This is a genomic window from Flavobacterium cucumis (assembly GCF_900148835.1).
GTDB classification, from domain to species: domain Bacteria; phylum Bacteroidota; class Bacteroidia; order Flavobacteriales; family Flavobacteriaceae; genus Flavobacterium; species Flavobacterium cucumis.
The window spans coordinates 922,742-1,038,084 of record NZ_FRYK01000001.1 but is presented as its reverse complement, the minus strand read 5'-3'; the positions used below and the strand labels follow the sequence as shown (position 1 = coordinate 1,038,084).

The 115,343-nt window shown below is 33.4% G+C and carries 100 protein-coding genes, 2 tRNA genes and 1 pseudogene (2 of these 103 running past the window's edge); 45 read left to right on the top strand and 58 right to left on the bottom strand.

Annotated elements, in window-relative coordinates; genetic code table 11:
* The 5 genes from accB to pdxA form a co-directional block, all read right to left on the bottom strand.
* Positions 1–258, bottom strand: partial view of an acetyl-CoA carboxylase biotin carboxyl carrier protein gene (gene accB / locus BUE95_RS04860; protein ID WP_073582456.1) — the 5' portion only. It extends 231 nt beyond the left edge of the window; 258 of the gene's 489 nt are visible here — the first part of the coding sequence; it begins with the start codon at positions 256–258; the stop codon falls past the left edge of the window.
* 29 nt (positions 259–287) lie between these two features.
* A complete protein-coding gene (locus BUE95_RS04855) occupies positions 288–1,286 on the bottom strand; it encodes a beta-ketoacyl-ACP synthase III (RefSeq protein ID WP_073581941.1) in 999 nt (332 codons plus the stop codon).
* Between the two features lie 163 nt (positions 1,287–1,449).
* A complete protein-coding gene (gene rpmF / locus BUE95_RS04850) occupies positions 1,450–1,644 on the bottom strand; it encodes a 50S ribosomal protein L32 (RefSeq protein WP_008255033.1) in 195 nt (64 codons plus the stop codon).
* Positions 1,645–1,653: 9 nt separating this feature from the next.
* On the bottom strand, positions 1,654–2,193 hold the full coding sequence (locus BUE95_RS04845) for a YceD family protein (RefSeq protein ID WP_073581939.1): 540 nt from the start codon (positions 2,191–2,193) through the stop codon (positions 1,654–1,656).
* 81 nt (positions 2,194–2,274) lie between these two features.
* On the bottom strand, positions 2,275–3,324 hold the full coding sequence (pdxA, locus tag BUE95_RS04840) for a 4-hydroxythreonine-4-phosphate dehydrogenase PdxA (protein WP_073581937.1): 1,050 nt from the start codon (positions 3,322–3,324) through the stop codon (positions 2,275–2,277).
* A 58-nt stretch (positions 3,325–3,382) separates the two neighbouring features.
* Between pdxA and BUE95_RS04835 the strand changes: the two genes are divergently transcribed.
* Positions 3,383–3,973 (top strand): riboflavin synthase, encoded by a 591-nt coding sequence (locus BUE95_RS04835; protein WP_073582454.1) that lies wholly within the window; start codon positions 3,383–3,385, stop codon positions 3,971–3,973.
* A gap of 396 nt (positions 3,974–4,369) precedes the next feature.
* Here BUE95_RS04835 and BUE95_RS04825 read toward each other — a convergent pair.
* Positions 4,370–4,443 (bottom strand) — tRNA-Ile (locus BUE95_RS04825).
* Between the two features lie 57 nt (positions 4,444–4,500).
* On the bottom strand, positions 4,501–4,902 hold the full coding sequence (mce, locus tag BUE95_RS04820) for a methylmalonyl-CoA epimerase (protein ID WP_073582452.1): 402 nt from the start codon (positions 4,900–4,902) through the stop codon (positions 4,501–4,503).
* Positions 4,903–5,017: 115 nt separating this feature from the next.
* Here mce and rbfA point away from each other — a divergent pair, with 115 nt between their 5' ends.
* Together rbfA and BUE95_RS04810 are read left to right on the top strand one after the other, a co-directional pair.
* Positions 5,018–5,410, top strand: coding sequence for a 30S ribosome-binding factor RbfA (gene rbfA / locus BUE95_RS04815; RefSeq protein ID WP_073581933.1), 393 nt, complete (start codon positions 5,018–5,020; stop codon positions 5,408–5,410).
* 1 nt (position 5,411) lies between these two features.
* Complete coding sequence (locus BUE95_RS04810) at positions 5,412–6,617, top strand: ABC transporter permease (protein ID WP_073581931.1); 1,206 nt, start codon at positions 5,412–5,414, stop codon at positions 6,615–6,617.
* A gap of 19 nt (positions 6,618–6,636) precedes the next feature.
* Here the strand turns inward: BUE95_RS04810 and BUE95_RS04805 are convergent, their stop codons facing one another.
* The 4 genes from BUE95_RS04805 to BUE95_RS13630 form a co-directional block, all read right to left on the bottom strand.
* Entirely contained in the window at positions 6,637–7,143 is a 507-nt protein-coding gene (locus tag BUE95_RS04805; RefSeq protein ID WP_073581929.1) for a hypothetical protein, read from the bottom strand.
* A 114-nt stretch (positions 7,144–7,257) separates the two neighbouring features.
* Positions 7,258–8,559 (bottom strand): HTTM domain-containing protein, encoded by a 1,302-nt coding sequence (locus BUE95_RS04800; protein WP_073581927.1) that lies wholly within the window; start codon positions 8,557–8,559, stop codon positions 7,258–7,260.
* Entirely contained in the window at positions 8,540–9,484 is a 945-nt protein-coding gene (locus tag BUE95_RS04795; protein WP_073582450.1) for a bifunctional riboflavin kinase/FAD synthetase, read from the bottom strand. Before BUE95_RS04795 ends, BUE95_RS04800 begins: the two co-directional genes overlap by 20 nt.
* 69 nt (positions 9,485–9,553) lie before the next feature.
* Positions 9,554–11,623 carry a T9SS type A sorting domain-containing protein gene (locus tag BUE95_RS13630; RefSeq protein ID WP_073581925.1) on the bottom strand — a complete coding sequence of 690 codons (2,070 nt, stop codon included), beginning with the start codon at positions 11,621–11,623 and terminating at the stop codon, positions 9,554–9,556.
* Between the two features lie 518 nt (positions 11,624–12,141).
* On the opposite strand from BUE95_RS13630, the pseudogene BUE95_RS04785 reads away from it, so the two are divergent.
* Both BUE95_RS04785 and BUE95_RS04780 read left to right on the top strand, forming a co-directional pair.
* Positions 12,142–12,985: pseudogene (locus tag BUE95_RS04785) on the top strand (IS982 family transposase).
* A gap of 85 nt (positions 12,986–13,070) precedes the next feature.
* Positions 13,071–15,911, top strand: a complete 2,841-nt coding sequence (locus BUE95_RS04780) for a zinc-dependent metalloprotease (RefSeq protein WP_073581923.1) — start codon at positions 13,071–13,073, stop codon at positions 15,909–15,911.
* 46 nt (positions 15,912–15,957) lie between these two features.
* On the opposite strand, the gene pth is transcribed toward BUE95_RS04780, so the two are convergent.
* The 3 genes from pth to BUE95_RS04765 form a co-directional block, all read right to left on the bottom strand.
* Positions 15,958–16,575 (bottom strand): aminoacyl-tRNA hydrolase, encoded by a 618-nt coding sequence (pth, locus tag BUE95_RS04775; RefSeq protein ID WP_143165226.1) that lies wholly within the window; start codon positions 16,573–16,575, stop codon positions 15,958–15,960.
* A gap of 91 nt (positions 16,576–16,666) precedes the next feature.
* Positions 16,667–17,269, bottom strand: a complete 603-nt coding sequence (locus BUE95_RS04770) for a 50S ribosomal protein L25/general stress protein Ctc (protein WP_073581921.1) — start codon at positions 17,267–17,269, stop codon at positions 16,667–16,669.
* A gap of 46 nt (positions 17,270–17,315) precedes the next feature.
* Positions 17,316–18,257, bottom strand: coding sequence for a ribose-phosphate pyrophosphokinase (locus BUE95_RS04765; protein ID WP_073581919.1), 942 nt, complete (start codon positions 18,255–18,257; stop codon positions 17,316–17,318).
* 166 nt (positions 18,258–18,423) lie between these two features.
* On the opposite strand from BUE95_RS04765, the gene BUE95_RS04760 reads away from it, so the two are divergent.
* Positions 18,424–18,503: transfer RNA gene (locus BUE95_RS04760), tRNA-Leu, on the top strand.
* A gap of 223 nt (positions 18,504–18,726) precedes the next feature.
* Here BUE95_RS04760 and BUE95_RS04755 read toward each other — a convergent pair.
* A complete protein-coding gene (locus BUE95_RS04755; RefSeq protein WP_073581917.1) occupies positions 18,727–20,115 on the bottom strand; it encodes a dipeptidase in 1,389 nt (462 codons plus the stop codon).
* A gap of 94 nt (positions 20,116–20,209) precedes the next feature.
* On the opposite strand from BUE95_RS04755, the gene BUE95_RS04750 reads away from it, so the two are divergent.
* Both BUE95_RS04750 and thiL read left to right on the top strand, forming a co-directional pair.
* Positions 20,210–20,686, top strand: coding sequence for a regulatory protein RecX (locus BUE95_RS04750; RefSeq protein ID WP_234977625.1), 477 nt, complete (start codon positions 20,210–20,212; stop codon positions 20,684–20,686).
* Between the two features lie 98 nt (positions 20,687–20,784).
* The gene (thiL, locus tag BUE95_RS04745; protein WP_073581915.1) at positions 20,785–21,831 is read left to right on the top strand and encodes a thiamine-phosphate kinase; all 1,047 of its coding nucleotides are present in this window, start codon (positions 20,785–20,787) and stop codon (positions 21,829–21,831) included.
* Positions 21,832–22,110: 279 nt separating this feature from the next.
* On the opposite strand, the gene BUE95_RS04740 is transcribed toward thiL, so the two are convergent.
* Together BUE95_RS04740 and BUE95_RS04735 are read right to left on the bottom strand one after the other, a co-directional pair.
* Positions 22,111–23,652, bottom strand: a complete 1,542-nt coding sequence (locus BUE95_RS04740; protein ID WP_073581913.1) for a glycine--tRNA ligase — start codon at positions 23,650–23,652, stop codon at positions 22,111–22,113.
* 61 nt (positions 23,653–23,713) lie between these two features.
* Positions 23,714–24,433 carry a hypothetical protein gene (locus BUE95_RS04735; RefSeq protein WP_143165225.1) on the bottom strand — a complete coding sequence of 240 codons (720 nt, stop codon included), beginning with the start codon at positions 24,431–24,433 and terminating at the stop codon, positions 23,714–23,716.
* A 112-nt stretch (positions 24,434–24,545) separates the two neighbouring features.
* On the opposite strand from BUE95_RS04735, the gene BUE95_RS04730 reads away from it, so the two are divergent.
* Positions 24,546–25,205: a ComF family protein gene (locus BUE95_RS04730; protein WP_234977624.1), complete on the top strand. Its 660-nt coding sequence runs from the start codon at positions 24,546–24,548 to the stop codon at positions 25,203–25,205.
* A gap of 68 nt (positions 25,206–25,273) precedes the next feature.
* Positions 25,274–26,878: an Ig-like domain-containing domain gene (locus BUE95_RS04725; RefSeq protein ID WP_073581907.1), complete on the top strand. Its 1,605-nt coding sequence runs from the start codon at positions 25,274–25,276 to the stop codon at positions 26,876–26,878.
* Here the strand turns inward: BUE95_RS04725 and BUE95_RS04720 are convergent.
* Positions 26,870–27,634, bottom strand: coding sequence for a nitrilase family protein (locus BUE95_RS04720; RefSeq protein WP_073581905.1), 765 nt, complete (start codon positions 27,632–27,634; stop codon positions 26,870–26,872). The genes BUE95_RS04725 and BUE95_RS04720 overlap by 9 nt on opposite strands.
* A 54-nt stretch (positions 27,635–27,688) precedes the next feature.
* Here BUE95_RS04720 and BUE95_RS04715 point away from each other — a divergent pair, with 54 nt between their 5' ends.
* Positions 27,689–28,894 carry a hypothetical protein gene (locus tag BUE95_RS04715; RefSeq protein WP_073581903.1) on the top strand — a complete coding sequence of 402 codons (1,206 nt, stop codon included), beginning with the start codon at positions 27,689–27,691 and terminating at the stop codon, positions 28,892–28,894.
* Positions 28,895–29,093: 199 nt separating this feature from the next.
* On the opposite strand, the gene BUE95_RS04710 is transcribed toward BUE95_RS04715, so the two are convergent.
* From BUE95_RS04710 to BUE95_RS04690, 5 genes are all read right to left on the bottom strand, one after another.
* Complete coding sequence (locus BUE95_RS04710) at positions 29,094–29,855, bottom strand: succinate dehydrogenase/fumarate reductase iron-sulfur subunit (RefSeq protein ID WP_073581901.1); 762 nt, start codon at positions 29,853–29,855, stop codon at positions 29,094–29,096.
* A gap of 6 nt (positions 29,856–29,861) precedes the next feature.
* Positions 29,862–31,871, bottom strand: a complete 2,010-nt coding sequence (locus BUE95_RS04705; RefSeq protein WP_073581899.1) for a fumarate reductase/succinate dehydrogenase flavoprotein subunit — start codon at positions 31,869–31,871, stop codon at positions 29,862–29,864.
* An 18-nt stretch (positions 31,872–31,889) separates the two neighbouring features.
* The gene (locus tag BUE95_RS04700) at positions 31,890–32,759 is read right to left on the bottom strand and encodes a succinate dehydrogenase cytochrome b subunit (RefSeq protein WP_073581897.1); all 870 of its coding nucleotides are present in this window, start codon (positions 32,757–32,759) and stop codon (positions 31,890–31,892) included.
* Positions 32,760–32,936: 177 nt separating this feature from the next.
* A complete protein-coding gene (locus tag BUE95_RS04695; RefSeq protein WP_073581895.1) occupies positions 32,937–33,809 on the bottom strand; it encodes a hypothetical protein in 873 nt (290 codons plus the stop codon).
* Between the two features lie 82 nt (positions 33,810–33,891).
* A complete protein-coding gene (locus tag BUE95_RS04690; protein ID WP_073581893.1) occupies positions 33,892–36,669 on the bottom strand; it encodes a VPS10 domain-containing protein in 2,778 nt (925 codons plus the stop codon).
* A 236-nt stretch (positions 36,670–36,905) separates the two neighbouring features.
* Here BUE95_RS04690 and BUE95_RS04685 point away from each other — a divergent pair, with 236 nt between their 5' ends.
* Together BUE95_RS04685 and BUE95_RS04680 are read left to right on the top strand one after the other, a co-directional pair.
* A complete protein-coding gene (locus BUE95_RS04685; protein ID WP_073581891.1) occupies positions 36,906–38,198 on the top strand; it encodes an aminopeptidase P family protein in 1,293 nt (430 codons plus the stop codon).
* Positions 38,199–38,418: 220 nt separating this feature from the next.
* Entirely contained in the window at positions 38,419–39,201 is a 783-nt protein-coding gene (locus BUE95_RS04680) for an alpha/beta fold hydrolase (RefSeq protein ID WP_073581889.1), read from the top strand.
* Here BUE95_RS04680 and BUE95_RS04675 read toward each other — a convergent pair.
* From BUE95_RS04675 to BUE95_RS04655, 5 genes are all read right to left on the bottom strand, one after another.
* Positions 39,192–39,623, bottom strand: coding sequence for an ArsR/SmtB family transcription factor (locus BUE95_RS04675; RefSeq protein WP_073581887.1), 432 nt, complete (start codon positions 39,621–39,623; stop codon positions 39,192–39,194). The two genes, BUE95_RS04680 and BUE95_RS04675, sit on opposite strands and share 10 nt — an antisense overlap.
* 77 nt (positions 39,624–39,700) lie before the next feature.
* The gene (locus tag BUE95_RS04670; protein WP_073581885.1) at positions 39,701–42,478 is read right to left on the bottom strand and encodes a PD-(D/E)XK nuclease family protein; all 2,778 of its coding nucleotides are present in this window, start codon (positions 42,476–42,478) and stop codon (positions 39,701–39,703) included.
* A gap of 63 nt (positions 42,479–42,541) precedes the next feature.
* Positions 42,542–43,969 (bottom strand): OmpA family protein, encoded by a 1,428-nt coding sequence (locus tag BUE95_RS04665; protein ID WP_073581883.1) that lies wholly within the window; start codon positions 43,967–43,969, stop codon positions 42,542–42,544.
* A gap of 104 nt (positions 43,970–44,073) precedes the next feature.
* Entirely contained in the window at positions 44,074–45,270 is a 1,197-nt protein-coding gene (kbl, locus tag BUE95_RS04660) for a glycine C-acetyltransferase (RefSeq protein ID WP_073581881.1), read from the bottom strand.
* 42 nt (positions 45,271–45,312) lie between these two features.
* The gene (locus BUE95_RS04655; RefSeq protein WP_073581879.1) at positions 45,313–48,486 is read right to left on the bottom strand and encodes a UvrD-helicase domain-containing protein; all 3,174 of its coding nucleotides are present in this window, start codon (positions 48,484–48,486) and stop codon (positions 45,313–45,315) included.
* 107 nt (positions 48,487–48,593) lie between these two features.
* Between BUE95_RS04655 and BUE95_RS04650 the strand changes: the two genes are divergently transcribed.
* Positions 48,594–49,199, top strand: coding sequence for a superoxide dismutase (locus BUE95_RS04650; RefSeq protein WP_073581877.1), 606 nt, complete (start codon positions 48,594–48,596; stop codon positions 49,197–49,199).
* 428 nt (positions 49,200–49,627) lie between these two features.
* Here the strand turns inward: BUE95_RS04650 and BUE95_RS04645 are convergent, their stop codons facing one another.
* The 4 genes from BUE95_RS04645 to purN form a co-directional block, all read right to left on the bottom strand.
* Positions 49,628–51,526, bottom strand: a complete 1,899-nt coding sequence (locus BUE95_RS04645) for an amidophosphoribosyltransferase (RefSeq protein ID WP_073581875.1) — start codon at positions 51,524–51,526, stop codon at positions 49,628–49,630.
* A 132-nt stretch (positions 51,527–51,658) separates the two neighbouring features.
* The gene (locus BUE95_RS04640; RefSeq protein ID WP_073581873.1) at positions 51,659–52,588 is read right to left on the bottom strand and encodes a PfkB family carbohydrate kinase; all 930 of its coding nucleotides are present in this window, start codon (positions 52,586–52,588) and stop codon (positions 51,659–51,661) included.
* Positions 52,589–52,667: 79 nt separating this feature from the next.
* The gene (rnhA, locus tag BUE95_RS04635) at positions 52,668–53,147 is read right to left on the bottom strand and encodes a ribonuclease HI (RefSeq protein WP_073581871.1); all 480 of its coding nucleotides are present in this window, start codon (positions 53,145–53,147) and stop codon (positions 52,668–52,670) included.
* 11 nt (positions 53,148–53,158) lie between these two features.
* Entirely contained in the window at positions 53,159–53,722 is a 564-nt protein-coding gene (gene purN, locus BUE95_RS04630) for a phosphoribosylglycinamide formyltransferase (RefSeq protein ID WP_073581869.1), read from the bottom strand.
* Positions 53,723–53,896: 174 nt separating this feature from the next.
* Between purN and BUE95_RS04625 the strand changes: the two genes are divergently transcribed.
* The 5 genes from BUE95_RS04625 (at position 53,897) to pyk (ending at position 58,320) form a co-directional block, all read left to right on the top strand.
* On the top strand, positions 53,897–54,133 hold the full coding sequence (locus BUE95_RS04625) for an acyl carrier protein (protein WP_007137004.1): 237 nt from the start codon (positions 53,897–53,899) through the stop codon (positions 54,131–54,133).
* A gap of 175 nt (positions 54,134–54,308) precedes the next feature.
* On the top strand, positions 54,309–55,562 hold the full coding sequence (gene fabF, locus BUE95_RS04620) for a beta-ketoacyl-ACP synthase II (RefSeq protein WP_073581867.1): 1,254 nt from the start codon (positions 54,309–54,311) through the stop codon (positions 55,560–55,562).
* Positions 55,563–55,564: 2 nt separating this feature from the next.
* A complete protein-coding gene (gene rnc / locus BUE95_RS04615; protein WP_073581865.1) occupies positions 55,565–56,308 on the top strand; it encodes a ribonuclease III in 744 nt (247 codons plus the stop codon).
* A 102-nt stretch (positions 56,309–56,410) separates the two neighbouring features.
* On the top strand, positions 56,411–56,884 hold the full coding sequence (locus tag BUE95_RS04610; RefSeq protein WP_073581863.1) for an IPExxxVDY family protein: 474 nt from the start codon (positions 56,411–56,413) through the stop codon (positions 56,882–56,884).
* Positions 56,885–56,889: 5 nt separating this feature from the next.
* Positions 56,890–58,320, top strand: a complete 1,431-nt coding sequence (gene pyk / locus BUE95_RS04605; RefSeq protein ID WP_073581861.1) for a pyruvate kinase — start codon at positions 56,890–56,892, stop codon at positions 58,318–58,320.
* 66 nt (positions 58,321–58,386) lie between these two features.
* On the opposite strand, the gene BUE95_RS04600 is transcribed toward pyk, so the two are convergent.
* The 3 genes from BUE95_RS04600 to BUE95_RS04590 form a co-directional block, all read right to left on the bottom strand.
* The gene (locus tag BUE95_RS04600) at positions 58,387–58,902 is read right to left on the bottom strand and encodes a PAS domain-containing protein (protein WP_073582444.1); all 516 of its coding nucleotides are present in this window, start codon (positions 58,900–58,902) and stop codon (positions 58,387–58,389) included.
* 123 nt (positions 58,903–59,025) lie between these two features.
* Positions 59,026–60,120 carry a DNA polymerase IV gene (gene dinB, locus BUE95_RS04595; RefSeq protein WP_073581859.1) on the bottom strand — a complete coding sequence of 365 codons (1,095 nt, stop codon included), beginning with the start codon at positions 60,118–60,120 and terminating at the stop codon, positions 59,026–59,028.
* Between the two features lie 15 nt (positions 60,121–60,135).
* A complete protein-coding gene (locus tag BUE95_RS04590) occupies positions 60,136–62,166 on the bottom strand; it encodes a recombinase (protein ID WP_073581857.1) in 2,031 nt (676 codons plus the stop codon).
* 78 nt (positions 62,167–62,244) lie between these two features.
* On the opposite strand from BUE95_RS04590, the gene BUE95_RS04585 reads away from it, so the two are divergent.
* On the top strand, positions 62,245–62,712 hold the full coding sequence (locus BUE95_RS04585; protein WP_073581855.1) for a CYTH domain-containing protein: 468 nt from the start codon (positions 62,245–62,247) through the stop codon (positions 62,710–62,712).
* A 4-nt stretch (positions 62,713–62,716) separates the two neighbouring features.
* On the opposite strand, the gene BUE95_RS13545 is transcribed toward BUE95_RS04585, so the two are convergent.
* The 12 genes from BUE95_RS13545 to uvrC form a co-directional block, all read right to left on the bottom strand.
* Positions 62,717–63,217, bottom strand: a complete 501-nt coding sequence (locus tag BUE95_RS13545; RefSeq protein ID WP_073581852.1) for a septal ring lytic transglycosylase RlpA family protein — start codon at positions 63,215–63,217, stop codon at positions 62,717–62,719.
* Positions 63,218–63,262: 45 nt separating this feature from the next.
* Positions 63,263–63,697, bottom strand: a complete 435-nt coding sequence (locus tag BUE95_RS04575) for a hypothetical protein (protein ID WP_073581850.1) — start codon at positions 63,695–63,697, stop codon at positions 63,263–63,265.
* Between the two features lie 99 nt (positions 63,698–63,796).
* Complete coding sequence (locus BUE95_RS04570) at positions 63,797–66,532, bottom strand: TonB-dependent receptor (RefSeq protein WP_073582442.1); 2,736 nt, start codon at positions 66,530–66,532, stop codon at positions 63,797–63,799.
* 411 nt (positions 66,533–66,943) lie between these two features.
* Positions 66,944–68,581, bottom strand: coding sequence for a glucose-6-phosphate isomerase (pgi, locus tag BUE95_RS04565; protein ID WP_073581848.1), 1,638 nt, complete (start codon positions 68,579–68,581; stop codon positions 66,944–66,946).
* Complete coding sequence (locus tag BUE95_RS04560) at positions 68,581–69,819, bottom strand: M23 family metallopeptidase (RefSeq protein WP_073581846.1); 1,239 nt, start codon at positions 69,817–69,819, stop codon at positions 68,581–68,583. Before BUE95_RS04560 ends, pgi begins: the two co-directional genes overlap by 1 nt.
* Before the next feature lie 27 nt (positions 69,820–69,846).
* Positions 69,847–70,773, bottom strand: a complete 927-nt coding sequence (locus BUE95_RS04555) for a tryptophan 2,3-dioxygenase family protein (protein ID WP_073581844.1) — start codon at positions 70,771–70,773, stop codon at positions 69,847–69,849.
* Positions 70,773–71,549 carry a DUF3108 domain-containing protein gene (locus BUE95_RS04550; RefSeq protein WP_073581842.1) on the bottom strand — a complete coding sequence of 259 codons (777 nt, stop codon included), beginning with the start codon at positions 71,547–71,549 and terminating at the stop codon, positions 70,773–70,775. The genes BUE95_RS04555 and BUE95_RS04550 overlap by 1 nt, the downstream gene beginning before the upstream one ends.
* Before the next feature lie 291 nt (positions 71,550–71,840).
* Positions 71,841–73,004: a 4-hydroxyphenylpyruvate dioxygenase gene (gene hppD / locus BUE95_RS04545; protein ID WP_073581840.1), complete on the bottom strand. Its 1,164-nt coding sequence runs from the start codon at positions 73,002–73,004 to the stop codon at positions 71,841–71,843.
* Between the two features lie 12 nt (positions 73,005–73,016).
* Positions 73,017–73,469, bottom strand: coding sequence for a CCC motif membrane protein (locus tag BUE95_RS04540; RefSeq protein ID WP_073581838.1), 453 nt, complete (start codon positions 73,467–73,469; stop codon positions 73,017–73,019).
* Positions 73,469–74,626 carry a homogentisate 1,2-dioxygenase gene (locus BUE95_RS04535; protein ID WP_073581836.1) on the bottom strand — a complete coding sequence of 386 codons (1,158 nt, stop codon included), beginning with the start codon at positions 74,624–74,626 and terminating at the stop codon, positions 73,469–73,471. Before BUE95_RS04535 ends, BUE95_RS04540 begins: the two co-directional genes overlap by 1 nt.
* Before the next feature lie 160 nt (positions 74,627–74,786).
* Positions 74,787–76,988, bottom strand: a complete 2,202-nt coding sequence (locus BUE95_RS04530; protein ID WP_073581834.1) for a patatin-like phospholipase family protein — start codon at positions 76,986–76,988, stop codon at positions 74,787–74,789.
* Positions 76,985–78,793 (bottom strand): excinuclease ABC subunit UvrC, encoded by a 1,809-nt coding sequence (gene uvrC, locus BUE95_RS04525; protein ID WP_073581831.1) that lies wholly within the window; start codon positions 78,791–78,793, stop codon positions 76,985–76,987. The genes BUE95_RS04530 and uvrC overlap by 4 nt, the downstream gene beginning before the upstream one ends.
* 668 nt (positions 78,794–79,461) lie before the next feature.
* Here uvrC and BUE95_RS04520 point away from each other — a divergent pair.
* From BUE95_RS04520 to BUE95_RS04505, 4 genes are all read left to right on the top strand, one after another.
* Positions 79,462–80,436, top strand: a complete 975-nt coding sequence (locus BUE95_RS04520) for a succinylglutamate desuccinylase/aspartoacylase family protein (protein ID WP_073581829.1) — start codon at positions 79,462–79,464, stop codon at positions 80,434–80,436.
* Between the two features lie 56 nt (positions 80,437–80,492).
* Positions 80,493–81,731, top strand: coding sequence for a pyridoxal-dependent decarboxylase (locus BUE95_RS04515; protein WP_073581827.1), 1,239 nt, complete (start codon positions 80,493–80,495; stop codon positions 81,729–81,731).
* The gene (locus tag BUE95_RS04510) at positions 81,724–82,299 is read left to right on the top strand and encodes a 5-formyltetrahydrofolate cyclo-ligase (RefSeq protein ID WP_073581825.1); all 576 of its coding nucleotides are present in this window, start codon (positions 81,724–81,726) and stop codon (positions 82,297–82,299) included. The genes BUE95_RS04515 and BUE95_RS04510 overlap by 8 nt, the downstream gene beginning before the upstream one ends.
* Positions 82,300–82,396: 97 nt before the next feature.
* A complete protein-coding gene (locus tag BUE95_RS04505; RefSeq protein ID WP_073581823.1) occupies positions 82,397–82,975 on the top strand; it encodes a chalcone isomerase family protein in 579 nt (192 codons plus the stop codon).
* 93 nt (positions 82,976–83,068) lie between these two features.
* Here the strand turns inward: BUE95_RS04505 and BUE95_RS04500 are convergent, their stop codons facing one another.
* From BUE95_RS04500 to gdhA, 6 genes are all read right to left on the bottom strand, one after another.
* Positions 83,069–83,668: a lipoprotein signal peptidase gene (locus tag BUE95_RS04500; RefSeq protein WP_073581821.1), complete on the bottom strand. Its 600-nt coding sequence runs from the start codon at positions 83,666–83,668 to the stop codon at positions 83,069–83,071.
* An 84-nt stretch (positions 83,669–83,752) separates the two neighbouring features.
* Entirely contained in the window at positions 83,753–84,133 is a 381-nt protein-coding gene (locus BUE95_RS04495; protein ID WP_073581819.1) for a TraR/DksA family transcriptional regulator, read from the bottom strand.
* 48 nt (positions 84,134–84,181) lie between these two features.
* Positions 84,182–87,625 carry an isoleucine--tRNA ligase gene (gene ileS / locus BUE95_RS04490; protein WP_073581816.1) on the bottom strand — a complete coding sequence of 1,148 codons (3,444 nt, stop codon included), beginning with the start codon at positions 87,623–87,625 and terminating at the stop codon, positions 84,182–84,184.
* 79 nt (positions 87,626–87,704) lie between these two features.
* Positions 87,705–88,418 carry a DNA repair protein RecO gene (recO, locus tag BUE95_RS04485; RefSeq protein WP_073581814.1) on the bottom strand — a complete coding sequence of 238 codons (714 nt, stop codon included), beginning with the start codon at positions 88,416–88,418 and terminating at the stop codon, positions 87,705–87,707.
* A 5-nt stretch (positions 88,419–88,423) separates the two neighbouring features.
* A complete protein-coding gene (gene porZ, locus BUE95_RS04480; protein ID WP_073581812.1) occupies positions 88,424–90,706 on the bottom strand; it encodes a type IX secretion system anionic LPS delivery protein PorZ in 2,283 nt (760 codons plus the stop codon).
* Between the two features lie 118 nt (positions 90,707–90,824).
* Positions 90,825–92,168: an NADP-specific glutamate dehydrogenase gene (gene gdhA / locus BUE95_RS04475; RefSeq protein WP_073581810.1), complete on the bottom strand. Its 1,344-nt coding sequence runs from the start codon at positions 92,166–92,168 to the stop codon at positions 90,825–90,827.
* A gap of 255 nt (positions 92,169–92,423) precedes the next feature.
* On the opposite strand from gdhA, the gene BUE95_RS04470 reads away from it, so the two are divergent.
* A complete protein-coding gene (locus tag BUE95_RS04470; protein ID WP_073581808.1) occupies positions 92,424–93,200 on the top strand; it encodes a THC0290_0291 family protein in 777 nt (258 codons plus the stop codon).
* 59 nt (positions 93,201–93,259) lie between these two features.
* Here the strand turns inward: BUE95_RS04470 and BUE95_RS04465 are convergent, their stop codons facing one another.
* Entirely contained in the window at positions 93,260–94,402 is a 1,143-nt protein-coding gene (locus tag BUE95_RS04465; RefSeq protein ID WP_073581806.1) for a cystathionine gamma-synthase, read from the bottom strand.
* Positions 94,403–94,513: 111 nt separating this feature from the next.
* On the opposite strand from BUE95_RS04465, the gene BUE95_RS04460 reads away from it, so the two are divergent.
* From BUE95_RS04460 to BUE95_RS04440, 5 genes are all read left to right on the top strand, one after another.
* Positions 94,514–95,215, top strand: coding sequence for a response regulator transcription factor (locus BUE95_RS04460; RefSeq protein ID WP_073581804.1), 702 nt, complete (start codon positions 94,514–94,516; stop codon positions 95,213–95,215).
* Between the two features lie 60 nt (positions 95,216–95,275).
* On the top strand, positions 95,276–96,592 hold the full coding sequence (locus BUE95_RS04455; protein ID WP_234977623.1) for a sensor histidine kinase: 1,317 nt from the start codon (positions 95,276–95,278) through the stop codon (positions 96,590–96,592).
* Positions 96,593–96,747: 155 nt separating this feature from the next.
* Positions 96,748–97,242 carry a hypothetical protein gene (locus BUE95_RS04450; RefSeq protein WP_073581800.1) on the top strand — a complete coding sequence of 165 codons (495 nt, stop codon included), beginning with the start codon at positions 96,748–96,750 and terminating at the stop codon, positions 97,240–97,242.
* A gap of 11 nt (positions 97,243–97,253) precedes the next feature.
* On the top strand, positions 97,254–97,736 hold the full coding sequence (locus BUE95_RS04445; RefSeq protein WP_073581798.1) for a hypothetical protein: 483 nt from the start codon (positions 97,254–97,256) through the stop codon (positions 97,734–97,736).
* A complete protein-coding gene (locus BUE95_RS04440) occupies positions 97,720–98,520 on the top strand; it encodes a YoaK family protein (protein ID WP_073581796.1) in 801 nt (266 codons plus the stop codon). Before BUE95_RS04445 ends, BUE95_RS04440 begins: the two co-directional genes overlap by 17 nt.
* Positions 98,521–98,578: 58 nt before the next feature.
* On the opposite strand, the gene BUE95_RS04435 is transcribed toward BUE95_RS04440, so the two are convergent.
* Positions 98,579–99,034: a DinB family protein gene (locus tag BUE95_RS04435; RefSeq protein WP_073581794.1), complete on the bottom strand. Its 456-nt coding sequence runs from the start codon at positions 99,032–99,034 to the stop codon at positions 98,579–98,581.
* An 80-nt stretch (positions 99,035–99,114) separates the two neighbouring features.
* Between BUE95_RS04435 and BUE95_RS04430 the strand changes: the two genes are divergently transcribed.
* The 15 genes from BUE95_RS04430 (at position 99,115) to BUE95_RS04360 (ending at position 110,628) form a co-directional block, all read left to right on the top strand.
* Entirely contained in the window at positions 99,115–99,465 is a 351-nt protein-coding gene (locus tag BUE95_RS04430) for an arsenate reductase family protein (protein WP_073581792.1), read from the top strand.
* Positions 99,465–100,379 (top strand): DMT family transporter, encoded by a 915-nt coding sequence (locus tag BUE95_RS04425; protein WP_073581791.1) that lies wholly within the window; start codon positions 99,465–99,467, stop codon positions 100,377–100,379. Before BUE95_RS04430 ends, BUE95_RS04425 begins: the two co-directional genes overlap by 1 nt.
* 103 nt (positions 100,380–100,482) lie before the next feature.
* Positions 100,483–101,343 carry a YicC/YloC family endoribonuclease gene (locus tag BUE95_RS04420; protein ID WP_073581790.1) on the top strand — a complete coding sequence of 287 codons (861 nt, stop codon included), beginning with the start codon at positions 100,483–100,485 and terminating at the stop codon, positions 101,341–101,343.
* Positions 101,344–101,384: 41 nt separating this feature from the next.
* Positions 101,385–101,747 carry a four helix bundle protein gene (locus BUE95_RS04415; RefSeq protein ID WP_073581789.1) on the top strand — a complete coding sequence of 121 codons (363 nt, stop codon included), beginning with the start codon at positions 101,385–101,387 and terminating at the stop codon, positions 101,745–101,747.
* Positions 101,748–101,796: 49 nt separating this feature from the next.
* Complete coding sequence (locus tag BUE95_RS04410; protein ID WP_073581788.1) at positions 101,797–102,474, top strand: hypothetical protein; 678 nt, start codon at positions 101,797–101,799, stop codon at positions 102,472–102,474.
* 70 nt (positions 102,475–102,544) lie between these two features.
* Positions 102,545–103,117, top strand: a complete 573-nt coding sequence (gene gmk / locus BUE95_RS04405; RefSeq protein WP_073581787.1) for a guanylate kinase — start codon at positions 102,545–102,547, stop codon at positions 103,115–103,117.
* A 45-nt stretch (positions 103,118–103,162) separates the two neighbouring features.
* Positions 103,163–103,744 (top strand): nicotinate (nicotinamide) nucleotide adenylyltransferase, encoded by a 582-nt coding sequence (gene nadD / locus BUE95_RS04400; protein WP_073581786.1) that lies wholly within the window; start codon positions 103,163–103,165, stop codon positions 103,742–103,744.
* Between the two features lie 44 nt (positions 103,745–103,788).
* Entirely contained in the window at positions 103,789–103,986 is a 198-nt protein-coding gene (locus BUE95_RS04395; RefSeq protein WP_073581785.1) for a hypothetical protein, read from the top strand.
* Positions 103,976–104,560, top strand: coding sequence for a hypothetical protein (locus BUE95_RS04390; RefSeq protein WP_073581784.1), 585 nt, complete (start codon positions 103,976–103,978; stop codon positions 104,558–104,560). Before BUE95_RS04395 ends, BUE95_RS04390 begins: the two co-directional genes overlap by 11 nt.
* A gap of 73 nt (positions 104,561–104,633) precedes the next feature.
* Positions 104,634–105,311 (top strand): type 1 glutamine amidotransferase domain-containing protein, encoded by a 678-nt coding sequence (locus BUE95_RS04385; protein ID WP_073581783.1) that lies wholly within the window; start codon positions 104,634–104,636, stop codon positions 105,309–105,311.
* Between the two features lie 7 nt (positions 105,312–105,318).
* Positions 105,319–106,485: an iron-containing alcohol dehydrogenase gene (locus BUE95_RS04380; RefSeq protein WP_073581782.1), complete on the top strand. Its 1,167-nt coding sequence runs from the start codon at positions 105,319–105,321 to the stop codon at positions 106,483–106,485.
* A 130-nt stretch (positions 106,486–106,615) separates the two neighbouring features.
* Complete coding sequence (locus BUE95_RS04375) at positions 106,616–107,611, top strand: NAD(P)H-dependent glycerol-3-phosphate dehydrogenase (protein WP_073581781.1); 996 nt, start codon at positions 106,616–106,618, stop codon at positions 107,609–107,611.
* 31 nt (positions 107,612–107,642) lie between these two features.
* Entirely contained in the window at positions 107,643–108,620 is a 978-nt protein-coding gene (locus tag BUE95_RS04370) for a TerC family protein (protein WP_073582438.1), read from the top strand.
* Between the two features lie 12 nt (positions 108,621–108,632).
* Complete coding sequence (locus tag BUE95_RS04365) at positions 108,633–109,196, top strand: hypothetical protein (protein WP_073582440.1); 564 nt, start codon at positions 108,633–108,635, stop codon at positions 109,194–109,196.
* Between the two features lie 64 nt (positions 109,197–109,260).
* Positions 109,261–110,628, top strand: coding sequence for a sigma-54-dependent transcriptional regulator (locus BUE95_RS04360; RefSeq protein WP_317041529.1), 1,368 nt, complete (start codon positions 109,261–109,263; stop codon positions 110,626–110,628).
* On the opposite strand, the gene BUE95_RS04355 is transcribed toward BUE95_RS04360, so the two are convergent.
* The 3 genes in view from BUE95_RS04355 to BUE95_RS04345 are tightly spaced (at most 51 nt apart) and all read right to left on the bottom strand, a layout consistent with a single transcriptional unit that may run on beyond the window.
* Positions 110,603–112,987 carry a hybrid sensor histidine kinase/response regulator gene (locus BUE95_RS04355; RefSeq protein WP_084530222.1) on the bottom strand — a complete coding sequence of 795 codons (2,385 nt, stop codon included), beginning with the start codon at positions 112,985–112,987 and terminating at the stop codon, positions 110,603–110,605. The genes BUE95_RS04360 and BUE95_RS04355 overlap by 26 nt on opposite strands.
* Before the next feature lie 24 nt (positions 112,988–113,011).
* Positions 113,012–113,857 carry a thioredoxin family protein gene (locus BUE95_RS04350; protein ID WP_073581778.1) on the bottom strand — a complete coding sequence of 282 codons (846 nt, stop codon included), beginning with the start codon at positions 113,855–113,857 and terminating at the stop codon, positions 113,012–113,014.
* Between the two features lie 51 nt (positions 113,858–113,908).
* A protein-coding gene (locus BUE95_RS04345; protein ID WP_073581776.1) for a GH92 family glycosyl hydrolase crosses the window boundary here: on the bottom strand, positions 113,909–115,343 show its 3' portion. The gene runs 1,358 nt beyond the window's last position; the window shows 1,435 of its 2,793 coding nt (coding positions 1,359–2,793); its start codon lies off the right edge, out of view — the gene reads right to left on this strand; its stop codon occupies positions 113,909–113,911.

Here is a 115,343-nt window from a genome sequence, read left to right as displayed (position 1 = left end):
AGTAATATATTTCGAATTATCATCAACTGAGGGAGTAGCAACAGGAGCATCTGAAACCAAAGGTGCAGCTACTGATTGAGGAGCCACCATTTGTGGTGCCGCATGCATCGGCATTTGTTGCACATAAGTTGTAGTCCCCTCAGCTCCTTCATTAGTTGTTTTTATGGTGATTTTAAAATCGTCCATTTCTAATTTAACTTCTGTAGCACCTGATTTAGCTACAAATTTGATTAGGTTTTGAATCTCTCTAATATCCATAATATTTGATTTAGTTAAGTTTAGTTTTGTTATTTTTTTGTGTAAGCCCATTTTAAATAAATAGCACCCCATGTGAATCCACCACCAAAAGCGGCAAAAATGATATTATCTCCTTTTTTCAATTGGTTTTCGAAATCAGATAATAATAACGGTAAGGTAGCTGATGTAGTATTTCCGTATTTTTGAATATTGATTAGAACCTTAGATTCGTCTAATTCCATACGGTTTGCAGTTGCATCGATAATTCTTCTGTTTGCCTGATGCGCGACTAACCAATTGATATCATCATGAGCTAAATTGTTTCGCTGCATGATTTTTTCACTTACATCGGCCATCCCAGAAACAGCATATTTAAAAACGGTTTTTCCGTCTTGAAAAACAAAATGCTGTTTGTTTTTAACGGTTTCTTCTGAAGGAGGTAAAATAGAACCACCTGCTTCTATTTTTAAAAATTCTCTTCCGATTCCATCACTTTTCAAGATTTCATCCTGAAGACCTAATCCTTCTGTGTTTGGTTCAAACAATACAGCTCCTGCTCCATCTCCAAAGATAATACAAGTAGCTCTGTCTGTGTAATCAATAATTGATGACATTTTATCAGCACCAATCAATAAAACTTTTTTATATTTCCCAGATGCAATATAAGCTGATGCGGTTGACATTCCGTAAAGAAAACTCGAACAAGCAGCCTGTAAATCAAATGCAAAGGCATTTGTTGCTCCTATTTGTGTAGCGACATAAACTCCTGTTGAAGCTACTGGCATATCTGGTGTTGCCGTTGCCATAATCACTAAATCAATATCTTTAGGATCTAGATTGGCTTTTTCTAGCAAGTTTTGAGCGGCTTTAATCGCCATGAAAGAAGTTCCTTGCCCTTCTTCTTTTAACAATCTTCTTTCTTTAATTCCGGTACGAGTGGTAATCCATTCGTCATTCGTATCTACTAATGTTTCCAATACTTGATTCGACAAAACAAAGTCGGGAACATAAGAACCAACTGCCGTAATTGCTGCTGTTATTTTACTCATTTTCGATTAATTTTTCCTTCTGAATTTTAAGGCTCAAAAAGTGGTGGAAATTACAAAAAAAATTTCAAACGAATCCTATTCGCTTTTATTAATTTAAAACGAATGGGTACTTAACAAAAAAACTCTCACAACGTGAGAGTTTTCTCTATTTTTCTTAATGCAATTAAGCTACTGCTTCGTTTTTATCAATTACAACCTGACCTCTATAGTACATTTTACCTTCATGCCAGTAAGCTCTGTGGTATAAGTGTGCTTCACCAGTAATTGGACATGTTGCGATTTGAGCAACTGTCGCTTTGTAATGTGTTCTTCTCTTATCTCTTCTTGTAGACGACTGTCTTCTCTTAGGATGTGCCATTGTTCTATTTTATTTATCCGTTAATAGTTTTTTTAAATTCTCCCATCTAGGGTCAATATCATTATTTTGTTGTTCTTCTTTTTTATTTTCTTTTGGAGAAAGCGATTCTAATTTTTCAATTATATCAGTCAGCGTACCATCTTTAACACCTGGATGAATCCTTCGTAATGGAACTGACAATATTATGGACTCATAAATATATTGTGCTACATTTACTTGAAATTCGCCATGAGGTAAAACGAGCAACTCCTCATTTTCATCATTATAGGCATCTCCAAACTTAACTAAAAGTTTCAATTTACCCTTTATTGGCAAATCAAATTCCTCACCCGAAACATCACAAGGCACATTTACAGTTCCTTTGTGTTTAAAATCGAGTTCAAGCATGGTGCTCTTTTTCTCTAAAACAATATCTACTTTAACCGAAACGGCATTAAACTCGTCGTAATCAAAGCTCTTAAAGAACGTATTATCTATTTGATAATCAAACTGATGCTTCCCTATTTTTAACCCCACGAATGGAATTAAATATTCTTTTAAATTGTTCATAACAACAGTTTTACCTTTTTAAAAGGTGTGCAAAGATATAAAATATTTATAAATTCAAACTAGTTGTAAACATTTTTTTGTTTATAACTGCTTTTCTTTTGTTTTCAAAGGGTTTTTAATAAGCTCTTGATAGTCATTTCTTTTATTAAAAACATCAATTGCTAAATAAACAGCTTCTTTAAACGACTCGTGATTAGCTAATCCCTTTCCTGCAATTTCATAAGCAGTGCCATGGTCAGGAGATGTTCTAATTTTATTTAATCCTGCGGTATAATTCACACCATTCCCAAAAGACAATGTTTTAAAAGGAATCAACCCCTGATCGTGATACATTGCAATTACCGCATCATATTTCTCATATTGTGCTGAACCAAAAAAACCATCAGCCGAAAAAGGCCCGAAAACCATATTCCCAGCTTCAAATAATTTTTTCAAAGCAGGTTTAATAATTTTTTCTTCCTCTTGACCAATTACACCATTATCACCCGAATGCGGATTCAACCCCAGAACAGCAACTTTTGGCTTCTCGATTTCAAAATCTTGTTTTAGTGTTTGAATAATCGTTTTAATTTTACTGGAAATTAATTTTTCATTCAAATGTTTCGACACTTCATTCACCGGAACATGATCAGTTAATAAACCTACACGTAAATCATCATGAACCATTAACATTAAAGCATCTCCCTCTAACTCTTTATCTAAATAATCGGTATGACCCGGAAATTTAAACTCCTCTGATTGAATATTATACTTATTAATAGGAGCTGTTACTAAAACATCCACAAAACCTTCTTTCAATGCTTTTGTTGCTGCTACAAAAGACTTTATAGCATAATCCCCAACAACATCATCGTTTTTTCCAAATTCTAAGTTCACCCCTTCTCGCCACACATTAAGAACATTGATTTTTCCAATCACCAATTGCTCTAATTTATCAATCCCATGAATAGCAATCTCTAAATTCAATTCCCTTCTTAGAAAAGAAACAATCTTAGCATTCGCAAAAATTACTGGCGTACACAATTCCAACATTCGATTATCTTCAAATGTTTTTAAAATTACCTCGCTTCCAATACCATTTAAATCTCCAATTGAAATTCCTACAATTATATTTTCTGCTTTTTTAACCATGAGAAATGTGATTTATTGCTTACTTTTGATGTGCAAATTTAGTAAAATTAAATCAGTTATGTTTACCGGAATTATAGAAACCCTCGGAATAATAAAAGAAATTGAAAAAGATCAAGAAAACCTTCATGTCACTATTGAGTCTGAAATCACACACGAACTAAAAATTGACCAAAGTGTAGCACATAACGGAATTTGTTTGACAGTAGTGAAAATTGAAAACAAAAATTACACTGTAACCGCCATTAAAGAAACCAGGGACAAAACTTCTATCGAGACTTGGAAAGTTGGAGATATAGTAAATTTAGAGCGCGCCATGAAACTCGGAGACAGACTAGACGGACACATTGTTCAAGGGCATGTAGATCAAATTGGAACCTGCACCAATATTAAAGAAGCCAATGGAAGCTGGGTTTTTACTTTTGAATATGATGCTTCATTGAATAACATAACAATTGAAAAGGGCTCAATAACTGTGGATGGAACAAGTCTTACCGTAGTAAATTCAGGTTTAAATGTTTTTAGTGTAGCCATTATTCCATACACTTTTGAACACAACAACTTTAACACTTTCAAAAAAGGGTCAATCGTTAATTTAGAATTTGATGTTATTGGGAAATACGTGAGTCGACTAAACGAATTAAGAAAATAAAAAAAGCTCTTATAAAGAGCTTTTTTTATTAGATATATATCTTTTAGTTAAATAAAATCCTGACAAAATTGCAAAGAACAACAAAAAGAAAATGCCTCCATCAACAGATAACCCAACGGGACCAGGAGTAGGTGGTGGTGGTGGAACCCTAGCAGGGAAAACACATTGAGTACTAAGTAAAACAACTAAAATAGTTGCGTTTTTTCTAAAAACAATTTCCATGGGGCAAAAGTATCGTTTGTGTTTTATTTTTCAACAACAAAACAAAAACTTAATAATAAGTTAACACTTAAAGACAAGCACTTAAAAAAGAAAACTCAAACTCGTATACTTAATTTAATTTGCTTTTGTATTGTTATATATTGACAAAATGTCGAAATAATTCCTAGAATAAAGTGGTCCCACCTGGGCTCGAACCAGGGACCACCTGATTATGAGTCAGGTGCTCTAACCAACTGAGCTATAGGACCGAATTGGGTGTGCAATATTAACATTAATTTTTATCACAAACAAATCTTTTTTAAATTTTATTTGATTTCCTGACAAAGTTCAATCAAAACACCATTTGTTTCTTTCGGGTGAAGAAACACAACCCATTTATTATCAGCTCCTTTCTTTGGCGTTTCATTCAGCATAGTAAAACCTTCCTTTTTAAGTCTAACCACTTCCTCTTCAATATCATTTACGTCAAAAGCAATATGATGGATTCCTTCGCCTCTTCTTTCTAGAAATTTAGCTATAGGACTATCTAAATTAGTAGCCTCAAGAAGCTCAATTTTATTAGGGCCATTCATAAAAAAAGAAGTCTTTACCCCTTCGCTCTCTACTTCCTCCTGTTTATAAGCTGGCTGTCCAAATATTTTTTCAAAAAGTTTATTTGAATCCTCTAAACTTTTAACCGCTATTCCGATATGCTCAATTTTTCTCATAACTTTAATATTGTTTAACACAAAAACAAATTTAAGCGTTTTAATAAAAATGCTCACCAAAAAAAGGAAAAATAACAAATTAACTTAACTACAAAAAAAAACGTATTTTTGCAATATGGAAACGAATAGACAAAAAAAAATAGGAGCGCTTTTACAGAACGATTTAGTGTCGATTTTACAAGGTGAGATTCGCAAAAACAACATTAACAATCTTGTTATTTCTGTATCAAAAGTAAATGTCACTACTGATTTATCAATTGCAAAAGTACATCTGAGTATATTTCCAACAGATAAAGCGGGAGAAATACTAGCGGCTATCAAAAGTAACGCACCACTTATCAAACATGATTTAGCTCAACGAGTAAAAAATCAATTGCGAAAAGTTCCTAACTTAATTTTCTATATTGACGATAGTTTGGACTATATCGAAAAAATAGACAAAGCTTTAACAGGAGATGAAAATCCAATAGAAAATCCTGATTTACTAGAAAAGAGAAAGAAATCATAATTTGAATATTCCTTTTTACATAGCCAAAAGATACACTATTAGCTTTAGTAAGAACAAAGCTATAAATATCATTACCGGTATAGCTTCCATGGGGATTATAGCTAGTACCATGGCTCTTTTTGTTTTTCTTTCTGTTTTCAGCGGACTAAAAGAGTTTACTTTAAATTTCGCAAACACCACAGATCCAGATCTTAGATTAGAAACTGTAACAGGCAAATTCTTTACCATTTCACCAAAACAAGAAGAACTTCTACGATCCAATAAAAACATTTTACATTACAGTAAAATAGTTGAGGAACGTGTTTATTTTTTATACAACAACAAAGAAATTGTTGCCCACATTAAAGGAGTAGATAAAAAATACACAAAAGTAAATGATTTCAAAAAACACTTGTATGCAGGAAACTGGTTTGAATCCAACTCACCTAATGTAGTTGTAGGTTCCGAAATCAGCAGAAAACTAGCTTTAGGCCTTTTTGATTATACAAACGCATTGGAAGTTTATGCACCAAAACCAGGCAGGGGAGACATTCAAAACCCAAATGAAGCATTTAATAAAGCTGCTTTGTTTCCTGTAGGCATATACACAATCAATGAAGCATATGATGGTAAGTATGTATTTTGCGATATCCTAATGGCTCAAAATTTACTAGGATTAAAAACAAATCAATACACTAATTTAGAAATTAAAACCACCCCTAACTTCAACGAAAAAGAAGTTAGGAATGATTTAAAAACTATATTTGGAAACAATATTAAAATAAAAAATAGAGCCCAACTAAACGATTCGCTCTATAAAATGTTGCAATCCGAAAATCTATTTATTTATCTTTTTAGTACGTTAGTTGTCATATTAACACTATTTTGTTTAGCTGGAGCTATTGTAATGATAATAATCGATAAAAAAGACAATCTAAAAACATTAAACAATATTGGTGTAAATAAAAACGCTATCCGAAATATTTTCTTCTTACAAGGAATCATTATCACGCTCTCCGGATTAACTATAGGACTGGCTTTAGCAATATTTATTGTTGTTATTCAACAGGAGTTCTCAATAATCATGATTACAACCACTATGCCCTATCCTGTTTTATTCGAATGGAACAACATACTAACCGTTGTTGCAACAATTATAATCCTTGGAATTATGTCTTCATGGATTGCCTCTGGTACCGTTACAAAAAACCTACTCAACCAGACTTAAACCTTAAAATTATTTAAATTTAAGATTTTGGCAGTGGCGCTCCTACAGCAATGTCACATCGATGACCTTCCTGCCCATGTGGTGGATTCATACCTGGAGCGGTAACAACAGTTGCATTAGTAACTGATGTTGCTTTTTGTTGCGTAGGTTGCGATGTCAATTGTGCAGGTTGAGAAACTTGAACAGGCTTGGTCACTGGCTGAGGATTACTTTGAACTTTTGGGGTTGGAGTTGAATTTAAAGGTGCTCCTACAGGAATATCGCAACGATGATTAGGCTGGCCATGCGGCGGATTAATACCTGCTGGAGTTTTTTGCGGAACTGCGCTGATAGATTGCCCCGACTGAGTAGATTGCTGAACTGGCTGCATCTGAACTTGATTACCAACTCTTTGCTTCAACCAATCTTCCCCTGAGAAAGAGGTTGCTTTAGTTTCTACATCTTTTAAATCTTTAACTTCTTCTTTCTTACAAGAAATAAAAACAAAACAAGCAAACACACTAACTAATATAATTTTCTTTTTCATATAACATTCACTTTAATAGTTTCAAATATAAAACTTTAAATCATTTGAAAAAAAAGATTAACATTTCCATTCTTAACAAAAGCCATCAACTTTCAAATTTGATGATCCTCAAAATTAGTGAAGAACAATCCATTTGTTGTGCCAAAAATAATCCCACTCTGCAGTAACAAAATCTTGTTTGGGATCGATAAGCGTTTTATACTCACCACGATTAATACTGTTCTTACAATCAATAAAAATACTAATTTGTTGATTCTCGTACTCTTTTTTTATTCGCTGACAATATTGCCAAATAAAATCGGGTTTTGTAGCTAAATTATTGATTTGCTTTTGAGTCAAATTCTTATGATAATTATACACTGCATCTTTCCCTGTAACTGCATCTTTTATTTTAATTATAATATAACCATTACGTTCTCTTAGCATCATTCTCCAGCTTAATCGATGTCCTTCTTCTGTCCAAAGCACATCACCATCAATTAAATAATGTCGCAAAGGAAATAGTAGCTGAACAAACAAAAATGGAATAAATATAGTGTAGACCAAAATTCTAGAATTTAAAACGCTAAACTCAGAAAACATTTCTTCTGTTGGTTTTCTCTTAAAAAAAAGTTGTTTTACGCTACTAGAATCGTAAAAGAAAAGTGCAAAACTTAATGCAAAAAATGGAAAGATGCCTATCTGCAAAAAAACAGCATTAAACAAATGAAAAATCAAAGAAACTAATAAAGCCAAAGTTCTTGTCTTTTTAAACAATAGAAGCGGAACTATAAGCAAATCGAAAAAAATTCCAGCATAAGCTATAAAAAGATAAAACCATTTTTGAGAAAAAATTTCTATAAAAAAAGGATTTGTTGTAGTTCCCAATAGCAGGTTCTTTGTAAAACTACCGTTGAGCCAATCTGGATACAGTTTTGCTAAAGCCGCAAACAAATAAACTATTCCAATCTGGAAAATAAAGAGCAAACTTATCCATTTAGGCATAGAATAACTTTCTTGAACTCTTTTTTGCTTAACATCAAGAGACTGGTATTGATTTGCAGGGAGAAAAATCATATAAAAACTAATAATCAATAACAAATAATAATGATTATTATAGGATGATTTTTGCATAAAATAAACCCCAGCCCAAAGCAAAGTATAAGAAATAATTGCAAATCTATAACGATAACCCAGCATTATTGAAATCCCCAGAAAACCCATTAACACAAAATACAAATACATCCCTAATCCCGGCAATGGTTGTAACCACTCCAAACCTATAAAAGAAAACGTAAACTGAGGATCTATAAAAACACGCTTAACCCAACCCGTGAAAATGGCTCCAAAACTTTCACATGCAACAAGAAATCCAAAAAAAATTCGAAAAATTATTAATGGACTATTATCGATTCTTTTAAATAAAATTTGACTCATTGCTCCTAATAAATTCAAGCGAAAACACCTTGTCTTTTTCCAACTGTTGTTGTAAAAGTTCGAGTGACTCAAATTTTTGTTCTCCTCTTACATATTCTAAAATTGAGATTTCTAAACGCTCTTTGTATATATCACTATTGAAATCAAAAAAATGCACCTCAATTGACTGTTCATTTATCCCAACTGTTGGATTAGTCCCAATATTCATCATACCAAAAAACAAAGTACTTTTGATTTTAGCAGCTACAACATAGACTCCTTTTTTGGGCAGTAGCTTATAATCTTCACTTATTTGAATATTAGCCGTTGGAAACCCAATAGTTCTCCCAATCTTTTTTCCTTCAATTACTTCTCCAGAAATAAAGTAAGCATACCCCAAAAACTGATTCGCTAAAGTGATATTTCCATCGCTTAAAGCACTTCGTATTTTAGTGGAACTAATTGCTATTTCATCTATTTCGTGAGCTCCAATTTGTTCTACTTCAAAGCCATATTTTTTTCCAAATAAAACCAAATCGTTAATATCAGCTGTTCTGTTTTTTCCAAAACGATGATCATATCCAATGATGATCTTGTAAACATTTAACTTATCTACTAAAATTTGTCTCACAAATTCCTCAGCAGACAAATTAGAAAAAGCTTCGTCAAATGGATGAACAATAAGATTATCGACCCCAAATCTATCTAACAATAGCGCTTTTTCATCTATCGTATTCAATAGTTGAATTGAGACGTCTTGTTGTAAAACCATTCGTGGGTGAGGAAAAAAGGTCAACACTACGCTTTCATAATTACAACCAAAAGAGCAAGCCTTTAACTTTTCAATGATAGATTGATGTCCCACATGAACCCCATCAAAAGTTCCTAAGGTAATAACCGTTTTCGTTAAAGAATGAAATGCAGATATGGAATTGTAGACTTTCAAAATTAAATTTTTACAAAAATAAAAAGGATTGAACAAGTTCAATCCTTTTTAAGTAATAAAATTAAAAAATTAATTTTTGATAAATTTCATTGTTTTAGTCGATCCAGCAAAATTAAGCTTTAAAAAATAAACCCCATTTGACAAACTAGACACATTTACATTTAAATCAGCATCTGATTGAATTGATTTAACAGTAATTTGTTGTCCAATACTGTTATAAATCTCAACAGTACCTTTTCTTTCAATATCAACTGGAAGATTAATTGTAAAGTTATCATTAGAAGGATTAGGATACAAATTAACATTATCTAATAACCCAAAATCATCTGTAGAAAGTGCTGCATTATTTGTAAAATAACTTTCTCTTGATATAAATGTAAAATCAGGATTTCCACTAGCAACAAAATCTGTAACATTCACTACAGTGCTTGCGCCAGCAGTAACAGTATAATACCCTTGACCAACCCCATCAAATAAACCATCACCATAAGAGTCATTAACTGACAAATAGTAACATCCATTCGCTGGTAAATTCCACACCTGATTTGTAACATATTGATATGTCCCTCCACCTTGTTGGTCTGTATATGGCCCTCCACTGTATAATGTTGTTCCAGCTTGATTTTTTAATGTCCAGGTGGTTTCAGATCCAAAAGAATCTCCAAATAAATTAAACGTGAAAGATGTAGCATTTGCATAAGCTAAAGATGCAGTTGTGCCAAATGTTTTGGATGCAGTATTGTTTGAACTTCTTTGATCTGCCACGCCATTTGCTATAGTAACAGAAACATTCAAAGTACCATTGCCTGTTGAATTAGTTAAGGTCACTACTGCATATCTATTAGGCGCTAAATTACCCGTCCAGTTCTGATTATAACTTGTACCTCCATTCATATTATAATTTAAGGTGGCTGAAGTTAAATTAGATGTCCCTCTATTATACAACAATACCCTTTTAGCAGGTGATGTTGGATTGGGCGCATCACAAGTTGGTTCAACTGTACTACACGAATTTTCAATTTTTACTTCTGCATCATTTGCAAATAAAGGTATTGCAATATTCTTTGTAGAGGTCTTTAAAGATGCTCTTCTTGGGGAGTTATTCATTACTGCTACGATACGAGCTTTTTGGTCTAATGTGAATATATTCATACAAGTATCATTTGTATAATCCATATAGTTTTGAACCATGTCATTTCCTCCACCAGGACAAGAATCTATAGTAGGACATCCTTCATTTGCAGCTCCAGCATTTGGCGTATCGGCACAGAAATCATCCGCAGTACAATCACCATCACCCCAAATATGTCGTAATCCTAAAAAGTGACCCACTTCATGAGTCATTGTTCTTCCTTTATCATATGGAGCACCATAATTTCCTCCCGGAGCTAATGAAGAGCTACCAAAAAAGCGATATCCCGCAACAACACCATCGGTAGTGGCTGCCCCGCCACTTGTATTCAATCCAGATAATCCAGAGTTACTTGGAAATTGTGCATATCCTAACAAACTTCCATTCGAGAAGTTAACAGACCACATGTTCATATATTGAGTTGCATCCCAAATAGTTGAAGGTTTAACAACTGCATCAATATCTGCGGTTGACCAAGAAGCTTCACATAAATTCACTCTATTAATACCATTTGTTGGGTTCCCATTAGGATCAACTTTTGCTAAAACAAATTCAATTTGTGTATCCGCTCCAACAGGATTCGTATTAAATCCTGGGGTACCACTCATTCTTCTAAAATCCTGAGTCATTACTGTTATTTGAGACTGAACTTGTTCGTCTGTAATGTTTTCGTTTGTTCCATAAGCATCTCCATTATGAATAACATGCACTACAACAGGTATGTAGACAATACCCCCAGATTGAGACGCTACTTGCTGTAATTGCTTTTGTTCTTCTACTAAAGGAGCTAACCATGCTTCAAATTTTGCTCTTGACGCTCTTTTAGGGTCAATAGACTGTAAATATTCTTCATACTCGTCTGTCAAACATCTAATATATCCATCCGAATTTATGTTTTTTGGAGAAATTTCTTTTCCAAATTGCATTACTTTCTTTTTTACCTGCCCAACAGTCACATTTGACAATAAAAAACAAAAAGAAAATAAAATAAAAGTAATTTTTTTCATTTCTATATTTTAAGGTTTAATAATTCAAATTTAAATAAAATTATCTAAGTTGTTAAATTAATATGCTTTTTTTGTCAAATTTGTGTTAAAAAAATATTTTTTTATGTACAATAAAAATTCAAACCGGACTTTTTTTAAAGCAATTTTCAAAAATCAAGCATTAAAAAAATGATAATTGCTCTACTTCTGATTTTACTATTTTACAGTCTTTTTCTGGGTTTTATAAATATTTTATTAGTTGAATGTAATTAAAAAGATAAATTTTACAAAAACTAACTAGGTTTGAAAACGCCCAACTCCTTTTGAGTTTTTTGAATTACTACAAGCAATAAATTTACTATCAAAACACGATAAATCTGTATTTTAATGGCGTTTTAATTATCTCCTAAAAGTATCGTAACCCGTTGGGTGTAATTATTTGAGAGAAAAAAAAGAGAATTTAGTGAAAAAAAATGGTTTAGATATTGTTCAAGATACTGAAATTCAGTACCTTGATGTCGCCAAACAAAACAATATCTATGTCAAATATAGTAAAAAATTATTTAAGAGTTTTAGAAGTTATAAGTTCTTTGAATTGTGAGTTAATTTATAAATCAGGAGTTGGAAGAAAGTAAAAAATGTCTGATTTAGAGGTTGTTGCTTTGAGTCTAACAGCTGAATTCATGTCTATTGACAGTGAAAATTCATTGTTTAAGCAGCTAAATCAAGCTGAAATTCCAAATTTAATTGAGCGAAGTCAGTTCAATAAAAGAAGAAGAAAATTGTTTTTATTTTCAGAAGAAATTAGAACCAAATTAGCTAAAGAATTTTTGGAATTCGAAGATTATTTTATTGTTGATAGCATGCCGCTTGAAATATGTAAATTTTCTCGTCATAGTAGAATAAAAATCTGTAAAGAAGAATTTGAAAGCGCTCCGTCAAAAGGATTTTGTGCCTCACAAAACAACTGGTATTTTTCACTCATTGGATATCACAAAAGCAGAAGTTCACGATATACATTTCTTGAAAAACATAAAGCAACAAATGTCTGATTGTGTGCTTCTTGGAGACAGAGGTCATTTATCTGAAAGTATTCAGCTAGATTTATTTCAAACAGTTAAAGTTAGGTTAGAAACACCAAAAAGATCAAACCAAAAAGACTATAAACAACAACCTTATATATTTAGAAAATCAAGAAAAAGAATTGAAACTTTATTTTCTCAATTATGCGATCAATTCATGATTAGAAGAAATTATGCCAAATCTTTTGAAGGTTTTAAAACTAGAATTTTAGCAAAAATAACCTCTCTAACATTAGTGCAATATATCAATAAATTTATCTTTGACAGACCAATTAATAATATCAAAATTCAAATCATTTAATTTCACCCAACGGGTTAAATTTATAACATTTTTTCATCACTAAGTGTTTTTTATTATATTTGTTATCTATTAAATTATAACCAAAATGAAAAAAACTTTACAATTCTTATTTATTTTGTTTTTAGTAGTTAGTTCAACTAATGCTCAAAACGATAAGTTCTGGAAAGAAGTTTCTGACAATGGTAACTTAGAGAAACACCCTAATGTTACACGAGAAAACTTTCCAAACGAATTTAGATTATTTCAGTTAAATCTAGAACTAATCAAACAAACTTTATTAAATGCTCCTGACAGAAAAGAAATAGGCTCAAGAGGTATTGTAATCACCATTCCAAATTCGGAAGGAAAACTAGAACGTTTTGAAATGTTTGAAGCTTCAAATTTCGATACGGAATTACAAGCAGCCTACCCAAACATAAGGGCTTATGCAGGAAATGGTATAGATGACAAATCAGCTCAGGTTAGATTAAGTTTTGGAGAAAAGTCTTTTCAAACAATGATTTTTAGATCACAAAAATCCACTGAATTCATTGAAACTTATACACCTGATGCCAAAATATTTGCTGTCTACAGTAAGAAAAACGTCAATAAAAAAACCCCTTTTACATGTTCAACTATTCAAGAACAAGAATTAATAAATGAATTAGGAAGATCACTTGACAACACCGTTTTAAGTAGCGACCCCAATCTAAGAACATTTCGCATCGCGCTTTCATGTACAGCTGAGTACGCGAATTATTTCGGGGCGACAAGTCCGTCACAAAGTGCTTTAGTCTTAACCGCTTTTAATAACACTATGACTCGTGTAAATGGAATAAACAACAGAGATTTTGCCATTCACATGAATATTATTGCCGCTAGTACAAATGTTATTTACTATAATCCTGCAACAGATCCATATTCAGATGGAGACATTGGATCAGAAGGTGCGTGGAATTTAGAATTACAAAACAATTTAAGTAACAATTTAACAGGCTCTTCAACAAGTTTAGCTGCTAATAATGCGGCTTATGATATTGGCCATTTATTTGGAGCATCAGGTGGTGGTGGTAATGCAGGTTGCATCGGTTGTATTTGCGTTAACGATACCGCTTCTACGTCAGACAGAAATAAAGGTTCTGCATTTACATCACCATCTAATGGCATTCCTGCTGGAGATAGTTTTGATGTTGATTTTGTTGCACATGAAATTGGGCACCAACTAGGAGCCAATCATACTTTCTCTCACTCATCAGAAGACAACAATGTCAACTACGAACCTGGTTCTGGTTCTACAATTATGGGATATGCTGGCATTACCAGTAAAGACGTTCAGAATTTTTCAGACGATTATTTTCATGCTGGTAGCATAGCTCAAGTTCAAACAAATATGGCTACTAAAACATGTGATGTGGAGACACCTCTAACTCATGGTGCACCCGTTGTTAATAGTGGTGGAAATTTCACTATTCCTGTAAGCACGCCTTTTACTTTGACCGGCTCTGCAACAGATACAGGTGGAGGAACACTTACTTATTGTTGGGAACAGTATAATGACGCCTTTGGAGATAGCAGCCTATGTAATATTTCTAATGCAAACCCAACTGGAGATAATGATTGTGTACCTGCCAGCACAAAAACATCAGGTCCAATTTTCAGATCATACCCCCCAACATCTAACCCTTCAAGAACATTCCCTAGACTTGAATCAATTTTAAATGGTTCACTAAGTACCTCAGGAGCTGAGATACCAGTTGAAATCTTACCATCTGTAGCGAGATCACTTAATTTCAGATTAACAGTTAGAGACAATTCTACTGTTGGAGGTGGTGGATTAACAAACTTTGCTAGCACAACAATTACAGTTGGAAACAAAGACGCTTTGACTGTTTCATATCCTGCAACTTCAAATACGAATGTCTACCCAGTCGCATCAACACATAATGTAACTTGGACAGGAACAACAAATTCAACTACGGGCCACCAAACAATAGCTGGAGCATCTACAGTAGATATTTTATTTTCTAATGACGGTGGTCAAACTTTTCCATATACCCTTGTATCAAACACACCTAATGATGGATCGCAATCTGTAACACTTCCTGCAGGAATTTCTGGTAGTGATTGCAGATTCAAAATTAAGGCAAGTGCGAATATTTTCTTCAATATTAGTAAATCTTTCGCCGTTGGAAATTACACATATCAAGCACAAAGCGTATGTACAGACTATCCTTTCAATTTAAATCAACCCATCACTGAAAGTGATGGAAGTAGCTATCCAGGTATTTCATTAAGCATAACAGACGCTTATACAATTACAGATGCAAATTTTAAAGCAAACGTAACGCATCCTAGTATAGGTCAATTCAATCTGTTAATTCTAGCGCCTTGGCAAACACAACTAAACACTGCTTTGTGGTTTAACAATGTAAGTTGTACTCAACCAAACATGGACAAATGGTTTGATGTTAGTGGCTCACCTGTTAATTGTGCAACAACTAACGATGGAGGTTCCTTTATTCCATTTTCAAGTACTAACATAAATGGTTACAATGGAAATAATAGCGCTGGTAATTGGCTAATATATTTTAAAGACGCAGTTGTAGATTCAAATGTTACAGCAGCAAGATTTAACTCTTTCACTATTCAATTATGTAGATCAGAAAATGTTGCTGTATTATCTTCTGAATCATTTGGTTTATCCAACTTTTCTATATATCCAAATCCAAATAATGGAAGTTTTAACATTGAGTTTAATTCAGATTCTAACAATGAAATCAAAGTCAATGTCCACGATATTAGAGGAAGAGAAGTGTATCAAAAATCATACTCAAATAATGGATTATTTAATGAATCTTTAGAACTTAAAAATGTTCAATCCGGAATTTATCTTGTCACAGTTCAAGATGGCGCTAAAAAAGAAGTAAAAAAGATTGTAATTCAATAATTAAAAACATCATTATAGAAAAATAGGGAAGCTAAGCTTCCCTATTTTATTTACCATTATAAGCATTCATTGTATTATTTAAACCCGCTAAAACAAAAGATCTTATAATTTCTGAACTAACTTCAAGTCGTTCTTTTAATTTTTCTTTTTCTTCTAAATCCCACTCCCCTAATACATAATCCACTTGCTGTCCTTTTTTAAAGGCATCACTGATGCCAAATCTAAAACGAGGATACTCGGTTGTATTTAATAACAATTGAATGTTTTTAAGTCCGTTATGACCCCCATCGCTTCCTTTGGTTTTGATTCGGATGGTTCCAAAAGCTAAATTCAAATCGTCGGTAATCACCAATAGATTCTCTTTTTCAATATTCTCTTTTTCCAACCAATATTTCACGGCTTTTCCACTTAAATTCATATAAGTATTTGGCTTTAACAATAACAAAGTTCTTCCTTTTATTTTTAGTTCAGCTATTTCACCCAATTTTACGGTTTGAAAAGAAATTCCTTCCTTCTTAGCTAAATAATCCAAAACTTTAAATCCGATATTGTGTCGTGTATTTGCATATTCTGAGCCAATATTTCCTAGCCCTACGATTAAGAATTTCTTCATGGGTAAACGCTCTTGTTTTTGTTTCTTAAATAGATTTGATAGCCAATTCATTTTGCAAAAGTAATGCAAAGTTTAGATACTGAAAAGCATAAAAAAAGCACCAGTAAAAACTGATGCTTCTTTTGTATAGATTGAAAAGAAATTATTTTTTCTTTTTTGCTCCTTTTTCTGCTTTTGCTGCTTCTTGAGCTGCTTTCATTGCCGCACGAGAAATTCTCACTTGACAAACTACAGTATTATCTGGGTGCATTAATTTAAAATTGTTAGTTTCAATTTTAGTAACATACAATTTATTCCCCATTTGTAATTCTGAAATGTTAGCTTCAACAAAGTCAGGTAAGAATTTAGGTAAAGCTTTTACTTTTAAACGACGTTGGTTCAAACGTAAAACACCTCCTAATAATACCCCTGGAGAAGTTCCTGTAACTTTAACTGGTACTTCCATAATGATTTCTTTGTCATCACTTAACTGGAAGAAGTCAATGTGTAAAATTTTATCAGAAACTGGGTGGAACTGAATATCTTGCATAATAACATTGTAAGATGTTCCGTTTAACTCAACTACAACTGTGTGCGCGTTTGGAGTGTAAACCAAATCTTTAAATGCTCTTTCGTCTGCAACAAAATGAACTGGTTGATTTCCTCCGTAGATAACGCAAGGAACCATTCCAGCATCACGTACGGCTTTAGTTGCCTTTTTACCTACGTTTTCTCTTTCTGATCCTTTAATCGTAATTGATTTCATTGTAAAATATATATAATTAATAAATACTTATTAAAGTGGTTCTTGATTACATCAAAAATTTCCCACTGATAGAGTTGTTGTTTTGAACCATGTGCATAACTTCTGCAAATAATGGCGCACAACTTACAACTTTTATTTTTTTCGACTCTTTTCGTAGTGGAATGGAATCGGTAACAATTAACTCTAGTAATTGCGAATTTTCAATTTTTTCGTATGCTTCTCCTGATAAAATAGGATGGGTACAGATCGCTCTTACACTTAAAGCTCCTTTTTCCATCATAACATCAGCAGCTTTAGCTAACGTTCCGCCTGTATCAATCATATCATCCACTAGGATAACATTTCTACCTTTTACTTCACCTATTAACTCCATTGTGTCGATCACATTGGCTTTTTTTCTTTGCTTATAACAAACAACTACATCCGATTCTAAAAACTTAGAATACGCATATGCTCTTTTTGACCCACCCATGTCAGGAGATGCAATAGTTAAATTTTCTAAATTTAAACTTCTCACATAAGGCAAAAAAATCGTAGAAGCAAACAAATGATCTACTGGCTTTTCAAAGAACCCTTGAATTTGATCCGCATGTAAATCCATAGTCATAATTCGAGTTGCTCCAGCAGTTTCTAATAATTTAGCAACTAATTTTGCTCCTATCGGCACTCTTGGCTTATCTTTTCTATCTTGCCTTGCCCATCCAAAATAAGGAATAACCGCAGTAATATGACGCGCTGATGCTCTTTTTGCTGCATCAATCATCAACAACAATTCCATTAAATTATCCGAACTTGGAAAAGTGGAACAAACAAGAAAAACGCGTAATCCTCTGATTGATTCCTCAAAAGAAGGCTGAAATTCGCCATCACTATATTTAGAGAACGTAATCTTACCTAGCGGAACTCCATACTTTTCAGCAATCTGTTCAGCTAAATACACACTTTGAGAACATGCAAAAATTTTTGCTTCTGGTTCTTGATACAGCATGTTAATTTATTGTTTAGTAGTTAGTTAGTGTTGTGTCGTATAAACGAGGTGCAAATTTAGAAATAAAATTGAACTTCGAAAGCATATTTTTAACTATTTTTTTATGATTTGAAGAAATATTTTTTACATTTGCACCCACTTAATGATAGAAACATCATATTCCATTGCCCGGATGGCGGAATTGGTAGACGCGCACGACTCAAACTCGTGTACTTAGGTGTGTGGGTTCGATTCCCACTCCGGGTACGATTTTAACTACAAAATCATCCAAAACCCCTTAAATCATACGATTTAAGGGGTTTTTTCATTTTCAATCCCTCCAAATTGTTCAAGAAATAGCATTCGCAAGGTGTCCAATTAGGTGACCTATTTTGAAATTCAAAAAAGAAGCTTAAAATTTTATTGGGAAATTTCCAAAATACATATTGAATTCCCTAAAAAAAATCCCAACATGAAGTTGGGATAAATTTTACTTACTCATTTCTACAAAATATTTATAGAATAAAGGAATAGTCTCAATTCCTTTCAAATAATTAAATACTCCAAAATGTTCATTTGGTGAATGAATCGCATCACTATCCAGACCAAATCCCATTAAAATTGTTTTCGACTTCAATTCTTTTTCAAATAAGGCAACTATAGGTATACTTCCTCCTGAACGAACAGGAATTGCTGGAACACCAAAAGTCTCTGTATAAGCCTTGTTGGCTGCCTTATAACCCACACTATCAATTGGCGTTACATACCCTTGTCCTCCATGATGTGGTTTTACAAGCACTCTAACTGATTTTGGAGCGATACTCTCAAAATGCTTTTTAAATAATTCTGTAATTTCTTCCCAATCTTGATTTGGAACCAAACGCATTGAAATTTTAGCATATGCTTTACTCGCAATAACAGTCTTAGCTCCTTCACCAGTATATCCACCCCAAATTCCATTAACATCTAAAGTTGGACGAATCGAATTTCTTTCGTTGGTAACATAACCTACCTCTCCGTGAACATCTTCAATGTCAAGAGCTTTTTTGTACTTTTCTAACGAAAAAGGTGCCTTTGCCATTTCAGCTCTTTCTTCAACTGAAAGTTCCTCAACTTTATCATAAAACCCAGGAATAGTGATATGATTATTTTCATCATGAAGCGATGCAATCATTTTAGCAAGCACATTTATAGGATTAGCTACAGCTCCGCCATATAAACCTGAATGCAAATCTCTATTCGGACCTGTTACCTCTACTTCAACATAACTCAACCCCCTTAGACCAGTTGTAATAGAAGGCTGTTGATTCGAAATCATACCTGTATCAGAAATCAAAATAACATCATTGGCTAATTTTTCTTGATTTCGCTCCACAAACCAACCTAAACTTTTAGAACCAACTTCCTCCTCACCTTCTATCATGAATTTCACATTACAAGGCAAACAATTGTTTTGAATCATATATTCAAACGCTTTTACATGCATATACATTTGCCCTTTATCATCACATGCGCCGCGTGCAAAAATAGCACCCTCTGGATGAATTTCTGTTGTTTTAATTACTGGTTCAAAAGGAGGTGAAGTCCACAACTCAATTGGATCTGGTGGCTGTACGTCATAATGACCATATACTAAAACCGTTGGTAGATTTTTATCGATAATTTTTTCTCCATAAACGATTGGATAACCAGGCGTCTCACATAGCTCTACAAAATCGCAACCTGCTTTCTCTAAGCTTGCTTTAACTGCTTCAGCTGTTAGTACTACATCATGAGCATAAGCACTATCGGCACTTACTGATGGTATTTTTAAAAGTTCGATTAACTCGTTTAAAAAACGCTCTTTATTTTCTTGAACGTACTGTCTTATATTATCCATTGTGTTTTTTTGATAAAATTCAAAAATACAAAAAATGTTCAAATCAAATTAATAAATTTGTTACTTATAATACGAAACGATAAAAACAAATCCTTTGAAAGCAGAGAAAAACCAATTTACAAAAAAGGAAATCCAATCAAAACTGGAATACTACTGTGCTTATCAGGAGCGGTGTTACAAAGAGGTAGAAGAAAAATTGTATTCGTTTTCATTAAACCTTTCAGAAAAAGAAGAAATCCTTACCTATCTGATAGAACATAATTTCATTAACGAAGAACGTTTTGCACAAAGTTTTGTTCGCGGCAAACACAACTATAAATTTTGGGGTAAAAACCGCATTGTAAACGAATTAAAATTTAGAAACATCTCCTCTCGCATCATCACCAGCGCTTTAAAAGAAATTTCCGAAGAAAACTATTTAGAAAATTTCCATAAATTGGCCGAAAAACATTGGAACAACATCACCGAACGAAAAGGCCCAAAAAAGAACAAAAAGTTCGTCGATTTTCTGCTTCGCAAAGGCTATGAAACACATTTGATTTATGATAAGTTGAATGAATTGAACAATTAGCCAATGAGCTAAAGTGGCTATACGGCAATTAAAATAATTGACGCATTGGCATATCGTCAAATTGACACATTAACCTTATCTTTGTAAAAAAATATTCCATGCTAGAAAATAAAGACCAATCAAGAACCAATCTATCGCAATTAGGCGAATTTGGTTTAATCGAACACTTAACTAAAAACTTTACAATTAATCAAGAATCTACGCTAAAAAGTATTGGAGACGATGCAGCAGTATTGAATTTTGGCGATAAAAAAGCGGTAATTTCAACCGATTTATTAGTGGAAGGTGTTCATTTTGATTTGGCGTACATGCCGTTAAAACATTTAGGATACAAAGCCGTTGTTGCCAATGTATCTGATATTTGCGCGATGAACGCAACACCTACGCAAATTACCGTTTCAATAGCGGTTTCGAATCGTTTTCCCCTGGAAGCTTTAGAAGAATTGTTTGAAGGTGTAACGTTAGCGTCAAAAATTTACAATGTAGATGTCATTGGTGGCGATACGACTTCTTCACAAAAAGGATTAATTATTAGCATTACCGCTATTGGAGAAGCAAATTTAGAAGATATCGTATACAGAAATGGTGCAAAAGAAAACGATTTATTAGTAGTATCTGGAGATATTGGTGCGGCTTACATGGGATTACAAGTTTTGGAACGCGAAAAACAAGTGTTTCAAGTGAATCCAAATAACCAACCAGTTTTAGATGATTACACCTATTTAATCGAACGTCAATTAAAACCAGAAGCGCGTAACGACATTAAAGAATTACTAAAAAAACTAGAAATCAAGCCAACATCTATGATAGATATTTCAGACGGTTTATCGTCCGAAATTTTACATTTATGCAAACAAAGTAATGTAGGATGTAATTTATACGAAGAGAAAATTCCTGTAGATCCTCAATTGATTAATGTATGTGAAGAATTTAATTTGGACATTACAACTGTTGCGTTAAGCGGTGGCGAAGATTACGAATTGCTTTTCACGATTAAAATGGAAGATTTTGATAAAATCAAAGGCAATCCAAACTTCACAGTAATCGGACACATGGTCGCGGCTACAGAAGGAAATCATTTAATCACTAGAGCAAATACTAAGATTGAATTGAAAGCAAGAGGTTGGAATGCTCTGAGTGAGTAGAAAATAGAAACGAATTAACTCAAACGTCACTTCGAGTGATTTTATAAAGTAAAAGTGCTAATTTTTGCTTTGTAAAATTGTATCGAGAACTGTAGCAACGATTTGTTTTCATTAGTTCTCGATACATTTTGTATTTGTAAACCTAAGGCTTTCCAAATACAAAACACTCGAAATGACACTGGTGAAAACCAATAGTTCAAAAAATATAAAAATCCCAAACTTCAATTGAAGTTTGGGATTTTACTTTTTACTTTGAGCTTTTTACTTTTTACTCCTCGACTACATTTTCATCAACCAGTTTCGCATCGAAACCTCATTGTTAATGATATCGCGTAATTCAGAAATTTTCACTCTATCTTGCTGCATTGTATCTCTGTGACGGATGGTTACCGTTTCATCTTCTAATGTCTGATGATCTACCGTGATACAAAATGGCGTTCCTAAAGCATCTTGTCTTCTGTAACGTCTTCCTACGGCGTCTTTTTCGTCATACGCAACGTTGAAATCCCATTTTAAATCATCGATAATTTTACGAGCTACTTCTGGTAAACCGTCTTTTTTTACTAATGGTAAAACGGCCGCTTTTGTTGGCGCTAATACCGAAGGTAAACGTAAAACTGTTCTTGTAGAACCGTCTTCTAACACTTCTTCTTGTAACGAGTTTGAGAAAACCGCCAAGAACATTCTGTCTAAACCAACCGAAGTTTCCACTACATAAGGTGTGTAGTTTGAATTGGTATCGTTATCAAAATATTGTAATTTTTTACCTGAATATTGTTCGTGCGCTTTCAAATCGAAATCGGTTCTCGAGTGAATTCCTTCTAATTCTTTGAATCCGAATGGGAAATTGAATTCGATATCTGCAGCAGCGTTTGCATAATGCGCTAACTTCTCGTGGTCGTGGAAACGGTAGTTTGATTTCCCTAATCCAAGCGATAAATGCCAATTCAAACGTGTCGTTTTCCAGTATTCGTACCATTTCATTTCTTCACCTGGTTTTACGAAAAACTGCATTTCCATTTGTTCAAATTCGCGCATACGAAAGATAAATTGTCTCGCCACGATTTCGTTTCTAAACGCTTTACCCGTTTGAGCAATTCCAAAAGGAATTTTCATACGACCTGTTTTTTGAACGTTTAAGAAGTTTACGAAAATCCCTTGAGCCGTTTCGGGACGAAGATATAAATCCATTGCATTTTCAGCAGAAGCGCCTAATTTAGTTCCGAACATTAAGTTGAATTGCTTTACATCCGTCCAGTTTTTAGAACCGCTTTCTGGACAAGCAATTTCTAATTCTTCGATTAAGGCTTTTACATCGGCAAGGTTTTCTGTCTCTAAAGAACGTGCCATTCTTTCCAGAATTTCCTTCTTTTTAGACAAATATTCCATCACACGTGGATTGGTTGTTTTGTATTGTTCTTCATCAAATGAAGCACCAAAACGTTCCCGAGCTTTGTCGATTTCTTTTTGTGCTTTTTGATTTAATTTTTCGGCATAATCCTCAATTAAAACATCGGCACGGTATCTTTTTTTAGAATCTTTGTTATCAATTAATGGATCATTAAAAGCATCAACGTGACCTGAAGCTTTCCAAGTGGTTGGATGCATCAAAATTGCAGCGTCTAATCCTACAATATTTTCGTGCATTTGCACCATAGATTGCCACCAATATTCACGAATGTTCTTTTTTAACTCCACACCATTTTGTGCATAGTCATAAACCGCACTTAAACCATCGTAAATTTCGCTTGACGGAAATATAAATCCGTACTCTTTTGCATGCGAAACTACATTTTTGAAAATATCATCTTGTTTTGCCATAGTGCAAAAGTAAAAATAGGAATGAAATAATGAAAAGAAATTGAAGAATAAAAGTGAATATCTAGCGATATTCGAATGTTGTAGTGCCAATTTTTAAAAAATCGTTATAAATATTGATTTTGTACAACCCTTTGATTGTTTTAAAATCTTCTAAATCAACATATGCACAAACATCTAAATCTTGGTTATTATAATCAACTTCAGAAAAAGCACTGTATTTAAATAAACTACCATCTAAAGAGCTTAAAGAAAGATCCCCTTTGGAAATAATTTGATTCTCAGGATTAACAACTTGTATGTAAATTTTCTTTGAACCTGTACTCACCAGTTGATTGCTCATTAAGGTATAACAAACTCTTAGCTGTTGAATCTTCGCATTACTTTTACTGTAAACATCAGAATAAATCTTAACACCTTTAGCGTCTACATTACTAGCTATCAAACCACTTAAGCTAGACTTTTTAAACTTTGTTCTAACTGACTCGGAATTGGAAATATCTCTTTTTTCAAATTCTTCCAAACTTCTAGCCTCCTGTTTAACAAAATTTTTATCTAAAACCTGTTCTTTAGAATTAAAGACAACACTTTCTGATTTTTCATATTGGTTGGAAATCAAACTTAAAGAATCATATTTGTAAAGAATTTCATCTAATTGACTTTCTAATAATTTGATTTCGAGTTCTGAATTTTCAGCATATTCGTGATAATCATTTGAAACTTTATAGTATTTCAAAAAAGAGAACAGCAACAACAACATCAAAACAAAGATGCTTATTTTCATTACTTTATTTTTTTTGATTACCATAAATATTTTATTTATTGCGTAAATTTATCAAAGTTTGTAAAAGTAAAATTTTTAAATCGATAAAATGCTTAAAAATCTGCTAAACTTAATGTTTCCCAAAACATGTAAAGGATGTGATGCTCTTTTGCTTTATAACGAAGTCATTATTTGTGCTGAGTGCAGACACAAACTCCCGCTTACGCAACATCATTTAATAAAAAACAATAGTACTTTTAAAAAATTCTACGGAATTATCCCTACCGAATTCTGTAGCGCTATGCTTTATTTTCACAAAGACGGCATTGTTCAAAACCTGATTCACAACCTCAAATACAAAAACTGCCAAGAAATTGGAACTTTACTAGGAGACTGGTACAGTCATGAGATTAAGCACGTAGAAGAATTGAAAGATGTGACCGATATTATTCCTGTTCCGTTACACAAAAAAAGATTTAAAGAAAGAGGATACAATCAAATTACCACTTTTTGTCAATCCCTTGCCGAAAATCTTCAAGTTAAATTCAACGAAGAACTTCTTCACCGAAATTCGTATTCCAAAACACAGACTAAAAAAAACAAAACAGAACGAAACAATATTTCAAACGCAATTTTTGAAATCTCTCATTGCTACACTGAAGAAAAAAAACATTTTCTCCTTGTCGATGATGTTATTACTTCTGGTGCCACTTTAGAAGCTTGTGCTAAAACACTTTTAAAAATACCAAATAGCAAAATCAGTATTATTACAATTGCTTATTCAGATTCATAAAATTTACTAAAATTTGTATGTTTGCACCAATTATAGTTGTTATTTTGTATTTCTTTTATTTATAAAAAATGATAAAATTAAAATATACCTTCTTTACTGTATTACTGTCGATAACTTTTACAAATTGCGCAAAAAGAGGAACCATAACGGGAGGCTTTAAAGACACTATTGCTCCAAAAATCATTAGCAGCTATCCAAAAAATTTTAGTACTAACTTCAAAGGAAGTGAAATTAAAATCAACTTTGATGAATTAATAAAAATAAAGGACATCAACAAGCAGTTAATAATTTCACCGCCTTTAAAAAACACCCCTTTAATCGTTCCTCAAGGCAGTGCAAGTAAGTTCATTTCCATAAAGATAACAGACACTCTTCAAGAAAACACCACTTACAGTTTCAATTTTGGGCAAAGCATTACCGATAACAATGAAGGTAATCCTTACTCACAATTTAAGTATGTATTCTCAACGGGGAATTACATAGACTCATTAACTATTGCCGGTAAAATAAAGGATGCATACGCTCTAAAACCGGATAATTTTGTTTCTATATTACTTTATGATGCTAAAACATTTACCGACTCAACAATTTACAAAGAGACACCTCTATACGTAACCAACACATTAGACAGTTTAAAAGTGTTTTCCCTTGAAAATCTTAAACAAGGTGAATATCAGATCATTGCTTTAAAAGACAAGGCCAACAACAATAAATTTGATCCTAAAAACGACAAAATTGCTTTTCTTAATGAAACCATAACCACTCCAACAAACACTGTCTACGAATTAGAATTGTTCTTAGAAAAACCCGAGTTCAAAGCAGAAAAGCCTACGCAAGAAACTAATAACAAACTTTTCTTAGGATATTCAGGTGATGCAAAAAACACTAAAGTAAGCGGAAAGAGTAATGGCAAGGAAATTCCAATACGAACAACTAAGTTTCCAGAAAAAAACAAAGATAGTTTGCAACTTTTTTTCCCATTAGAAGTTAGAGATTCAATAGAAATTTCTGTAGTAAATGCAAAATATAGTAAAACTTTTTTTACTAAAATAAAAGACCTTAAAGAAGCGGATTCGCTTTCTATTAGCAATAAAAGCGGAAATGTTTTATCCTTTAGAGATCCTTTTGTTTTAAAAACAAAGACCCCATTAAACACAATTGATGAATCAAAAATACTGATTCGAAAGAAAGACTCAACACTGGTAAAATTTAATTCAAAATACGACGAATTTAATCAAGAAATTGCTTTTGATTTCCAAAAAGAAGAAGACGAAAAATACACATTAGAGCTACTTCCTGGAGCTATAAATGACTTTTACAACAAAGAAAATGACTCTTTGAAATTCGACTTTGGCACTCGTTTAATTTCAGATTATGGAAATTTAAAAGTGACACTAATTGGAGCAAAACGATTCCCATTAATTTTAGAAGTTTTAGACAACAAGGGAGAAGTCATGTATAGTCAAAAATCCGAAAAAGAAACTACCATGATTTTTGAAACCATAGAGCCAAGACAATACACTTTACGTGTTGTCTATGACGATAATTCGAACGGTGTTTGGGATACAGGAAATTATTTAGCAAAAAAACAAGCCGAAGAAATTATTTACTTCCCAAAAGAAATAGACATTAGAGCTAACTGGGATGTAGAACAGGAGTTTGGTTTAGATTAATGAAAAATCATCCCTATCACTTAAAAAATTTAACTTTTGACGCGTTTCTTCTAGTGATTTTTTGTCAATTTCAAAGACAAAAACACCAAGTTCACTTTCACAATCTACCAGACTATTTCCTAAAAAGTCAACCGCTTTTGAATGACCAGGATATTCCAAATCATTTGCATCTGCTCCTAATCTATTAACACCAACAAGGTAACACATATTTTCTATGGCCCGAGCTTTTAAAAGGATATCCCAAGCGTTAATCCTAGGTTTTGGCCAATTGGCAACATAGAGCAATAAATCATAATTTTCTACATTTCTTACAAAAACCGGAAAACGCAAATCATAGCAAATCTGTAAACAAATATTCCAATTGTTATAGTTTACAATTAGTTTTTCGGTTCCTCTAGTGTAAACTTTATCTTCGCCAGCTAAGGTAAAAAGGTGCCTTTTGTCGTAAAACTGTACTGCTCCAGATGGAAAAACAAAAACCATTCGATTATAATAATTATCATTTTCTTTGATAACTAAACTCCCTGTTATAGCACAACTTTTCTTTTTTGCCAACCCTTTTAACCAAATCAACGTATCGCCCTCCATAGATTCTGCTACAGCAGAAGGATTCATAGTGAAACCCGTAGTAAACATTTCTGGCAAAACAAACAAATCAAATAATTCATCTTCATTTAAGAAATATTCTTCAATGAATTTTCGATTGGTTCCAGGGTTCTCCCAAGATAATTTGGTTTGAAAAAGTGCTATTCTCATTACTTTTATTTTAATATTAAATTTAAAAAAGTATTTTTGATTAAAATAATAAAAATGAAAAAAATCTTATTAATATTTATTTTACTCTATAGCCTAAACATTTCATCGCAAATAAAGTTCGAAAAAGGCTACTTTATAAAAAATGATAATATTAAAATAGAATGTTTAATAAAAAACAAGGATTGGCTTAATATTCCTAACGAAATAGAATATAAAACAACCGACTCATCAGATATTCTAAAAATATCTGCAAATGACTTAAAAGCTTTTCAAATTTATGACACCAAACATTACTACAAAAAATTTACTTTTACGGTAGATGAGAACCATAAAGAAGAGTCTGAAAACATTAAAAATCACAACACTCTATTAAGAGTTTTAGTCGAGGGAAGTGTTAGTTTATATGAATATAATAGAAATATTTTTCTTTATGAGAAAGAAAATTCAATAAAACAACTAGTTTATAAAAAATACCAAAGTAAAAATAGAATTCAGGAGGATTTTGCTTTCAGAAAGGAAATATTTGACAATTTAAAATGTGATAAAAATAAAATCAACATTCGTCAACTTAAATATGAAAGAAAAGAATTAGTAAATTATATCAAAAAACATCTTGAATGTCAAAATTTAGACTACAAATCTTTTGAAAACAATAATACTAAATCAAAGTTTAATTTTAAAGTTACAACAGGTTTAAATTTTAACAATATAGAACACAAGATATTTTTTGATAATTGGAGAGGCAGACCTTTATATTATAAAACTTCATCAATCAATGCTATTTTTGGATTTGAAAGTGAATTTTTACTCCCATTTAACCACAACAAATGGTCTGTTTTCTTAGCACCAAATTACCAACAACAAAATCATGAGGAATCAGAGAGAAGAACAGACATATATGGCGGTTACAATGGAACTATTGAAATAAAAGATAATTATGCATACATTGAGATACCTGTTGGAATCCGAAAGTATTTTTACATCAACGATAAGTCTAGGATATACGTAGATGGTTCTTACAGTTTCATTGCCTATCTAAAGAAAACAAATGACAGAACATTTTATCCTGATATAAATTATTCATCCCCTTTGATTGTGTCAAAAAATGCAGAAGAATCAATACCTATGGCTCTTCGTTTTGGAATAGGCTACAGCTATAATGAGAAATATTATTTCTCATTAAACTATACCCCTATAAAGACATTAAGCCTGAGTGAGATGAACGCTATCTCTATTTTAGCATCATACAAGTTATTCTAATAAAAATAATTATGAGTTGCTTGAATCCATACTAAAACTACATCTCAGTTTAAATACAAGAAATAATTTTATAAAAAAACCAGTGAAAGAAAATATCACTGGTTTTTTTTATTTTTACTCTAAAGCTAGTAATCCTTTTAGAGATTCGTAACTTTTTAAAATAAGACATTATTTTAAAACTTTGTAAGTAAAAAGATGATTACTTCAAAGAAGCTTTCAAATACTCTCTGTTCATACGAGCAATGTTTTCTAACGAAATTCCCTTCGGGCATTCGATTTCACATGCACCTGTATTCGTACAATTTCCGAATCCTTCTTCATCCATTTGACGTACCATGTTTAAAACACGTTGTGTAGCTTCTACTTTACCTTGTGGCAATAAAGCATACTGTGATACTTTAGCCCCAACGAACAACATAGCCGAACCATTTTTACATGTTGCTACACAAGCCCCACATCCAATACAAGCTGCCGCCATAAACGCTTTATCAGCATCGTCTTTAGGAATTGGAATGGAGTTCGCATCAATAGTATTACCAGAAGTATTTACCGATACAAAACCTCCAGCTTGTTGGATTCTATCAAAAGCACTTCTATCTACCACTAAGTCTTTTACTACTGGAAAGGCTTTACTTCTCCACGGTTCAATATAAATAGTGTCACCATCTTTGAACATTCTCATGTGTAATTGACAAGTAGTAATACCACTGTCTGGTCCATGAGCACGTCCATTGATATATAAAGAACACATACCACAAATTCCTTCACGACAATCGTGGTCAAATGCTACTGGTTCTTTCTTCTCGTTAATTAATTGTTCGTTTAATTGGTCTAACATTTCCAAAAACGAACTCGCAGTAGAAACATTATCCAATTTATAAGTTTCCATGCTTCCTTTAGCATTAGCGTTCTTCTGACGCCAAATTTTAAGTGTTATATTGATATTTTTTGCTGCACTCATAATCTATTATTTGTAATTTCTAGCTGCAATTTTGATTTCTTCGTATACTAATTCTTCTTTGTGAAGTTCTTCTTTTGTAATATCGTCACCTTTGTATTCCCAGGCACCAACAAATTTAAAGTTGTCATCATCACGCAATGTTTCACCCTCTGCATCTTGATACTCTTCACGGAAGTGACCTCCACAAGACTCATTACGTTGCAAAGCATCCATAGCCATAAGTTGACCCAACTCAATTAAATCAGCAACTCTTAAAGCTTTTTCTAACTGAGGGTTCAATTCTTCATTAGTACCTGGAACATAAACATCTTTAAAGAAATCCTCCTTTAATTGAGCAATTTCAGAAATAGCTTCTTTTAAACCTGCTTCATTTCTAGCCATTCCAACCTTATTCCACATGATCAAACCTAATTTTTTATGGAAATAATCAACGGATTTAGAACCATTATTGTTCAAAAATTTACTAATGGAATCTTTAACTCTTGATTCTGCTTCTGCAAACTCTGGAGAATCCGTAGAAATTTTTCCTGTTCTAATTTCGTCAGCTAAATAATTAGAGATCGTATATGGTAATACAAAATAACCATCCGCTAAACCTTGCATTAAAGCTGAAGCCCCTAAACGGTTAGCTCCGTGATCTGAGAAGTTTGCCTCTCCTGCTACGAAACATCCCGGAATTGTTGACTGTAAGTTGTAATCTACCCAAACACCACCCATAGTATAGTGAACTGCTGGATAAATTTTCATTGGTGTTTCATAGGGATTCTCATCGGTAATTTTTTGATACATTGTAAACAAGTTACCGTATTTCTCTTCCAACCAAGCTTTACCTAATTTAGTAATTTCTTCTGGTGTTGGATTATGATTTCCTTTAGCATATGCTGCTTGCTTTCCTTTATTTTGAATTTCAGTAGAAAAATCTAAATAAACACCTTCATTAGTATCATTAGCTTCAATTCCATAACCGGCATCACAACGCTCTTTAGCTGCTCTCGAAGCAACGTCACGTGGTACTAAGTTACCAAATGCTGGATATCTTCTCTCTAAGAAGTAATCTCTATCCTCTTCTGCAATTTGTGTTGGTTTTAATTTACCCGCTCTGATTGCTTCTGCATCTTCTTTCTTCTTTGGAACCCATATACGCCCAGAGTTACGTAACGACTCAGACATTAAAGTCAATTTAGCTTGATTTGTTCCATGAACAGGGATACAAGTTGGGTGAATTTGAACGAAACATGGATTAGCAAACAAAGCTCCTTGTTTGTGAATTTTCCAAGCAGCAGTTACATTACTTCCCATAGCATTTGTGGAAAGAAAATACACATTACCATAACCCCCTGATGCAATAACAACAGCATGAGCAGAATGTCTTTCAATTTCTCCTGTAACTAAATCACGTGCAATAATTCCTCGAGCCTTACCGTCAATTTTAACCAATTCTAACATTTCGTGTCGGCTGTACATTTTTACACGGCCTAAACCAATTTGTCTCGATAAAGCAGAATAGGCTCCTAATAATAATTGTTGTCCTGTTTGTCCAGCAGCATAAAAAGTACGTTGTACTTGAGTTCCACCAAACGAACGATTGTCAAGCATTCCACCATATTCACGTGCAAAAGGAACACCTTGAGCCACACATTGATCAATTATATTGGTAGATACTTCTGCTAAACGGTGGACGTTTGCTTCACGTGCACGGTAATCACCTCCTTTAATTGTATCGTAGAAAAGACGGTAAACACTATCACCATCATTTTGATAATTCTTTGCGGCATTAATACCTCCTTGAGCTGCAATAGAGTGCGCACGACGAGGTGAATCTTGAAAACAGAATGCTTTTACATTATACCCCATCTCTCCAAGAGAAGCAGCAGCAGAAGCTCCTGCTAAACCAGTTCCCACAACAATAATATCGATTTTTGGTCTATTATTCGGAGCAACTAATTTCAAGTGATTTTTATGATCGGTCCATTTATCTTTTAATGGACCTGCTGGTATTTTAGAATCTAACTTCATAATATATACTGATGTTGATTATTTTTTAAAGTGTAAAAAGATTGGAATAATAGCAAATAACAAAGGTACTACTATCGAAAATGCTTTTCCTACAAACTTAATAAGGGGTGTTAATTTAGAACTATTTACACCTAAAGATTGAAAAGCACTTTGAAAACCATGCCATAAGTGGAATGCTAAAACTAACATTGAAAAAACATAAAAAATTGTAAAAACTAAACCTAACTTAGGATCTTTAAAAAAATCTAACGTAAGCTTGTACAAGTCTTTGTATAAATCCGCAGTTTTTACATCTGCTTGACTATAATAAAGTTCTGTTCCATTTTTTATAACAAACTGCTTTACCATCATGGTCTCTGGATTTTGTTTTTCACCTACTAGAGCAACCTGTTCAACTGGATAATACTGACCTGTCTGAGTCCCTACATAAAACTTCTGCTTATTCCCTTGAACTTCAATTTCTTTTGTCATTAAAGGCATGTTTTTATCAAAATGCATTTTCGCCCAAAAATTAACCATATGTGTGGCAATAAAAACCAAAATAAGCGTCCCTAAAACCGCCATGTTTCTTGAAGCTAAACTTGAATTTGCAGCAGGATTAGTCTTTGCATAAGAAACAGGCCTAGCCTTTTTGTTTTGAATGGTTAACATTATTCCATCAATAGCATGGAATAAAATAGAAATGTAAGTAAGATAAGATAGTAACTTTACTGCTGGATTGGTGGTCATGAACAATGCATATTGATTAAAATTCAAAGCATTGTTTGGAACTAAAAGTTGTAAATTCCCTGCTAAATGACCCGCCAAAAACAAGCATAAAAATAAACCTGTAAGAGCCATCCAATATTTTTTTACAATAGATGACTTTAATAATGCTGATTTTGCCATAATTTTTATTTGATTGTACTAGTTTAATAAAAAATCAAACAAAAATAAGGCTATTTGAATTGAACTACAACCTTTTCGAGCTAATTTATAATGATTTTAAAATGGATTTAACTATCGTTGAATACCAACACCTTATAGCATTAAAACTAAAACTTTAAAAGCATTTTTGAAAAGAGATCACTTTACAAATGTAGGCAACAATCCCCTAAGACCCATATCAACAACACTTTCACCAATAGATGGCTCAAATTTCCCATCAACGGTTACCTCTTGCCATTCAAAGCTATGATTTGTCGACAACGATAAAGTAAGCTCTATATCACGAGTTTCATTACCATTTATAACTAGATTTTGTGAAAATTTACCTGTTACCACACAAGAACCTGCCGGTATTGGAGATGTGGCTGCTATAGGATTTGGCACGGTCGTAGCACCCGCAGGAGCTTGACCAGAAGTTGCGTAAGGAAAATCATGCAAAGCAAACGCCCAATAACCCTGTAAACGATTTCCATTAATTGGAAAAGAATTATTTTCAACAAAATGAGTAGTAATGTAGTTGTTATATCCTACAAAACTAGCCAATGTACCTTGATAATCAACCCCATTATTCCTTATAGAAATATCGTACTCTTGATAGGATAAAGAAATACGAACATATTCATAATTTCCTTGTGCTACTTGCCGTAAAGGAATTTTTAGAAAAACTGATCCTTCTTCTACAATCACAGCTTTACTAAAGTCTATTGCAACTGAACCTCCTTGTACAGTTTCTTCTGCATGATACAATACGGTTCCTTCCGTTAATTGAGTATAGGCTGTTGGTGCCAACTCGAAATAATGAGCACTAATTTTACTAAAATCAGGAGACTGAGCCGCATGACCAGAAGGAATAGTTGCAGGTTGTCCCAAATTATTCAAACGTGCTTGATTGGGGTCAAATTGAAACTTGACAATTAGATAAGGACCATTATCGCTGTCATCTTCATCCTCACATGAAAAAAAAGACAAAGCAGAAACTAAAATTAAAAAAAGGCCAACAATTCTTTTCATAATTCAAAGACATTTGAAAGAGCAATTCAAACTTGCTTTTGATTTAACGTAAAAACACAAGCAAATAGTATGCCTTTTTTAACTATTTTTTAGGATTTACGATTTCAAAAGATTTTTTTTCTAAAATCTTCTCTTTTGAAATCATTATGTCATACTTTCCAACAGGCAAATAAAACTTTTGATTATCAGCAGCTTTTAACTTAATCTTCTTATCTTTTTTATTCCAATTAGCTACTATATCTTTTGTCATTGAATAATCAAATTCAAAAGAGTTCAATCCTTTTTTAGCATCAACTTTTTGAGCATGTACAATCATACCTGCCTCATTTGTAATTGAAATGTTTACAATTCCATCATCATTTGAGTAAAACCAAATGGTTTGCAATGGCTCACTTGGTTTTCCCCATGCGTAATTTTGAGTTCCCCAACGATCGGATTTCGTTCTATCGTTAACTTTAAACAAATGCAGGTTTTTAGCTAAAACCGCTTTGGTTAATTCCTGAACTTTAGAAATATCCATTTTGTATAGCGAACGACCATGAGTTCCTACAATTAATTCTTTAGCTTTGGCTTGAATAACCGCATCATGAACGGCTACTTTTGGCATTCCATTTGAAAAATCTTGCCAACTTTCGCCTTTGTCTAAAGAAATGAACAAGCCATTATCAGTTCCTACATACAAAATATTCTCATTCGCAGAATCTTCTACAATTACATTTACGGCTTCTGTTAATCCATTCGAAATTGAAGTCCATGTCGTTCCAAAATCTTCCGAAACAAAAGCATAGCTTTCAAAAATATCGTTTCTATAACCATTCAAAGCAGCATAAACCCTTTCTTTTTTGTGAGACGAAGCCACTACTCTGGAAACCCATAAATTTTGAGGTAAATTGTTCGAAATTAATTGCCATGAAGCGCCACCATCTTTGGAAACATGAATTTTCCCATCATCTGAACCTGCATAAAGTAATCCAAATTGAAATTTACTTTCTGAAATTGTCGAAATAGTTCCAAAAGCGACGTTTCCTTCTTTTGCACCATTGGTTAAATCCCCTGAAATTCGATCCCAAGTTTCGCCTTGATTCATGGAACGGTGTAAAAACTCCGAACCCATGTACAAAATATCTTGATTGTGCGATGATAACAAAATCGGTGTTTGCCAATTGAAACGGTATGGCTTTTCTCCTTTTGGAGCTTTTGGCGTGATGTAATCAAACTTTCCTTCTTTTCGATTGATTCTGTAGTAATTTCCGAATTGATAACCCGTGAAAACTACATTTGGATTGCGACTATCAATTTGCGTTTGCATCCCATCACCACCCATTAATTCTTGATACGGATATTTTCCTTCTTGATGCCAAGCTACATTGTGCGAATAATTGTTAGGACCAAACCAAACGCCGTTATCTTGCATTCCACCGTAAACATTATAATTTTCTTGATAATCCACATTTACAGCATAAAACTGACTTACCGCTTCATTGTTACATTTAATCCAGTGTGCTCCGTTATCATACGAAATATTCACACCACCATCATTTCCGTTAATAATATGATTTGGATTTTCTGGATTGACCCAAGTTACGTGATGATCCGCATGTACATTTTCTTTTGAAATAACCGTGAAGGTTTTTCCTCCATCTTCGGAAAACAATAATGGAACACCTCCAATATAAACACGATCTTGATTGTTCTCATCTACCGAAATGTTTGCGAAATAATAGCCATACGTATAAAACATATCGTCGATATAATTCTGATTCGTTTTTTTCCAAGATTTTCCACCATCTTCCGATTTATAAACCTCACAACCAATTACTTCGGTTTCAAATAAGGCTTTATTCGAATCAGAAAGAAAATTCAAAACTTCTTTCGGCTCCATATGGTTATCCGCAATCCAATTCTTAATATTCTCAGCACGGTACTTATCTCTGAAACCACTTGCTTTCAAAGCATTATTCAACTCTTTGCTCGAAATTTCCATAATATCAGCACCAGGAGAAGACAACATAACCGTCAATTTATTTTTTGAAGCTGCTTTCGGTCGCATATTTTGATTATCCAAAACAGCATAAATCACGTTCTCATTGAACATAGCCAAGCCAATTCTTCCCACACCTTCATTGGCAGGAAACCCACTTTCTTTAGTTGTGACTAATTTCCAAGAAGTTCCGCCATCTTCACTTTTATAAATACCTGATTTTTCACCATCACCATCAAAATGCCACGCTTTTCTATCTTTTTGCCAAGACGCCGCAAACATGATTTGGGGATTATTTTTTGAAACCGCCAAATCAATAATTCCAGCATCTTCCGCTACGAACAAAGTTTGCTTCCAAGATTTTCCGCCATCATTTGATTTGTAAATGCCGCGTTCTTTGTTGGTTGTATATAAATGCCCAACAGCAGCCACGACAATTTCATTTAAATTGCTTGGGTTGACCCAAATTCTGCTAATATGATGCGAATCTTTTAATCCTAAATTTTCCCAAGTTTTTCCTTTATCTGAAGATTTCAAAACACCAACTCCTGCATAAGACGAACGTGAAGCATTCACCTCACCTGTTCCTACCCAAATCGTTCCCGAATTCCAATCCACCGTAACCGAACCACAATTAACCGTTTCTGCCGAATCCATCACAGGCGAAAAAGAAGTTCCGTTGTTATTGGTATACCAAAGTCCGCCTGTAGCATACGCTACATAAAATTCAGTTGGGTTTTTTGGATTTACAGCTAAGTCAACTACACGACCACTCATAATAGTTGGTCCGATATTCTTAGCTTCTACTTGATTAAACAATGAATTTTGAGCAATTGCCGATTGCACAATCAATAAAAACAGGACAGTAATTTGCTTCATCTTGAAAAATTTTGTTGAAAATTAGCCAAAACATTGCACTTCTACAAAATTTCTAAAGTATTTAACAACTTTTCATTTTTATCTTATTAATTTTGAAAAACTATTTTAAACACATATAAACATAGAATTTGTTATACACAAAAACTAGTCACTTATTACTAATCACTTATCACTTAAAAAATGACATGAGCCTTTGGCGATTGCATATAACCATTAAAAAACAATAAAAAAAACATATGAAATACCATCTAATAGACCGCGATTTATACGTGAAAAACAGAGCGAAATTCACAGCTCAAATGAAACCAAACAGCGTTGCGGTATTCAATTCAAACGATATCTATCCAGTTTCTGCGGATTCTACTTTACCTTTTGCACAACATAGAGATATTTTATATTTATCGGGAGTAGATCAAGAAGAAAGTATTTTATTGCTTTTTCCTGATGCGCCTTACGAACATTTGAAAGAAATTTTATTCTTAAAAGAAACAAACGAACATATTGCGATTTGGGAAGGTGAAAAACTGACCAAAGAAAGAGCTTTCGAAGTTTCTGGAATTAAATCGGTGATTTGGTTACAAGATTTCCACAAGACTTTGAAAGAAATCATGGCGTATGCTGATACCATTTATATCAATACTAACGAACATTACAGAGCGGTTATTGAAACAGAAACTCGTGAAGCGCGTTTTATTAAATGGTGGAAAGAAAATTATCCCGCACACAAAGTAGAAAAATCAAATCCTATTTTACAAAGATTGCGTTCGGTAAAAGAAAGTGAGGAATTGGATTTAATCCAAAAAGCGTGTGATATTACGGAAAAAGGTTTTAGAAGAGTTTTGAATTTCGTAAAACCAGGCGTTATGGAATACGAAATCGAAGCCGAATTTGCACATGAATTCCTAAGAAATCGTTCAAAAGGTTTTGCTTACACGCCAATTATTGCTTCGGGTAACAACGCGAATGTGTTACATTATATAGAAAACAACCAACAATGTAAAGCTGGTGATTTGATTTTATTAGACGTTGGTGCAGAATATGCGAATTATTCAAGTGATATGACGCGTATGGTTCCGGTTTCGGGTCGTTTTACAGACAGACAAAAAGCGGTTTACAATGCCGTTTTAAACGTGAAAAACGAAGCTACAAAAATGTTGGTTCCAGGAACCTTATGGAAACAATATCATGTAGAAGTAGGTAAAATCATGACTTCAGAATTACTAGGTTTAGGATTAATCGACAAAGCCGATGTTCAAAACGAAAATCCAGATTGGCCAGCGTACAAAAAATATTTCATGCACGGAACAAGTCACCACATGGGATTAGACACGCACGATTACGGTTTATTACACGAACCAATGCAAGCTAATATGGTGTTCACAGTTGAACCAGGAATTTATATTCCGAAAGAAGGTTTTGGTATTCGTTTAGAAGACGATATGGTAATTCAAGAAAAAGGAGCGGCATTTAATTTAATGCGCAATATTCCAATTGAAATTGAAGAAATTGAAGCGATTATGAATGCTTAAACCAGTTTAAGAGTTTATAAGGTTATAAGTTTAAAAGGGCGGCTTGCAGAAATGTGAGCCGTTTTTTTAAGCTCAAACTTAGCTCAACGCAAACTTGTCATGCTGTAAAGCATCTCTTTATGAGATTCCTACGGAATGACAAGTTTGTAAACAAAACAATCCTTGCGTACTTCACGAAAAAACTTTGCGCTCTTTGCGTTTAAATCCTAACTTTGCCCTCATGAAAACCACAAACTTCAAAAACACCAAAATCAGTTACACCGACCAAGGAAAAGGAACGGCTGTGGTGTTATTACATGGTTTTTTGGAAAATCAATCGATGTGGAAAGCGTTTATTCCTGAATTAACAAAGAAACACCGCATCATCACTATCGATTTATTAGGTCATGGCGAAACCGAATGTTTAGGTTATGTCCACACCATGGAAGACCAAGCCGATATGGTGCATCATGTATTACACGAATTAAAAATCAGAAAAGCGGTTTTAATTGGGCATTCGATGGGCGGTTATGTAGCGTTGGCTTTCGCCGAATTGTACCCTGGTAATGTCAAAGGAATTGTATTACAAAACTCCACTTCAAGAGCCGATAGCGACGAACGAAAAGCAAATCGTGACCGAGCTATTTTAGCGGTGAAGCAAAATTATTCGGCATTCATTCGCATGAGTATTGCTAATTTATTTAGTGAGGACAATCGCGAACGTTTAACAGACACCATCGAGGAGGTGAAATCAGAAGCTTTAAAAACACCGCTTCAAGGAATTGTTGCCGCACTAGAGGGCATGAAAATTAGAAAAGACCGTGAAGCTATATTGCATTTTGCCTCGTATCCTATCCAACTAATTTTAGGTAAAAAAGATCCCGTTTTAAACTACACCGAAAATTTAGAGCAAATCGAAGGTACACAAGTACAACTCACCACTTTTGAAGATGGTCATATGAGTCATTTTGAAAACAAAAACGATTTGTTGTATACCTTAACTAAATTCCTATATCAACTTTGATTACTAAGGTTCTTTTTAAAAACATAATTAAACTCTTTCAAAGCTATATTCTTACGATATTTAGAACTCAAGGTCTTTGTAGGCTTTGTTTCTAGTGTTACCACCGGTGTCAAATGAGAATCAATTGAAGAAACAAAATTTTGCACTAAACTTATAAAGTCTTTATTAATCTGATACATCAAAACAGAATCATCTAAAGATGCCGTTATAATTTTGGCAGTTTTGAGCTCGGATAGATGTTTAGAAACAGTAGATTGTGCATGAGGCATAGCTTCAACAATCTTCATACAATTCGAATTTGGATTTGCAATCAAAAAATTTAAAATGGCCAAACGCGTTGTGCTTCCAAGTGCTTTAAAAACAATTGCAACATGATTTGATTCAACGCTTAATGAGGTAGTTTTGGGGCTTTTCACTAGCATAAAATTTTAATTATATCAAATATAATAAAATTTATATTGATTATCAAATAATTACAGAACAAAAAGATATAGTAATTTTACACTTTTTCTTTTATTGGAATTTCAGGATTAAAAATTTCTTCAATCAATGTTTCTAAAGCTACTTTAAAATCTTCTAAAATTTCTTTTGAAATTACAACTTCGGAATCTTTTCCCTTTCCTAATCCAAAAGGCAAAAAACCGCTTTTCATGTTTTTAAATGAAACTATTCCGGCTGTAACTTCTCGATGCTGTTTCAATTCATGATTTTCAAACATCAAGGCATAACACAACAACTGAATAACTTTTTCGTTCTTTATATCGGAAGTCAAATCGATAAAATCAAGAATCTTTAAACTATTCCCTTCAACTCTTCCAGTTTTGTAATCGATGATTCTGACAACACCATTTCGCTCTTCTATTCGATCCACCTTACCAGCAATTTTTATTGGAAAAGGTAAAGATTTTACTTCAAGCTCACAGGACAAATTTGCTTCCAACAACAACACTTTTATAGCATTGCCAGCTTCAATATCTTTCTTTTCTAATTGAATAAAGTTATAAACATTACGTTTCGCAACTTCAAAAGCAAGTAGATTTTTTCCTCTGGTGATTTCGCCTTCTTTGTAAATTTCTTTGAAATGTTTTAGAATAACCTCATCAATTTTTGCTTCCATAGTTTCTATGTCATGCAATTCCAAAAAATTATATAAAAATGGTGTATACAATTCTTCCAAAGCATTATGAATAATAGTTCCCAGAGTGTTTACCGCAATGTCTTCTTCCACTTCATCAGCTTCATTAATGCGTAAAATGCGTTGCATATAAAACTGTAATGGATTTCGAATATAATTCGTTAAAGACGAGGGCGAAAAACCTTTATCCGTTGCAATTTCGTGTAAACGTTTTAGAATCTTAGTCGTTTTAGGAATCGTCAGAGGTTCGGATGCTTTTTCTGGTAAAACAGCATTATAAATCGAGCTTGTAATACTATGCTTTGGTTGTTTTTCAATTTCTAACTGCGTTATAAAACGACTTTTTTCTCCTGCATCTATTCCTTCATTGTCAGTATTATAGAGTAACCAAACATTTTTAGCACGCAATAACAAATGATAAAAGTGATAGCAATAAATGGCATCCTTTTCTTTGAACGTTGGCAAACCTAATTCTTTTTTCACATCATACGGAATAAAAGAATTTTGAGATTTTCCTGCTGGAAATTTACCTTCATTTACCGAAGTAATAATCACATTTTCAAAATCCAATACACGGCTTTCTAAAACACCCATTACCTGAAGACCCGACAAAGGCTCGCCTTCAAAAGAAACTTCCGCTAAATCGATTATTTGCTTGTAAATCGCTTGAAGTGATGACAAACTTTTAATTTGATTGTAGGTTTCGTAGTAATTAGTTAATTTGTTAATCGTTTTAAAAACCGAATACACGAAAGCTTTCGTTACTTTCTCTTCGGCATCATCGTTACTTAAATGGGACTTGATGGTAAGTAAAATCGCGTTCAAATTCGCTAAAATATCGGAAATAGAGTCGTCCCATCGTGTAAATAATAATTCGAAATACTTATTCGCTGCGTTTGGATATTTCTCTTCGTATAAACTGAATAATTTTTGATTGGAAAAGAAAGTAAAATTGTTGTTGTTAATCACTTTTACAACTTCTTCCACTTTGCAATAAGGTTCTACCAAAGGATGATTCAGAATATCCAAAACTTCTTTGTAGTAAAACGTATAGCTTTTTTCGTTACGCTGTTTGGCATTGGTATGTAACTTAAACAACTTGCTAATTAAGAGTTGCGCAGGATTATTTTTACTGGGATACCCCATCGTAATATTCAAAGCATTTACCGATTCAGGCAAACCGTATAAAACAGGAAGCAACAAGTTTTCATCTCCTAGAACAACTGCCGTTTTTTCTAAATTTGGGTTTTCGGATTGAATTTTCTCAATGATTGTTCCTACTATTTTGGCTTGACCAATGCTTTTTGGAGTTCCTATGATTTCAATACTTTTCTCTTCACTAAAGTGATTGACTACCCATTCAAAATCTTGACTCACAAAGGGTTTCCATTCTTTTTTAAACTTACGAATAAACAACCCGGCATCGTGATAGGAGTCATTTAAAAAAACAGCATCGATATCCCAGTAGATTTTAGCTTTTTTTTCACTTAATAAATACTTGAATATTCTTTCCTCAGCTTGATTTAAAGCATTGAAACCTGCAAAATAGATTTGACTAGTAATAGTTGATGTAAAAGGAATTAAATTTTTTACCGACTCTCTGTATAACAAACCTTGATAACCAATTCCCTTCTTTAATAAATAATCGTAAAATGTTTTGTAATACAATGGTAATTTCGACCAAAACTCTAAATGAACGTCTATCAATTTGGTAGTATTAGATGGCTCTAAGTTCCATCGCTTAAGCGCTTCAATATTGTTGAGATAGGAAAAGACGTGTCTTGAATCTAATAAATAACGATCTATTTCATTAAAATCTTGAAGGGCTGTTTTTGCCCAAGAAGCAAACTCATCAAACGGCTGTTGTTTGGAACTTTCGGTAACGGAAAGATAAATCTCATAAAACTCAAATAACAATTCTATAGGATCAATTGTTCGTAAACCCGAAATTTCTTGAATAAAATCTTCAATACTAATTATAGTAGGCGCAAAAGAGGTGCTATCTAAATGATTCTTTAAACTTTCTAAAAGAAAAACCTTAGCTCTCTTGTTAGGCAAAACAATTATACAATTCGACAATTGCATATCTGATTGCAATAAAATGGCTTGACTTAACTTATCTAAAAAAGTAGTATGTTTCATTTTATAAAAATAAAAAAAACGTCCCGATAAATCGGGACGTTTCTAGTATATTTTAGAAAGAAATTATTTAACTAATTTCACTTCAACTCTTCTATTGTTAGCTTTACCTTTAGCAGTTTTGTTAGTGTCAATTGGCATTGACTCACCGAATCCTTCAGATGTTAATCTTGAAGCATCGATACCGTTTTCAACTAAATAATTTTTAACAGCAGCAGCTCTATCTTTAGATAATTTTAAGTTCGTAGCATCTGAACCATCAGAATCAGTATGCCCTTCAATTGAAAATTTAGAAGCTGGGTACTCTTTTAAAATAGCAGTGATTGCTTGTAAAACTGGCATAGTTTGTTTTTGGAAAGTAGATTTACCAGAATTAAACAAGATAGTTTTAGCATAATCATTTAATTTTTTAATAGCATCGTCAGAAACTTCTGGACATCCATTGTTAGCAACACTACCAGCAACTGTTGGACATTTATCATCCTTATCAGCTACACCATCACCATCAGTATCAGGCCATGGACAACCTGCGTTATCTCTAGCTCCAGCTACTGTTGGACATTTATCATCATTATCAGCTACTCCATCACCATCAGCATCTGGACAACCTTTCATGATTTTAGTACCTTTAACTTCAGGACAAGCATCCTCAGAATCAATGATTCCATCACCATCAGCATCTGGACATCCGTTGAACTCAGCTAAACCAGCAACTTCTGGACAAGCATCAGCAGAATCTTCAATACCGTCTTTGTCTGTATCTGGACAACCTTTAAACTCAGCTAAACCAGGAACATCAATACAAGCATCTTCTTTATCATAAACACCATCTCCATCGGTATCTTTAGCACCAAATTTGAATGTTAAACCTGCAAAATGTTGGAAATGAGTAGGAACATCTAAATTAGCAACTCTATTGTCATCAAACGAATGTTTGTAAGTTGACTGAAGTTGTAAACCAATATTTTCAGTAGCCCAAAAAGTAAATCCTAAACCTCCATTTACAGTACCTGCAGAAGCATCACCAAAGAAAGTGTAACCTCCACCGATATTTAAAGATGGATCAAACCATTTAGTTCCAATCATTTCCATGAAACTATATTTAATAACAGCATCAACACCGTAATAACTCAAATTTCCTGGATTAACAACACTCATCCCTCTACTATCAGCATTAGCAGCAGTTGGATCAAAAACAACAAACTTATCAATTCTATTGATAGAGCCCGTTACACCAAAAGAAAAACCATCTCCCACATACTTAGACACATTTAAGTAAGACACAGAAGGAATAAAATTCCAATTATCTTTAACGTCAAATGGTTGTGAAAAAGTTTTTTGTAAAAAGTTTAGACCGTCTCTACTAGCACTTACTCTAGTATCAACTGCATTAGCCCCAAAAGATATTGCCCATGGGTTGTTGCTGTCTTGTGCCTGTGAAGATAAACCGGCAAACAACAAAGCAGCTGTAAAAAATTTGTTTAGATGTTTCATACGTTATTTATTTAATTACAATGCGTTATAATTACAACAAAAGTAATATGTTTTTTTTTAAATACAAAAAGTTTTGTTAAAAAAATTTAACTATTTGTCGGATTTTACTTGATTATTCCTAATTTTTTGGCCACTTCTGTAAAAGCATCTATAGCTTTATCCAAATGTTCTTGTGTATGTGCAGCTGATAATTGTACACGAATACGTGCTTTATCTTTAGGAACTACTGGGAAGAAAAATCCTATAACATAGATCCCTTTTTTTAACAATTCTTCCGCCATTACTTGCGATAATTTGGCATCATATAGCATAACTGGCACAATTGCTGAGTCACCATCGATAAAATCAATACCTGCTTTTCTTAATCCTGCTTTGAAATAATTCGTGTTCCATTCTAACTTATCTCTTAGTGTCGTATCTTTTTCTAATAATTCAAAAACTTTTAATGAAGCTCCTACAATTGAAGGCGCTAATGAATTTGAAAACAAATACGGACGAGAACGTTGACGTAATATTTCAATAATTTCTTTTTTAGCTGTTGTATAACCACCCATAGCACCACCAAGCGCTTTTCCTAAGGTACCTGTTATAATATCTACTCTTCCCATCACACCTTTAGCTTCTAGTGTTCCTTTTCCTGTAGCACCAATGAAACCCGCAGCATGACATTCATCCACCATTACTAATGCATCATATTTATCAGCCAAGTCACAAATTTTATCTAATGGCGCTACCAAGCCGTCCATTGAAAACACTCCATCCGTAACGATTAATTTAAAACGATGACCAGCTTCAGTTGCTTTGATTAACTGTTGTTCTAAATCTTCCATGTTATTGTTTTCGTAACGATAGCGCGCGGCTTTACATAAACGAACGCCATCAATGATAGAGGCGTGATTCAATGAATCAGAAATAATACAATCTTCTTCTCCCAACAAAGGTTCGAAAACGCCTCCATTCGCATCAAATGCCGCCGCATATAAAATGGTATCCTCAGTTCCGTAGAAATCAGCGATCTTTTTCTCTAATTCTTTGTGAATATCTTGAGTTCCACAAATAAAACGCACAGAAGACATTCCGAAACCATGAGAATCCAAAGCATCTTTTGCCGCTTGAACCACTTCTGGATGTGATGATAATCCTAAATAATTATTCGCGCAAAAATTCAGAACTGTTTCTCCTGTCGAAATTGTAATTTCTGCTCCTTGAGGTGAAGTAATAATGCGCTCTTTTTTAAACAATCCGTTTTCTTGAATCGTATTTAATTCGTTTTGTAGGTGTTGTTGAATTTTTCCGTACATAATATGTTTGTTGTTAATAATTCATTTTTCATTGTTATAAAGTCACAAAGTTACTACTTCTACACTTTCGCTTATATATATGAGCGTTTTTTTTGCAACTCTAAAATTCATTTCTTGCAAAGCCAATTCATACGCTTCCAATTGTACTTTGTGTCTGTTGTGTTTTTCTCCTGTTTTATAATCTAATAAACAGGCAACATTATCTTTAACTACAATCCTATCAGGTTTAATGGTTTTTGCTGCTCTCTTGATAATATTTTGCTCATTAAACACCTTAACATTTGATTCAAAATACTCTTTTAATTCGGGATGAGCTACAATTTTTTGTATCATTTCTTTGAAAACTTGTTGTTGCGAATAAATAATCAATCCCATTTCCATTGCCTTTTGAATAGCCAAATCCACATCGTCCTTCGTATGAATAAACGCCATGATTTCATGGAGAATATTACCAAAAGTAATCGCATCTTGTTGCACCGTTCCCCACATTAAAGCTTCACGTTGCGCAATTTTGATGTTTTTGGGATTTAATTTATGCGAAACAATGCCGATTTGATTGTGATTTCCTTCGTGAGATTTGTTCTTTGAAATTCTATTTGGATTTCCGAATTCGTATTCTGATTTGGTTTCTTCATATTTACCTATATTTTGCAAAAACTCTAGAAAATAGTAAGATAAATTATTCGTAACCAAATCTCCTTTTTTAGTTTTTAGTTTATTTGAAATCACATACAATTGCTCTTCGGCACGCGTTAGCGCCACGTATAAAACGTTAATTGTATCTAGAACTTCTTCTTGATTTTTAGTTTGGAAAATAGCTTTTGCTTCGTTTCCATAACTTTCCACTTCTTTTTTATTGTTGATAAGCGCTTTTGGAAAATTCACATTCGCATCTTCTAACGGAATCCACAATTTGTCTTTTGGTTTGCTTGAAAAATTCTCTTCGGCAAACGGAAAAATCACTACTGGAAACTCCAAACCTTTCGATTTATGAATCGTCATGATGCGAACGGCATTTGTTCCTTCTGGTGAAGGAATACTTTTTTGATAACCAATTTTATCCCAATACTCCAAGAAATCAGCAATACTCGATTGCACTTTCACATCTTTTTCTAAAACTAAATCCAAGAAATATTGCAAATACGAAGTATTCACTTTATAATTTAAAAAAGTTGCAATTAAAATTTCAACCGCTTCATACAGCGATTTTTTCTTGCAATTTTTAAACGAAATTTCAATTCCGAAAGTTTTCAGAAACGATTCTAACTCTTCCGAATTTATATCCTTTGTAGCCAAGATGAAATCATGAATCTCTAATTCTGATTGCAAATATCTCGCAATGAAATACAAGAAATAGACTTTTGATTCATCGTCTTTGGGGTTTTTCAAATAGCGAAGCAACGCAATCAACAACTTTACTTCAGTAGCATTTTGAATCAATAAAGTTTCCGAAGACAAAATTGGAACGCTGTTTTCGGTTAAGAAATTCGCCAACTTGATTCCAGGGGCTTTAGTTCGCGTAAGCAAAACAATGTCTTTGTATTCAAATCCGTTGGCGATACATTTTTCAATGGTTCGCAACGTTTGATTCAAGTAAAATTTATCTTTTACCGAAATCGAATCATTATCCGAATCAAAACCTTCAACTTCAGTTTCGTCTTCTGGCACTTCGATGAAGGATAAATTCACATAACCCCCAATTTTAGAATTGATTTCCTGATACGAAAGATTTTCGTAGAGATTTCTGTAATCTGGATTTTCGAATTTATCGGATAATTGCTTGAAAAACGCATTATTAAACTGAATAACTTCTGAATAACTGCGGTAATTTGTACCCAAACGAAGCGTTTCTTTGTCTTTATTAGAAAACGGATTGTGCTTTTTATCTTCCTTGGCTAAATCGATAAATTGTTCGGCTTTCCCACCACGCCAACGATAAATCGCTTGTTTTGGATCACCAACCAACATCAACGTTCCTTCCTGACCAAAATCGTCTTGACCTGACAAAGCATTATCGATTAAAGGAATCAAATTTTGCCATTGCATTACCGAGGTGTCTTGAAATTCATCAATAAAATAATGACGGTACTTTTCGCCCAAACGCTCATAAATAAAAGGTGCGGGCTGATTTTGTATTTCATTGTGAATGATTTTATTGAAATCGGAAATCGAAACTAAATTTTGCTCTTCCTGAATTTGTTTGAATTCTTGATAAATCGTGTTTAATAAAGACAAAGGATTCAAATTTTGCAGAAAAGCTTCATACATAGCTACTTTTCCTAACTTATCGTAAATCGATTTTAATTGATATATAATTTCATCGATTATCGATTCAATAACAGCAACATCTTTAGCAGATTTTAAAACCTTAATATCATCAGGAGCAAAATATTTTTTTTGGGTGTCTTTCAGTTGATTTGACTCAATATTATTCAAATGATCATTAAAATACTTTGGAAAAGAACTTAAACTCGCCCCATTTGATTCGATAAAATGTTTGATTTTTTTTCCGGCTTTACTGGTTTCGGCTTTTAATTGTTTAATTTCATCTTGTACCTTCTTTTTTACGATTCCGAAATCATCCAAACTTTTATCTGCCATTTCTTTGATTTCATCCGAATTGTTTTCGTTCGTAATCAATTGGGCAACCTTTAACAATTCGGCTGAAATATCCCAATTTTTATCATCATCGGTTTTTTCTTTTGAAAATTCGATTAGTAATTTGGTTAAATTCGGATCATCACCCGCTTTAGAAATCACTAAATCAATTGCTTCTTGTAATAAGGAATCGGTTTCCAAAGACACTTCAAAATTCGGGGGTAAATTCAAATCTTGAGCAAAGGTTCGGATGACTTTGTGCGTGAATTTATCAATTGTTGAAATATCAAACGCCGCATAATTGTGAATGATATTTTTGATAATCCCTTTTGATTTATCTTTTAAAGTAGTGATACTTAATTTAGTTTCCGAAGCAACATCTTTTAACAATTCCATTGCTTTATCCGATGTATTATCCAATGAAAATTGGTACAAACTCGACACAATTCGGGTTTTCATTTCTTCTACCGCTTTATTGGTAAAAGTGATGGCTAGAATTTTTCGATAAGCATCATCATTCGTCGCCAAAAAAAGAATTTTTAAATATTCTTTCGTTAGTGTATAGGTTTTTCCGGAGCCAGCCGAAGCGTCGTATATGGTGAAAGCGGTTGTTTTCAAATGTTATATTTATCTTAATAATAGTGGTATAAAAACTATCTATTTTTGAATCCGAAGTTTAATTTGTAAATTTGGTGAAAATATTATTAATCTAAAAATTAAATATTATGGCTTTTGAATTACCACAATTACCTTATGCTTACGATGCATTAGAACCACATATTGACGCTAGAACAATGGAAATCCACCATTCTAAACATCACAACGCTTATGTAACCAACTTAAATGCTGCAATTGCAGGAACAGATTTAGAAGGAAAATCTATTGAAGATTTGATGAAAAATTTAGACATGAACAATATGCCAGTTCGTAACAATGGTGGTGGACATTATAACCACACTATGTTTTGGGAAATTATGTCACCAAACGGTGGTGGTTTACCAACAGGTGAATTAGCTACTGCTGTCGACGCAGCCTTTGGTTCATTTGATGCTTTCAAAGCTGAATTTGCTAAAGCAGGAGCTACTCGTTTTGGTTCAGGATGGGCTTGGTTGTGTGTGAAAGATGGAAAATTAGAAGTTTGCTCTACTCCTAACCAAGACAATCCATTAATGCCAGGTGTTGCTTGTGGTGGACAACCAATTTTAGGAATGGATGTTTGGGAACATGCTTACTACTTACACTATCAAAACCGTCGTCCTGATTATATTGAAGCATTCTTTAATGTAATTAACTGGGCTGAAGTTGCAAAACGTTTTGCTGCAGCGAAATAATTTAGAACAAACAAAAATTAAAAAAGGCGAGGATTGAAAAATCTTCGCCTTTTTTATTCTCCAATTTGTTAAAATAAAAAAGGTGAAATTGCTTTCACCCTTTTTGCCCCAAATCTACCATAAAACTTAACCTACTAATTTTTTGGTAATGCTAAAATATATCAAGATATTATGCAAGCATAAAATAATTGTTAAATAGCAAAAAAAACCGATGAATTACAAATTACTAGCACTTCATTCTTAAAAAAACACCACAGAATCAAATATTTATAAAATAAAAAAAGGATGAAATTGCTTTCATCCTTTTTATCCCAAATCTACCATGAAATTCAACCTACTAATTTTCTGGCTAGGCTAAAGTATTGTGAAGTTCTTTTTTACCATAAAAAAATTGTTGAACGAAATAAAAAGTCGATGAAATGCATTTTTTAATAAGCTCGGGCATCCTTCCCTTCATAAAAATTCATAAAAGCTCTGTTAACAACTCGATTTCCTCCATCTGTTGGGTAGTCACCAGTAAAATACCAATCTCCTAAGTTTTTGGGACATGCTTTATGTAAATCTTCCACCGTTTGGTAAATGATTTTTACTTCAGCTTTAGTGTCTTCTGGCGTAAGCATTTCGGCGATTTTATCTGAAATTTCTTGATCAGTGAATGGCGCATAAATTTCTTTTACATAATTCACTACATCTGCATCATTAAAATCTTCTTGTGCTTTCGATTTTTTATAAACCTCTTCTACAATATGATATAAATTACGCTCTTTTAATAATTCTAAGGCCGCTCTAAAAGCTACTAATCCTTCCAATTTCGCCATATCAATTCCGTAACAATCTGGGTAACGGATTTGAGGTGCTGATGAAACTACAACAATTTTCTTTGGATGCAATCGATCCATCATTTTAATGATACTTTGCTTTAAGGTGGTCCCCCTTACAATACTATCATCAATAATTACTAAATTATCAGTAGGCTTTACTACTCCATAAGTAACATCATAAACGTGAGCTACTAAATCGTCACGGCTACTATCCTCGGTAATAAACGTTCTTAGTTTCGCATCTTTAATCGCAATTTTCTCTGTTCTAATTTTTACTGAAAGTAATTCTTTCAGAGTATCTTCCGTCAACGTATCTTTTTGCTCGATAATCATTTTGGCTTTTCGCTGATTTAAGAAATCTTGAGCCGCTTCTGACATTCCGTAAAAAGAAGTTTCTGCGGTATTTGGAATAAAGGAAAAAACGGTATTATCAGTATCGTTATCGATTGCTTTCAAAACACTTGGAAAAATTAATCTTCCTAATTCTTTTCGTTCCTTGTAAATCTCGGCATCACTTCCGCGTGAGAAATAAATACGCTCAAAAGAACAGGCTTTTTTAATCAATGGCGTTCTAACTTCTTCAATAGAAACTTTACCACTCTTCTTAATGATAATAGCGCTTCCCGGATTTAACTCTTGTACTTTGTCAAATCCAACATTGAAAACCGTTTGAATTACAGGACGTTCCGAAGCTACGACTACAATTTCATCATCGTCATAAAAGAATGCGGGACGAATTCCAGCAGGATCACGCATTACAAATGAATCCCCATGCCCTAATAAACCAGCCATTGCATAACCACCATCCCAATTACGAGAGGCACGCTCCAGAATACGTTGAATGTTTAATCTATCTCCTATAATAGGAGAAGCCTCTTTTTTAGAATAACCTTCATTTTTACATTCTTTATACAAATGTGTCACCTCATCATCTAAAAAATGACCTATTTTCTCCATTACAGTAACAGTGTCGGCCATTTGTTTAGGATGTTGACCTAAATCGATAAGATTTTGAAATAATTCTTTAACATTGGTCATGTTGAAGTTTCCCGCTACAATAAGATTACGATGCATCCAATTGTTTTGACGTAAAAAGGGATGTACACTTTCGATGCTGTTTTTACCAAAAGTTCCGTAACGAACATGTCCTAAAAACACTTCCCCTACATAGGGAATATTTTGTTTTTGAAGCGCCACATTGTTTTGATATTCAGGATGCGCTTCTAACTCACCACTGATACGCTCGTTGATTTGAGCAAAAATATCTTTAATCGGTTGCGGATCGTTGGAACGAATACGACTGATATAGCGCTCCCCTGGATTTACATCTAATTTAATACTGGCTAATCCAGCTCCATCTTGACCACGGTTGTGTTGCTTTTCCATTAACAAGTACATTTTTTGTACGCCATAGAAAGCTGTTCCGTATTTTTCTTTGTAGAATTCTAACGGTTTTTTTAATCGCAGTAGTGCAATTCCACATTCGTGTTTGATTGCGTCACTCATAAGTAGTTGTGTTGTTGTAGGTTGTTGTATTTTTCTTTTAACACATAGATTCACAGAAAATTAAACTAGGCATCTATGAATTGTATATTTATTTTTCAAACAAAAAATGCCCCGAAATTTCGAGGCACGTTTTTATTCTTCTAATTCGATTTCAAATTGCGTTAAGGCTTTGAATTGTTTCAAACGCACATTCACTTCTTTTTTATCTAAATTTTCCATTCTTTCTGTTCCAAATTTCTCGACACAGAAAGAAGCTAAGTTAGAACCATAAATGATCGCATTCTTCAAATTGTCAAACGAAATATTTTCTGATTGTGCAATGTAACCTGCAAAACCACCTGCAAAAGTATCTCCTGCTCCTGTTGGATCAAACACTTCTTCTAAAGGTAATGCTGGAGCAAAGAAAACCTCATTCTTATGAAACAATAACGCTCCGTGCTCTCCTTTTTTAATGACCACATATTTTGGTCCCATTGTGTGAATTTTAGCTGCTGCTTTTACCAAAGAATATTCTCCTGATAACTGACGTGCTTCTTCATCGTTGATAGTAATTACGTCTACACGTTTGATAACGTCTAATAATTCTGGCAAAGCACAATCCATCCAAAAGTTCATCGTATCTAAAACGACTAATTTTGGTTGTTCTGTCATTTGGTTTAAAACGCCTGATTGAACTATTGGGTGCAAGTTTCCTAATAAAACTACATCCGAATTTTTATACGCTTGTGGCACTACTGGATTAAAATCCGCCAAAACGTTTAATTCGGTTACTAAAGTGTCGCGAGAATTTAAATCGTTGTGGTATTTTCCACTCCAAAAGAAGGTTTTTCCACCTTTTACGATTTCGATTCCTTCTATATTTACTCCTTTGCTTTCTAATAAATCTAAATATTCCTTTGGGAAATCTTCACCAACCACAGAAACTACTGCTGCATCTACATTAAAAAAGTTAGACGCTAAACCAATGTAAGTCGCGGCTCCTCCTAAAATTTTATCTGTTTTTCCGAAAGGCGTTTCAATAGCATCAAAAGCTACTGTTCCTACTATTAATAGTTTGTTCATTAAATTGAATTTGAAATATGGTGCAAAGATAAGTTTTTGTTTAGAAGTTTAAAAGTTTATGTATTTAAAAGTTAACACACTACAACAACTTCCCTTCTTCTCTCTCATAAAACTCATCAATTGATAATTTTTCTTGTTGGGAAGCCATAACGGCTAATGCATCACAACGTTCGTTTTGAGAATGACTGTTGTGTCCTTTTACCCATTGAAAATCGACTTGATGTTTGCGGTACACTTTTAAGAAACGCATCCATAAATCGGGGTTTTTCTTAGCTTTGAAGTTGATTTTTTCCCATTGAAATACCCAACGCTTTTCTACAGAATCTACTACATATTTCGAATCGGAAACAACTAAAACTTTGGTTTTTGGATTTTTTAATTTCTCTAAACCTACGATTACGGCTAACAATTCCATTCTATTATTGGTCGACAATCGGAAACCTTCGTAAAATTCTTTTTTATAGGGTGTTCCCACCATTTCCATCACCACGCCATAACCAGCCGGACCAGGATTTCCCTTGGCGGCGCCGTCTGTGTATATGTGGACTTCGTGACTCAAGTAAAAAGTGATTAGTGATTAGTGATTAGCTTTCCAATTACCTCAGGGAAATATTGATGTTCTAATTCGTGGATTTTATGCGCAATTTCTTCCGCGGTTTTGCAATCTTCTATGTTTACTGATTTTTGAAAAATAAACTCCCCTTCATCGTAATGTTCGTTTACATAATGAATGGTGATTCCGGTTTCTTTTTCTTTATTTTCTAAGACAGCTTGATGCACATTCATCCCATACATCCCTTTTCCTCCGTATTTTGGTAATAAGGCAGGATGAATATTGATTACTTTTGGGTATTCCTTTAATATAGATTCGGGAAATTTTAGTAGAAATCCGGCTAAAACAATTAAATCTGGCTGATATTCATGAAGTTGTTGTAAGACAAAACTTTCATTTAGTTGTGTTTTATTAAAAACAACTGCTGGAATTTGATGGTTTTTCGCCCTATCCAACACTTTTGCATTTGGATTATTTGAAAAGACAGCAACGACCATTGCCTCACTAGAACTTTTAAAATATTGAATAATCTTTTCGGCATTAGACCCACTACCAGAAGCAAAAATCACTATCTTTTTCATAAATATTAGAATAATTTCGATACAAAAAAAGGAATAAATATTGGTAAAAAACAGAAAAATAACGTCTTTGTGAATTATTTTTTTTATTTTCGTAGTCAGTTTTAGTAACAAAAATGTTGTTTTAAAATAAAGTTTTTTATTTTTGCCAACAAATTAAATTAAAAATTAAAGATTATGTCAGACATTGCATCAAGAGTAAAAGCGATTATCGTAGACAAATTAGGTGTTGACGAAAACGAAGTTGTAACAGAAGCAAGCTTCACTAACGATTTAGGAGCTGATTCATTAGACACTGTTGAGCTTATTATGGAGTTCGAAAAAGAATTTGATATCCAAATTCCAGACGACCAAGCTGAAAACATTGCTACTGTAGGTCAAGCTATTTCTTACATTGAAGAAGCTAAAAAATAATAAATTAAACTCCCGTGTGCTTTATTAGTATACGGGTTTTTATTATTTTAAAGAAAATTAGACTATTTTTGATTGAATTTCAATCACAATATATTGAAATACCCTTGTCTCTTTACTCATAAATTAAAGAAAACACGGGTATTATTTGTTTAAACGATTTTTTAAAAATTAGAATATGCAATTAAAGCGTGTTGTTGTAACAGGTCTTGGAGCGTTAACGCCTATCGGAAATACTCTTCAAGAATATTGGGACGGTCTTGTGAACGGAAAAAGTGGCGCTGCCCCTATTACTTATTACGATACTGAAAAGCATAAAACCAAATTTGCTTGTGAAATTAAAAATTTCAATGTAGAAGATTTTATTGACAAGAAAGAGGTTCGCAGAATGGATAAGTTTGCTCAATATGCTATTGTTGCCAGTGACGAAGCCATTAAAGATGCTGGTATTACCTTAGAAAATGTAAATAAACATAGAGTTGGAGTTATTTGGGGAGCGGGTATTGGAGGTTTACAAACTTTCCAAGACGAAGTAATGAATTATGCCGCTGGTGATGGAACACCGCGTTTTAATCCATTCTTTATTCCTAAAATGATTGCAGATATTGCTCCTGGACATATTTCAATGCGAAATGGTTTCATGGGACCAAACTATACTACGGTTTCTGCATGTGCTTCTTCGGCTAATGCCTTAGTAGATGCATTCAACTACATTCGTTTAGGAATGTGCGACGTAATTGTTTCAGGTGGTTCTGAAGCTGCTGTAACTATTGCAGGTATGGGCGGATTTAACTCAATGCAAGCTTTATCAACTAGAAACGAAAGTCCTGAAACAGCTTCAAGACCATTTGATGCTACTCGTGATGGATTCGTTCTGGGCGAAGGTGCCGGTGCTTTAGTATTAGAAGAGTACGAACATGCGATCGCTCGTGGTGCTAAAATCTACTGTGAAGTAGGCGGAGGTGGTTTATCTTCAGATGCATATCACTTAACCGCTCCACATCCTGAAGGAATTGGAGTTATTGCCGTAATGGAAAACTGTTTACGTGACGCTGGAATGAAGCCAGAAGATGTAGACCACATTAATACACACGGAACTTCAACACCGCTTGGAGATGTTGCCGAATTAAAAGCAATTAAAGCTGTTTTTGGTGATCATGCTAAAAACATCAACATTAATTCTACAAAATCGATGACAGGTCACTTACTTGGTGCTGCTGGCGCTATTGAAGCAATAGCTTCAATCTTAGCAATGCAAAACGGAATTGTACCTCCAACGATTAACCATACCACTGTAGACGAAAACATTGATCCATCGTTAAACTTAACTTTAAACAAAGCGCAAAAACGCGAAATTAAAGTGGCTATGAGTAATACTTTTGGTTTTGGTGGACATAACGCTTGTGTTTTATTCAAAAAATTTGAAAACTAAACATGCGTCGTTTACTTAATAAAATACGAAAAAACTCCCGTTCTCAAGAAGACGGGATTTTTTTTGAAAAAATTTCCAAAATACTTGGTTTTCAACCTAAAGAATTAAAATACTACCAAAAAGCATTTACACATCGTTCAGCTAATAAGGTAGATGAAAATGGGAATCCATTCAATTATGAACGTTTAGAATTCCTTGGTGATGCTATGTTAGGAAGTGTTATCGCTGCTCATTTGTACAACGAAGTTCCTTCAGGAGACGAAGGTTATTTGACAAAAATGCGTTCGAAAATTGTCAGTAGAGAACATTTGAACGAACTTGGTCGTGATTTTAATTTATTACAATTTGTTGACAGCAAAGTCAACTCAAGCCAATTTGGAGAAAACATTCATGGCAATTTGTTTGAAGCATTTATCGGGGCTATTTACTTAGACAAAGGCTTTTCCTATTGCGAAAAATTTATCCAAAACAAGATCATTAAACAATATGTAGACATTGCCAAACTAGAAGGTAAAGTAATCAGTTACAAAAGTTTAATCATCGAATGGTGCCAAAAAGAAAAAACTCCTTTCGCTTTTGATTTTATTGAAGATAACGGACAAGAAGGACAAAAATATTTTAGTGTTAAGCTATCAATCGACAATAAAATTATTGCTAAAGCCAGAGCAACTTCCAAGAAAAAAGCAGAGGAAAAAGTTGCACAAAGAGCCTATTTTGTTTTTCAAGAAAAAATAACAAAAAAATAACCCGCTACTCAAACGTTTGCGTTTATAAATTAACGTTAAGAACTATCAAATGGATAGTTTTTAACGTTTTTTAGCCTTATATTTACGACTTAATTTTGGAAAATGGCAATCCATAAAATTCAAATAAACGATTTTATTTCAGATGATTATGAATTAATCGCCATACATTCATCTTTAGAAGATTTCAAATTAGCGTATCGTCTTAACAAGGAATTAGGTCTTCAATTACAAAAAAACAACAACCACATTGAAATTGCTATTCCAGAAGGAAAAAGCGCCTTTGAAAACTTTACTTTTGATGATAAAAAAAACGATATTATTTGGACCTTAATCGAGAATAAAACTACAATTATTGATTCAAACAACCAAAGAAGTTCTCTTTTTGAAGAGGTTGATATTACCGTCTTTTTACTTCCAGAATATAAAAAAGCAGATTACTTGATTAAAATTGAAAATATTGATTATGGATTCGACACTGATATCATAATTGATAAAATAATAAAAATCAAAAAAATTACAACTGCTTACTCAGTTGACACAACAAACTTAAAATCAAGAAATAATTTAATTTTTTAATTAAAATGCCGACAAACAAAAAAACTAAAATTGTAGCTACACTAGGACCTGCTTGTAGTACAAAAGAAGTACTTAAAAATATGGTAGATGCAGGAGTCAATGTGTTTCGAATTAATTTTTCTCATGCCGATTATACCGACGTTAGCGCTCGTATTGATATGATTAGAGAGCTTAACGACGAGTTTGGTTATACCACTTCTATTTTAGCCGATTTACAAGGTCCAAAATTACGTGTAGGCGTAATGAAAGAAGATGTAGTAGTAAGCAAAGGAGATAAAATCACCTTTACTACCGCAGAGGACATCTTAGGTACTGCTGAACGTGTATACATGAACTACAAAGAGTTTCCAAAAGACGTAAATCCTGGAGAAAGAATCTTATTAGACGATGGAAAACTAATTTTTGAAGTTACCAAAACCGATAAAAAAACCGAAGTTGAAGCAGTTGTAGTCCAAGGAGGACCTCTAAAATCAAAAAAAGGAGTAAACTTACCTAACACTAAAGTTTCACTCCCTGCATTGACAGAAAAAGACATTAAAGATGCGCTTTTTGCAATTGAAAACAAAGTAGACTGGATCGCGCTATCATTCGTGAGAACTCCTAAAGACTTAGAGGAATTACAAGATTTAATTGCTAAACATTCCGATCATAAAATTCCAATTATTGCCAAAATTGAAAAACCAGAAGCAGTAGAAAACATAGATAAAATTGTTGCCTTTTGCGATGGTTTAATGGTAGCTCGTGGTGATTTAGGAGTAGAAGTTCCTGCAGAAGAAGTTCCACTAATTCAAAAGAAACTGATTCACAGAGCAAAAACAGCTCGTATCCCAGTAATCGTTGCCACGCAAATGATGGAAACGATGATTACTTCTTTGACTCCTACTCGTGCCGAAGTAAATGATGTTGCAAACTCGGTAATGGATGGTGCTGATGCAGTTATGCTTTCTGGTGAAACATCTGTAGGAAACTATCCTGTAGAAGTCATTCAAACCATGACTCGCATTATAGAAAGTGTTGAAGATTCTCCGCTTATCAAAGTTCCTTTGATGCAACCTCACGTAAGAACAAAACGTTTTATCACCAAGTCGATTTGCTATCATGCCGCAATAATGGCCGATGCAATCAACGCTAAGGCAATTACCACATTAACAAATTCTGGTTATACAGCTTTTCAAATATCAGCTTGGCGACCAAAATCACATATTCTAGTATTTACCTCAAACCGTAGAATTTTAACGCAACTAAACCTTCTTTGGGGCGTTAGAGCCTACTTCTATGACAAACTAGTGAGTACTGATGACACTATTGAAGATATTAATACTATTTGTCAAGAGAAAAAATACGTAAGCAAAGGGGACATGCTTATTAATTTAGCCGCTATGCCCGTAATAGAAAAAGGAATGGTTAATACATTACGCGTCTCTGAAATCGCATAATAAAGAAGCTTTAAATTAGAAAAAAGAGGACTAGCAATTGTGTTAGTCCTCTTTTTTATAGTATTTCTAAGCTGCTATTTTTTCAAAAGCTATAAAATTAGTTACTTCTCCTTTGTGATTGAAAATAGGAAATCCTTTAATATGGCATTTGTACAAAGAACCATCTTTGCAATAGTTGATAACATTTTTTTCAAAGGGTTCTTTATTCAAGACAGCTTGTCTAATTTCATTACTAACTTGTAAATCCGTTGCAGCCCCTTGGAACATTTTAGGAGATTTACCAATTACCTCATCGACCTCATAACCGTTCATTTTTTGAATATTCTTACTAGCAAAAACAATTTTTAATTTGGCATCAGTAACTACTATAACGGTTTCTTCCTGTAAACTTTCCTTAAAATCCCACATTGATTTCCACTGGTTTTTACTAGCAATTTGATGCAAAGAATGAACATCTAAAAGCAACATATTGGTTTGAAAAAAAATTTGAGAATAAATATCCCAAGCCACCAAAGGCATCGATTTAATTGAAGCATTCTCAAACTGTTTTGCTAACGCAACATCATAAACGTTGAAATCCATAATCTTAATAATTTGGTATAAAACTATAAAGAAAAACAAAGCAACTTTCATTAAAACACAACTTTAACGCTTGTTTAATTCTTAAAAACATGCAAAAAACAGATAATCCATCTGATTAAAACATCAAAAATCAAACTTTAATTGTACTGAGACACTTTTTTGATGTAAATCGGCTTTTACTTTTTCCTCATTATTTAAATTGTGGACGGAAATTCCAAGCAATCGCACAGAATTTCTTATGCGCTCTTGGTAAAGTAAATCTTTAGCTACATCAAAAATCAAATTGCTATCACTAACAAAATAGGGCAAAGTTTTACTTCGAGTCTGTAAAGTAAAATCGGAGTATTTTATTTTTAAAGTAATGGTTTTTCCTGAGATTTTGTCTTTTAAAAGTCGCTTCTCTAGTTCTTTAGCTATGCTTTGCAAGCGTTCTTCCATGAAAATTTCAGAAGATAAATTTGCTCCAAAAGTACGCTCTGCTCCTACCGATTTTATTTTGCGATTTGGTTTTACTACACTGTTATGAATACCACGACAAATTTGGTAATAATAAAAACCACTGTTGCCAAAATGTTTCTCCAAATACTCCTGCGATTTTTGCTTTAAATCATAACCTGTAAAAATGCCAAGCTGATACATTTTGTCTGCCGTTACTTTTCCTACACCATAGAACTTTTTTATATCTAATCTTTCTAAAAAAGCTTCAACTTCACTTGGATTCACCGTCTTCTGTCCGTTAGGCTTGTTATAATCGGAAGCAATTTTGGCAATAAATTTATTCACAGAAATTCCGGCCGAAGCGGTTAACCCTACTTCTTCAAAAATGCGACTTCTAATTTCCTGAGCAATTAAAGTTGCACTAGGATTGCCCTTTTTGTTTTCTGTTACATCTAAATACGCTTCATCGAGTGATAACGGCTCCACCAAATCGGTATATTCGTGGAATATCGTTCTGATTTTCTTCGAAATTTCTTTATAACGGTCAAATCGAGGGCGTACAAAAATTAAATCGGGGCACAATTTCTTCGCTTGAATACCACTAATAGCACTGCGAACGCCAAATTTTCTTGCTTCATAACTTGCCGCCGAAACCACACCACGCACTTCACTTCCTCCAACCGCTAAAGGTTTACCTTTCAAATCAGGATTATCCATTTGTTCTACAGACGCATAAAATGCATCCATGTCAATATGAATAATCTTGCGTAACAATGCCATCGCTTTGATATATTTTTACTCCGTTGGAAAGAAAAAACTAAGGGGTTTGCTAAAAAAATGCTTTTTGATGGAAGAAAAGATAGGTTTCAACTCGGTTAAGGGAATATTTCTTGAACGAAAAGCCAATCCTAATGACAATCCAAAACTAACTAAAAAATTAACAAGGCCAATGATTCCAACTCCAAAAACACCCCAAAACAACATACTATTACTAACTATATAATTAGCACCGTATAACCCTAGAGCCAAATTTCCGCTAGAAAAGGTAATGTGTCGAATATCTAAGTTTAAACCCAAAAACAACCCGATTGAAGCAGTACTCCCAAGAAAAACTCCAAACCAAAAATTAGAGATAATGCCAGACCATTTTTTCTCGTACCAATTGGCTAATTTTTGAGTACGCTTTTTCCCAAAAGTCATCTTCAACCAAGGGTGCTCTTGAATTCTATATTTCACATCAAAATGTTTATCTCTATTAGATATACTTCCAGCAATAATACCAGATAAAAATAAAAAGAAACCTGCTATAGCAGCATGAAAAATTGCTAAGGAATATATAGGATTTAAATCCCCTATTAACTTATTCCATTTAGCTGCCGCTATGTTATAGTCAAAAGCAATATCTAACAACCAAACTCCTAATAAAGAAATAGGAAATGACATGACAACATTGCCAACAAAAGCAATGAACTGCGAACGAAACAAACGGGCAAATAATTTAGCAAAACTCTTGTGTTTTTCATCTGCCGAAATGGAGGTTTTTTTTAAACCATCCTCTAATGCCGTAATAAGAGAAGCAGCTGTCATAGCCGGTTGTTTTGTTGCTAAAGTAAATCCTAATAAATAAATAACAACAAATCCAAAGGAATAATTCAAACTGTATAAAAAAGCATAACCAAAAGCACTGGTTTCTATTTTAGAGAGCAATAATTTAAAAATACATAAAAAACCAACCACCAGACCACCTCCCAATGCAGCATACAGCATCTTAAAATATTCTGTTTTGCTTTCTGTAATATAATGCTCACCCGTTTTTGCTGTATGTTGGGTGATTTCATAAGACAACAACTGTGTGCTCTCGCTGATTAGTTTCCGAACATTTGTTTTTTGACAATTGTACTTAATAAGTTTAACCGCTAGTGCGATACTTTTTGAGCGTTTCTCTTCCGGTTTATCAATTACCAACAAAGGCAATAGAACCCCTAAACGATACAATTGTTGTTTGATTCGAAGTAGATTCTGATTCACACGTAACGAAATACCAAACTTAGACGAGTTCTGAAACGCTTTCTCTACAAATTCATTACACTGCTTGTAAAGAACCAACAACTGCTTATAATTGATGTCGGAAGAAGCGATATAAAACTCCTTATCTTTTTGCTTTATCGTGTTTTCTATAGCAAACAACTCTTTCTCAAAAGCAGCAAACGGACTTTCCAAATTGGCATATTCAGGCACCATTTTTAATACCTCAGACTCCAACGCTCTACCACTAGTACGCTGTGCTAAAAGATTCATCGCTTGCATTACTTCAAACAAAACAGAACCTTCTGCTATGCCATTATAAATTCCAGTAAAACCTAAGATATCAAAAAATGATTCTAATTGAGTTGTTGGAATTTTATTTACCCAAACAGGATCTGTATCAGAGAAAAAAATCTGATTCAACAAGTATTGCAATGTATCTTTTGGTGCTTGATAGGGCAAAATTTTAGCGAAAATTCTCTTCTTTACCTCATAAATAAAATCGGTGTCCTGTAAAATTCCAGCATCCGTTAAAATCGCATCAAAGTTTTTGCCTTGAAATAGTGCAACAAGAAAAGCTGCAAAATTATTCCTTATGGTATGATTCTCAACAAAGAAAAACAAGACGTTAGAAATATCAACTACAGCCACAGATTTTGGATTTTTGGGTCGAATTGTATTAACTAAGGCAACAAGAATATCCAATTTATCATCTTCATCCTTCCACAATTGCAAGTCGTTGAAATATGTTTTACAGATTTCTTCAAATGAAGTCGTATTTTTCCTTCTAGCTATATTCATAATGTCGTTCTAATAGTTGTAAATATACAAATTGAATTTTTTTTTTTGTAATTTGCTTTCCTAAATAAATTTTAAATTTTGGAAGAAATAGAACGAAAATTTTTAGTAAAATCGATTGATTTTATAAATAATAGCAGTAAACACCAACGAATTGTCCAAGGGTATCTGAATTCAAATCCAGAACGAACCGTTCGAATTAGAATTAAAGACAAAAAAGGTTTTATAACCATAAAAGGAAAAGGAAATGAAAGTGGAACTACACGATTTGAATGGGAAAAAGAAATTGAATTGGTAGATGCTGAAGCTTTGTTACAACTTTGCGAAAGCGGTATCATCGATAAAATACGATATGAAATTTTAGTTGAAAATCACCTTTTTGAAGTGGATGTATTCTCGGGAAAAAACAAAGGGTTAGTACTTGCAGAAATAGAACTTACAAATGAAAATGAGTCTTTTAAAAAACCGAGCTGGTTAGGAGAAGAAGTTACAGGCAATAAAAAATATTACAACTCCTATTTAAGTAAAAATCCATTTTGTCAATGGTAATAAGCTATTCGACAATTTCAAGGTTTACACGCAAAGGGGCTCTTCCTTTGTTGTGAGAGATCTCTAAAAATGGTTTTTTGGCCATATCAATTTCCCGATGCCTTGTAAAAGGACCTCTATCGGTTATTGTAACGATAACACTTTTATTGTTGACTACATTGGTAACTTTAACTTTAGTGCCAAACTTTAATGTTTTATGTGCAGCAGTATAATTGTTATTATGAAAAACCTTTCCGCTTGCAGTTCTTCTTCCATTGAATTTATCGGCATAATGAGAAGCTTCGACATTCTTCTTATACATACGGGTACTCAAGTTCGCAATAGAATCTACAATTTTAATAGAGTCAATTGCTTTAATAGAGTCTAAAAAACGAATAGAATCTTTTTTCTTAACCGTATCAAATAAAGAAGCTTCTCTAACAAAATTTGAGTTTGTCTTATTAGAGAAGCCTAAAATAATTGTAACAAGTAAGGCAAAAAATAGAACTATGACACTTCTTTTCATGTTATGATATTTACAATCTCTTATTACAAAAAATATACCAAATGACTAGTTTAACCAACTATTCCAAGGCAAACGAGATAAGATTAAAACCAATCCTAATGTATAAAAAATGGCGATTTTCTTAAACTTACCATTGTTGCTTTCTTCTTTTTTGTGTTTAGACCATCCCATTGTAATCAATACCAAAGCAATAATGTTAACCAAAGGATGCTCTAACATGGTTAATCGTAATTCTGAATTTTTCATAGCACCTTCTATCGCAAACGCTTGAAAACCTTTTTCCGAAACAAAATAAACGATTAATCCAACCAACAACTGAATGTGACAAACAATCATGGTAAAAAGGGAAATACGCAAGTCTTTATCCGTAAAAAACTTTTTTGAGGTAAGACCTAAAATGGCATTAAAAGCAGCAACAACCAATAAAGCTAATGCAACATAAGCCAGGTAAGAGTGAACATTAATAAGCGTCTGATTCATATAAGTATTTTTAATAGTGAATTACAAATATAGGAAATAAAAAACCTCTTACTCAAAAAATGAGTAAGAGGTTTTTTTATAAAACATTTTTGAAAAGAATTAGAAATTATAACGAACGGTAAAATTCCATGTTCTTCCTAAACCGAAGAAACCTTGATTTCCATCTGCAATACCTTTGTAAACTCTTCCATTTGCTTGATAAGTTCCTGGAGATGGAGTTGAACCAGACGCAGGAATATTATCTGTTACTTTAATGTTAGATCTTAACTCAGACAAATACACTTCGTCAAAAACATTATTAACATTAAATCTGAAATTTACAGCATTCTGTTTGTCTTTACCAACCAACATTTTATATGAAAATCCAGCATCAACTAAATCGAAGCTTGGTAATTCCAAATTGTCTTTAGCTGCTACGTTAGAATACAAATTGTAGTAGTTTCTCCAATCAGCATCAATAGAAAAACGCTCAAAAATTTCAAATTTAGCTCCTAATCCCCAAGTAGTTTGAGCTGCATCTCCTACTTTTCCACCATCTAAATCAGTTTCGGAAACTAATAATGTATTTAAATTTTCATCTCTTGTAGTAGTGATTGCATTTCCATCATATTCCCAATTTCCTAAAGAACCAAAACCTTTAACATCTAGTCTATCAAAAGGTTTGAAAACAAAATCCAATTCTAAACCTGAGTGTACTTGTTTAACACCTTGGTTAGTTACAAAGATAACATCACCTGTAAAAACAGGGGTTGTCCCAATTACTCCGTCAGTTGTTCTTACAGAAGAATTTGTAACTACTCGATCTTCCCAAGTAGTTCTGTATGCATTTAAACTTCCTGTGAATAATTTTGATTTAAATGTATAACCCGCTTCTAAACCTAAAACTTTTTCGTTTTCAGTTAATGGATTAACTTGATTTGTAAAATTCAAGTAAATATTGTCATGGTAAGGTTGACGCGAATAGTAACCAGCATTTGCATAAAAAGCGTGTTTTCCATCAAAATTATAAGCTGCTCCACCTTTTACGTTATATCCGACATTCGAAACTTTCTCAGAATCTTGAAATTCCGCTTGATAATCATAGTAATCAAATCTTTGGTGCGATTGATTAGAAATAGCTCCTTGAAAGAAAGTTGAAAAATTCTCATTAGAATATTCTAATTGACCAAAAACTCCACCATAAGAAATGGTTTCACTGTAATCATAGTCAATTTTTTGAGAATCATCTGCAGAATTAAAGAATGCATACCAAGGATTGATACTATAAGATTGATTGACTGTATTTGTTGCACTTGGTAGTGTGTTTGGATTAGGAATAACATGGTTGTTATCTCTTAATCTTCTTGATTCACTCCATGCATTCAAGCCTAAAAAATTAGACACTTGACGATAGTGATCACCATTATAAGTTCTTAAATCTAGACCAAAATTTAGATTTAAGTTGTCATTAATTTCCTTTTTAAAGTTTGAAACTAAACCATACCATGCATGGTTATTCATTGAAGCTCTAATTACATAATTAGAAGATGTACCTATACCATCAGCATCAGCAGAGTTTTCTGAAAAAATTTGGTCGTAATTAATATAAGTATTCTGATTTTCTCCTATATAAGGATTAAATTGAGAAATACTTCTTTTTCCACTACCGTAGTTACCAGTACCTCCACCACGCCCCCAAGACGCATAAAGAACTGTTGACAAAGATGTAGTTTCATTAATATCAAAATCCCAGTTTAAATTGGCTACCGGCTTATGGTAAAAATTAGTTCTTTCAGAGATGTATTGTCCGTTTAAATAACCAAAATTGTTATTATATTTTCTACCAAAACCTAAATAATCAGAAATTCTTTTTGTAAAATTTTGGTCATGAGACTGAGGTGCTCCTGTTATTAAGAAATTGAAATTATGTCTGTCGTTTGGTTTGTATCCAAAAGAAATGAAATAATTTTGCCCTTCACCTCTTGTTCCTTGATTATAACCAGCACCTTGCCAGTGAGACAACATTACACTCATTCCAAAACCTTTAGCACTCATTCCGGTATTGTAAGCTGCTGTAGATTTAAAATAATTATTATTTGCAACACCCATAGAAGCAAAACCACCCTCTTTTTTATCTGTTGCTTTAGTCACAAAGTTTACGGTTCCTCCAACTGAAGAAATAGCTAATTTTGAAGATCCTAAACCTCTTTGTATTTGAATGAAATTTGCAATATCTGAAATTCCAGACCAGTTTGACCAATACATCAAACCATCTTCCATACCATTAATTGGCTGACCATTTAATAAGAAAGCCGTATTGTCTTGTTGGAAACCACGAACAGTAATTCTTGAATCTCCAAAACCTCCAGCTTGACCAGCAACATAAACTGATGGTGTGTTTACCATTGTTTGTGTAACATCTGCAGTACCTACTTTTTCTTGAATTTCAACACCTTTGATAGTTGAAACTGCGATAGGAGTTTTTCTTTCTTTCGCAACGTCAATAATTCCTCTACCTACAACCACAACTTCAGCTAATTGATTTGCATCAGGAGAAACAATGATATTTCCTAAATCAACTGAACTACCTGTAACTGTAAATGAAACCGTTCTCGTTTGGAAACCTAAATAAGAAATCGAAATTTGACCCGATTTAAGAGTAGTAGTTACCTCAAACTTACCATCAAAATCTGTTATACTTCCATTTGAAGTTCCTTTTACAAGAACGTTAGCTCCTGCTAAAGGCTGATTTAAGTCACCGTCAATTACTTTTCCAGTAACTTTAATTTGTGAAAATACTGTCAGAGTAGACAAAAAGAAAAACCCTAATAGTAAAGCTTTTTTAAAAATTTTCATTTTCTGTTTTTTTAAAATATTTTTGGCAAATTTCACACAAGTTTTTCTTTCTAGTGTTAAGCTAATGTTAACAAAAAAAGAGATGGGCAAAATTTAAGTTATTCTATTCTAAAAAATGAATCTATTTTCTTTCTGCCATACAAACCCAAAAACTTGTTCCACTTATCGATTTGATAAACAACATTCTTTTAACAAAAGAAATTAATCCAGAAGTACTATTAAATAAAACGGCAATTAACCAAAACTTTTAAAAAGGGTTTTCCATGAAACATTAGATAAAATCAATAAAAAAACTAGGATAGTGTAAACCAGTATATTTTCATAAAAATTTACCATACACTACCCACTATCTTAGTAAGAAAGTTCGAAACACAAACACTTCACTAAGAAGACTTTTTTAAGAACTGCTATCTACTCTAAAAATTTTCGTAGTAAAAACGACGTTGAACTGTCGTGAGATTTAACTTCTTTCGATTCAATTTCTGCTAATATAGAATTGGCCAATTGTTTCCCTAATTCCACACCCCATTGATCGTAGCTAAAGATATTCCAAATAACACCTTGAACGAAAATCTTATGTTCATACATGGCTACTAAAGCACCTAATGATTCTGGCGTTAGTTGGTTTATTAAAATCGTATTCGTTGGTTTATTTCCTGAAAAAACTTTAAAAGGCAATAGAAAATCAGCTTTTTCATCTGAAACTCCTTGTTTTTCGAATTCTCCTTTTACTTGAACTTCTGTTTTCCCCATCAATAAGGCTTCCGTTTGCGCAAAGAAATTCGACATCAACTTGTCGTGATGGTCTTTGTTTCCGTAAAGCGATTGTTTAAATCCGATGAAATCTGTTGGGATTAATTTAGTTCCTTGATGTATCAATTGGAAAAAAGCATGTTGCGAATTCGTTCCGGGTTCGCCCCAAATAATCGTTCCGGTTTGATAATTGACTGGTTTACCGTCTCTACCAATACTTTTTCCATTGCTTTCCATAATACCTTGTTGCAAATAAGGTGCTAACCTTTGTAAATATTGGGTGTACGGAATCAAAGCTTCGCTTTCAGCGCCAAAAAAATTGTTGTACCAAATGCTCAATAAAGCCAAAATTACAGGAATATTTTTATCAAAAGATTCGGTTTTAAAGTGTTCGTCCATTTCGTTGGCGCCTTTTAATAATTTGTCAAAATTATCAAACCCAACCACTAAACTTATCGATAAACCTACCGCACTCCATAACGAAAAACGACCACCAACCCAATCCCACATTGGAAAAACATTGTCGGGATTAATTCCGAATTCGGTTACTTTTTGGATATTGGTTGAAACCGCCACAAAATGCTTGGCTACATCGACTTGAGAAGCTGACTGTAAGAACCAACTTCTAATCGTTTCAGCATTCGATAAGGTTTCTTGTGTAGTAAATGTTTTAGAAACTATTACAAACAAAGTTGTTTCTGGATTAAGTTTTTTAATCACCTCGTTAACGTGATCGCCATCAACATTAGAAACAAAGTGAACGTTTAAATGATTTTTATAAAACTGTAAGGCTTCTACTATCATGGCTGGACCCAAATCAGAACCACCAATTCCAATATTTACGACATCGGTAAAGGCTTTCCCTGTAAAACCTTTTCTGTTTCCAGAGATAACTTCGTTTGAGAAGTTTTGAATTTTATTTTTTACTGAATACACTTCAGGCATTACATTAATGCCATCAACTAAAATATTAGCTGATGCTTTTGCGCGAAGCGCCGTGTGTAAAACCGCTCTATTTTCAGTTTGATTGATTAAATCGCCTTGAAAATAACTTGAAATTGCTTCTTTTAATTGTACTTCTTTAGCCAAATTGAGTAACAAATCAAGTGTTTCTTGACGAATAATATTTTTAGAATAATCTACTAAAAAATCATTCCATTGGATGTGAAATTTCTCAGCTCTTGTTTCATCAGATGCAAACAAATCTTGCATAGAGGTTGCTTGCATTGTTTCAAAATGCGTTTGTAATTTTTGCCAAACGGCTGTTTGTGACGGATTTATTTTTGGTAGTGCCATTATTCTTTAAATTTTACTGCAGTTATACTATCCAATTCTTTCTTCAAAGGAGCTATATGTTGTAAATATTTTTGTTTGTGCGATTCATTCATTGGTTCGGCATTAGGTAATTTCAGTCTGAGTGGGTCAACTTGAACACCATTTTTCCAGAAACGATAACATACATGAGGTCCAGTAGCCAAACCGGTGCTTCCTACTTTACCTATAACTTGTCCTTGAGAAACACGCTGTCCGTTTCGAACTAAAATTTTTGACATGTGTAAATATTGAGTAGCATAAGTTGAACTATGACGAACTTTTACAAAATTCCCATTTCCAGCCGTATAACCTGTTCGCTCTACTACTCCAGAAGCTGTTGTCTTAATTGGCGTACCATGAGGTGCTGCATAATCCGTTCCATTATGAGCTTTGAAGCGCATTTGTACTGGATGAAAGCGCCTTCCAGAGAAGCGAGACGAGATTCTGAAAAAATCCAAAGGGGCCTTTAAAAACATGCTTTTTAAGCCTTTCCCGTTTTCGTCATAGTAATCTTCATATTTTTGATCCTCCGATAATTTGTATGGGAAAGCAAAAATTTTATTTCCTTTATGTTCAAAGTAAGAGGCCTCAACACTTTCTACACCAACATAAACAGAATCATCTATGAAACGTTCATTAAGTATGATGGCAAATTTATCTTCTTTCTGAATTTTAAAGAAATCTACCGTGTAAGCGTAGATGTTAGCTAATTTGTGAACTAAAGCAGCACCAACACCCGCCTTTCCTAAAGTCTCAGCCAAAGAACCCTCAATTTCGGCGGCAATGATTCTTCTTTTTATGGTTGTGGGCTTCTTTTTATTGAATACTGCAATAGAATCTCTAAAATCAACAACCGTATAATTGATTCTGTCTTCAATATAAACTAGCGCTTGTAATGTATTTGGTTTCTTCTTATCGAGAAACATGATATAAGGTTTACCAGCTTTAATTCTTCTTACTTTAAAAGAATCTTTTACTTTTTCTGTAACATCATAAACCCGTAAACTGTCTTTTAACGGATATTTCGCCAATATGTTACCAAAAGTATCCCCTGAACGAATGGTATCTCTAACTACTTTGAAGTCATTAAAGATAAATCCGTATTCTTTAATAATGGGTTCTTTTTTTACAACTACTTTTGGCTGTTCTTTCTTTTCTTCTTTTGAGTTACATGCTGTAAAAAAAGTAACAAATAAAATGGCTAGTACTAAATATCTCAATGTTTTCTGTTTTTATGCGTAATGCGGTTATTCTCCCCAGTGATCCAATTCTTCTTTTGTCCATAATTCAGGGAAGAATATTCGCTTTTGGTATTTTGGTAACATGTATTTTTTCCAATCACTTCCACCTGTAGCTTCATGATTCCCTGGAACGCTTTCAATATATTTTTTAGCTGCATTAAAGTGTCCCATAACCCAAGTAATATTAACCGTTTTATCGTAATGACGCATGGCTGCCACTAGCTCTGGATTTTGTTGGTCCACCACTGGTAATTGTTTGAACTTTCGCCACAAATTAATCGTATTGTACTCTTCCATCCAGTCTAAAAATATTTTTTTGTATTTTCTTTCAAACTCCAGAATCAGATATGATTTTTCGCCTGTATGATAATCTTTACCAGCCGCTTGCCAATACAAATGTTCGAATGCATGCTCGTAAGGAGTATTTCTGTCGATAGTAGCTCTAAATCGATTGTCGATTAAGTTAATTAAATCCGTTGAACTGAACTCGATTAAACGGTATTGTGCCGATTGAAAGCCACTCGCTGGCGTTAATGTATTTCGGAATTTTAGATATTGTTCTGGCTCCATACCGTCTTTCATAATATCGAATGAAGTGGTTAACATATCAAAATAACGACTAATTCTTCCTAATTTTTCAGTAAAATAATCCGTTGTTGGTTTTTCATTATGACACAATTGATTCATCTCCCAAAGAATCATTTTGAACAACAATTCATTTACTTGATGATACATCACAAAAACCATTTCATCCGGCAATGTAGTACGCTGAATTTGAAGACTTAAAAGGGCATCGGTCTGAATATAATCCCAATAAGTAATAGGTTTAGCCCAAAGCAATCCCTCTAAATGTGTCGATGTATTCTGATTAATGGCTTCAAATTTATCATGAAGTTGATTTAATTGTTCCTGAATCTTAGGAGTTACTTCCATTATTTTTCTGCTTTAACTTTAAATGAATGTTTTAAACCTTTAAAAGCTTCTAAATCGGCTTTTAATGACCCTATGGCCAAACTAGCTTTCAAACGAACTGGAATTTTATTATCATCGTCTGAAATCCAAACGGTTAAACTTTCTTCTTCTTTAAAAACCCTACCCGCTTGCACATAAGGTTTGAAAATCATACAAGAAACTTTTCCAAATTTAGTTTTTATATCTTCTCTACCAATAAATTTTAGCTTAAATTTTGTAGTTTCATCATCAAAAAACATATCAATGGCAATGGATTCCCCTACTTTTAACTTATCAATTTTGTGATGATTCCTAAGATAATAAAAGGAAGACACAATATCTTGAACATCCTCAGGGACAGAAAAAGTTTTCTCCGTTTTGTGTTTATAATCTTTAACCAAAACATTATTTTTTTCTTGATTGAAAAATCCTTCTTGGTTTTTAGTATAACCGCCTTCATCAATTTTTCTAACAAATTGATACGGTTTCCCCGTTTGTTTATCAAAATAACTTTCGTAATTATCGTCTACTTTAAAAAAGAATTTTGTCATCCCAACAGTCCAGCCTTTCCCTACTACATGATGCACTTTTTTGTTGTTTTTAACAGCTTCTTTAACTTCTAAAGTAGCATAACCCGCATTAACTAAGCCATAATGAATTCGAAGTTTGAACCACTCTCCTGTGGTGTAAGCATTTTCTTGTTCTACAAATGAATTCGTAGTAATAAAAAGAACAAAAAGCACCGCTATTTTTTTCATGGTAAATCATTTTTTAGAAATGAAAATGCAATTTCTGTTCCAAAAATACTAAAACAAAAAAACCCAGTCAAAGATATGACTGAGTTTTTATGCTATTAACCAACCAAAAAACTATAAATTATGAAAATTTACTGTCAAAAATAAGGGCAAACTACCTCCCTGATTTTCGAGTGCAAATGTAATGCAAGTTTTTGAATTATTCTTAGTTAAATTTCAACTTTAACACATTTTTATTAAAAACACCAACACTACAACGTTGTAATTTGATGAATTGTTAATAATTTGTTATTTTTATAATGTACCTCGCAATTCTTGCTCTCTTTCGATAGACTCAAAAAGGGCCTTAAAGTTCCCTGCACCGAATCCTTTTGCACCCATTCTTTGAATAATTTCAAAGAAAAGCGTTGGACGATCTTCAACGGGCTTTGTGAAAATTTGCAATAAATATCCTTCTTCATCAGCATCAATCATGATACCTAATTTTTGAAGTTCGTTAATATCTTCTTTAAATTTAGACATATGATCTTTCAATCGTTCTGGAATAGCATCATAATATGCTTGAGGTGGCGTACTCAAAAATTCAATTCCTCTTGCACGCATTTGAGCAACTGTTGAAATAATATCATCTGTTGCAACAGCAATATGCTGCACCCCCTCACCTTCATAAAAGTCTAAATATTCTTCAATTTGAGAACGTTTTTTACCTTCAGCTGGTTCATTAATAGGGAATTTGATTCTTCCATTACCATTGCTCATTACTTTAGACATAAGAGCCGAATATTCTGTAGTAATCTGCTTGTCATCAAAAGATAGGAAATTCACAAACCCCATAACATCTTCAAACCATTTCACTGCTTCATTCATTCTATTCCAACCCGTATTACCCACCATGTGGTCGATATATTTTAATCCTACTGATGTTGGATTATAATCTGATTTCCATTCTTTATATCCAGGTAAAAAGATTCCGTTATAATTTTTACGCTCTACGAAAATGAAAACAGTTTCACCATAAGCGCCATAAATACCCGCACGAACCACTTCTCCATTTTCATCTTTTTCAACTACTGGTTCAAAATAAGATTTTGCACCACGCTTAGTTGTTTCTTCGTAAGACTGACGTGCATCTTCTACCCAAAGCGCTATAACTTTAACACCATCTCCGTGTTTCTTTACGTGTTCACCAATTAAAGAATCACTATTCAAAGCAGTTGTTAAGACCAAACGGATTTTATCTTGCTTTAATACATAGGATGCTCTGTCTTTTACGCCAGTTTCTAATCCAGCATAAGCTAATGACTGAAAACCGAAAGCTGTTTTATAAAAATGAGCTGCTTGTTTTGCGTTACCTACGTAAAACTCTACGTAATCTGTTCCCATTAAAGGTAAAAAATCTTGTGCTCCTTCAAATATTTTTTCTAATCCGTATTCTACTGATTTTATTTCTTGTGCCATAATTCTTAAATTTTAATTTTCCGTTTTGACAGAATCTACAAAAGTAGAATCTATATAAATGGAATCGTTACTATAATTTTTTTCAATTTCTTCATCCATATAAATGGAATCGTTAACTTCTTGATTTTTAATTTGATCTAATCTGTTTTCTATGATGTCTGAAAATCCCACTTGATAAACCACAACCGCAACTATTATTACTATAAAATACATTGCTGATAAAATAGTTGTTACCAAACAAATGATTTTTCCAACATATACATTTTGTCGGCTTTGGTGTGAATATACTGTTGGATTTGCTTCATACTCTTTAAGGCTTTTAATTGAAAGAACTAATCCTACAATTCCTAAAATCAACGAAACAAATACTACTAATCCGCAACAAAATCCTAAAACCATAATTACAAATGCAATTATTCCTAGTATTAAAGCTGTTGGATCGGCTGATAATTTATTATAATTCATTAGTCTAACCAAGATTGAAAGTACTTATCATCAGCAATACCCATGGCATCTTCCGTCACCATTAAAGGTTTGAAAGTATCTACCATTACTGCTAATTCTAATGTTTCCTTCTTACCAATACTTCTTTCTGCTGCTCCTGGGTGTGGCCCGTGAGGAATCCCAGCAGGGTGTAACGAAATATTCCCTGGTTTTACATCGTTTCTACTCATAAAATCACCATCAACATAGTATAAAACCTCATCGGCATCAATATTACTATGATTGTAAGGTGCAGGAATTGATAAAGGATGATAATCGTATAATCTTGGAACAAACGAACAAATTACAAAAGCATTTGTTTCAAAAGTTTGGTGAACAGGCGGTGGTAAATGAATTCTTCCTGTAATAGGTTCGAAATCGTGAATGGAAAACGCATAAGGATAATTAAATCCGTCGTATCCAATCACATCAAATGGATGCGATGCATAAACCATTTCAAAAATCTCATCTTTCTTCTTAACTTTGATGATAAAATCCCCATTTTCATTATAGGTCTCTAGTTCTTCAGGACGACGAATATCGCGCTCGCAGAATGGAGAGTGCTCTAACAATTGACCAAACCAGTTTCTGTATTGTTTTGGAGTATAAACTGGGGAATGCGATTCAACGATAAACAAACGATTATCTTCAGTATCAAAATCCATTTTATAAATCATTCCTCTTGGAACAACTAGGTAATCTCCATATTTGAAATCCAAGTTTCCTAGCATGGTTCTAAGCTTACCACTACCTTTATGAATAAAAATCACTTCGTCTGAATCGGTATTCTTATAAAAATAATCGGTAGTTGATTTTCTTGGCGCAGCAAGAACAATATGACAATCCGAATTCGTCAATACGATTTTTCTACTTTCTAAAAAATCATCTTCAGGTGCAATATCAAAACCCCTTAATTTATAAGACTGAATATTGTTTGATTTGGCAATTTTAGGAGCTACACTATACTGCCTTCTAATTTCTTTAACCTGAGTTGGTCTTTGTTCATGATACAAGTTAGTTGACATTCCATCAAACCCAACAGTTCCAAATAATTGTTCATAATACAAATCCCCGTTTGGTTTTCGGAATTGTGTATGACGCTTGCGAGGAATTTCTCCCAGTTTGTGATATATTGGCATTTTTTCTTTTTATTAAAAGTTCTAAAAAAGTTCTAGCAAGACAACTATCTCGCTTTACATAAAAAAGGCATCCTCACTCAGGATTTCTCTTGATAAGGAACTTTAAATGCGAAAGTAAATCGACCCAATTTTTCATCAATACAAATATCGTAAAAAAAATTTAAAACCAAAATCCCACTGAAAACCAAGTATGATGATCTCTTGTCTCAGGAGACCAAGAATGTTTAATTTCTATTGGACCAATGATAGTTTCCAACCCATAACCAAAAGAATAACCTGAATATTTAGGTTTCTCAAACCAAGTATCTATTCTGTCAAATATTTTATTCCCAATGTTAGCAAAATTTGCCGAAAAATTCAAATGGTGTTTTTTAAACAATTCATAATCCGCTGTAAGCAATAATTTCACATAACTATCCCCAGCAATACTGAGGAAATCATAACCCAAAAATGGTTTAATATTATTAACCTGCTGAAAGCCATAACCTCCTAAAATAAAATCAAAATAAGAAACACTCCGTTCTCCAACTGCAAAACCCCCTTCCGTTTGCAATTTAAAAGTCATATTTTTAAACACAGGTTGCGCAAAACTAAAGTCGCCTTTCGCTATTGAAAAACGTTCAAAATTATTAGAATAATTTGTGGAATATAAGTAAGATTTGATTTCTGAATTAAGTCCCCATCCACTTCTTGGAAAATATTTTTGATCATACGTATCATACTTAGCAAATCCAAAAACAGACAAATAACTACTGTTTTCAAAAATAGGATTTTCATTTTGCACGGTTTCCGACTCTAACTTCAAATGTTTATATTCCAATCCAATACCTGTAGAAAATTTTTGCGCAAAAATTGTTTGCACATATGCCTGATTACTAATATCAAAAAAATCAACATTAACCGAATTAATCCCAAGATCTCCAAAAATATTTCCATTATCAAAATCTGTTGAAATGTTTTTGTTGAAAGAGATCATCTTGGAATTAAATCCAAAACTCCAATAAAAACCATTGTCGATGTAATAATCGAAGTTGTATCTGAAATTATCTCCTAGAATAACATCAACAGAAAAAACATCATTCTTAGCTAGTAATTTCCGTTTCGTGTAATTCACCAAGACTGCACTTTTATAAAGGCCATCATAGTGTAACCCAAATTTAAGAAATGCATTATTCTTGTTTTCTTGCAATTGTAAAACTAATCTTTCTCCTCCTTCAACGCTATCAAAAAAGTAATTTATAGAACTGAAATTTTGAGTAGCATTAAGATTCAAAACCCCTTTTTGTAATTGTTCAATAGAAACTTTAGTATTGCTTTTAAATTTTAATTTCCCTAAGATATAAGAACGTGTAAAATTCTCGAGCTTGTTAAAAGATATATCCCTAATGTAAACTGAATCAACTGAATTTATCTTTACACTTTTTCCTTTATTTGAGTTCCCGAAAGGAGCCAACTCTCTAACAAACTCTAAGGCTTTTTCTTCTCCTTTTTTTATAATTTCTTTCCCTTTTTCAAAATCTACAACTGTAAACCCTTTTATATCGGGCTTAATATAGATATCCGTTGCTTTTTGTTTTCCTTCCATTTTTTGAATCATGGAAAAATTATTGATTTGTGCTAAAACGGAAGTAACCTCTTTTAATTCGGCTCTAGTCTTTAATCCATCTTGAACATCTACACCAATAACAATAGCAACTCCTCGCAATTTTAATTCTTCAATTGGATAATTATCCACAACACCTCCGTCAATAAGCAACCTACCGTTAATTTCAACGGGGCTATACAAAGTTGGCAAAGCACCACTCGCAATCATGTTCTGAGCTAAAACGCCTGAATCTAAAACAACTTTTTCACCTGTTTCGGCATCTGTAGCAATGCATAAAAACGGTATAGGTAATTCATCAAAATCTCTAACATGACTAACTTGCTGGGTTAATGCAGAAAGCAAATTAAAATTATACAACCCTTTTGATAAGCCTGAAGGCAATCCTAATTTAAATTTATTAAACGGTAACGTCAAGGCATAAATCTCATCATTTCTTTTCTCATAAAAAGATTTTGACTCTCTTGGAGTATAATCTTGAAGGAGCGCATCGATATCCACATGTGAAAAAATAGAATCTAATTGTTCCGCATTATAGCCCGAGGCATACAATCCGCCTACTATAGCCCCCATACTTGTTCCTGCTATGTAATCGACTTTTATTCCTAACGAATCAATTACCTTCAAGACACCAATATGTGCTAATCCTTTCGCGCCACCACCACTAAGCACAAGTCCCACTTTTGGTCGCGCACTTTCTTGTCCTAAGCTGATTTGGGTAAAAAATAGTAGGCTTACAAACAAGAAGAGTTTTTTCATTGCGTATTTTTAGATTGAATTGTCTTGTAAAAGTCGGAAATTTTTTTGGCTTTTGAAACACCTACCACTTCCGAAATGGCTTTTTCATCGGCATTTTGCAATCTTTTAACGCTTTTAAAATGTTTCATTAACGTAATCATGGTCTTTTCTCCAATACCGGGAATACTTTCTAAACTATTGGTTAACGCCGACTTACTTCTTTTATCGCGATGATGGGTAATTCCAAATCGGTGCGCTTCGTTTCGTAAATGCTGAATTACTTTTAGTGTTTCTGATTTTTTATCTAAATAAAGGGGAACCGAGTCGCCTGGATAAAACAATTCTTCTAAACGTTTTGCAATTCCGATAATCGCAATTTTTCCTCGCAAACCTAAATCGTCCAAACTTTTTAAAGCCGAAGACAATTGCCCTTTTCCACCATCAATAATAATCAATTGTGGCAACGACTGATTTTCGTCTAACATACGTTTGTATCTTCGGTAAACGACTTCTTCCATCGAAGCAAAATCATTTGGACCTTCAACCGTTTTAATATTGAAATGACGGTAATCTTTTTTACTCGGTTTGCCATCTTTAAAAACCACACAAGCCGAAACGGGATTGGTTCCTTGAATGTTCGAATTATCAAAACACTCAATATGTCTTGGCTCTATTGATAAACGCAAATCTTTTTGCATTTGTGCCATGATCCGATTCGTGTGGCGTTCTGGATCGACTATCTGAATTTGCTTTAATTGGTCTAATCTATAATATTTAGCATTGCGTTCGGATAAATCTAAGATTTGCTTTTTATCGCCCAATTGTGGAACAGTAACTTTTATATTTTCACCCAAATCTATTGGAAATGGAACCACTATTTCTCTTGCATTTAAATGAAAACGCTCTCGCAATTCGACTACAGCTAATTCCAACAACTCTTCGTTGGTTTCGTCTAATTTTTTCTTTAATTCCAAGGTATGCGAACGGACAATTGCTCCGTGCGAAATTTGTAAAAAGTTCACATACGCCATCGTTTCATCGGAAACAATAGAAAACACATCCAAATTGGTGATTTTCGGATTCAAAACCGTAGAACGCGATTGGTAATTTTCTAAAACCTCAATTTTTTCTTTGATTTTTTGTGCTTCTTCAAACTTCATTTCCATAGCCAAGTCAGTCATTAATCTTTTGAAATCTTTCAAACTCTCTTTGAAATTTCCCTTTAAAATTTGACGAATTTTTTCTATTTGACTTTGGTAATGCTCCAAAGATTCATAGCCTTCACATGGTCCTTTACAATTGCCGATATGATATTCTAAACACACCTTAAATTTTCCAGAATCGATATTCGCTTTCGATAAATCGTAAGTACAAGTTCGAAGTGGATACAATTCTTTAATTAAATCTAAAATCGTATGAACCGTTTTAAAACTGGTGTAAGGTCCAAAATATTCCGAACCGTCTTTAATCATTTTTCGAGTAGAAAATATTCGTGGAAATCGTTCGTTTTTAATGCAAATCCAAGGATAGGTTTTGTCATCACGAAGCAACACATTATAACGTGGTTGTAATTTTTTTATCAGATTATTTTCCAATAATAACGCATCGGTTTCTGTAGGAACAACAATGTGTTTTATAGTAACAATTTTCTTAACTAAAACCGAAGTTTTATAATTATCGTGATTCTTCGTAAAATACGATTGAACGCGTTTTTTTAAGTTTTTCGCTTTTCCAACATATAGAATTTTTCCATCCTTATCAAAATATTGATACACACCTGGATTATCAGGTAAGGTTTGGATTTGAAGTTCTAATGGTGTTTGCATTTTTTAAGAAAAGAGTAAAGAACAAAGATAAGAGAGTTTATGATTTATTTTTTTGCATTCTGTATTTTTGTTTGGTATTTTTGGATACTTTGTAAAAATGAATAAAAGCACTATAAGTAAAATTAAAAAACTAGTATGAGGTATATTTTATTATTTATTGATTGGGTAATTAGTACTTCATATCATTTTTCAGTCATAAAACGAAAAAATTTAATAGATAACTCTATATTTTTCACATCAATTATTTTTACTGACATAATTGGATTAATTATAAATTTATTTGTATACTTTTTTGATTTAAATAGACCTAAACCATACTTATATCTGATAACTTTAATTATAGTGTTTGCTTCAAATAAAATATACTTATCTGATAAAACACGATTAAATCATATAATGAAAAAGAATGTCAATAAAAATGATTTTACAATGCTGTTTTTGGTTTTCTTTATTTTACAAATTCTGTTTTTTTCTTCTTTAGCTTTAATATATTAAATCTAACCGCTAGGAAAAAATACCTCAACAATTTCTATAAATTACATTTCTAGGTAAACTTGGCGTAAATCTTTGCGCTCTTTGCGTTTAAACATTTCAATTCTCAAAATTTCTTACATCTGTTTTCCTAAATGACATTTGTTTTTGTATTTTTAACACTTTAGATTTTAAAAATGACAGCCTCAAAACCACTTGTAATCCTTAAAGAAACCATTTTAGCGGGCGAAAGCAAAACCATTAACATGGAAATTGCCAAGTTGCACACCATGAATAAATTGAAAATTCCCATTATTGTGGAACGTTCAAAGCTTGATGGCCCAACGGTTTTGTTTACAGCTTGTTTACACGGCGATGAAATCAACGGAACCGAAATTGTACGCCAGTTAATTGTTCAAAAAATTAATAAACCAAAGCGCGGAACCATAATTTGCATTCCGATTATAAATATTTTCGGATTCATCAATAAAACAAGAGAATTTCCAGATGGTCGCGATTTGAATCGGGTTTTTCCTGGCAGTAAAAACGGTTCATTGGCAAGTCGTTTTGCTTACTACATTCTAAAAGATATTATACCACACGTAGATTATGCAATCGATTTTCATGCAGGTGGTGCTAGCCGATTTAATGCCCCACAAATTAGAATTGTACCTGAAAACCCCGAATTAAAGAAGCTTTCCGATGTTTTTAACGCTCCCTTTACCTTGTATTCGAAGAATATTTCAGGTTCGTTTCGAAATTCTTGTGATAAATTAGGCGTAAAAATGTTGCTTTTTGAAGGGGGAAAATCATTAGATTTAAATCTTCAAATTACAGAAGAAGCAATAGCGGGAACCAAACGTTTTTTACAGCATTTAGATATGCTCAATCCTAGAAAAAAAGCGAGTGTTCCAAAAAGCAAAAGCATATACATTGAAAAATCGAATTGGGTTAGAGCCAAATACTCGGGCATGTTTCACGGTTTAACAACCATTGGGAAATTTGTCAAAAAGGGAGAATTACTGGCAACGATTTCTGACCCTTATGGGAAAGTAGAACACAAAATGAAAGCACCTCATGATGGTTATGTTATCAATGTTAATGATGCGCCAATCGTGTATCAGGGAGATGCCATTTTTCACATTTCAACACAATTAGAATTGGAAAGCTAACAATTATCATATTTTAAAAGTTTTTTTGACCGTAATTTTGCTAAAAATCTAAGCATATGCATTTTTGGAAAAAATTAACCCAAGAAGAAAGAAAAAACCGAATTGAAAAAGCGCTTAATGATAATGTAAATTTCTCAAAAGATGCTTCTCTAGGCTATCCAGCTTCAAAACTAGATGGTCGTGTATTTTATGACGACGCCCCTTTTTTAAAAGATGCTCCAACGTTACAAACGTATGTTGCCAATCCTAATAATATCGGATGCCACACTTTTGGAACGTCAGAAAAAGCATTTTACGGCACCCAAGAAATTGAGCGTGAAGTTTTAAACGTAATTGCAGTTGACATTTTCAAAGCCAAAGAAGATGCATTTGACGGCTACATTGCTCCAGGAGGAACCGAAGCTAATATTCAAGCCATTTGGGTTTTTAGAAATGAATTTAAGCACAAATTCGAAGCGAAATTAGAGGAAATTGCCATTTTAGCTTCAGAAGACACCCACTATTCTATTCCTAAAGCTTCCAACTTATTGCAAATTGATTGGTTAAAAATCCCTGTTGGATTTGAAAATCGTGAAATTGACGCAATAGCACTGGACCATATTATTTCGGAAGCTAAAAATAAAGGGAAAAAATATTTTATTGCGGTTTCCAATATGGGAACTACCATGTTTGGTTCCGTTGATAATCCTGAAGTCTACACTTCTAACTTAGAGAAACACAACGTTACCTATCGTTTACATATTGATGGCGCTTATGGAGGATTTGTATACCCGTTTAGCAATCAAAATTCAGATATCAATTTCAGCAATCCTAAAATTAGTTCCATTACGATTGATGCACACAAAATGTTACAAGCTCCTTACGGAACTGGTGTTTTCATTTGCCGAAAAGGTTTGATTGAAAACGTACTAACAAAAGAAGCCGAATATGTTGAAGGAATGGACTTAACGCTTTGTGGAAGTCGCTCTGGCGCAAATGCCGTGGCAGTTTGGATGATATTATTCACCTATGGCGCTTTTGGTTGGTTTGAAAAAGTGAGTATTTTACAAATGCGCACCCAATTTTTATGTAACGAATTAGACAAATTAAACATCAACTATTTCCGTGAACCGTTCATGAATATTGTGACCATTCATTCGGAATCTATTCCAGAAAAAATTGCTGAAAAGTATGATTTAGTACCGCAACAACACAATGAACACAACAGATGGTACAAAATTGTGTTAATGGATCACGTAGAAGTAGAACATTTGACTAAATTTATACAAGAATTGAAAACTTCAATAAATGGATAAGAAAGCGCTAAGAAGTAAGTATAAAGCATTAAGACAATCCTTGACTCAAGAAGAAATCGAAGACAAAAGTTTAGCGATTGCAAACCAATTGTTACAAATCAATATTTGGGATAAGCTGTACTATCACGTGTTTTTAACAATCGAAGAGCAAAAGGAAATTAACACCGAGTACATTCTTCAGATTTTAGCAGGGAAAGATAAAGAAATCGTAATTTCAAAATGCGAATTTGCAACTTTAGGAATGACGCATTTTTTAATGACCGATAACACCAAAATTAAGAAAAATAGTTATAATGTTCCCGAACCTATTACAGGATTAGAAGTTCCTGACTCAAAAATCGATGTGGTATTTGTACCGCTTTTAGCTTACGACAAACAAGGAAATAGGGTTGGATATGGCAAAGGGTTTTACGACAACTTCCTCAGCAAATGTAAGCCTGAAACAATTAAAATTGGACTTTCTTTTTTTACGCCTGAGGACTCCATTGAAGGAATTTCTTCAAATGATATAAAATTGGATTTCTGTGTTACAAATAACCACATTTTCAATTTTTCTCAATTTTCTTAATAAAATAGCTACAATTATTGTTAAATTGCAGTAAATGAGCAACATAAATTTTGAATTCACTTTTTTTTTGTATTTTTGTAGACTAAATTATTCTTATATGAAAAAGCTTTTAATGGTATTTTGTTTGTTTTCATTTCTTTTTTCTTATTCACAAGAAGACATGGAATTTGATGGCATAAAAATCAAAACTTCAATCAAAGTTGAAGATGGAGATGATAAAACGAAATTAATTTTGAACGGAGCAGGTATTCGTGATAAAATGTGGGTTAACCTATATGTTCAAGCCCTTTATTTATTAGACAAATCAAATGATGCTCAAAAAATTCTTGATTCTGACGAAACTATTGCAACACGACTTCATGTTACTTCTTCATTGGTAACAAAAAAGAAATTAATTCAAGCCATTGAAGAAGGTATCGAAAAATCTTATAAAGGGGATTTAAGTTTAATTAGAGAACGTTTAGATACGTTTATGACCTTTTTTGAAACCCAATTAGACAAGGAAGGTTATGTAGACATGGTATATTCTTCTAATACTCAAAAAACAGCTGTATATATCAACAGAAAGTTTGTTGGAGATGTCCCTGGAAAAGATTTCAGAAAAGCCCTTTTTGGAATTTGGCTAGAAGAAAATTGCGTAGATAAAACCTTGAGAAAAAGACTATTAGGGATGTAATAAAAACCAAAAAACCAGAATTAAAATTCTGGTTTTTTTTATGAATAGATTTTTTACACCCTGATATTGAAACTATTTTAATTAGATTATAACTTATTCAGCATGAGCAAAAGCTCTTTTATTGAAGACAATTAAAATCCCTACACCAGTTGAAATCGCTACATCGGCTACGTTGAAAATGGCATTAAAAAAAGTAAAGTGTTTGCCCCCCCAAACAGGCAACCATGAAGGTAAATTTCCTTCCCAAATAGGGAAATAAAACATATCAACCACTTCTCCATGGAACCAAGTACCATAAGGCTGATCAGAAAAAGCTGTTGCTATTTGATGGTAACTATCATTAAAAATGACACCATAAAAAACGGAATCAATAATATTTCCCAAAGCACCTGTAAATATCAAAGCAATTGCGACAATCAAATAATTAGAAGCATTTTTTTTAACAGAATCCCATAACCACCAAGCAATTCCTGCTACAGCAACAATTCTAAATAAAGTAAGAATCAATTTACCATACTCTCCTGGAATTTCTGCCCCCCAAGCCATACCCTCATTTTCAATAAAATGAATACGAAACCAATCAAAAACTTTTACTTCTTCGTTAATGTAAAAGTTGGTTTTTATATAAATTTTAGAAATTTGATCTATTAGTAAAATACTAATAATTAATAAATAGGCTTTTTTAAGTGACATTGTATTTGTTTTTAGCAAAAATAGTAGTTTTTATCTAATAAAAAACGCTCCAAAAGGAGCGTTAGTATCTTTTTTTAAAAAAGATTAACGTTGCAAATTTTTTGCTTCAATACTCATAGTTGCATGAGGTACAATTTTTAATCTTTCCTTACTTATTAATTTGCCTGTAACTTTACACAAACCATAGGTTTTATTTTCGATACGAATTAAGGCATTCTTTAAATCTCTAATAAATTTTTCTTGACGAATGGCTAATTGCGAATTGGCTTCTTTACTCATGGTTTCACTGCCTTCTTCAAATGCTTTGAACGTTGGCGATGTATCATCTGTACCATTATTTAAATCATTCATGTAAGCACTCTTAATAAGCTCTAAATCCCCTTTAGCCTTTTCTAATTTCGCTTGAATTAACGCTTTGAATTCAGCCAAATCAGCGTCTGAATATCTAATTTGCTCTTCTACCATAATTTCAATATTTTTATAGTTATACGTCGGTTAAAAACCCTTCGGTTTTTATTTTGAAATTAATATACTTGTTTTTATATCATCAAACTCAATTTCCATACCATTTTTAAGGTTTTCCATAAAAATTAATGATTCGGTTAGTGTTTCTGACTTAATATACGATTCATTAGCTAAAACGGCTTCCTCAACTTGCGGATTTTTTTCCATTTTAACAGTAATCTTGTCCGTAACTTCAAAACCAGAATCTTTTCTGATGTTTTGGATTCTGTTGATTAATTCTCTCGCAATCCCTTCTTTTCTTAATTCCGCGGAAATCGTAATGTCTAAAGCTACAGTAATTCCGTTTGAATTGGCTACTAACCAACCAGGGATATCTTGCGATGAAATTTCAACATCATCTTGTGATAAAGTTATACTTTTTCCAGCAATTTCCATAACAAGCTCTCCTTCACGCTCTAATCTAGCAATTTGCTCCTGTCCAAAACCTTGTATCTCTCTGGAAACCAAACCCATATCCTTTCCAAAACGCGGTCCCAATGCTTTAAAATTAGGCTTAATTTGTTTCACTAAAACACCTGAAGCATCGTCTAACAACTCCACTTCTTTCACGTTTACTTCGGCTTTAATCAAGTCAGAAACCGCTTCAATTTCAGCACGCTGAGTGTCGTCAAGTACAGGAATCATAACCCTTTGCAACGGTTGACGTACTTTAATCATTTCCTTCTTACGAAGTGATAAAACTAACGAAGAAACCGTTTGTGCTTTCATCATTTTACTTTCCAGTGATTTATCAACAAAGTTTTCAACCATTTTTGGAAACTCGGCCAAATGTACGCTTTCAAATGACTCAGAACCTGTAGCTTGTGTTAAATCTCTGTAAAGTTTATCCATAAAAAATGGTGCAATTGGCGCAGAAAGTTTCGCAACCGTTACCAAACAGGTATAAAGTGTTTGATAAGCTGCTATTTTATCTTGTGCATAATCACCTTTCCAGAATCTTCTTCTACACAAACGAACGTACCAGTTACTCAAGTTTTCTTGAACAAAATCAGAAATAGCACGAGCCGCTTTAGTTGGTTCATAATCTGCATACGCATCATCCACTAATTGAATTAACGTATGTAATTCCGATAAAATCCAACGATCGATTTCTGGTCTTTCGTTTAATGGAACTTCGGCTTCATTGTATTTGAAACCATCTATATTCGCATATAAAGCAAAAAACGAGTATGTATTATAAAGTGTTCCGAAGAATTTTCTTCTTACCTCAGCAACGCCTTCTATATCAAATTTTAAGTTGTCCCAAGGATTGGCATTCGAAATCATGTACCAACGCGTTGCATCTGGACCATACTCAGCCAAAGTAGTAAATGGATCCACAGCATTTCCTAAACGTTTCGACATTTTTTGTCCGTTTTTATCCAAAACTAATCCGTTTGAAACAACGTTTTTGTAAGCAACTTTATCAAAAACTAATGTTCCGATAGCGTGTAACGTATAGAACCAACCACGAGTTTGATCCACACCTTCAGCAATAAAATCAGCTGGGAATGCTTTATTCTCTTCGATCAATTCTTTGTTTTCAAATGGATAATGCCATTGTGCATAAGGCATTGCTCCTGAATCGAACCAAACGTCAATTAAATCCGTTTCGCGTTTCATTGGTTTTCCTGTTGGAGAAACTAAAACGATGTTATCCACTACATTTTTGTGTAAATCCACTAAATCGTAGTTGGCTTCGCTCATGTCGCCAATTTTGAACCCTTTGTATGGATTATCTGTTTGGAAACCTGCTGCGATAGATTTTTCGATTTCGTTGTACAATTCTTCAACCGAACCTACCAACATTTCTTCGGTTCCGTCTTCGCTTCTCCAAATTGGTAAAGGAATTCCCCAATATCTTGAACGTGATAAATTCCAATCGTTAGCATTTTTCAACCAGTTTCCGAATCGACCTTCTCCAGTTGCTTTTGGTTTCCAGTTGATGGTTTCGTTTAAGTCGAACATTCTATCTTTGATTTCGGTTACTTTAATAAACCAAGAATCTAATGGATAATATAAAATTGGTTTGTCCGTTCTCCAACAATGTGGGTAACTGTGCACATATTTTTCGACTTTGAAAGCTTTATTTTCTTCTTTTAAATGGATAGCAATTTCTACGTCAGCTGAACGTTCTGGCGCCTCTCCGTCGTTGTAATATTCGTTTTTAACGTATTTTCCTGAATAATCACCTAAGCCTTGGATGAATCTTCCTTGTAAGTCTACCAATGGCACAGGATTTCCGTTTTCGTCTAAGACTAACATTGGCGGTACTTCTGGAGTTGCTTCTTTAGCTACTTTAGCGTCATCAGCTCCAAATGTTGGTGCAGTATGAACAATTCCAGTTCCATCTTCCGTAGTTACGAAATCTCCTGAAATTACTCTAAATGCATTTTCTGGATTTTGATAAGGTAACGCTAATGGCAATAATTGTTCATAACGAATTCCTACTAAATCAGCACCTTTTGCTTCTGCTAAAATTTGGTATGGAATCTTTTTATCTTCTGATTTATAATTTGCAAAATCAGCATCTGATTCTGCTACAAAATACTTCCCGCCGAATTGTTTTCCAACTAAATTCTTAGCTAAAACTACATTAACCGCTTCAAAAGTATATTGATTGAATGTTTTCACTAAAACATAATCGATTTTTGGCCCAACGGTTAACGCTGTATTTGATGGAAGCGTCCAAGGAGTTGTCGTCCAAGCTAAGAAATAGGCCTCCCCCAGCCCCTCCAAAAGAGGGGAGCTCAAACGAAACGCTTTTGCGATATCGTTTGCTGTTCCCCCTTCGGAGGTTACGGGGCTTTTGAATTGAGCTACAATCGTAGTATCCGTAACATCACGGTAGGAACCTGGTTGATTCACTTCGTGCGAAGATAAACCGGTTCCCGCTTTTGGAGAATACGGTTGGATTGTGTAACCTTTGTATAATAAATCTTTGTTGTAAATTTGTTTTAGCAACCACCAAACGGTTTCCATGTATTTGGATTTGTAGGTCACATACGGGTCTTCCATATCTACCCAATATCCCATTTTTTCGGTAAGGTCATTCCAAACGTCGGTGTAACGCATAACGGTTCTTTTACACGCTTCGTTGTATTCGGTAACTGAAATCGTTTTTCCAATATCTTCTTTAGTGATGCCTAATTCTTTTTCGGTACCTAATTCTACAGGTAATCCGTGCGTATCCCAGCCCGCTTTACGCTTAACTTGGTAACCTTTTTGAGTTTTATAACGACAAAAAATATCTTTAATCGCACGCGCCATCACGTGGTGAATTCCAGGCAAACCATTTGCTGATGGTGGTCCTTCAAAAAACACGTAAGGGGTAGCTCCTTCACGAGAAGTTACCGATTGTTCAAAGATGTTGTTTTTTTTCCAAAAATCAAGAACTTCTGATGCTACTGTTGGCAAGTCAAGTCCTTTGTATTCAGTAAATTTTGTACTCATTTTGTCGCTTTCTTAAATCAATTTGCGAAAGTAATGATTTAAAGGTAAAAGGCAAAAGGTAAAAGGCAAAAGTTAAGACTTAGGAAAAAACTTCTCGTAAAACTTCTAATGATTTTGGTTTTTTAAAACCTTCGAGATGCAATGAGTAGAAATCCAAGAGGATTTTCAATAAAATTTGACGTTCAATTCCAGCAAAAGTTTTCTGATTGGAATCAAATTTGAGTTCAATTAATCGTTTGAACAATTGCGTTTCATGAGCTGAAAGTGTATTTACCGATTGAAATGGCGTAAAGAAACCTTCTTTCACATCGAAAAAGTCGAAATCCATTTCGGAAACATCGGGATAAAATCCTAAGAATTTGGTCATTTCCATCAACAAAATAAGATGAAAATTTGTAGCTTCTTCGTGTGTATCTAACCAAAGTAAAGCGGTCTCTAAAAAGGAAAAAAGGTTCTCATTTTTCTCTTCTTCGTGTATACTATGATGTAAAATTTCGGATAAAAAAATGATGATCGTACTTTTAACAACATCTGTATGTATCGAATGAAAACTGTGGGCTAATTTTATTTCTTTGAAGTGTTCTAGCGTACCTTTACTTTTGTGATTCGCTTCGATTTCAATAATTGTTAAGGGCTGAAAATAGGCGATTTTTTGATTCGCTTTTTTATTGGAATACACACTTGGAACGAAGTAGCTTTTCAAACCATCCGATTGTGTAAAACACTTAACAATCAAGCTCTTTTCTTGATATTTTAAAGCAGAAATGACGATAGCTTTGGTTTTGACTAACATTTGAATTATCTGATAATCATCACTTTCTTAACTGTAGTATCCATACCATCTTGAGAAGTCACAAAAATCATGTAAACCCCCGATGTTACTTTGTACTTCCCAAAAGCTGTTGTGTCCCATTCTATTGTTCCTCCAGCAGAAGTGGTTTCGTGCACTAAATTTCCTTCGATATCCGTAATTTTCACATTAGCTCTATCTGTTAATCCACTAATTTTAACTGTTCCAATAAAATTGGGGCGTACTGGATTTGGATATACAAAAACATCAGCTAAATTATCACTAGGTTTGGTTGAAGTTCCTAAAAAAGAAACAATTCCTTTATCGGTAGCAAAAAACACTTCGCCAGAAACACCATCTATCTCAATATCTACTACATTGTTACTAGGCAAAGGAGCGTTGTTCTTTGTAAAGCGATAGATTGTCTGTTGCCCATTTGAAGAAACCAAGAAAACCCCACCATCTGCTATAGAAACCCATTTCCTGTTGGCACCATCTACAGCAATATCTAAAATAGGTTGTTGAAAAAACAGTTCCTGAGCTAAATCCCCTTCTTGAATAATGATTGGAAAAACTTGTAATTCGGTTTCTGAAATAAACCGATCTACACTGGATAAAACGCGCAAACCTGACATGGTTCCAATCCACAACTGGTTGCGATTATCAATGGCTAAACAATTTACTACAGCCGCTGGGATGTCTGCATTATTTCGGTTAATTACAATAAATTTGTTATTATAATTCTCATTAAAAGCCACTACACCATCATTATAAGCTGGAATCCATTTGGTGTTGTTTTTATCAATCGCCATTGCATTATATCTTCCTGTTGCTAAATTTGCCGTTATACCCGATAAATCATACGATTGCCATTGACCATTGGCTCTCAGAACTTTGATGGATCGATTTACAAATCCATTGGTTACCCATAAATTTCCTTGCCTATCAAAAGCTGGACTATTAATTCGAACATCCACATAAGAGGGGTTACCCGACAGCACTAATGATTCCAACCCGTTAGGCCCTGTATTGGTGTTGTTTAACAACTCAACCGTATCGTCTTGAAATTTTAACATTCCCGAGAAATAGGAAGTTACATATACCTGATTAGGTCGAGCTGGGTTAAAAGCAATATCTGATAATGATTTTGCCCCCAGAAGTTCGTCGTAAGGCTTATTAATCCAACCATTTTCATTATCAAAAACACTTAATCCTAATTCATCTAGAGGATATGGATTGTATTCCTCATCATAATCGCCGTGTATTGCCCAAATTTTATTGGGTGTTTTTTTTAATCTGAAAGTATAGTTTTGTAAGGGTCCGTTTGGTGATATTGCATTAAAGATAGTTGGGTTTGCTAAACTTGTTGAAAACAAACCCTCTTTTTGTGTTCCAATGTAAATAATCCCCGCTACAACTGAAGCAGCAGTAAACTGTACATTAAAATCTGGAATTTGAGTAACATTCGCCACAACAGTTAAAGATTGATTTAAAACATGAACACTGCTTTGAGTAGTAACAACAAGCTCTGTTCCATTCGTTTTAAGTTTTAACCCTACCTGAGCGTGATTTAAAATTTCTTGGAAAAGACCACCATCATATCGATACGTCCTTGAATTGGTATTTGAAGCAACAAGTTGGTTATTAAAAGTTACGATTCCTGTCCAAAAATCAGTATCAAAAGTTTGCCACTGGTTAAAATCAAATAAATTGGGATTATCCAAACTAGCCTTTCTAATCCCAAAGCTTCTAGTAACTGCATAAATTTCATTATTTAAAACAGTAGTTTGTAAGACTTCTGTTTCTTCTCCAGCAGTACCGATGAAATAGGTGGAAATAAATTCAGTGGTAGTGATATCAATTACAGAAATCCCATAATCTGTAGCCACATACAAACGTCCATTAAACTCATAAAAATCGTTAATTCTCTTTTTATTGGGCGGCACTGGGACTTCCGTAATTACGTCTACTTTTGTGGTTACAGAACCATCTGAATTTTGAATTAAAATTAAACCATTATTATTACCAACAAAAGTTTTATTAAATGCTTCTGAACGATGAATGGTCGTAATAACATCGGGTTTTAAACCTGTTATAGCATTATAAATACTCAAATTGGCGTTTGTGATTTCTTGGGTAAAAATAGCGTTTTCAGTTGCTGCAAAAATCGCATTTGAAGCGGCTTCCACATCAACAATTTCATTGTAGGAAAAATAACCTTTCCACAATTGATTGTTTTGCTGTGCAAAAAAGAAGTGAGTAAAAAAGAAAATTAAAAACGCTTTTTTCATTGCTAGTATTTAATACAAATATACTACAAACGTATTAATTTCAATTTTGATATATTTTAAAAGCAAAAAGCTCTTTTGGAAAACCAAAAGAGCCTTTTATTATTTCATAAGTAAACAGTTAAACAACACCTTGAGCTAACATAGCATCTGCTACTTTTACGAAACCAGCAATATTGGCTCCTTTAACGTAGTTTACATAACCATCTTCTTCCGTACCATATTTTTTACATTGACCGTGAATACCTGTCATGATGTCTTTTAAACGAGCATCTACTTCTTCACTAGTCCAATTTAAACGGATTGAGTTTTGCGTCATCTCTAAACCAGATGCAGCAACACCACCTGCGTTTGCAGCTTTTCCAGGAGCAAATAAAACCTTAGCATCTAAGAATTGTTTAATAGCTTCTAATGTACATGGCATATTAGCGGCTTCCGTAACACACATTACACCATTAGCAATTAACTTCTTAGCATCTTCTTCGTGTAATTCGTTTTGAGTTGCACATGGAATAGCGATATCCACTTTTGCTTCCCATGGACTTTTCCCTTTATGGAAAACAGCGCTTGGGAATTTTTCAGCATAAGCTTCAGCTCTATTATCGCCACTAGCTCTCATTTCTAACATAAAGTCGATTTTTTCGCCAGAAATTCCGTCAGCATCATAAATATATCCATCAGGACCAGAAAGTGTCACTAATTTCCCTCCCAATTCATTTACTTTAAGCGCAACACCCCATGCCACATTTCCAAAACCAGAGATGGCAACCGTCTTACCCTCAATTGTTTCTCCTTTAGTTTTAAGCATTTGTTGGGTGAAATAAACAACACCATAACCTGTTGCTTCTGGGCGAATTAGAGAACCACCATAAGCCAAACCTTTACCTGTTAAAACTCCTGTAAATTCATTTCGGATTCTCTTGTATTGACCAAACATGTAACCAATTTCTCTTGCACCAACACCGATATCACCAGCAGGAACATCCAAATCTGGACCAATATGGCGGCATAATTCTGTCATAAACGATTGACAAAAACGCATAATTTCAGCATCAGATTTTCCTTGCGGATCAAAATCAGAACCTCCTTTACCACCTCCCATTGGAAGTGTTGTTAAACTATTTTTGAAAACTTGTTCAAAAGCTAAAAACTTGAGAACAGATAAATTTACAGTAGGGTGAAAACGAATTCCTCCTTTGTAAGGTCCGATTGCCGAGTTCATCTGAATTCGGAAACCTCTATTTACTTGAATTTCCCCTTTATCATCTACCCATGGCACTCTAAAAATAATAGAACGCTCTGGTTCAGCCATTCTTAAAAGGACGTTTTTACCGTCATATTTTTTCTCGTTTGCAATAAAAGGCATTACGGTTTCCGCAAACTCTCTAACAGCTTGTAAAAACTCCGGCTCATTTGGATTTTTGGCTTCAACTAAAGCCATGAAATCATTAATTTTTTGTTCCATTATGCTATAAAACTTGTAAATAAACTAATTTGTTAAGTATATTTCTATCTTAAATTATTAAATTCATAAAATTTAAGTCTACAAATATACATTTTAAAAATTACTTGTTATATTTTTAAGAAAAATTTATACAGATTGTGATATATAAATTCGGCTAATCACTTTAAAATAAATTTTTTACACATAAAAAAGGCTCTTATTTTTGATGTACATGTTGTTTTACATATATTTGCCGAACATTGTTAATTTGTGAAAATGATAAAGAAAATTAAATATGCACTAATTGTTCTTATTAGTGTTAACTTTTCGATGCAAGCACAATTTGGTTTTTCCCACGAAATCGGAGCTTTTGTTGGAGGTGTTGCTTTACAATCTGATTTTGGAGTCCGAAATAATTTTGAAACCAATGCTGGAAATACAGGTTATGGGGTTGGTTTGGTTCATTATTTAAACTTTGCTTATCGTGCCGAATGTAATTGTTACACCCCGGAAACCTATTTTAATGACCACTTTAAACTTCGCACAGAAATATCGTACAACAGCACCAAACTTGAGCATTTTGGTAGATGGGCTGAAAAAAATTCACCTACAGGAAATCAATTAAAAGCAATGAAAGGGGAATCAAAAATTACTGATATCGGGATGCAATTAGAATTTTATCCTTTAAGTATTAGAGAATTCACTGCTACAGATGGTGCTTGGGCACCATTCCTTGGACTTGGAGCTCATTTCTCACTTTTTCAGAACGGAACTTATTCTGAATTAGGCCCTATGGGCAACTCAACAACAACTCCAGACAAATATTTAAACGCATGGTCTGACGAAGGCGGAAGTACTTGGTCTATAGTTTCTAGTGTGGGTACCCGATACAAACTAACGGAACTTTCCGATTTATTTGCCGAAGTTAGATGGCAATATTATTTTACGGATTGGGTTGATGGTTTAAATCCTAATCCTGAAATTTACATAGAAAACAAAGCAAATGACTGGAACTTGTGGTTTCATGTTGGATATATATATTATCTAAATTAGTACAAAAGCAAAATCCCGATTTTCAATGAAAATCGGGATTTTTTTTAGTTTTATTACTATTAGCTAAAAGCTTGCTCTAAATCCGCTAGTAAATCTTCGATATCTTCAATTCCTACGCTCAAACGAACTAAGTCATCTGAAATCCCTACCTCTTTTCTTTTATCTTCTGGAATAGAAGCATGTGTCATCAAAGCAGGATGATTTGCTAACGATTCCACTCCTCCTAATGATTCTGCTAAAGTGAAGACTTTTAAATTTTCTAAAAACTTAATCGCATCTTCTTTTTTACCCGATTTAAAAGTAAAGGTTACCATTCCTCCGAAACCACTCATTTGCTTTTTAGCAATTTCATGAAATGGATGAGAAATTAAACCTGGATAGTATACTCTTTCTACTAAAGGGTGATTGTTCAAAAATGCGGCTACTTTTTCTCCATTTTCGCAATGACGTTGCATGCGTAAGTGTAATGTTTTGATTCCTCTTAACACCAAAAAGGAATCCATTGGGCCTAATGTCGCTCCAGTGGCAAACTGTTTGAAATGCAATTCTTCTCCTAAAGCTTTATCTTTAATAATTAAAGCACCCGCTATAACATCGGAATGTCCACCTAAATATTTCGTTGCTGAATGCATAACAATATCAGCACCTAAGTCCAATGGTTTTTGCAAATAAGGTGTTGCAAACGTATTATCTACTGCAAATAAAATATTGTGCTTTTTGGTAATTTGTGCAATTGCGGCAATATCTGCTAATTTCATTAACGGATTTGTTGGTGTTTCAACCCAAACCAATTTCGTATTTTCATTGATTAACGATTGGAATTTCTCCAAATCATTCATGTCTACAAAATGAAATTTGATACCACTATCTTTATATAATCTTGTAAATAATCTATAAGTTCCACCATACAAATCGTCCATGGCAATGATTTCATCACCAGCTTTAAACATGCGCAACACACAATCCGTAGCCGCCAATCCAGAAGAAAAAGCCAACCCTCTTGCCCCGTTTTCGATACTTGCTAGTGCCTCTTCTAAAGCAGTTCTAGTTGGATTTGCTGCTCTACTGTATTCGTAATCACCAATTGGCTTTCCTGGACTTGATTGTACATAAGTCGAAGTTTGAAATACGGGAGGCATTACCGATCCCGTTACTTTTTCATGATGTTGCCCACCATGTATCGTTTTGGTATTGAATTTCATTTTTCTTAAATTTAAGTTACAAAGGTATTAAGTTTAAACGATTTTCTTTAATTTGCGAATAAGTTTAGTAAGACTTTAATATTTCTATCTTCAAAGGTACCATAAAAATTCATGAAAAAAATACTAGTAGTTGAAGATGAAGCACATGTAGTTTCATTCATAAAAAAAGGGTTAACAGAGGAAGGTTACGAAGTAAGCGTTGCTTTTGATGGCAGCACGGGTCTTCAGCTAGCGTTAACCAATGTTTTTGATTTTATTATTTTAGACATTATGTTACCCGAAATGAACGGACTCGAAGTATGCAAAAACATTCGAAACAAAAATTCGAATGTCCCCATTCTATTCTTGACTGCTTTAGGTACGTCAGAAAATATTGTACTTGGATTGGAAAGTGGTGCTGATGATTATTTGGTTAAACCGTTTAAATTTATTGAATTGGTTGCAAGAATAAAATCTCTATTAAGAAGAACGGAAGACAAGAGCCCACTTAACAAAGAAAAAAACATTCAACAAGATTACATTCATACCTTTAACGATATAGTATTAAATGATTACACCAAAAAGGTATCCAAAAACAATGAAGAAATTTCGCTAACCACAACCGAATACAAACTCCTTTTCTACTTTTTACAAAACAAAAACAGAGTGCTTTCAAGAATGGATATTTTAGAAGGCGTTTGGGGTGTTGATTATGATTTAGGAACCAATGTTGTTGATGTTTATGTTAATTACCTCAGAAAAAAAATCGACAACTCTGATGATAGAATCATCCATACCGTAATCGGAATGGGCTATGTGCTTAAGGAAAACTAATTTATGATTACTACTTTAAAAAAACAATCACGCACCGTTCTATTGCTATTAATCCCTTTTTTGATAGTAATATTTCTATTTAGTATCTTCATTTATTTTTCAGTCTCTAATTATTCAGAAAAGAATTTTTTTAAACTTTTAGAAGCTAGAGCTTATAAAGTAGCTAAAGAACGATTGGATGAAAAAATAACCAAATCCGACCCTAATTCTCCTGAAAAATTACCTCATGAAAAAGACTTTTTTATTCCAATAGATAACACTTTGGATATTAAAGAGCAAGTACAAAAAATCGGGATTCCAGCTTCATTTTTTGAATTAGTAATAAATAACAAAAGTGCCGAATTTGTCTCAAAAAAATATCTTTACAAAGGAATTCGATATCAATCAACTTCTGGGGATTACATCGTAATTACAGCTGCTGAAAATTACTTCCAAATCAATCAAGCAGATAATTTAATTCGAACCTTATTATTTGCTATTCTAGCTTCTTTAATACTAATTTTATATATCGCATTATACTTTTCTAAAAATATTTTCAAACCCATTTCAGAAATCACAGAGCAAGTAAAAGAAATTAGTTCCGAAAATTTACACCTTCGATTAAACGACAGTAATAGAAGCGATGAATTAAATGATTTAGCGCGGACCTTTAACAATATGCTCGACCGAATTGAAACCTCGTTTGAAACTCAAAACAATTTTATCAGCAATGCTTCACACGAATTAAGAACGCCATTAACCGCAATTATTGGGGTAGCTGACGTTGTTTTAACGAAACCAAGAACCAACGAAGAATATGTAGAAACCTTGAAAATTATTCTTCAAGAGGCCGATAAATTAGACAATAAAACTAAAGCCTTATTGTTTTTAGCTCAAACAGGTTTTAATGGAAAAGTTCAAAAATTTGACAAAGTAAGAATTGACCAATTGCTTTGGGATGTAAAAGAAAATCTAGAAAGTTTAAATCCGAAAAGTAAAATTTATTTGGATATGGACTTACTTCCAGAAAATCCAATGAAACTTAAAGTAAACGGAAACACACAATTACTTCACTTAGCCTTAAGCAATATTATTAGTAATGGTTGCAAATATTCCAACTTTGAAATGGTTACAGTTTCAATCGGTGCTTCAGACGATTTTGTTTACATCGTAATTAAAGATAACGGAATTGGAATTCCAGAAAACGAAATCAAATATATTTATGACCCGTTTTTTAGAGCAACTAATACCAAAAACTTTGAAGGTTATGGAATTGGGCTTCCACTAACTCGAAACATCATTAGAATGCACAAAGGTACCTTACTAGTAACTTCAATTGAAAACAAAGGAACAACCGTTCAAATTACGCTTCCTATTTGGCAGATAAACAAGGATTAAATTGTTGTTTTTGAAATATTTAACTTAACTTTAGACTTTTCTAATCTCGTTTTAATCTCAATCATTACATTTTAATTGTTTTCTAATTTAAGATTTATTTGCTTCTAATTTCGGACTTCTAAATTTGTTTCATAACAAAAAGAAAAAAAGAAGCTATGAAAAAGACAATTTTAATTCCAACCGATTTTACTATTCAATCTCTGAATATTTTAAAGACATTTTTAAACCAAAATCCTAACAACCACTATAACATTGTTTTGGTTCACGGGTTAAACATTGGAGATTCTATTAGAGATCTACTTTTCTTTTCAAAAAACAAACAAATTCAAGAATTAGCAAATGAAGCATTCATCGAAGCGTTTGAAGTAATCAAAAACAAATTTGATTCTCAAATAAATTCATTAAAAATCGATTTTTTTACCGGAAGTAATCAAGCAGCATTCAACAATTTTATCGAAGGATATCAAATCAATCAAATTATCAATTCAAATTATCAACTAACATTTTCAACTCGAAAAAGTTTTGATTTTACGCGATATTTCAACAAAGCTAAAGTCGAAATCACAACGATTGAAATTACAAATCATGTAAATATTCCCGAAAAAGGAAATTTAGCTGAAGTATTTTTCAATCAGATTTCGGTGGGATAAAATCGAATCATATGAAAAAAATTTGGACACAATATCTCTTAGTTTTCGGATTAGGAATTGCTCTTTTCATCTTCTTAATAAGCATGGCGAAAAACCCTGAAATTGAAATTGAAGGCGAATGGAGCGAACTTACCTGGGAATATGAAAAAGCAGATAAAAACGAAACAATTAAACAAGATTTTACATCAATTTCAAATTATGTAAAAGACTTAATTGGTGAAAATTTAGTAATTCATAAGGCTGAAAAATGGAAATTCTACCCAAATGGAAAACTAATTTTAGAAGGAAATGGATATGAAAAAGAAGTGTCTTGGCACATGAAAGGCAGAGGAAATATTTTAGAAATAAAGTACGACAATCAAAATATAGAACATTACAATTTGACAGAACTTTCAGACGACAAATTGGTTTTAAATTTTGACACCGACACACATACCAGAGGAATTGCACGATTAACCTTTGTTAAAACAAACCCATATGTTAAGAAAATATAATAATAGTCGCTCCCTTTCAGACAACATAAAATTAGGAACACTTACTGCATTTACAGCGGGAATGGTGAATATTGGTTCGCTATTATTATTTTTCTCGTTTTCGTCAAATATTACAGGACATTATGCCATTTTAGCGTCTGAAATTGTAAAAGGAAATTTCTACCAAATTGCCGTGGTCTTTTCGTGGATTTTCTTGTTCTTTTTTGGAAGTTTTGTTTCCAATTTAATTGTCATTCATTTGAATCAAAAAAACACCTATTTGGCACATGCTTTACCCTTAATTTTAGAAATTATTTGTTTAATTTTCGTTGGATACTATGGCCAATTCTATTACAGAGAAACATTAATGGAAACTGAAATTCTTTTAGCCTTAATGTTATTTGCCATGGGATTACAAAACGGATTAACAGCAAGCATCTCTAATTTTACCGTAAAAACCACTCATTTAACGGGCACTACAACCGATTTAGGTATTTTATTTTCCATGTTTACAAAAGCAGAATACCGAAATAATGAGGCCTTAAAAGGAAAAGCGAAATTATTATTATCAATTGCTGCTTCTTATTTGTTTGGCGCAATTTTATCAGGATTTACCTATATGTATCTTGGTTTTAAAATGTTTTACGCTGTGAGTTTGGTCTTAACTGTAGTCATCGTTTATGATTTGTACAAATTAAGAGTAAAACGCTTCTTCATTCAAAGGAATGCGAGAAGATTAAATATCGAAAATCTTGGAAGTTATATAAAATTAAACCGTGAAAAAGAAGAATCAATTGCCTCCTAAAGATTAGTTCATGTTAAGTATTCCCGAATTTCAATTGCGTTTGAAGTTCGGGATTTTTTTATAAAAATTTCTTAATCGACATCATAATCCCTAAATGAATGCCTTCGTGATAATTGTTAAATTCCATCGCTTCTTTCCAAGTTCCTAAATAAAATCCCGTTTTAGTTTGATACGGATGAAATTCTTTGAAAATTCCAGCTTCAAAATCAACTTTCGTTTTTTCGACCATTTCTAATAATAATTGTTTGATTTCATCCACTTCAGCTTGCGAAGTTTTACCATCTGGTTGCGAACCGTTTTGATAGTTCTCAAAAAGCGAATCGGGAATATGCATTGGCAAACCTGACAAAGCATAAACCAATTTCTGTTGGGAAACAATAACGTGACCAATATTCCAAATTAGATTATTGCTCATTCCTGCTGGAATTGTATTCAATTGTTCCAACGAATAACTATCTAAGAAATTCTTGTATAATCCGCGGCTAGTTTCCCAAATTCTAAAAGTTGCGTCCATGGCTTAATTTTTTTATAAAATTACTGATTTTTAGAATTCAAAAGGCTGTATTTTTGCATCAGAAATTGAAAAACAATAAAATGAACAAAATATACTATTTGGCTTCGTGTGATACTTGCCGAAAAATAATCAAATCGTTACCCAATTCTGACAAATTGACCTTTATTGATATTCGCCAAAATCCAATTTCGGAAAGAGATTTGGAAGAAATGTACCAACTTTCAGGAAGTTACGAAGCGCTTTTCAGTAAAAAAGCTCAGTTATATAAATCATTAGGTTTAAAAGATAAAAAGCTAACCGAAGCCGATTTCAAAAAATACCTTTTAGAACATTACACGTTTTTGAGTCGCCCAGTTTTTATTATCGATGGGAAGATTTACATTGGAAATAGTCCAAAAAACATTCACGAAGTAATTACTGTTTTAAGCTAATGTCAAAAAGAAGTTGGGCATTAGTTGCCGCTACCTTAGTTTCCATCATTTACGGCGTAACATTTACGATTGCCAAAGACGTAATGCCAAAATATGTCGATGCTTTCGGCTTTATCGTAATGCGTGTTGGTGGTTCAGTTTTGTTATTTTGGTTAATCTCCTTTTTTGGACCCAAAGAAAAAATCGCTAAAGAAGATTTTCCCCGAATTATTGCAGCTGCGTTCTTCGGCGTAGCTTTCAACATGCTGACTTTTTTCAAAGGATTAAGTTACACATCACCTATTATGGGAGCCGTTTTGATGGTAACCACACCTATGATTGTTTTGGTTTTATCCGCATTCATCATGAAAGAACGCATGCAAAACCGAAAAGTATTGGGAATCATTTTAGGCTTAGCTGGTACAATAACTTTAATTCTTTACGGAAAATCATTGGTAAATGCAACCAACGCAAGTTTAGGAAACTTATTGGTTTTTGTAAATGCGGTTTCTTACGGATTTTACCTCATCATCGTAAAGAAATTAATGGACAAATACAATGCCTTCACTTTTGTGAAATGGATTTACACTTTTGGTTTTTTGATGGTGTTACCTTTTGGTTGGGGCGAATTTCAAGCCATAGATTTTGCTAATTTGCCAACAGATATCATCTGGAAAATTGGTTTTGTAGTTGTGTTTTCGACTTTCTTAACGTATTTGTTGAATTTAGTTTCCATGCGAGAACTTAAACCCACAACTGTTGCGGTTTTCATCTATTTACAACCCCTTTTCGCTACTATTTTCGCCGTAAGCTTAGGAAAAGACGATTTGAGTTTGGTGAAATTGATTTCTGCGGTGTTGATATTTATTGGTGTTTATTTGGTAACGCAGAAAGCCTCCCCTAACCCCTCCAAAGGAGGGGGGAAAACTACCTAAATAATTTTTCCTAGCTATATAAATTAGAAATAAATACACAAACTTATTCCCCCTTTGGGGGTTAGGGGGCATTTTCTTATCTTTGAAGACATTTTTATAACGTATGATACACTCCATGACGGGTTTTGGAAAAGCATCTTTGCAATTACCAACCAAAAAAATTACCGTAGAAATCAAATCGCTAAACAGTAAAGGTTTAGACTTAAATACACGAATGCCATCGGTTTTTCGTGAAATGGAATTGGGTTTACGCAATCAAATTTCGCAACGTTTAGAACGCGGAAAGGTTGATTTTTCATTATATGTAGAAGTTACAGGCGAAGAAACAACTTCCAAAATCAATGTCCCGATTGTGAAAGGGTACATTAACCAAATGAAAGCCGTAATTCCAAATGCAGATGAAACGGAATTAATGAAAATGGCAGTTCGTATGCCTGATGCTTTAAAAACTGAGCGCGACGAAATCGATGAAAACGAATGGAAACAAATCCAAACCGTAATTGATGAAGCCTTGGAAAGTATCGCGAATTTTAGAAAAGATGAAGGCGCTTCTTTAGAAAAAGAATTCCAATTACGCATTGCCAACATCAACAATTTAATGAACGAAGCGGTTTCTTACGATGCTGAACGCGTGGAAACTGTAAAAACACGTTTACGAACAGCTTTAGATGAATTAAAAGTCAATGTAGATGAAAATCGCTTCGAACAAGAATTGATTTTTTATCTAGAAAAATATGACATTACTGAAGAAAAAGTACGTTTGGGTAACCATTTGAACTATTTCTTAGAAACCTTAAACGGAACGGAAGCTAACGGAAGAAAATTAGGTTTCATCACGCAAGAAATGGGAAGAGAAATCAATACCATGGGTTCAAAATCGAATCATACCGAAATGCAAAAATTGGTAGTGATGATGAAAGATGAATTGGAAAAAATTAAGGAACAAGTTTTGAATGTTCTTTAATTTTAGTGAAAAGTGACGAGTGAATAGTAAAAAGTCAAAAAATGAGGAGTATAAGTTCGTATAAAGACCTATTAATTTGGAAAAAAGGAATAATTATAGTAGTAAAAGTTTATCAATTAACCAAAGCGTTTCCATCGGAAGAATTATACGCTTTAACAAGTCAAATTAAAAGAGCTTCCGTTTCAATTCCCTCTAACATAGCAGAAGGTTATGGAAGAAATACCGACAAATCTTTTAGTCATTTTATAGATATCTCAAGAGGTTCTTTATGCGAATTAGAAACTCAATTAATCATAGCAAAAGAATTAGGTTTTATTGTTAATTTTGAATTGTATAATGAAATTTTAGAACTTATTATAGAAGAATCTAAAATGATAAATGCCTTTTCTAAATCACTTAAATAAGCTTTTTACTTATCACTAATTACTTATCACTAGAAAATAACACAACACAATGACCAAAGGAAATTTATTAGTATTTATATTTATTCTTTCTCTTTCCTCATGTGGAACAGCCGTAAAAACATTAGCTGGGTTTAAAAATCCGAAAGTAGAAGATAAAATTGAACTTTCATCATACTTTGCTACTGTTTTACCAAACGAGTCAACCTATTTTATGAAAGTGCAAGAAAAAGGAAGTGAAAAAGAAATTATAAACAATATCCTTTTAGGTTTGAATTCTGAATTACTTCTTTTTAAAACAACAGGAGAAAAGTATTGTTACTTGGGAACAGAAGAATGTGGAGGAGTACAAATGCAAAATGCATTTAAAAATTTTAATGAAAATTATGCACCTTGTAAGGATGACAATGATTTGACTATGAATACGTACTTAACCAAGTTATGTGACATAAATGGGAAAAGCATTGGGAAAGAAGAATTACCAAAAGCCGATTTCTACATTTTTCAAAATTGGAATAAATATTCTGGTTCAAAGAAAAAACTTCAAGAAGATGTAAATTGGCTATTAAATTTAAAGAAAAATTCTGATTTGAATGTTGCTATCTTATTTGTAAATGGGGATATGTTAGAAGAATGGGGATTAGAAAAAAATGGCAAATTACCTCTTAAATTTAAAAAAGAAAATGAAGGATTTACAATGACTTTTGGAGAGCTTCCATTAAAAAAATAATTGAAAACAAAACTCTAAATCTTTTAGATTATTTTGATACTTTAGATTTTTTAGATTAAAGAACAACAAAATGACCAAAGGAAAATTATTAGTATTCTCTGCACCATCAGGTTCAGGAAAAACCACTATAGTACGCCATTTATTAGCCCAACCCGATTTGAATTTAGAATTTTCGATTTCGTGTACTACGCGTGCACCTCGTGGTGAAGAAGTAGATGGAAAAGATTATTATTTCATCTCATGGGACGAATTCAAAAAGCACATTAAAGCAGAAGATTTCGTGGAATGGGAAGAAGTCTACACTGATAATTTCTACGGCACTTTAAAAACTGAAGTTGAACGCATTTGGGCATTAGGAAAACACGTAATTTTTGATATTGATGTTGCGGGCGGATTGCGTATTAAAAGCAAATTCCCAAACGAAACCTTAGCGGTTTTCGTAAAACCACCAAGTGTTGACGAATTAAAACGTCGTTTAAAACAACGTTCTACCGAAAGCGAAGACAAAATCAACATGCGTATCGCAAAAGCATCAGTAGAATTAGCAACCGCACCACAATTTGACACCATCATCAAAAATTATGATTTAGATGTGGCAAAAGAAGAAGCGTATCAATTAGTAAAAGATTTTATTAATAAATAACACGTAGAGACGCGATTAATCGCGTCTCTACATTAATAAATTATCATGAAAATCGGATTGTATTTCGGAACGTTTAATCCCATTCACATTGGGCATTTAATTATTGCCAATCACATGGCGGAATATTCTGATTTGGACCAAATTTGGATGGTGGTTACCCCGCACAATCCGCACAAGCAAAAAAGTTCGTTATTAGATGATTATCATCGTCTGCATATGGTACATTTGGCAACCGAAGATTACCCAAAAATCCAACCTTCTGATATCGAATTCAAGTTACCGCAACCGAATTATACTGTAAATACCTTAGCGCATTTACAAGAAAAATTCCCAAAAAACGAATTTTCCTTGATTATGGGCGAAGACAATTTGAACTCACTTCACAAGTGGAAAAACTACGAAGTCATTTTACAGAACCACGATATTTATGTCTATCCAAGATTAAATTCAGGTGAAATTGACAAGCAATTTGTAAATCATCCAAAAATTCATCGTGTAGGCGCTCCAGTTATTGAATTATCTTCCACCTTCATTCGCGAAAGCATTAAAAACGATAAAAATGTGGTTCCGATGTTACCGAATAAAGTTTGGGAATACGTGGAACATAATTTGTTTTATAAGAAGTAAAAGGTTTTAAGATTTTTTGTGTTTTTTAATAAACAATTGAAAGCATGAGTGTTGTAACTAAAAAATCGGAATTATTAAAATGGCTATCTTCTGTAGAGGATGAAACTACAATTAATCAATTGGATAATTTTAGAAAACAACATAAAACATTTAATTTCAAGAAGGAATTAGAAGCTGCCATCACTGCTGAAGAATTAAAAAAGCGAACAACAAAGTATATTCTTGATAATTATGTTTCATAAAAACATTCTTTTAATATTGTTCTTTACAACTCTATTTTCTTGTTCTGAAAAGCAATTTTCGTTTGAAAATTACGCAAACTATCCTGTAAAATTTGCTAAGGAAAATTTTTTTTACCCAAATAATGAATTTGAAATCTTCTTACCATTGAACTGGGAAAGTAAAATTGAAAACTATGAAGATAATGATGAAATAATTTTAGGACTTGATGCGTTTTCAAAACCTGATGATGAAAACTTTATCCACGGAATAAGTATTCAAAAAACGAAACCATTTTCATTAAAAAAAGATTTGAAATCTGAGTATGATTACTTTATTGAAAAAATAAATCAAAAAGCTTCTTTGGAAATCATTGATTCTGGAAAAACGGATTTTTTGACAAATGAAGCATACTTTATCCATTCTAAATCTAATTCTGGAAATTATGGCGAATTAGAAATGATAACCATAATTACTAAAAGTAGTAGTGACAATAATTATTTTTATTTAAATGCAGGTGCCTCAAGAACGAAAGAATTAAATAAAAATATGTCAATGATGTTGAGTTGTTTAAAAACGTTTAAACAAAATAATTAGTTATCTCTTAACATTCCTTTACCATTCGTTCCCAATCCCATTGCGTAACTTTGTATTCTAAAAAAGAAAAGTTATGAAAAAAGTGCTATTTGTAGTTACCTCTCACGATAAATTAGGAAATACAGGAGAAAAAACGGGTTATTGGACTGAAGAATTAGCTGCTCCATATTATGAATTAGTAGACCAAGGAATTGAAATTACTATTGCAACCCCAAAAGGAGGCGAACCACCAATTGATCCTAAAAGCGAAGATCCGAGTGCAGCAACTGAAGATACAAAAAGATTTGATAACGACACTGAACTTCAAGAAAAACTTAAGAATACCATAAAACTGTCAGAAGTCAATCCAGCAGATTATGATGCGGTATTCTATCCTGGCGGACACGGGCCATTATGGGATTTAGTTGAGGATAAAAATTCTATTGCTTTAATTGAAACTTTTTACAACAACAATAAGCCTGTTGCATTTGTGTGTCATGCTCCTGCCGTTTTAAAAAACGTAAAAATAAATGGTGAATTCCTTGTAAAAGGAAAAAATGTAACTGGATTTTCAAACGAAGAAGAAGATGCGGTTGGATTAACTAATGTTGTTCCGTTTTTACTACAAGATGTATTTAAAGAAAATGGCGCAAATTATTCCAAAAAAGAAAATTGGCATCCTTATGCTGTAGAAGATGGGCTATTGATTACAGGACAAAATCCTGCTTCATCTAAACCTGTTGCACAAATATTGTTGAACAAATTAAAATAAAAAAAACATGCTAAACTTCGATTTATACAATCCTGTTAATTATGTCTTTGGGAAAGGACAAATTGCTAAACTAACGGATTTAGTTCCAAAAAATACTAAGATTCTACTTGCCTATGGTGGCGGAAGTATCTTCAAAAATGGTGTTTACGACCAAGTAAAAGCGGCTTTACCCAATCACGATATTGTAGAATTTGGCGGTATCGAACCGAATCCTCGTTTTGAAACTTTGATGAAAGCGGTTGAAATTATCCGTGCTGAAAAAATTGGTTTCATCTTAGCCGTTGGTGGTGGAAGTGTGATTGATGGTGTGAAATTTATTTCGGCAGCTGTTAATTTTGAAGGTGACGAAGCAGATATCTTGAAAAAACGAATTTTATTCAAAGATGTCTCTCAAGTAATTCCTTTCGGGACCGTTTTAACCTTGCCAGCAACGGGTTCAGAAATGAATTCAGGTGCTGTGGTTACGATTGAAGCTACACAAGAAAAACTAACGCTTGGTGGAAGTGCTTTATTTCCAGTATTCTCAATTGTTGATCCAACAGTAATTACTTCGTTACCAAAAAGACAATTACAAAACGGTGTTGTGGATGCGTTCACACACGTTATGGAGCAATATTTAACCTATACACACGATGCTTTATTACAAGACCGAATTTCAGAAAGTATTTTACAAACGCTAATTGAAATTGGTCCTGATGTAGTAGAAAATCCAACGGATTATAAACTAGCTTCTAACTTTGTTTGGAGTGCAACCATGGCATTGAATGGCTTGATTCAAAAAGGAGTTCCTTCGGATTGGGCAACGCACATGATTGGTCATGAATTAACCGCACTATACGAAATTGACCACGCAAGAACATTGGCAATCATTGGTCCAAACTTATACCGCGTCATGTTCGACACGAAAAAAGAGAAATTAGCGCAATACGGCCAACGTGTTTGGAACATTCAAGGCAATTCAACTGAAGAAATTGCAGAAAAAGCAATTGAAAAAACAGTTGAATTCTTCCATAAAATGGGCATGAAAACGAAAATTTCAGAAAACGCAGAAAATATTGAAAAAACGGCTGATTTTATCGTAAACCGTTTCGAGGAAAGAGGTTGGAAAGCCATGGGTGAAAAACAAAACATCACTTTAGAAAAAGTGAGGGCTATTGTAGAAATGAGTTATTAAAAAATACGTATTCACCATAATAAAGGCGCGGAGTTTTTCTTCGTGCCTTTGTATTAAAAAGAGTTTCGCAAACGTTTTTTGTAAATCCTTTTTAAATGCCTATTTTTGATGTTCTAAATTAAATCGTAAAATGGAAAAAAAGCCAAAATTTGCCGTCATTGGAGGAGGAAGTTGGGCTACTGCAATTGCGAAAATGCTTTGTGAAAATCAAGACGAAATTGCTTGGTATATGCGAAGTACTTACGCTATTGAGCATTTAAAACATCAAAAACACAATCCAAACTACTTGAGTTCGGTTGCGTTCGACACACATAAATTAAAACTTACTAACGACATCAACGAAGCAGTTGCTTATGCTGATTATGTCATTTTTGTGGTTCCCTCTGCTTTTTTGAGCAAAGAATTGGAAAGTTTAACCGAAAGTTTAGAGGGAAAAATCATTTTTTCAGCCATTAAAGGAATTGTTCCCGAATCCAGTTTGATTGTGGGCGAACATTTTCACATAAAATACGACATCCCTTATGAAAACATAGGGGTAATTACAGGTCCATGTCACGCAGAGGAAGTGGCAATGGAACGTTTGTCGTACTTAACCATTGCATGTAGTGATAAGAAAAAAGCCAAATTTGTTGCCAAGAACTTGAGTTCGCACTACATCAAAGCGAAAACTTCTGATGATATTATTGGTACCGAATATGCAGCAGTTTTAAAAAACATTTACGCTATTGCGGCTGGAATTGCACATGGTTTAGGCTATGGCGATAACTTCCAAGCCGTTTTAATGAGTAATGGTATTCGCGAAATGAAAAAATTCATTCGTAAAGTACATAAAATGAAACGAAACATTAATAATTCTGCCTATTTAGGTGATTTATTAGTAACTGGATATTCCGTATTTTCTCGAAACAGAATGTTTGGAAACATGATTGGAAAAGGTTATACTGTAAAATCAGCACAAATGGAAATGAGCATGATTGCCGAGGGATATTATGCGGTAAAAAGTGCTTACAAACTAAACCAAGAATATGGAGCTGACACGCCAATTATTGATGCTGTTTACAAAATTTTATACGAAAACAAGGATGCTAAAACCGTTTTCAAAGCATTAACAGAAAAATTAAATTAAATCCATGCTATTTTCATTAAAAACGGGTGCAATCGATCATTTAATCGATCACCCAGGAATTATTACGGCTTTTACCATTACTATCATTGCAATGCTAGTATTAGATTTAGGCGTTTTAAACAAAAAAGGTCATGTAATATCAAATCGTGAGGCGGCTATTTGGTCGGTGATTTGGATTTCACTTGCAATGGGATTCAGTGGCATTATTTATCATTATATGGGAGCGGAAAAATTCATGCAATTTCAAGGCGCCTATTGGATTGAAAAAGCACTTTCGGTTGATAATTTATTCGTTTTCATTTTAGTATTTGGTTATTTCAATGTAGCAAAAGAAGCCCAACATAAAGTGTTGTTCTGGGGCGTAATTGGTGCTTTGGTTTTTAGAGCGATTTTTATTTTTGCAGGGGTTTGGTTGTTGAACTACACCTATTTACCAGAAATGGAACTTTTTGGGCATGTGGTAAAAATTAACTACCTACTAACCCTATTTGGTATAATTCTCATTGTAGCCGGAATTAAATCGGCACTGAGTCAGGAAGAGGATGAAGGAAGTAAAGATTTTACAAAGAGTCCTGGTGCCAAGTTTGTTTACAAATTTTTTAAAGTAACCCATCAATTTGATGGCGATAAATTCTTTACTATAGAAAACGGAATTAAAGTGGCAACCCCTTTATTTGTTGTAGTAGCTATTGTTGAATTTACAGACTTACTATTTGCTGTGGATAGTATCCCAGCGATTTTTGCTATAGCTCCAGATGATCCATTTATCCTATACACCTCAAACATCTTTGCGATTTTAGGGTTGCGTTCCCTATACTTCCTTTTAGCGAACTTCATGTATATGTTCAGTAAATTGAAATATGGATTAGGATTTATTCTATCGTTTATAGGGACTAAAATGATTATAGCGCCTTTTTATCACGTTCCTACCACTTTGTCCTTGTCTGTGGTGGGTGGTGCTTTAATTCTATCGGTAATCGCTTCGTTGGCATTCCCAGATAAAGATTAAGTCAAGTCCATGATGAAAAGAATATTATTTTTTGCACTGCTTACCATTCAGTTCGGCTTCAGTCAAAAAGAAAAAGGTGCGCTACAGTTTTGGGAGCATTTAAAAAAACATTGTGGTAAAAGTTATGAAGGCACTATTACTGCAGGAGGAACAGCAAACGATGCTTTTTCTGGAAAGAAATTGATGATGCACGTGAGAAGTTGTGCTGAAAATCAAATAAAAATTCCTTTTTTTGTAGGGGATGATAGATCAAGAACTTGGATTTTAACACTTCAGAACGATGTCATAACTCTCAAACACGATCACCGTCATAAAGATGGATCAGAAGATAAAATTACACAGTATGGGGGAACATCTCCCAATACGGGATTACCCAACATTCAAATTTTTCCTGCAGATCAATTTACTGCAGACTTAATCCATTATGCTTCGACCAATGTTTGGTGGATAACAATTGACGAAAATTCCTTTACTTATAATTTAAAACGCATTGGTTCAGATAGAATTTTTACGGTATCCTTTGATTTAAAAAAACCAATCACAACTCCAGAAGCTCCATGGGGTTGGGAAGATTAACCTATTCATAAAGAGATCAAATTTACCTTTTGGTCTTTTTTTAGCTTAAAATTAAGATAATTGATTGGAAAAAAAAGTAAATTTAAAAATGGGAAATGCTACAATCTTACTCATAGAAGATGATAACGCCTTCAACAATATGTTAGCTCAATTTTTGAAGCGAAACGATTATATTGTTCATCAAGCTTACTCTGCCAAAGAAGGTATTACGATACTTGATGAAAAAAGGGTAGATATTATCATTTCAGACTTAAGACTTCCTGATAAAGACGGTATATCTCTTCTAAAAGAAATCCGAACCAATGGAAGTACAACTGCGTTTATTTTAATGACAGCTTATGCTGATGTACAAACTGCTGTAAAAGCGATGAAAATGGGGGCAGCTGACTACATTTCAAAACCGTTTGTTCCGGAAGAAGCCTTACTAGTCTTAAACAAAATCATATCTACAAAAAAGGAAGCAAGTCCTTCAAATACAATAAAAAAAACGGCTAAAGAACTAGAGAATTCTAACTATTATTGGGGAAATAGTATTGCTTCTTTACAATTAAAAAAACATATTGAATTAGTAGCACCAACACCGTTAACCCTTCTAATTACAGGAGAAAGTGGTACTGGAAAAGAAGTCATCGCAAAAACCATTCATGAAAATAGCGAACGAAAAAACGGTCCATTCATCGCTGTTGATTGTGGTGCTATTCCAAAGGATATTGCAGGAAGTGAATTCTTTGGTCACGTTAAGGGTTCTTTTACAGGTGCCATAACCGACAAAATGGGTTGCTTTGAAGCCGCTAATGGTGGAACATTATTTTTGGATGAAGTAGGAAATTTAGCTTATGAAAATCAAATACTCTTGTTAAGAGCTATTCAAGAAAGAAAAATAAAAAGAATTGGAAGCAACAAAGAAACTCCTATTGATGTACGAATTGTCTCTGCTACAAATGAGGATTTGAAAAAAGCGGTACAAGAAGGGACTTTTAGAGAAGATTTATACCATCGTTTAAATGAATTTTCAATTCTTTCCCCGGCTTTAAGAGACCGAAAAGAAGATCTTGAAGCTTTCGCTTTACTTTTCTTAAAAAATGCTTCCGAACAATTAAACAAAGACGTTTCTTCTATGAGTTCGGAAGTGATGATTGCCTTTTTGAAATACCACTGGCCAGGAAATTTAAGAGAACTTCAAAATGTGATTAAAAGAGCCACCTTATTAAACACTTCAAACACTCTTGAACTGGAAAGTTTGCCTCCCGAATTGACTGCTTCGAACACCAACAATAACAATGTTGGAAATTTGAAAGACGAAGCCGAAAAAGCGGCAATTCTAGATGCATTAAACTTTGCAAAAGGGAATAAGAGTAGAGCGGCTGAATTACTTGGTATGTCGAGAAAAACACTCTACAATAAAATCAGTCAATTTGGATTAGACGATTGATTTTTCCTTGAAACTCTGACAAAAGCAAATTCAAATTATGAAGCTCAAAACGGATTTCTTGAATTGATTTTACAGATTTAACTTTAACTTCAAGTGTCTTTAAAAGCTGTAATAGATCTTGCTCTTGAAACTGACTAATCATCGTCTGCATTTTATGAACAATAGCTCCAATAGCAACCAAATCTGAATTTTGTACTGCCTCATTAAGTGAGCATATATCATTTTCTAAATCGGATTCATATGACTTTAAAAACGCTAAAATTTTAGGCTTATCATTTCCTATAAAACTAATTATAAAAGAAGGTAGCTTCTCGTCGTCTTCGTGTAATACTTTCAAATCTTGTTTCGAAAATTCAGAAATAACGCCCAATAATTGCGCCGCACTGTAAGGCTTTGTAATAAAGCGATTAAAGCGATGATTTGTTAAAAAATCTTGTTCCGATAAAACTGTTCCGCTAATTGCAATTACTGGAACATCATTCAAAAAATCTCTACTTCTAACTTCTTTCAAAAACTCAAAACCATTCATTTCTGGCATTTGAATATCGGTAATCAGCAAAGAAATTTTGTGTTTATCCAGAAATTTTAAAGCGTCTATCCCATTTGTATAAACAAAAATAGTCTTAAAATAAGGAGTCAACAATGCTTTTGTAAGTGCCAACTGATTTTCGTCATCGTCTAATAACAAACAACTATCCAAATCCATTTTCTTTGAAAATTCTGACTCCGGAACCGTTTTTAAGGGGAGTGCTATGGTAAATTGTGATCCCTTGTTCTGTTCGCTCTCTAAAAATATTTTACCGTCTAATAATTGAATTAATCTATTGCAAATAGACAACCCTAATCCTGTTCCTCCATACAAGGTTTCAATTTGACTACTTGCTTGTGTAAAGGGTTTAAAAATATTCGCAATGGCACTTTTCGAAATACCAATTCCTGTATCGATAATACGAATCGTTAACTGTTCTTCATGAATTGCCGTTTGAATACTTACACTCCCTTCTTTCGTGAATTTAAATGCATTTCCAATAAGATTATATAAAATTTGACGCAATTTATTATAATCACCATAATAAAGATATCCTTCAGTTGCATTAATTTCATAATTCAAGACAATTGGTTTTTCTTGATTTAAATCGGCTATGTTTTGAGCGGTTTCTTCGATCAATTCATTCACTTCAAATACGGTTTCTAATAGTGAAACCTTTCCTTTTTCCATTCGCACATAGTCTAGTAACCCCGAAACCAACTGCTCTATATAATTGGTGGCCGATTTCATTTTAATTAATGAATTTCGATTTTCAACTTGAACTTCAGAAGCTAAAAGCTGCTCACTGTAACCCAGCAAAGATTGTAAAGGCGTTTTAATATCATGGCTAACAGTAGTCATCAATTGTTCTCTTGACTCTAATAATTGTTCTGTTTTTTGCTTTTCAATTTCAAGTTGTTGACGATAGGTTTTGTTTTTAAAAAAATCGAAAGACAACAAGAAAAAGAAGAACAATACCACTACCACACAGGCAATAGCTGACTTTTGAATTAAATCAAGCGTCTCCTTCTGATTTTCGCTTTTTATATATTCAATTTTCTCTTCTTCCTTTTCAGCCGCATTTCGCAGTAATAAAATGACATCCGATAATTTTTGAGTGATTCGAAGCTCGTTTTGAAGCAGCTCAATTTCTTTGTTTTTAATAACAATCGAACGCTGATTGGTCTTTTTTTGAGCTTCCTCTAATATTTGTTTCGATGCTGTTAAAAGAGAATCTACTTCTTTTACAGATATCGTATTAGAGGCATCTTTCGGGACATTTTTATTTAGATAATTAATATAATCTTCGGCTACTTTTCGTTCATAAGAAGACAACTCATTTGGATTTTGAATGAAACTTTCTAGGGTTAATTTCCCTTTAACATCCTCCAAATTTTTAATTTTTCGCAATACATCACCTATAGGAGATTCCTCTGGATTTTGCTGCAACTTTCTTAAATTAAGTATGTTTTGCTCTTTGTCTTTTAAATAATATTTTAAAGTATCTAAAAGCGTTTCCTCTGCTACTAAATCCTTACTTTTCAAAAAATCAATTTTAGCTATAACAGATGCATTTTTGGCTAAAAAAATTCGTTTAGAAGCTTCATCAACTGTCTGAATTGCAACACGCGCATAATTATCGGACTCATACAAATCGCGAATCAACTCTGTATAAATTAATTGTCTCTTATCGGTGTTTTCAACAGAAATTTGCTTGTTCAAATTGGCCTGCTGTTTAAATAAAACCCAAATGGCAACCGCCATCAAGGATAGCAATAATAGATAGCTAACCAACAGTTTAAGTGAGGTATATTTAGAAAATTGGGCCATTTTATAAACTTGACTTTTTACGAATTATTCAAAATAAACTTCAGGTTGATCTGTAATGTTTAATTTTAATATGTAGGATTTAAATTGCTCTTTTTTAGTAGTACTCCAATTTTTAATGTTGGGATCACGCAGTTCATTTAAAACAATTTTTTCTAAATACGATTTTTCGGTTCCAGCCTTATACCCTGTTTCAAAGCCCTTTAGATCATCCAAATGAGCCATCCAATATTGAAAAAAACCATTCTCTGGAGAAATCACAACTTGTTTTAAAACAATATAGCTCTTTTTAGTTGGCAATTCCTCTTTTTTAAAGGACTCAAAAAGCTCTTGGGATACTTTTTTTAGCATGGCTTCATTTTTGTTCACTAAAAGCAAATCGCAGTATGCATATAAGGTCTTAACGCTTCGATCACCTTTATCATACTTAGCTTTTAGGCCTGAAGTTCTAAAGTCGGGATGTTTTGCTTTCTTTCCCTCGTTTATTAAATGTTCCGCATCCACATTTACCCCACTATGATGTAAAAACTCTTTGTTCTTGTCAAAAAACAAAAGCACGGGTACACTTTCAAAATGAAGATTCGATTCGGAAATAAAGGTATTGTCTTCGTCGGCTAAAGAACCGTTGGTGTTCATAGCATAATTGATAAAGTTTTTATTGTAATATGCGGCAACCAAAGAATCGTTGCGCAACAAATCCCCCAAACGTTTACAAACTGGGCAATCCGAATTATAATATTCAACAAAGACTATTTTATTTTGTTCTTTTGCCTTTTTAAAAGCTTCCTTTAGTGAAGTTTCAAAAAGAACTTGAGCGGATAAAGAACTACTCCATAAAAACAAAAAACCAATAAATAATAACGCGCTTCTCATATTCCTTTTGTTTACAATCGTAAAAATAAAACTAAAAAAAGCGCTATACTGTTAATCAATTGTTATTTCATCTACAAAAATAAACGCATCACCACCAAATCCTTGATGCCATTCCGGTAATTTACCGAAGTTTTTTGCGATTACTTTTACGTAACGTGCTTTCTTTCCTTTGGTTTCGTTTGAGGTGAAATTTAAAATCGTATTTTCTTCTAATTTCGGATCTAACGTATTGTTTACCGAACCGAAAAACGTAAAATTCACGTTGTCTTCTGAAATGTAATACTCGACTTTCGTTGGCATTAAAATCCACGAACGTTGGTCCTGTAAAAATCGTGCTGAAATTTCATTAATGTTTTTCACTTCTTTTAAATCCACTACCGCTTCAAAATCTTGACTTTGGTAGCCTTGCCAATCGCCTTTTCTCCAGTTCTCCGTTCCTAAAATACCATCTAACAACCCTTCTGGACCACCGGCATGATATTGCGGATTGTAAATTGATTTGATGTTGATGCTGTAGTTGTTTGGTTTTTTGAAGAAGGTTGCGGAGATGGTGTTACTTTGTCCTTCATTTGTTTTTACATAAGCTTCAATTGTTGAAGTTTGCGATATCTCAAATGGTTTAGTGTACTTAACGAATATTTTCTTTGCTAAATGATCGTCTTTATCATTAATCATAAAATAAATTTCATCATTTGAATTTTGAGATTTCAATTCAATCTTCAAATTATCTTTAAACGCTTTGCTTTCCGCTTGAATTACAGGAACCTCAACAATAGTTGGATCAGCTGCAAATGCTAATATTTCCGTGGACTTTGTTTCAAAATATTCAAAAGGCTCAAAATTGGAATTTTTTAAAATAATTCTTGACGATTTATCTTCTAAATTAATTTTTACCTTTTCAAAAAATGGCTCCGTTTTAGCCCATAAATTGCGTGCTGGAGTTACCGAATACATTCCCATCGAACTCAACACATACCAAGCGCTCATTTGACCGCAGTCTTCATTTCCAATTAAACCATCAGGCGAATTGGTGTAAAAATTATCTAAAATATAATGTACTTTTTCTTTTGTTTTTTCAGGTTTCCCCACATAATTATACAAATAAGCAACATGATGACTTGGTTCGTTTCCATGCGCATATTGTCCAATTAAACCTGTAATATCGACTTGTTCTCTACCCGTTGTTTTACTTTCAGTAGTGAACATTTCATCTAGTTTAGCTTCAAATTTTTCCTTTCCTCCATAAGCTTGAATCATACCATCAATATCTTGAGGTACAAAAAAAGTATATTGCCAAGCATTAGCTTCAGTGAAATTATTATTCACCTCTTTTGGATCAAAAGGTGTGTCCCAACCACCATTTTTCTTAGGTTGGATGAAAGTATTTTTTCCATTGAAAAGGTTTTTCCAGTTTTGAGAACGCATCATAAAATATTGGTAATCATCAGAATACCCTAAAATAGCTGCCATTTGGGCAATACACCAA

Excerpts from the sequence above, each read along its gene's own strand:
- BUE95_RS04855 (WP_073581941.1), bottom strand. The coding sequence starts at position 1,286 with ATGAGTAAAATAACAGCAGCAATTACGGCAGTTGGTTCTTATGTTCCC.
- rpmF (WP_008255033.1), bottom strand. The coding sequence starts at position 1,644 with ATGGCACATCCTAAGAGAAGACAGTCGTCTACAAGAAGAGATAAGAGA.
- BUE95_RS04845 (WP_073581939.1), bottom strand. The coding sequence starts at position 2,193 with ATGAACAATTTAAAAGAATATTTAATTCCATTCGTGGGGTTAAAAATA.
- pdxA (WP_073581937.1), bottom strand. The coding sequence starts at position 3,324 with ATGGTTAAAAAAGCAGAAAATATAATTGTAGGAATTTCAATTGGAGAT.
- BUE95_RS04835 (WP_073582454.1), top strand. The coding sequence starts at position 3,383 with ATGTTTACCGGAATTATAGAAACCCTCGGAATAATAAAAGAAATTGAA.
- mce (WP_073582452.1), bottom strand. The coding sequence starts at position 4,902 with ATGAGAAAAATTGAGCATATCGGAATAGCGGTTAAAAGTTTAGAGGAT.
- rbfA (WP_073581933.1), top strand. The coding sequence starts at position 5,018 with ATGGAAACGAATAGACAAAAAAAAATAGGAGCGCTTTTACAGAACGAT.
- BUE95_RS04805 (WP_073581929.1), bottom strand. The coding sequence starts at position 7,143 with ATGAAAAAGAAAATTATATTAGTTAGTGTGTTTGCTTGTTTTGTTTTT.
- BUE95_RS04800 (WP_073581927.1), bottom strand. The coding sequence starts at position 8,559 with ATGAGTCAAATTTTATTTAAAAGAATCGATAATAGTCCATTAATAATT.
- BUE95_RS13630 (WP_073581925.1), bottom strand. The coding sequence starts at position 11,623 with ATGAAAAAAATTACTTTTATTTTATTTTCTTTTTGTTTTTTATTGTCA.
- BUE95_RS04780 (WP_073581923.1), top strand. The coding sequence starts at position 13,071 with ATGAAAAAAACTTTACAATTCTTATTTATTTTGTTTTTAGTAGTTAGT.
- pth (WP_143165226.1), bottom strand. The coding sequence starts at position 16,575 with ATGAATTGGCTATCAAATCTATTTAAGAAACAAAAACAAGAGCGTTTA.
- BUE95_RS04770 (WP_073581921.1), bottom strand. The coding sequence starts at position 17,269 with ATGAAATCAATTACGATTAAAGGATCAGAAAGAGAAAACGTAGGTAAA.
- BUE95_RS04765 (WP_073581919.1), bottom strand. The coding sequence starts at position 18,257 with ATGCTGTATCAAGAACCAGAAGCAAAAATTTTTGCATGTTCTCAAAGT.
- BUE95_RS04755 (WP_073581917.1), bottom strand. The coding sequence starts at position 20,115 with ATGGATAATATAAGACAGTACGTTCAAGAAAATAAAGAGCGTTTTTTA.
- thiL (WP_073581915.1), top strand. The coding sequence starts at position 20,785 with ATGCTAGAAAATAAAGACCAATCAAGAACCAATCTATCGCAATTAGGC.
- BUE95_RS04740 (WP_073581913.1), bottom strand. The coding sequence starts at position 23,652 with ATGGCAAAACAAGATGATATTTTCAAAAATGTAGTTTCGCATGCAAAA.
- BUE95_RS04735 (WP_143165225.1), bottom strand. The coding sequence starts at position 24,433 with ATGAAAATAAGCATCTTTGTTTTGATGTTGTTGTTGCTGTTCTCTTTT.
- BUE95_RS04730 (WP_234977624.1), top strand. The coding sequence starts at position 24,546 with ATGTTTCCCAAAACATGTAAAGGATGTGATGCTCTTTTGCTTTATAAC.
- BUE95_RS04725 (WP_073581907.1), top strand. The coding sequence starts at position 25,274 with ATGATAAAATTAAAATATACCTTCTTTACTGTATTACTGTCGATAACT.
- BUE95_RS04720 (WP_073581905.1), bottom strand. The coding sequence starts at position 27,634 with ATGAGAATAGCACTTTTTCAAACCAAATTATCTTGGGAGAACCCTGGA.
- BUE95_RS04715 (WP_073581903.1), top strand. The coding sequence starts at position 27,689 with ATGAAAAAAATCTTATTAATATTTATTTTACTCTATAGCCTAAACATT.
- BUE95_RS04710 (WP_073581901.1), bottom strand. The coding sequence starts at position 29,855 with ATGAGTGCAGCAAAAAATATCAATATAACACTTAAAATTTGGCGTCAG.
- BUE95_RS04705 (WP_073581899.1), bottom strand. The coding sequence starts at position 31,871 with ATGAAGTTAGATTCTAAAATACCAGCAGGTCCATTAAAAGATAAATGG.
- BUE95_RS04700 (WP_073581897.1), bottom strand. The coding sequence starts at position 32,759 with ATGGCAAAATCAGCATTATTAAAGTCATCTATTGTAAAAAAATATTGG.
- BUE95_RS04695 (WP_073581895.1), bottom strand. The coding sequence starts at position 33,809 with ATGAAAAGAATTGTTGGCCTTTTTTTAATTTTAGTTTCTGCTTTGTCT.
- BUE95_RS04690 (WP_073581893.1), bottom strand. The coding sequence starts at position 36,669 with ATGAAGCAAATTACTGTCCTGTTTTTATTGATTGTGCAATCGGCAATT.
- BUE95_RS04685 (WP_073581891.1), top strand. The coding sequence starts at position 36,906 with ATGAAATACCATCTAATAGACCGCGATTTATACGTGAAAAACAGAGCG.
- BUE95_RS04680 (WP_073581889.1), top strand. The coding sequence starts at position 38,419 with ATGAAAACCACAAACTTCAAAAACACCAAAATCAGTTACACCGACCAA.
- BUE95_RS04675 (WP_073581887.1), bottom strand. The coding sequence starts at position 39,623 with ATGCTAGTGAAAAGCCCCAAAACTACCTCATTAAGCGTTGAATCAAAT.
- BUE95_RS04670 (WP_073581885.1), bottom strand. The coding sequence starts at position 42,478 with ATGAAACATACTACTTTTTTAGATAAGTTAAGTCAAGCCATTTTATTG.
- BUE95_RS04665 (WP_073581883.1), bottom strand. The coding sequence starts at position 43,969 with ATGAAACATCTAAACAAATTTTTTACAGCTGCTTTGTTGTTTGCCGGT.
- kbl (WP_073581881.1), bottom strand. The coding sequence starts at position 45,270 with ATGTACGGAAAAATTCAACAACACCTACAAAACGAATTAAATACGATT.
- BUE95_RS04650 (WP_073581877.1), top strand. The coding sequence starts at position 48,594 with ATGGCTTTTGAATTACCACAATTACCTTATGCTTACGATGCATTAGAA.
- BUE95_RS04645 (WP_073581875.1), bottom strand. The coding sequence starts at position 51,526 with ATGAGTGACGCAATCAAACACGAATGTGGAATTGCACTACTGCGATTA.
- BUE95_RS04640 (WP_073581873.1), bottom strand. The coding sequence starts at position 52,588 with ATGAACAAACTATTAATAGTAGGAACAGTAGCTTTTGATGCTATTGAA.
- purN (WP_073581869.1), bottom strand. The coding sequence starts at position 53,722 with ATGAAAAAGATAGTGATTTTTGCTTCTGGTAGTGGGTCTAATGCCGAA.
- BUE95_RS04625 (WP_007137004.1), top strand. The coding sequence starts at position 53,897 with ATGTCAGACATTGCATCAAGAGTAAAAGCGATTATCGTAGACAAATTA.
- fabF (WP_073581867.1), top strand. The coding sequence starts at position 54,309 with ATGCAATTAAAGCGTGTTGTTGTAACAGGTCTTGGAGCGTTAACGCCT.
- rnc (WP_073581865.1), top strand. The coding sequence starts at position 55,565 with ATGCGTCGTTTACTTAATAAAATACGAAAAAACTCCCGTTCTCAAGAA.
- BUE95_RS04610 (WP_073581863.1), top strand. The coding sequence starts at position 56,411 with ATGGCAATCCATAAAATTCAAATAAACGATTTTATTTCAGATGATTAT.
- pyk (WP_073581861.1), top strand. The coding sequence starts at position 56,890 with ATGCCGACAAACAAAAAAACTAAAATTGTAGCTACACTAGGACCTGCT.
- BUE95_RS04600 (WP_073582444.1), bottom strand. The coding sequence starts at position 58,902 with ATGGATTTCAACGTTTATGATGTTGCGTTAGCAAAACAGTTTGAGAAT.
- dinB (WP_073581859.1), bottom strand. The coding sequence starts at position 60,120 with ATGGCATTGTTACGCAAGATTATTCATATTGACATGGATGCATTTTAT.
- BUE95_RS04590 (WP_073581857.1), bottom strand. The coding sequence starts at position 62,166 with ATGAATATAGCTAGAAGGAAAAATACGACTTCATTTGAAGAAATCTGT.
- BUE95_RS13545 (WP_073581852.1), bottom strand. The coding sequence starts at position 63,217 with ATGAAAAGAAGTGTCATAGTTCTATTTTTTGCCTTACTTGTTACAATT.
- BUE95_RS04575 (WP_073581850.1), bottom strand. The coding sequence starts at position 63,697 with ATGAATCAGACGCTTATTAATGTTCACTCTTACCTGGCTTATGTTGCA.
- BUE95_RS04570 (WP_073582442.1), bottom strand. The coding sequence starts at position 66,532 with ATGAAAATTTTTAAAAAAGCTTTACTATTAGGGTTTTTCTTTTTGTCT.
- pgi (WP_073581848.1), bottom strand. The coding sequence starts at position 68,581 with ATGGCACTACCAAAAATAAATCCGTCACAAACAGCCGTTTGGCAAAAA.
- BUE95_RS04555 (WP_073581844.1), bottom strand. The coding sequence starts at position 70,773 with ATGGAAGTAACTCCTAAGATTCAGGAACAATTAAATCAACTTCATGAT.
- BUE95_RS04550 (WP_073581842.1), bottom strand. The coding sequence starts at position 71,549 with ATGAAAAAAATAGCGGTGCTTTTTGTTCTTTTTATTACTACGAATTCA.
- hppD (WP_073581840.1), bottom strand. The coding sequence starts at position 73,004 with ATGGCACAAGAAATAAAATCAGTAGAATACGGATTAGAAAAAATATTT.
- BUE95_RS04540 (WP_073581838.1), bottom strand. The coding sequence starts at position 73,469 with ATGAATTATAATAAATTATCAGCCGATCCAACAGCTTTAATACTAGGA.
- BUE95_RS04535 (WP_073581836.1), bottom strand. The coding sequence starts at position 74,626 with ATGCCAATATATCACAAACTGGGAGAAATTCCTCGCAAGCGTCATACA.
- BUE95_RS04530 (WP_073581834.1), bottom strand. The coding sequence starts at position 76,988 with ATGAAAAAACTCTTCTTGTTTGTAAGCCTACTATTTTTTACCCAAATC.
- uvrC (WP_073581831.1), bottom strand. The coding sequence starts at position 78,793 with ATGCAAACACCATTAGAACTTCAAATCCAAACCTTACCTGATAATCCA.
- BUE95_RS04520 (WP_073581829.1), top strand. The coding sequence starts at position 79,462 with ATGACAGCCTCAAAACCACTTGTAATCCTTAAAGAAACCATTTTAGCG.
- BUE95_RS04515 (WP_073581827.1), top strand. The coding sequence starts at position 80,493 with ATGCATTTTTGGAAAAAATTAACCCAAGAAGAAAGAAAAAACCGAATT.
- BUE95_RS04510 (WP_073581825.1), top strand. The coding sequence starts at position 81,724 with ATGGATAAGAAAGCGCTAAGAAGTAAGTATAAAGCATTAAGACAATCC.
- BUE95_RS04505 (WP_073581823.1), top strand. The coding sequence starts at position 82,397 with ATGAAAAAGCTTTTAATGGTATTTTGTTTGTTTTCATTTCTTTTTTCT.
- BUE95_RS04500 (WP_073581821.1), bottom strand. The coding sequence starts at position 83,668 with ATGTCACTTAAAAAAGCCTATTTATTAATTATTAGTATTTTACTAATA.
- BUE95_RS04495 (WP_073581819.1), bottom strand. The coding sequence starts at position 84,133 with ATGGTAGAAGAGCAAATTAGATATTCAGACGCTGATTTGGCTGAATTC.
- ileS (WP_073581816.1), bottom strand. The coding sequence starts at position 87,625 with ATGAGTACAAAATTTACTGAATACAAAGGACTTGACTTGCCAACAGTA.
- recO (WP_073581814.1), bottom strand. The coding sequence starts at position 88,418 with ATGTTAGTCAAAACCAAAGCTATCGTCATTTCTGCTTTAAAATATCAA.
- porZ (WP_073581812.1), bottom strand. The coding sequence starts at position 90,706 with ATGAAAAAAGCGTTTTTAATTTTCTTTTTTACTCACTTCTTTTTTGCA.
- gdhA (WP_073581810.1), bottom strand. The coding sequence starts at position 92,168 with ATGGAACAAAAAATTAATGATTTCATGGCTTTAGTTGAAGCCAAAAAT.
- BUE95_RS04470 (WP_073581808.1), top strand. The coding sequence starts at position 92,424 with ATGATAAAGAAAATTAAATATGCACTAATTGTTCTTATTAGTGTTAAC.
- BUE95_RS04465 (WP_073581806.1), bottom strand. The coding sequence starts at position 94,402 with ATGAAATTCAATACCAAAACGATACATGGTGGGCAACATCATGAAAAA.
- BUE95_RS04460 (WP_073581804.1), top strand. The coding sequence starts at position 94,514 with ATGAAAAAAATACTAGTAGTTGAAGATGAAGCACATGTAGTTTCATTC.
- BUE95_RS04450 (WP_073581800.1), top strand. The coding sequence starts at position 96,748 with ATGAAAAAGACAATTTTAATTCCAACCGATTTTACTATTCAATCTCTG.
- BUE95_RS04445 (WP_073581798.1), top strand. The coding sequence starts at position 97,254 with ATGAAAAAAATTTGGACACAATATCTCTTAGTTTTCGGATTAGGAATT.
- BUE95_RS04440 (WP_073581796.1), top strand. The coding sequence starts at position 97,720 with ATGTTAAGAAAATATAATAATAGTCGCTCCCTTTCAGACAACATAAAA.
- BUE95_RS04435 (WP_073581794.1), bottom strand. The coding sequence starts at position 99,034 with ATGGACGCAACTTTTAGAATTTGGGAAACTAGCCGCGGATTATACAAG.
- BUE95_RS04430 (WP_073581792.1), top strand. The coding sequence starts at position 99,115 with ATGAACAAAATATACTATTTGGCTTCGTGTGATACTTGCCGAAAAATA.
- BUE95_RS04425 (WP_073581791.1), top strand. The coding sequence starts at position 99,465 with ATGTCAAAAAGAAGTTGGGCATTAGTTGCCGCTACCTTAGTTTCCATC.
- BUE95_RS04420 (WP_073581790.1), top strand. The coding sequence starts at position 100,483 with ATGATACACTCCATGACGGGTTTTGGAAAAGCATCTTTGCAATTACCA.
- BUE95_RS04415 (WP_073581789.1), top strand. The coding sequence starts at position 101,385 with ATGAGGAGTATAAGTTCGTATAAAGACCTATTAATTTGGAAAAAAGGA.
- BUE95_RS04410 (WP_073581788.1), top strand. The coding sequence starts at position 101,797 with ATGACCAAAGGAAATTTATTAGTATTTATATTTATTCTTTCTCTTTCC.
- gmk (WP_073581787.1), top strand. The coding sequence starts at position 102,545 with ATGACCAAAGGAAAATTATTAGTATTCTCTGCACCATCAGGTTCAGGA.
- nadD (WP_073581786.1), top strand. The coding sequence starts at position 103,163 with ATGAAAATCGGATTGTATTTCGGAACGTTTAATCCCATTCACATTGGG.
- BUE95_RS04395 (WP_073581785.1), top strand. The coding sequence starts at position 103,789 with ATGAGTGTTGTAACTAAAAAATCGGAATTATTAAAATGGCTATCTTCT.
- BUE95_RS04390 (WP_073581784.1), top strand. The coding sequence starts at position 103,976 with ATGTTTCATAAAAACATTCTTTTAATATTGTTCTTTACAACTCTATTT.
- BUE95_RS04385 (WP_073581783.1), top strand. The coding sequence starts at position 104,634 with ATGAAAAAAGTGCTATTTGTAGTTACCTCTCACGATAAATTAGGAAAT.
- BUE95_RS04380 (WP_073581782.1), top strand. The coding sequence starts at position 105,319 with ATGCTAAACTTCGATTTATACAATCCTGTTAATTATGTCTTTGGGAAA.
- BUE95_RS04375 (WP_073581781.1), top strand. The coding sequence starts at position 106,616 with ATGGAAAAAAAGCCAAAATTTGCCGTCATTGGAGGAGGAAGTTGGGCT.
- BUE95_RS04365 (WP_073582440.1), top strand. The coding sequence starts at position 108,633 with ATGAAAAGAATATTATTTTTTGCACTGCTTACCATTCAGTTCGGCTTC.
- BUE95_RS04355 (WP_084530222.1), bottom strand. The coding sequence starts at position 112,987 with ATGGCCCAATTTTCTAAATATACCTCACTTAAACTGTTGGTTAGCTAT.
- BUE95_RS04350 (WP_073581778.1), bottom strand. The coding sequence starts at position 113,857 with ATGAGAAGCGCGTTATTATTTATTGGTTTTTTGTTTTTATGGAGTAGT.